Genomic DNA, 112271 nt, shown 5'->3' with positions numbered 1-112271 from the left:
ATCTCTTCAAAAACCACCCAGACATCGTCGTTGCTGAGCCCGGTGGCGTCCATGATGGCCGCCGTGACCTTTTTGGCGATGTCCGCCTTCTTGCCCGCCGGATCGGCTGATATCACTTCCTTGACGATGCGGATGTTGACGAATGGCATTTTGTCCTCCCGGGATGTTCGTGCTCGCGACCCGCTTCGATGAAACCGTCGAACGGCCGCCAGTGCTCCAGTCTCAGCCAGTGCTCCAGTCTCAGCCAGTGCTCCAGTCTCAGTATGTCTTGGCGCCGTTGACCATCAGCCGCACCATGTAGAGCGACGTGGTGCCGGCGATGTAGAGGCAATTCAGCTTGTTGCCGCCGAACACGCAGTTGGCGGTAACTTCCGGCACCTTGACCTTGCCGATCAGCGTGCCGTCCGGATCGTAGCAATGGATGCCGTCGGCGGCACTGGTCCAGATGCGGCCGTCCTCGTCGAGCCTGAAGCCGTCGAACAGGCCGGCCGTGCAGTCGGCGAAGATTTTCTCGCCCGAAACCTTCTTGCCGCCCTTGCCGACATTGAACACCCGCATATGCGCCGGATTCTGGGCGCCATGCGTGCGGCCGGTGTCGACGACATAAAGCTTGCTCTCGTCGAGCGAGAAGGCCAGGCCGTTGGGCCGGACCATGTCGGTGATGACGGCTTCGACCTCGCCCGTGCCGGGATCGACCCGGTAGACATGGCAGGCGCCGATTTCGCTCTCGGCCCTGTCGCCCTCATAATCCGTATCGATGCCGTAGCTCGGATCGGTGAACCAGATCGAGCCGTCGGATTTCACCACCGCGTCGTTGGGCGAATTCAGCCGCTTGCCCTTCCATTTGGACGCGATCGTGGTGACCGAGCCGTCAAACTCGGTGCGGCTGACACGGCGGCCCGAATGCTCGCAGGTGATCAGCCGGCCCTGCCGGTCGACGCTGTTGCCGTTCGAATTGCCGGACGGCTGGCGGAAGACGCTGACATTGCCGTCGGTTTCGTCATAACGCAGCATGCGGTTGTTGGGGATGTCGGACCAGACGACATAACGGCCGGCGGCGAACCAGGCCGGCCCCTCCGCCCACTGGCATCCGGTGAACAGCTTCTCGACCTGCGCGTTGCCGTTGAACAGGCGCGCGAAGCGCGGATCGAGAATTTCATAATAGTCTGCGGCCGCCATGCTTTCCTCCCGGCATCAATGACACCGGATCAAGCCAGCCGGAGGGACAGAAGGCAATGTGGGTACGCACAGTGTCATGCAAAAGATCGCTTGCCGGCTCTGCGCATGACGTTAGCGCCGTATTAACCGGCTATGCGTCCAGCGCAATGGTGCATTGCAACATCTTCTTTTTGCAATGCACCATTACTATGTCATGGTTCGTATCGATCAAGGGAGGAAGAAACCGCCGCCGAAACGCGGCGCCAAAAAAGGAACCTTGCTATGATCCTCGACAGTCTCATGACCCGCGCTCGCAACAGCATTGCCAAGCGCAAGCACTACAACCGCCTTGTCGCCGAAATCGACAGCTTTTCCAGCCGCGATCTGGCCGACATGCGCGCCGATCGCTCGGAAATGCTCTACCAGATCCACAAGCAGATCTACGGCTGATCTCGAGTCCGATAAGACGCACCGCCAAGGTGCGTTGAGATTCAGGTCAGGCCGAGACGAAAACGGTGGTTTCCGAGAACCGGAGCGGAGCGTACTTAAGTACGTGAGCACCGGAAGCGCAGGAAGCCGCCGTTTGCAGGCCGGCATCACCTGAATATCAACGTGCCGCCAGCGCCTTGTCGATCTGTGGCAGCAAGAGATCTCTCGCCGTCTCGGGCGTCAGCGGGCCGACATGCTTGTAGGCGATCTTGCCGTCCTTGCCGATGACGAAGGTCTCCGGCACGCCGTAGACGCCCCAGTCGATCGCCGCGCGGCCCGCTTCGTCGACCCCTATCGCCTGGAACGGATTGCCGAGATCGCCGAGGAACCGGCGTGCATTTTCCGGCCGGTCCTTGTAGTTCAGCGCCGCCATGGTGAAACGCTTATCCTGCGACAGCGCCAGAAGCACCGGGTGCTCTTCGCGGCATGGCGCGCACCACGACGCGAAGACGTTGACCAATGTGACCTTGCCGGCGAAGGTTTTCGAATCGAGCCCTGGCAGGTTTGACCCCTCCAGCGCAGGCAGGCTGGTTTGCGGCGCAGGCAGGCCGATCAGGGCCGATGGCACTTCCGAAGCATCGCGCCCCGACAGCAGCTGCGACAGGAACAGTCCGGCCAGGCCGAGAAAGATCAGCAGCGGCAACAGCACGAACAGGCGACGAGTGCGTGGGGGCGGCGTTTCCGTTTCGGTGCTCATGGCTTTGCGGCCTTGTCGGAGCGCCGCCGCACGCCGGATGCCTCCAGTTCGGCGAGTTCGCGCTTGCGCGCCCGCTGGTCGAGCAGGATCCAGCCGATCAATCCGGCCAGCACCACGGCCGTAATGCCATAGGCGGCGGTCACGTAGAGTGCATGCGCGCTCATGCGACGGGCCTCGCTGAAGTGGGGGCTTCCAAGCCGATCATGTCGCCCAGTCTAGACATGCCTTTCCCTTAGCCTCGCTCCGTCGGCTTCGCAATCGGTCGCCGCGCCGCAGTCATACGCCGCGTCAATCTGTGCCATGTCGCAGCGCCAGCGCCGCCGAGACCGGACCCAGCACGCCAAGAAACAGGGTCAGCGCGGCAAGAATGAGGAAGGGCTGCAGAAACGGATCGGGATTGGCGGTCGCTCCATAGCTTGCCGAAACGCCGAAGATCAGCACCGGAATGGTCAGCGGCAGCACCAGCACCGAGATCAGCAGCCCGCCACGCGGCAGCGCCACCGCGACCGCCGCACCGGCGGCGCCGATGAACGTGATCGCCGGCGTCCCGACCAGCAGCGTCAGCGCCGTGGCGCCGATGCCTAGCGGCTCCATGTTCATGAACAGGCCGAGCAAAGGAGCCGCGATGACCAGCGGCAGCACGCTCCCCGCCCAATGCGCCAGGCATTTCACCAGCACCGTCACGGCCAGCATATGGCGATCATTGCCGAGCACCAGGAGATCGAGCGAGCCGTCCTCTCGGTCGGCCTGGAACAGCCGGTCGAGGCCGAGCAGGCAGGACAGCAGCGCGCCGATCCAAAGGATGGCCGGTCCGATGCGGGCCAGCAGCCTCAGGTCTGGCCCTACTCCGAACGGGATGGTGGCGATGACGGCGAGGAAGAAGATGACCCCGGTCAGCGCCCCGCCGCCGGCACGGATGTTGAGGCGGATGTCGCGGGCGAAGAGGGCTAGCATGGTATGAGATGCTCGCGCGCCATCATCAACCCGTTTCCCCCATCCTCAACTCCATCCCCTCGATCCCCAGCGGCAGATGCGTCGCCGCGACAATCATCCCGCCATCCGTGCAATGCTTGGCCATCAACCCCGCAAACCGCGCTTCCGACGCCTTGTCCAGCCCCGCTGTCGGTTCATCCAGCAACCACAATGGCCGGTGGCTGACCAGCAGTTTCGCGATCGCCGCGCGCCGCCTCTGCCCGGTCGATAGATAGCCGAACGGCAGGTGGCCGATGCCACCGAGCCCGACCGTTTCCAGCGCCTCTTCGACGCCGAGCTGTCCGTCGCCGTTGAAGTCGCGCCAGAAGCGCAAATTCTCCGCCACGCTGAGCGCCGGCTTCATTGCGTTCTGGTGGCCAAGGTAGTGACAGGCCGAGGCAACAGACGGGAACGCTTCGTCCCCGTCTTCAATCTCCATGGCACCCTCGATCCTCACGCTGCCTTGCGCCGCCGGCAGCAGCCCGGCGATGACCCGCAGCAAGGTCGACTTGCCCGATCCGTTCGGCCCGGTGACGATGAGCGCCTGACGCTCCTCCAGAACAAAATCGATGCCGGAAAACACCGCCTCGCCGCCTCGCTCGCCGCCCAGATTTTCGGCGATCAGCCGCATTCCTCGCCTGCCCTGAAACCATGTGTCGCGGCCGCTGCCGCATCGCACAAATTTGCTTTCCGACTGTCTAGAACTATTCCAGAAAATTCTCTATATGCGGTGCATCCGTGCCAGCGGTCGGCACGGGAACAGAATTAGCGCCGAACCAGCGCACGCGCCGCCTTGAACGGCTCGGGTTGCTTGGGAACGGACAGCGGAAATGGCCGTACCCGCACCTTTGCGCGTGATTGCATGCCATCGGCGTCCGTTCCCTTTCAGGCTGAACAGACAAGGATCGCACGTGTCAAAATCCCTCGACAGTTTCAATTGCCGCCGCACGCTGACCGCAGGCGGCGCGGAGTATGCCTATTTCGACCTCATAGAGGCCGAGAAGAACGGTCTCACCGGCATCTCGCAGCTGCCCTATTCGATGAAGGTGCTGCTGGAAAACCTGCTGCGCAACGAAGACGGCCGCTCCGTCACCAAGGAATCGATCCAGGCGGTGGCCGGCTGGCTGACCGACAAGGGCACCGCCGGCGTCGAGATCGCCTATCGCCCGGCCCGCGTGCTGATGCAGGATTTCACCGGCGTTCCGGCCGTGGTCGACCTTGCCGCGATGCGCGACGCCATGGCCTCGCTCGGCGGCGATCCGCAGAAGATCAACCCGCTGGTGCCGGTCGACCTCGTCATCGACCATTCCGTCATCGTCGACGAATTCGGCACGCCGATGGCTTTCGCCCGCAATGTCGAGCTGGAATATGAGCGCAACGAGGAGCGCTACAAATTCCTGAAATGGGGCCAGCAGGCATTCCGCAACTTCCGCGTCGTGCCGCCCGGCACCGGCATCTGCCATCAGGTCAACCTCGAATATCTCGGCCAGGTGGTGTGGACCAACACCGAGGACGGCGAAACGACGGCCTATCCCGACACCTGCGTCGGCACCGATTCGCACACCACCATGATCAATGGCCTTGGCGTGCTCGGCTGGGGCGTCGGCGGCATCGAGGCCGAGGCGGCCATGCTCGGCCAGCCTGTCTCCATGCTTTTGCCTGAGGTGATCGGCTTCCGCCTCACCGGCAAGCTCAAAGAGGGCGTCACCGCCACCGACCTCGTGCTCACCGTCACCCAGATGCTGCGCAAGAAGGGCGTCGTCGGCAAGTTCGTCGAGTTCTTCGGGCCGGGCCTCTCCAACATGACACTGGCCGACCGCGCCACCATCGGCAACATGGCGCCCGAATATGGCGCCACCTGCGGCTTCTTCCCCGTCGACTCGGAAACCATCCGCTACCTCACAATGTCCGGCCGCAGCGAGGACCGCATCGCGCTGGTCGAGGCCTATGCCAAAGCTCAAGGAATGTGGCGTGAGACCGGCTCGACCGATCCGGTGTTCACCGATCTGCTCGAGCTGGAACTTGGCTCCGTCGTGCCGTCGATGGCCGGACCCAAGCGGCCCGAAGGCCGCGTCGCCCTGGAAGGCATTCCGGAAGGTTTCGCCAAGGCGATGGAGACCGAATACAAGAAGGCCGCCGAGATCTCCAAGCGCTACGCAGTCGAAGGCACCGACCATGATCTCGGCCATGGCGATGTCGTCATTGCCGCCATCACTTCGTGCACCAACACCTCGAACCCGAGCGTGCTGATCGGCGCCGGCCTCCTGGCCCGCAACGCCAACCGCCTCGGTTTGAAGCAGAAGCCGTGGGTGAAGACCTCGCTGGCGCCGGGCAGCCAGGTGGTGGCCGAGTATCTGGAGAAATCCGGCCTGCAGAAGGAACTCGATCAGATCGGCTTCAACCTGGTCGGCTTCGGCTGCACCACCTGCATCGGCAATTCCGGCCCGCTGCCGGCGCCGATCTCGAAGACCATCAACGACAAGGGCCTGATCGCTGCCGCGGTCTTGTCCGGCAACCGCAACTTCGAAGGCCGCGTCTCGCCCGACGTGCAGGCCAACTATCTGGCGTCGCCGCCGCTGGTCGTGGCACACGCGCTGGCCGGCACCGTCACAAAGGACCTGACCACCGAGCCGCTTGGCGAGGACAAGAACGGCGAGCCGGTCTACCTCAAGGATATCTGGCCGAGCTCGGCCGAGATCCAGGAGTTCATCGAGAAGAACGTCACCCGCGAGCTGTTCGCCCGCAAATATGCCGACGTCTTCAAGGGCGACGAGTACTGGCAGAACGTCAAGGCGCCGGAAGGCCAGACCTATGCGTGGGACGACAACTCGACCTATGTGCAGAACCCGCCCTATTTCGCCGGCATGACGGCAGGTTTCGGCAAGATCGGCGACATCAAGGGCGCCCGCGTGCTCGGCCTGTTCGGCGACAAGATAACCACCGACCACATTTCGCCGGCCGGATCGATCAAGGCGGCCTCGCCGGCCGGCAAATACCTCACCGACCACGGCGTCGGCGTCGCCGACTTCAACCAGTACGGCACGCGGCGCGGCAACCACGAGGTGATGATGCGCGGCACCTTCGCCAACATCCGTATCCGCAACCACATGCTGGGCGAGAATGGCCGCGAGGGCGGCTACACCATCCACTACCCGTCGAAGGAAGAGGAATCGATCTACGACGCGGCGATGGAATACAAAAGGGAAGGCGTGCCGCTGGTTGTCTTCGCCGGCGTCGAATACGGCAACGGCTCGTCGCGCGACTGGGCAGCCAAGGGAACCAATCTCCTTGGTGTCCGCGCGGTCATCGCCCAGTCATTCGAGCGCATCCATCGCTCGAACCTGGTCGGCATGGGCGTCATTCCCTTCGTCTTCGAGGAAGGCACCTCATGGGCATCGCTCAACCTCAAGGGAGACGAGCTGGTCGAGATCGACGGCTTGAGCACCATCAAACCGCGCCAGACGATGATCGGCAAGGTCACCTATGGCGACGGCACGGTGAAAAATGTGCCGATCATCTGCCGCATCGATACGCTGGATGAGCTCGATTACTTCAAGAACGGCGGCATCCTGCAATACGTGCTGCGCGATCTGGCGGCTTAGTAAGGGAATAGGGCAGTAGGGCAGTAAGGGAGTAGGGAATAGAGCACCCTACTGCCCTACTGCCCTACTGCCCTACTGCCCTACTGCCCTACTGCCCTACCCGTGGCTTCCCAAACCGCGCCGCTGCCGCCAAAAGCACGCCGAGCATCACGCCGTTGAGGATGTGCCAGAGGAAGTGCGTTCCGAGCGGAAAGCTGCCGCAGATCACCGGGTCGATCATCCGGCAGATGACGGACACGACGAAGATCGCCGATCCCGCCAGATTATACCAGCCGGCGCGATTGCCGCTCACCGTCACCCAGACACCGAAGAAGGCGAGCGCCAGGAACGGCGGCAGATAGCCCGTCGTGCCGTTCGACGCCTGGCGCAGCCAGTCCGGCACGGCCAGGGTTATCGCCCCGGCAATCACATAGAAGGCGATGAAGATGGCGATGGCTTTGCCCCATCGCATGCCGAGGAAGCGACGCAGATTGAACAGCGTGTAGGCCAGCGTGAAGCCGGCGATCGGCAGCACGTCGGCCCAGACCGTGCCCTTGGTGGCAAAGGTGTGGAAGATCGTCGAGCCGATGCCGATCGCCACCACCCACCAGGCCAGCACCTCGGCGAAGGCGCCGGTGCCCAGCCTTCGCACCTCGCGCACGCCCCACAGGCCGGCGGCGATGAAGGCGAGGTTGGTCAGGGCGTTGACTGGCTCGGACCAGAATTCCGGGCCGGTCCGCTCGCAATAGAGGTCGACCGGCGCCAAAAACGTTTGCCACATCGTGATTGTCGCCCGAATCGGTTTCTATCCTGAAGCGCAGATCCTTCCTATTGCGGGGTTGCGGTCGGCTGCAATGGCAAAATTTCACCGCAACGTGACTTCCCGTTGACTTCCGCTTCTGCCACATATTTTAGCAATCAAGATAAAGCCGGCACCACCGGCGGGAATCGGAATGGCCATGGCCTCGCGAAAATCATTGTGGCTGGCAGCTCTTGCGCTGGCCTTCTCGGCGTCTGCCGGCGCCGGGCATGCCGGCGAATCTGATCGCGCCCATGCCGACCGGGTCCAGATCGACAGGCCCCAGATCGACAGGCCATTGGGCGTGGTCGAACTGTTCACCAGCCAAGGCTGCAGTTCCTGCCCGCCGGCCGATACGCTGTTCTCCGAACTTGCCGCCAAGGAAGATATCGTCGCGCTCGCCTATCACGTCGACTATTGGGACTATCTCGGCTGGCAGGATACGATGGGCCGCAAGGAGAACACCGAGCGGCAATACGACTACATGCGCGCCTTCGGCAGCCGCTCCGTCTATACGCCGCAGGCCGTTATCAATGGCCGTGTCCACGTCAACGGTGCCAGCCGCGGCGAGGTCGATGGCGCGCTCGCCCGCATGGCCAAGAGCGGCGAAGGCATGCGCGTCGCCGTCAAGGTCAGCCGCACCAGCGACCGTGTGACGATCGACGCTGGCGATGCCGGCAACGGCCCCAGCGACGCCCATGTCGTCATCGTCTATTTCGACCCGCCGCAGACGGTCAAGGTCGGCGAGGGCGAGAACACCGGCCGCAAGATGACCTACTGGAACGCCGTCACCGGGATACAGACCGCCGGCATGTGGCATGGCAAGGCACAACGCTACGAACTGCCGATGAGCGAGATTGCCAAAAAGGGCGGCTGCGCCGTGCTGCTGCAGTCGGTCGGCAAGGACGGCATGCCCGGTCCCATTCTCGGCGCCGCGTTCATCCACAAGCCTTAAGGCCTTCTTTCCTTCTCCCCTTGTGGGGCGAGCAGCCGGTTCGTCGAAGGCGAATTCATCGTGCCGGTGGCACGATGAAGGCCGGCGAACGCCGGGACGCTGCGAAGCAGCGCGGACCCGGCAGGGTGGATCGACTAACCACGCCCGGCCCTTCGCAGGCTCAGGGCGTTCGAAGCTCGAAAAGCCAAGCAATTGGCTTTTCGTTCGCTGCGCGAACCGCTTCTCACCCAATAAAAAACCGACGTCAGCTTGCTTCTGACGTCGGTCATTTAGGTTTTGGGATCGTCGCACCCGGTTCTTCCGAAGAAGAACCGAGGTTGGTTCGATCCGACGCAGACCCGTGGGCGGGGGGCTTGGGGTTTACGAGCCGGTGCCGGACCGAACCGTCTCAGGCAACACCGGTAAATTCGTCGGACATTGGGGCATGAGCGCGGATAAAAAAAGGCAGAAATGTGGCGGAACATCACCAATTCCAACACGGCGTTTCATAAAAGTGACTGGACGTAACGGAAACAGCGCGGCGCGGGGCTCGGTTCGCTGGGCTTGCAATTCAGTCGCGAACACGCCAACTTTGGTTGGCAAAGATTCATTTTGAAGGATCGAGGCATGACCGATGACAGCGGCGGGACGGGGGATGGGGATGCATCCGCGATATTGATCCCGCTGCACGAGGCGCGACGCGAACGTCTCGATCAGCCGGTGCGGTTCGACCGCCGCGAGCTGGACCAGATCCTCAGGCTCTACGGACGCATGGTCGCCGCCAATGAATGGCGCGACTACGCCATCGATCATCTTGCCGATCGCGCTGTGTTTTCCGTATTCCGCCGCACCAGCGAAGTGCCGCTGTTCCAGATCGTCAAGGATCCGAAACTGGCCCGCAAGCAGGGCGCTTTTGCCGTTATCGCCGCCGGCGGCCGCATCCTGAAGCGCGGCCAGGAACTCGGCCGCGTGCTTGGTGTGTTCGACAGCAAGCTGAAGCTGGTCGAAGCCTGAGCTGGGGAATTAGAGCAGGGGAATTGAAGAACTGGAGAATTGATGAAAAGGGCACTCGACGCCTGATGTAATCGCCTTCCTCTTCAGTTCTTCAGTTCTTCAATTCCCCAATTCTTCAGTTCCTTCTTCAATCCCCTCCAAGGCGAAACTTCCGCTCCGGCAGCGATTCGGGATCGGGCGGCAGCGTCGCACCGCCATTCAGCGACAGCTGCATGAACACCGTGTCCAGCCAGCGCCCATGCTTGTAGCCGGAACCATCAAGGCGCCCTGAATGGCGAAAGCCGAGCTTTTCGTGCAACCGCACCGAGGCGCTGTCGGGACGGCCATCGCCGATCACCGCGATGATCTGGCGAAAGCCCGCCGTCGTCACTGCCTCGATCAGGCTTTGCATCAGCTTGAGCCCGACGCCCTGGCCCTTGGCCTCGGGCGCGACATAGACCGAATCCTCGACGATGAAGCGATAGGCCGGGCGTGGCCGGAAGGCGCCGGCATAGGCGTAGCCGAGAACGGCGCCGTCCTTCTCCGCCACCAGGTAAGGAAAGCCGCCGGCCGTCAGGCTGTCGAATCGAACACCCATCTCCGCACGGCTCGGCGGCTCCAGCTCATAGCTCGCCGTGCCTTGGGTCACCGCATCGGCATAGATGTCCGTGACGCTGTCGAGGTCGGCCACCGTGGCAGGCCGGATCGCAATATTGCTCATTGTTTATGCATGCCGTTTCTCTGCTCGCAATAACAGCAAAGGCCAAGACAAAAGAAAAGGGCGGCCGTTGGGCCGCCCTTCCGGAAGTTGATGGTCCAATGCCGCTTTAGCGGCGGTCGCCCATGAACTGCAGCAGGAACATGAACAGGTTGATGAAGTCGAGATAGAGCGTCAGAGCGCCCATGATCGCCTTGCGGCCGGCGACGTCGGAAGTGTCGCCCTCGAAATACATCTCCTTGATCTTCTGCGTGTCATAGGCGGTCAGGCCCGCGAAGACCAGCACGCCGATCGCCGACACAGCAAAGGACAGCGCCGACGACTGCAGGAAGATATTGATCACCGACGCGATGATGATGCCGAACACGCCCATGATCAGGAACGAGCCCATCGCCGTCAGGTCGCGCTTGGTGGTGTAGCCGAACAGCGACAGCGCACCGAAGGCGGCGGCCGTGGCGAAGAAGGTCTGTGAGATGCTGGCCGTGGTGTAGACCAGGAAGATCGAAGACAGCGACAGGCCGACGAGACCAGCATAGACCCAGAACGTCGTCTGCGCCGCCGAAACGCTCATCGACTGAACGCGGAACGACAGGAACAGCACGGCAGCCAGCGGCGCCAGCATCACCACCCAGCGCAGCGGCGAGCCGAAGATCGCGTAGCCGAAGGAGGTCAGCATCTCGCCGCTTGGCAGCGTCGCGACAGCCGAAGCCGGATCGGTGGTGGTGGCCAGCATGATCGTGCCGATCGCGGCAAGACCAGTGATGAGGAGGCCAAGCCCCATCAGATTGTAGACCCTGATCATATAGGCGCGCAGGCCCTGATCGATGTCGGCACCGACGCTGACGCCGGGCACGGCGCGCGTCTGGTAGTTGCGAATGGGATCAGCCATTGTAGTCCTCTATTGCTTCTGCCCCGTCGGGTGTCAGGTCCTTCCGGACCCAGGCGCCGCTGGCAGGGCTCCAGCATGCCTGTGGCGAAATATGATGGTTATTCGCGTCAAGAACAAGTCCGTAACCGGATGTAACGGTTCGTGAGAGGGCGAAGTGCCGATTCCTCGGCTTTTCGGAGGGCTTTCTTACCAAGATTTAATCCAGCATGCCCATTTCCGGGCCTGTCGTCACAAATTGCGCAGCACCGGCGCTGCCTTGTGGCCGAGCACCCGCCAGGTGCCGGCAAGACCAATGCCGACCGTGATCACCAGCGAAAACAGAATGGTCGCCACTGCCACCTCGGGCATGAAATGCGACGGCAATGTCATGATGCGCGCGACGACGAACCAGGCCGCCGCACTGCCCGCCGCCAGCGCGAAGATGGCGGTGGCCAGTCCGATCAGCATGTATTCGAGCGAGAAGGCCGATATCAGCGTCGTGCGTGTCGCCCCCAGCGTCTTCAGCACCACCGCATCATGGATGCGCGCCCGGTTGCCGGCGGCGAGCGCACCGGCCAGCACCAGCACCGAAGCGATCAGCGCCACGCCGGCCGCGGCCCGGATCGCCGAGCCGAGCTGTCCGACCAGCCGGTTGACGACATCGAGCGCGTCCTTGACCCGCACCGTCGTCACCGCCGGGAAGGCGCGGGTGACGGCGTTGAGGATGCGGGCGTCGTCGGCCGTCGAGGTACTCTTTTCGGTCAGCGTCGCCATCCAGCCATGCGGGGCGCCCGCGAATGTGTTGGGCGAGAACACCATGACGAAATTGATGCCCATCGTCTCCCACTCGACCTGGCGGAAATTGGCGATCCTGGCGGTGACATTGCGTCCGAGCACGTTGACGGCGATGGTATCGCCGAGCTTCAGCCCGATCTCCTTGCCTTCTTGCGCCGAAAACGAAACCAGCGGCTCGCCGCTGTAATCTTCGGGCCACCAACTGCCCTCGGTCAACGTCGCGTTCTGCGGCTGCCTGGTGTCATAGGTCAGGCCGCGGTCGCCCCTCAGCACCCAGGCGCCTTCCGCCGGCACCTTCACCTTGTCGACATCGATACCGTTCAGCGCCATCACCCGGCCGCGCAGCATCGGCACCTTGGCCAGTACGCCCTGCGGCGCCTCCTTGCCGATCAGCGCCGAGAAAGACGCGACATCGGCGCTCTGGATGTCGACGAAGAAGAAGTTCGGCGCCCGTTCCGGCAGGCTGCCGGAGATCTGCCGCCTGAGATTGCCGTCGATCAGCGCCAGCGTCACCAGCAGCGTCAGGCCGAGCCCCAAGGACAGCACCACCGATGGCGTCAGCGCGCCTGGCCGATGGATGTTGCCGATAGCGAGCCTGAGCGCCACGAAGCGCACGCGCGGGCTCTTCCTGGCCGCCCATTGCACCAGTGCGCCGACCACGCGCAGCACCAGGAAGGCGAAGACGGTAGCGCCGACAAAGATCGAGGCGATGCGCTGGTCGCCGGAAAACAGAATGGCCAGCGCCGCCAGCAACAGCGCGATGCCTATGGCCGCCGCGACATAGGCGGGGCGCGGCAAGCCGCGGCCTTCCAGCCCCATCTCGCGAAACAGCGCGGTTGCCGGCACATCGCGGGCGCGGCCGAGCGGCAGCAGCGCGAAAGCCAACGTCACCAGCAGGCCGAACAGCGCCGCCATGCCGAGCGCGCCGGGATAGAAGCCGCCTGCGGCCGGCACCGGAATGACGGATTGCAAGGCCGCACTCGCTGCGAACGGCATCAGCGCGCCGAGCACAAGGCCCAGCACGATACCCAGTGCGGCAATGATCAGGATCTGCACCAGATAGACGGCAAAGACGAAGCCGCCCGAAGCGCCCAGGCTCTTGAAGGTGGCGATCACGCCGCGCTTGCCGTCGAGATAGGCGCGCACCGCATTGGCGACGCCCACACCGCCGACCACCAGCGCCGTCAGCCCGACCAGGGTCAGGAACTGAGAGAAACGTTCAATGTTCGACGACAGCGCGGGCGCCGCGTTGCTGCGTGTGCGGATCGACCAGCCTGCTTCGGGGAAATCCGTGGCCGCCTGGTCCTGGACGCCCTTCAGTCGCGCCTCGTCGGCGTCTGCCGGCAGGCGGATCTTGTAGGCATTCTCGACCAGGCTGCCCGGCTGGATCAGTCCAGTGGCCGCCAGCCCGTCCGTCGAGATCATCAGCCTTGGCGCGAAGCCGAAACCGTCGGACACGGCGTCCGGTTCGGCGACCAGCCTGGCGCGCAGTTCGAAAGTGGCGGTACCAAGCTTCAGCCGGTCGCCGATCTTGACGTGCAGCCGCTCGAACAGAAGGTCGGGTGCCGCCGCACCGAAGACGCCGAACTCTTCGCCGAACAGTTCCTGTTTCGACAGTGCCGGCTCGGTCTCCAGCGTGCCATAGAGAGGATAGGCATGGTCGACCGCCTTGGCCTCGACCAGCGCCTGGTCGGATCCGTCGGCCAGACGCGCCATCGAACGCATGCTGGCGGTCCGGGAAACTGTGCCGAGCCCGTCAAGGAAGCTGCGCTCCGCCTGGCTGGCGTCACGCTGATTGATCTCGAAGCGAAGGTCGCCGCCCAGCAGCGTCTGGCCCTGATTTGCGACACCGGCGGTGATCGAACGCGCCACCGAGTTGACGCCGCCGATGGCCGCGACGCCGAGCGCGATGCAGGCGAGAAAGATCAGGAAGCCGGACAGGCCGCCGCGCATCTCGCGCAACGAGAAGCGGACCGCGAGCCTCAACGTCCGGGACAGCGGCATCAGGCCGTCACCTTGACAGGCGCCGGCGCCTCGATCCGGCCCGAGCGCATCGATACCTGGCGCGAACAGCGTGCCGCGAGCGCCGGATCATGGGTCACCAGCACCAGCGTCATGCCGCGCTCGGCCGCCTTGGCAAACAGGAGGTCGGCGACCTGCCGCCCGGTCGCCTGGTCGAGATTGCCGGTCGGCTCGTCGGCGATCAGGATGCGCGGCGACGGCGCCAATGCGCGGGCGATCGCCACGCGCTGCTGCTCGCCGCCCGACAATTCGCCGGGATAGTGGGTGACGCGGTCGCTGAGGCCAACCGCCGCCAGCTCGCGCGCCGCCACCGAAAACGGATCGACATGGCCGGCCAGTTCCAGCGGCACCGCGACATTTTCCAGCGCCGTCATGTTGGGAATGAGATGGAAGGACTGGAACACGATGCCAATGTTTCGGCCTCGAAACGAAGCAATCTGGTCCTCGCTTTTGCCGTTGAGCAACTCACCAGCGATTCGGACCGTACCCGAATCGACCCTTTCCAGGCCTGCCAGGACCATCAGCAATGTCGACTTGCCGGAGCCCGAAGGCCCGACGATGCCGGTCGCCTCCCCGGTCGCCACATCAAGGCTGACACCCTTCAGCACATGGACCGATGAAGCGCCCTCGCCAAGGGTCAGGGATACATCTTTCAGCGCGATGACGGCTTCTGTCAAAATGAAATCGTCCTATAATCTGGGAAGGCTCTGCTTGCCGGAAGCCGTCGACTGAAGAATTCCTAGCTCATATGGGGCCTGCCGCATGTCTTTCAAACGCAGTATTGCCGCAGGCCTCATGGTTTTCCTCGCCATTTGCGGCGCCATGCCGTCAGCGCGTGCCGAGCCGTTCAAAATCGTCGGCTTCGGCGACAGCCTGACGGCGGGCTATGGCCTTGGGCCGGACCAGGGCTTTACCGACAGGCTGCAGGCCGCCCTTCGCGCCAAAGGCCATGATGTGAGCGTCGCCAATGCCGGCGTTTCCGGCGACACGACGAGCGGTGGCCTGGCGCGGCTCGACTGGTCGGTGCCCGACGGCACGCAACTGGTCATCCTCGAACTCGGCGCCAACGACATGCTGCGCGGCGTTTCGCCCGACATCACCAGGAAGAACCTCGACGAGATGCTGAGCAAGCTGAAGCAGCGCAAGATTGCCGTGCTTCTGGCCGGCATGCGTGCCGCACCCAATCTCGGCCCCGACTACCAGAATGCGTTCGACGCCATTTTCCCGGACCTGGGGAAGAAATACGACGTCGTGCTCTACCCGTTCTTTCTCGACGGCGTCGCCGGCCAGCCCGGCATGCAACTCGAGGACGGCCTGCATCCGAGCGTTGAAGGCGTCGACCAGATAGTCGAACGCATCCTGCCGACGGTCGAGAAGGTGATCGCGGCAGTGCCGGGCGATTCCTAGCAGATTGGAACTGTTTCCGCGCAGGGGGCTTTTAACAGGGACTGTGGCCAACAAACCTCTTGCTCCGTTTGACTATCGATGATTCGCTGGGGATGACAGTTCGATTCGAGGAAGGGAGGCTCTTCATGCCGCGTCTTTTCACCGCCCTCGAAATTCCGCGTGACGCTGCCCTTTCGCTGTCCCTGCTGCGGGGCGGCTTGCCGGGAGCCCGCTGGATTGATGTCGAAAACTACCATCTGACGCTGCGCTTCATCGGCGATGTCCCCGGCCATGTCGCCGACGAGATCGCCAACGCGCTCGACCGCGTCCACCGCCCTTCCTTCTCGCTGGCGCTGTCCGGCGTCGGCGCTTTCGGCCAGAAGAAGCCACATGCGGTGTGGGCAGGCGCTTCCGCCTCGCCCGGTCTGGCCGCCCTTCAGGGCGAGATCGACCGCATCTGCCAGCGGCTCGGCATCCCGGCCGATCCCCGCAAGTTCATGCCGCATGTCACGCTGGCACGCTTACGCAATTCGACCCCGCTGGACGTCGCCCAATATCTGTCGGCGCGCGGCAATTTCTCGACGCTGCCGTTCCGCGTCGGCCGTTTCGTGCTGATGTCGTCGCGCGATTCGGTCGGCGGCGGACCCTACATCGTCGAGGAAGCCTGGCCGCTGTCAGGCACGGACGCCCGTGCGTCCACCCTTGTCGCCAGCGCCTCCGACGCCTCGCGGATCATGCGATAGGCGGAAGCGAAGGCTTCTGCCTCGTCATGATAAGGATCCGGCACGTCGCGTGACTTCCCCTGCGCGAACTCCAGGAACAGATGAATGCGGTCCTGCACGGCTGCCGGCGCCAGCGCCTTCAGGTCGGCGACATTCGACCGGTCCATGCCGAGGATCAGGTCGAAACGGTGGAGGTCCTGCGGCGTGACCTTGCGCGCCCTTTGCCCGGAAATGTCGACGCCGTGCCGCACCGCGATCGCGATCGCGCGTCGATCGGGGGCAGAGCCGGCTTCCCAGTCACTGGTTCCCGCTGAATCGAGCAGGATATCCCGGGCCGATCCGCGCTCGGCCCAAACGGCGCGGAAGACACCTTCCGCCAGCGGCGACCGGCAGATATTGCCGAGGCAGACGAAGAGAATGGAGTTTATGGGCTTCGCGCTCATCGATCCGTCGCTATGGTGAGGGTCGTTTTCGAATAGCACAGGATATGGACATGGCGAGAGAGAAACTGGGCAGGCAAGCCGCTGAAGCCGCATTGACCGGTCTTGACGGCTGGGCGCTGGCGGAAGACGGCGCTTCCATCAGGCGCACATTCACCTTCGCGAATTTCTCCGAGGCTTTCGCCTTCATGACCCGCGTCGCGCTTGCCGCCGAGACGATGGACCATCATCCCGATTGGTCGAATGTCTACAAGACCGTCGACGTGACGCTGAACACTCACGACGCTGGCGGCGTCACCGCGCTCGATATCGATCTGGCCAAGAAAATGAACCGTTTTGCCGGCGCCTGAGGCCTGGTATCGCCTCGACAAGCCCAAATCGGCACCGGCATCTTGTAGCCGGGGTCGGGTTTCACCACATTTTCCCCCGCGGGCATGCGCCGGATGCGCATGGGCGCTCGCAAGGAGACACTGATGGCGCAACAATCCGGTTTTGATTTCTTCGGCTTTGGCGGCAAGCTGGCAGACGAGAGCGAAGTGCGCGAGAAATTCTGGCGCACAGCCAAGAAGGCCGCGCGGCAGATCCCCTACATGGAAGAGGTCGTGGCCGCCTACTACTGCGCCATGGACAAGAACACCCCGCTGCGCGCCAAAGGCATTCTGCTGGCCGCGCTCGGTTATTTCGTGCTGCCGGTGGATGTCATCCCCGACTTCGTCTTCGGGCTTGGCTTCACCGACGACATCGCCGTGCTCACCGCCGCGATCACCGCCGTCAGTGCCCACATCACCACTGCGCACCGGCAGGCCGCCAGGGACGCCATGGCCGACAAGGGCTGAACTCACGCACGGAACGCCGTTGAAGCCGGCTTTCTGCGGCAGCGTAAAAAGTCAAACTCTTGCCGCTTTCGTGGCCTCCAAGTCGCCAAAGGGATGTCGCACCAGCCGCTCGCAAGGCGGCGGCGCGGGAATGGCGGCGGTTTCCTCGGGTAAGGATCCTTTTCTCTTCGGAAATTCACCGTTTGGTAACCCAGATTAAATCAAAATGAAGCGACGGGCAGGACGCCAAGCCGGCCTGCCTCCGCACCATTTGGAATACGGGAAAAGCGATGCGCGGATTAATTGCACTAGTTTCGAGCCTGGTCCTGGTGGCCGTGGCAGCGCCGGCGCTGGCGCAGTCGGCGACCAAGATCGGCCAGCACAATGCCTGGGGCACCTACAGTTACCAGGCATCGGGCGGCAAGGTCTGCTATGTCCTGACCGTGCCGACCGACAAGCAGCCGCCGACGCTCGACCATGGCGACATGTTCTTCTTCGTCAGCCAGCGGCCCGGCCAGCAAGTGTCCTACGAGCCGCAATTCATTGCCGGCTACAATTTCCAGGACGGCTCCAAGGCCACCGTGACCATCGATAAGAAGACGTTTTCGATGTTCACCCGCGGCAAATCGGCCTGGGTCGAGAATGCCGCCGAGGAGCCGGTGCTGATCGCCGCCATGAAGACCGGCACCGACATGAAGGTGACGGCGAAGTCCGGCCGCGGCAATCCCACCTCCTATGTCTTCTCGCTGAAAGGTATTTCGGCGGCGCTGACGTCGATTGCCAAGTGCAAATAGGCAAGGAGTGCAGGCACGCACTTCGCTTTGAATGAAAGGCCGGGCCGCAAACCCCAGCCTTTTTGCTTTCAGCCTTGCGCCGATCCCGGCCCGGCCTCCGCCCGCCGCCGCCGGATCGCCTCGGCGATGAAAACACGCGACAGCGCGTGGTAGAGCGGCTCGTGCGAGATCATCCGCGCCGTACCGTAGCCCAGCATCGAGGCCAGCATCAGCGCGATGACATTGTCGTGATTGCCGGTCATCTCCAGGATGATGACGAAGGCGGTCATCGGCGCCTGCACCACCCCGGCGAAATAGCCGGCCATGCCGAGCAGTGCCGCAGCCCCCGTGCTGGCGCCGAAGAGGAGGCCGAGCGAACTGCCGATGCCGGCGCCGACCGCCAGCGAGGGCGCGAAGATGCCGCCCGGAATGCCCGAGATCATCGACAGCAGTCCCGCCAGGAACTTTTCGGCAAAGAAGAACCATGGCAGCGGCGTGCCTTCGACGGCGCCCCGTGCCTGCACGTAACCGGTGCCGAAGGTCAGCCCGCCCGAGGCGATGCCGATCACTGCAACCAGCAGCCCGCAGACGGCCGCGACCAGCAAAGCGCGCTGCAAAGGCTGCCCAGTGTTCCAGCGCCGGATCCGGCGTGTCGCCTTCAACGCCAGCAGCGAAAACAGCGCGCCGAGCCCGCCGCCGATGACGCCGCAGGCGATCACCAGCGGCCACTCGGCGGCAAACGAGATCGTGTCTTTGGCGACGCCGAAATAGGTGTAGTTGCCGAGCAGGCCGAGCGAGGCGAGGCCGGCCAGGATCACCGCCGTCAGCACCAGCCCATTGGTGCGTGCCTCATAGGTGCGGCCCATTTCCTCGATGGCGAAGACGATGCCGGCCAGCGGCGTGTTGAAGGCGGCGGCGATCCCGGCGGCCGACCCGGCCAGGATCAGCCCGCGCGCCTGCACCATGCCGCCCCAGCGTGCGGCCTGCAGCATCAGCGATGCGCCGACCTGCACGGTCGGACCCTCGCGGCCGATCGAGGCGCCGCAGAACAGGCCGACGATGGTGAGCATGATTTTGCCGACCACCAGCTTGAGGGACAGGATATGACTTCGGTCCTCGTCGTCGCGAAGATGGCGGGCGGCGATCGCCTGCGGAATGCCGCTGCCTTGCGAGCCGGGAAAGAAGGTGTGGGCAAGCCAGGCGCACAGCACGAAACCCAACGGCGTAACGGCAAGCGGCAGATAGAAACGCCAGCCGCCTGCGTCTCCTGTCATCAGGTGAAACAGTTCCTGCGCCCTGTCCGCCAGCACCGCGAACAGCACGCTGATCACACCGATGCCAAGCGCCCCGGCCCAGAACACCAGGCGCGGCTGCCACACCCGCCGTGAGCCCCACATCGCGCGCGAACGCCGCAGCATGGGATATCTTCGCGATGTGCCGGCCATGTCTGTCCTCGAGCGGGGAGTATCGAGCCCTAACACGTGCAGGCCAGAGGTTAAACCGGCACAACCCATGACTCTGCCCTCAACCTGTGCTATGCGCCGCGCTTCCTTTCCGGCACGATGCGTGAAATCGGCCGCAAACCGCTTATATCAGTGCAACCATGACCCTTTCATTCGATCTCACCACCGACGGCACCCGCGACGCGTTGCGCGCCCGCGCGGCACAGCCCGAAAAGCAGTCGCTGATCGGCCTGACGCGCGTCGAGCTCGCCGAGGCTCTGGTTGCATCAGGCACTGTGCCCGAGCGCCAGGCGAAAATGCGCGCCCAGCAGCTGTGGCACTGGATGTATGTGCGCGGCGTCTCCGATTTCGCCGGCATGTTCAACATTTCCAAGGATCTGCGCGCCGAACTGGACAAGCACTTCACCGTCGCCAGGCCCGAGATCGTCGAGGAGCAGATTTCCGCCGACGGCACGCGCAAATGGCTGTTCCGCTTTCCGCCGCGCGGCGCCGGCCGGCCGGTCGAGATCGAGACGGTCTACATCCCCGAAGAGGGTCGCGGCACGCTGTGCATCTCCTCGCAGGTGGGCTGCACGCTGACCTGCTCGTTTTGCCACACCGGCACGCAGAAGCTGGTGCGCAATCTGACGGCTGAGGAGATCCTCGCCCAGCTGCTAACCGCCCGCGACCGGCTCGGCGATTTTCCCGACCGCGACACGCCCGACGGCGCCATCGTGCCGGCCGAGGGCCGCAAAGTGTCCAACATCGTCATGATGGGAATGGGCGAACCGCTTTACAATTTCGAAGCGGTCAAGAAGGCGCTGCTGATCGCTTCCGACGGTGACGGCCTTTCCTTGTCGAAGCGCCGCATCACGCTATCGACCTCCGGCGTCGTGCCGGAAATCTTCCGCACCGGCGAGGAGATCGGCGTCATGCTGGCGATCTCGCTGCATGCCACCAATGACGATCTGCGCGACCTGCTTGTGCCGATCAACAAGAAGTATCCGCTGAAGGAGCTGATCGCCGCCTGCCGCGCCTATCCCGGCCTGTCGAACGCCAGGCGCATCACCTTCGAATATGTGATGCTGAAGGACGTCAACGATTCCATCGAGGACGCCAAGGGCCTGATCAAGCTGCTCAAGGGCATTCCGGCCAAGATCAATTTGATCCCGTTCAATCCGTGGCCGGGCACCAACTATCAGTGCTCGGACTGGGAGACGATCGAGAAATTCGCCGATTACATCAACAATGCCGGCTATGCCTCGCCGATCCGCACGCCGCGCGGCCGCGACATCCTCGCCGCCTGCGGCCAGCTCAAATCCGACTCCGAGCGCATGCGCAAGGTCGACCGGCTGGCGCTGGAAGCGATGATGATAGCGGGGCACGGCGAGGCGTGAGCCGCCCCGTCGCCTGGCTAAGACGCTTCGCCATCATGGCGGTCGGCTATGTCGCCGCGGTGCTGACTTCGATCCTGGTGCCGGTGCTGCTGATCGCTCTTCTGGAAGGCATCGAAGACGGCAACTGGTCCATCATTTTCGCCTTCGACTGGCTGGGCTCGTTCCCGCTCGCCGTGTTGACCGTGATGATCGGCGCGCTGTTGATCGTCGGTCCGGCGCTCTTCGTCGCCGAACGGTTTTCGCTGCGGGGATGGTTCTACTTCGCCGCCACGGGTGCGATCACGTCCATCGCCTTTGGCGTATCCATGCCGCGCTCGGCCAGCAGCTTTGTCTTCAATCCGGGCTTTCTGGGTTTTCTCGCCACCGCCGGCATCGCCGCCGGTTCGGTCTACTGGCTTCTGGCTGGACGCAGATCCGGCACGCGACAGACTCTGGGCCGGGATTGATGGCGCGTCTCGTCGGCTACCTCGTCCGTTTCACCGTCATCCTGTTCGGCTATGCCGTCGCCTCGCTGGCGGCGAGCGCCTTCCTCAATATCCTGTTGCTGGCATCGCTCGGCTACACGCCGGAGCATGCGCATCCGACGGCGACGGCTTCCCTGTATTTCTCAATTCCCTTCGCCGCCCTGTTCGTCGCCTATTTCGCCCTGATGCCGGCCTCTGTCGTCATCCTGCTTGCCGAAATCCTCGGCCGGCGCGACTGGCTGTTCTATGCGCTGGCGGGCGCGGTGGTTGCCGGTGTTTTCCTCGGGCTTGCCGACCACAGCGGTGACACCGCCTTCGCCGTCAGGGACACCAGCGCCATCATGGCCGTGATCGGCAGCGGCATGGTCGGTGGTATCTTTTACTGGCTCAGCGCCGGGCGGTGGGCCGCAAGCTGGTGGCAAGGCGAACCAGGATCAAAAGAGGATGGCCAGACAGGATGACGGCGCCTACTTCGCCTGGGCCGTCAGGATCTTGAGGGCGAAGGCGGAGAACACGCCGGCAAACAGATAGTCGACCACCCGCGTGACGCGCGGGCTGGCCTTCATCGCCGCCGAAAACTTTTCCGCCGCCAGCACCATCGGTACCGTCACCGGCACCGACAGCACGATGAACATCAGCCCAAGGAAAAACAGCTTTCCCGGTGCGTTCGGATCATGCGCGGAGACGAACTGCGGCAGGAAGGTCATGAAGAACAGGATGATCTTCGGATTGAGCAGATTGACGCCAAGGCCCGCCGCCCAGCTGCGCAACAGCGAAATCTCGGGGCCTGTCTTCTTCTCCGGCGAAAAGGCCGAGCCCCTTGTGATCGCCTGCCAGGCGAGGAAGACCAGATAGCCGGCGCCGAAGATCTTCAGCACGAAAAAGGCCGTCGGCGAGGCGACGATCAGCGCCGAGACGCCGACCACCACCAGCGTGGTGTGGATCAGCGTGCCGCACAGCGCACCGGCCATCGAGGCAAAGCCGGTGGCGCGACCCTGGCTCAGCGTGCGCGAGACGAACAACGTCATGTCGGGCCCAGGCGTGATCGCCAGGATCACGGTGGCAATGGCGAACTGGATCAGCGTGGTGGTGTCTGGAATGAACGACATGAGCGGCCCCAGGGATGGAAGCGCCTATACAGGATGCGCCGCGACGGTGCCAGACGCAGGAGCGATCCGATGGTCGATCCAGCGGGCGCGTGGCGAAGACATCAGCTGGCGGCCACCCCGGCGCAAATCCTATGCCGGCCTGCTCAGTCGCATCCTGGCGGGCTCCGTGGCGGCAGGCTGATCGTTCCGGACATCGGAGCCGCCGATGAGCAGGATCTGATCGATCGGCTTGGGCCTGCCGAGGAAATAGCCTTGCGCCTCGTTGCAGCCTTCGACCTGCAGGATGGTGAGTTGGACAAGTGTCTCGACGCCTTCGGCGAGTACCGGAATGTCAAGGCTGCGGCCCAGCGTCAGCACCGCCCGGATGATCGCCTTGGCCTGCGGGCTTCGCTCGACATCGGCCATGAACGAGCGGTCGAGCTTGATCTTGTCGAAGGGAAACGAGCGCAGCGTGTCGAGCGAGGAATAGCCGGTGCCGAAATCGTCGATCGCGATCGTCACCCCCAGCGCCTTGATCTGGCGAAGGACATGCAGCGTACGCACCTTGTCGGCGACGATCGTCGATTCGGTCAGCTCCAGTTCCAGCCGTTTCGGCGACAGCCCGGTCTCGACCAGGATCTGGTGGACGAGCTTGGCGAGATCCGCATGCGCGAACTGCACCGGCGACAGATTGACCGCGATCTTGTGGCCATTGTCCCACGAGGCCGCCTGACGGCACGCGGTCCGCAGCACCCATTCGCCGATCGCCATGATCGAGCCATTCTCCTCGGCAATCGGAATGAATTCGACCGGCGCGATCATGCCATGCACGGGATGGGTCCAGCGCAGCAGCGCCTCATAGCCGCAGGTGGCGCCGGTCGGGACCGAGGTCTGCACTTGATAATGCAGCGAAAGCTCGCCGCGCTCGATCGCCTGCCGAAGGTCGGTGGCCAGCGCCCGGCGCGCCCGCGCCGTCTCGTCCATAGCGGATTCGTAGAAGCAGACCGCCCGCGTCACGTCGTTCTTGGCCCGGTACATGGCAAGATCGGCATTGCTGACCAGCCGCTCGCGATCGGCCCCGTCGCGCGGATAGACGGCGACGCCGATGCTGGCGCCGGCAGCGATTTCAAAATCGTCGAGCCGCAACGGCTCGAACAAGGATTTCTCCAGCCGCGAGACGAGGCCGAGAAGGTCGTTCTGATCCTTGAAGCGCTTGATCGCGGCGAACTCGTCACCGCCGAGCCGGGCGACGAATTCGCCCTCGCCGGTGAGTTTCGCCAACCTGCGGGCGACGATCTTGAGCGCCTGGTCGCCGGCGGCGTGCCCTCTGAGGTCGTTGATCTCCTTGAAGCGGTCGAGATCGATGACGATGACCGCCGTCATCGTTTCCTCACCCTCGCGCGCCCGGTCGATCTCATGGTCGAGGCGGTCGTTGAAGGAGACCCGGTTGGGAAGACCGGTGAGGGCGTCGTTGAGGGCAAGATGCTGAAGCCGCTCGAAGCTTTCCAGGCGGCCGCGTTCGTCGATCAGGTAGCTGGCAAAGCCGGTCGCCGCGACGATCAGGCCGACAATGGCGACGGCGACCGCCATCGCCACCAGAATGTCGGGATTGGTCCCGGTGGTGATGAAGGACAGCGGCGTCACGGCCACCGCCGCCATCGCCGTGAAATGCAGGCCGACGATCGCCAGCACCAGCAGCCCGATGGCGAGATACTGCGACCAGCGGTATGGCCGGCGCACGGCATGGCCGACAGCCACGGCGGAAAACGCCACCGAAATGAACAGCGAGGCGGCGACATAGGAGCCGTCCCATTCGACGATGCCGGCAACGTGATAGGCCATCATGCCGGTGTAGTGCATGGCCGATATCGCCAGCCCGACGACGCATCCGCCCCACTCCGGGGCCAGACGCTTGTCGGAGGCAAGGGTGAAGCCCGCCCCGGTGCCGGCAATGGCGATGACCAGGGATGCCATGGTCAGGACCGGATCGAAGGTGATCGGCGCGCCAGGCTGATAGGCCAGCATGGCGATGAAGTGCGTGCACCAGATCGAGGAGCCGGCGGCGACCGCGGTCAGGAACAGCCAGCCCCGCATCTGCACGCCGGCGGTTTTCCTGGCACGGTCGAAGAGGCCGATCGTCACCCAGCAGCCGGTGACGCACATCAGCGCTGCCAGCAGGACGAGCCACAGATTATGCTCCGTGGCGATACATGATATAACGCGCATCAAGAACGGCCCAGGCCCGAGGGCGCCCACGGCGAAGCAGGCAAGAACTGCCCGGCACATGCCAAGGCGGCTTGCATCAGTGTTAGCTGCAGGGCGTGAAAACTTGATTAAATCTCTCCAGCAAATGCAGCCCTTGATTGCAGCAGGTTGTTTTCCCCTGCTCACCCCTCGCCATGGACTGGACCAGAAGCCATGCACGCGCGTGCTTGCTCGCTTTGCCGTTCCTGCTAAAAGGCCCTCCGACAATCCGTGACGCCTCGGCTGGGGCGTCCGCCATCGACGGAGCAGAAATGTCCAAGGCCAAAGACGTCAAGAAAGTCGTGCTCGCCTATTCCGGCGGCCTCGACACATCCATCATCCTGAAATGGCTGCAGACCGAGCTCGGCGCCGAGGTCGTCACCTTCACCGCCGATCTCGGCCAGGGCGGCGAACTCGAGCCGGCGCGTCGCAAGGCCGAGATGATGGGCATCAAGGACATCCGCGTCGTCGACGTGCGCGAGGAATTCGTCTCCGACTTCGTCTTCCCGATGTTCCGTGCCAATGCCGTCTATGAAGGCACCTATCTGCTCGGCACCTCGATCGCGCGGCCGCTGATCTCCAAGCATCTGGTCGAGATCGCCAGGGAGACGGGGGCCGACGCGATTGCGCATGGCGCCACCGGCAAGGGCAACGACCAGGTTCGCTTCGAGCTATCCGCCTATGCGCTGAACCCCGACATCAAGGTCATCGCGCCGTGGCGCGACTGGTCGTTCAAATCGCGCACTGACCTGATGAACTTCGCCGAACAGCACCAGATACCGGTGCCGAAGGACAAGAAGGGCGACGCGCCGTTCTCGGTCGACGCCAACCTGCTGCACTCGTCCTCCGAGGGCAAGGTGCTGGAAGATCCGTGGGTGGAGCCGCCGGAATTCGTCCACCAGCGCACCGTTTCGCCGATGGATGCGCCTGATACCGTCACCGAGATCGAGATCGAGTTCCTGAAGGGCGATCCGATCGCGCTCAACGGCAAGAAGCTGTCGCCGGCGACCATGCTGGCGGCGCTCAACGATCTCGGCCGCGACAATGGCATCGGCCGGCTCGACCTGGTCGAAAACCGCTTCGTCGGCATGAAATCACGCGGCGTCTACGAGACGCCCGGCGGCACGATCCTGATCGCCGCCCACCGCGCCATCGAATCGATCACCCTCGACCGCGGGGCCGCCCACCTCAAGGACGAGTTCATGCCGCGCTACGCCGAGCTCATCTACAACGGCTTCTGGTTCGCGCCCGAGCGCCTGATGCTGCAGGCGATGATCGACAAGAGCCAGGAAGACGTCGAAGGCACGGTGCGCCTCAAGCTCTACAAGGGCAACGTCATGGTCACTGGCCGCAAGTCGAAGAAGACGCTCTATTCCGACGCGCTGGTCACCTTCGAGGACGACCGCGGCGCCTACGACCAGAAGGACGCCGCCGGCTTCATCCGCCTCAACGCGCTGAGGCTGAGGACGTTGGCCGCGCGCAACCGCACCAAGTAGCGCGGATGCGCGGTTTCGGTCACTGCCTGGCGCCGCTGGTTGTTCTGGCGACGCCAGCGGCCAGCCAGGAGTTCGACCCCGCCTCTCTCGACCTTCCGGCGCTGATCGAGTGCAGGGCGGACGTTCCGACCTACAACGACTTTGCCCTGTGGCTGTCCAGCGCACCGGGTGCCGTTGAAACGCTTGGCTGGACGGAGGTTGCCTCGGGCAATCCGTTTCTCAGCCAATACGAACTGCCGGCCAAAATCCGCGTGTTCAACCGCGAGACGGGATCGATCGTGTTTACCGCTGCGGGGCCGATGGCCGTGCTCGACGGCGTTGCCGCGCCGGAGCTTGCCAAAGAACTCAACGTCATGGCCGTTTTTTCCACGCCGCAAAAATTCCTTGGCGAGAAGGTCGTTGTCCACAGTACCGAAGAGTCGGAAGGATTGACCTTCTCCACGGGCGTCAAGCTCAACGTCTCGACCGTCGAGTCCCACCCCGGCAAGACCCTGGCCGGCTGCTCCTACACGCTCGAAATCAAATAAAACCCGGCATTTGCGCCGGGTTTTCGATCAAGTCAGAAATGGCGTCAATCGCCGTCGATCGCCGTGGCAATGCGGGCGATGGCCTGCTGATAGACGCTCGCGGAATTCCAGCCGGCAATCGCGCCCATATTCGCACTCGCGCTCGCGCCCGCCCGCCAGCCATGGCCCTTGAGGAAGTTGGCGGTGGAAGCCAGCGCCGTGCCCTTGTCGCGCAGGTTTCCGCCGCCGACGCCATATTTCAGGACGTTTCCTGGCAGGAACTGCGTGTGTCCGATCTCGCCATGCGCGGCGCCAACCGACGAGGCTGACAGCGCCCCGCGATCAACCAGCTTCAGGGCTGCGATGGCATGCGGGTAGAAGAACCCCGGGCGGCGGCAATCATAGGCAAGCGTCAAAATGGCAGAGACGGTGTTCTGGTTGCCCATGGCCGAACCGAAGCCGGTTTCCATACCCCAGATGGCGAGCAACACGCCCGGCGACACGCCGTAATTCGCTTCGATCTTGGCGAACAGCGCCGCATTCGACTTTTTCAGCGACCGGCCCTTGGAAATAATCGCCGCGCCGCCGCGCCGCCGCATGAAATCGTCCACCGAGCCGCTGAAAGCCTTGTGAATGCCACGGTCGACGGAGATCGTCTTAGTCGCGTAGTTCGCCCCGGCCAGAGCGGCCAGCCCCTTGGCGCCTACACCTTCCGACCTAGCCTGCGCGGCAAAATCCTGCTTCCAGGCCTCGAAGCCGGCGCCGGTCTTGCCGCAGCTGGCCGCTGCCTGTGCGCCCGTCGCCAGCGCAAGCACCGCCACCACGGCCGCTGCAAACATCTTTCCCTTGGCAAGAATTGCCATGTTGATCTCCTGGTTGCCTGAATCACGTCCCAATTGCGAACTTGCCAGCGAAACGCGCACTTGTCACTGTCACCGCTGCAATGCTGGCGAATGCCGTGGAATTTGCCTAGGATCAAGTGATTATTGTGGCAAGGGGGCTGCATGCAAGACGTTGATGTCGTCATCATCGGTGCCGGCTCGGCGGGTCTTGCCGCCGCCAGGACCCTGCAGGCCGCGGGGCTTTCCTTCACGCTGCTCGAAGCGATGGACCGAATCGGCGGGCGAGCCTGGACCAGCGACCAGCATTTCGGCGTGCCTTTCGACATCGGCTGCGCCTGGCTGCATGCCGCCGACCGCAATCCCTATTTTCCCGAAGCCCAGGCGGCAGGCTGGACGTTGCATCATCACGACATGAACGTTGATCATCTCTACTACCGCGAGCGCAAGGCGAGCGAAGCGGAAGAAGCCGACATGAAGGCCGCCGACGCAAAGCTGTTCGAACTGCTGGCCAGGCATGAAGTGAAGGACGGAGATGACGATCGTCTTTCGGCGCTTTTGGCAAAAGGCCATGCGCCGCGCGCCGCCGCCACCTTCGCCGGGCCGATGGATTTCGGCGCCGACGAGGACGAGATCTCGATCCTGGACTTCCGGGCCGCTGCCGATCTCGACCCGAACTACTTCAGCAAGGAGGGCCTTGGCGCGCTGGTGGCGCGTTTCGGCGCCGGCGTGCCGGTCGAACTGTCGACGCCGGTGCGCAAGGTCCTGTGGGACGTGCCCGGCGTCGCCTGCGTCACCGATCGCGGCACCGTCCGCGCCAAAGCGGTGATCGTCACCGCTTCGCCGGCGGTGCTCGCCTTCGAGGAGATCGCGTTCTCGCCGGCCCTGCCCGACACGCATTTCGGCGCCTTCTTCGACCTGCCGATGGGCATGCTGACGAAATTGCCGGTCGAAATTTCGGGCACCAGGCTCGGGCTGCAGCCCTTCGACGACCTGCTGATCGAACGGATGGCCAGGCACGACATCTACTTCCTCTGCTTCCCGTTCGACCTTGACTTGATGGTCGGCTTCGTCGGCGGCGATTTCGCCTGGGAAATGTCGGCAGCCGGCGAGGCAGCCGGCATCGACTTCGTCGTCGACCGGCTGTGTGGCATCTTCGGCGGCGATACGCGCAAGCATGTCGGACGCGCCATGATGACCGATTGGGGCGGCGAGCGCTTCGTGCGCGGCGCATATGCCGCGGCCCGCCCCGGCCGTTCACTGGCGCGCGCCGCACTCATGCAGCCGGTGGCCGACAAGATCTTCTTCGCCGGCGAGCATCTGGCCGGCTCGCTGGTCCAGACCTGCGGCGGCGCACGGCTGTCGGGCGAGGCCGTGGCAAGGCAGGTTGTCGCCCAGCTTGCGGCCAAATAGCTTCAGGAAAATGTGGAACACCGCGCGGCTGTTCGCGTTGGGCACGGGCCGCCGTGAACATTTATGTCACCTCCGGTGAATTGAGACCGACATGAAACTCTTCGACTGTCCGCATTGCGGCCATCGCATCTATTTCGAGAACGCCAAGTGCCTGAACTGCGGGAACCTCGTGCTCTACGATCCCGAGCACGCGCGCTTTGCGCTGGCGGGCGTCGACGGCGTCTTCCAGTGCACCAACGCCGATGAATGCGCCTGCAACTGGATGGCGGAACCGGGTCACGCTTTTTGCCGCGCCTGCGTGCTGAATCAGCTGATCCCGGATCTCTCCGTCGACGGCAACCGCCGCCGCTGGATCCGTGTCGAAGCGGCGAAGAAGCGCGCCATCTACTCGCTGCTGGCCTTCGGGCTGCCGGTGGCGCCCAAGCAGAACCCGGCCGACGAAATCGGCCTTGCCTTCGACTTCCTCGCCGATCCGATCGGCGGCGGCCCCGGCGGCGAGCGGATTCTGACCGGCCACGACAATGGTTTGATCACGCTCAATGTCGCCGAGGCGGATTCGGCCGAGCGCGAGAAGCGGCGCGTCGAGATGGGCGAGAACTACCGCACCTTGCTCGGTCATTTCCGTCATGAGCTCGGGCACTATTACTGGGACCGCCTGATCCGCGACGATCCGCACAGGCTCGAAGCTTTCCGCGCACTGTTCGGCGATGACCGCGCCGATTACGAACAGGCGCTGAAGGCCTATTATGCCAATGGTGCGCCGCCCGACTGGCAGCAAGACCACATCTCGGCCTATGCGACCTCGCATCCTTGGGAGGACTGGGCCGAGACCTGGGCTCACCACCTGCACATCACCGACACGCTGGAAATGGTGCACGCGCTGAACTTTCCGCTCGGCCGGCTGGAGACGGTGGAGGCCAACGACTTGCCGCGCGGCGACACAGGCGGCGGGTTGCAGGCCGCACCCTCGGATCCGGCGACCGCGCCCGAGCCTTTCGAAAAGATCCTTGCCCGCTGGCTGGTGCTGTCGGAGGCCTCCAATTCGATCAACCGCTGCATGGGCCTGCCCGACCTTTATCCCTTTGTCATTTCGGACGTCACGGCGCGGAAATTGGAATTCGTTCACGAACTTCTGACCGATTTGCCGAAAGAAGCGGGAACAAATCGTGAGTTGGCGCAAGCGTTTTAGCGGGAACGCATAAGCTGCTGCCCCGTTTTGGCTGCCGAGGGACCTGAAAACGGAGAGAAACCATGAAATCCCTGTTGTTTCCGGCGGTAGCCGGAATGCTGACCGTGATGTCGGGCGCCGCGCTTGCCGATACCGCTGTCTCAGCCGTCACCGATCTTAACGTGCGCGCCGGACCCGGCCCGCAATATCCTGTGATCGGCGTGCTCACCGCCGGCCAGTCGGCAACGCTCAATGGCTGCATCGAAAACAGCAAATGGTGCACCATAGCCGAGGCCGGCGGCCAGGGCTGGGTCTATTCCGACTATGTCACGGCCGATATCGGCGGCAGCCGCGTGGTGCTGACGGAACGGCGCTCCAGCGTTGCTGTCGTCTCGCCGCCTGAGGACATCGGCAACTACTCGACCGATTATACCGGCGCGATCATCGCCAGCGATCCGGTCGTGGATGACTTCCCGCCGCCTCCGGCTGAAATCCGCACCTATGTCGACACGCATCGCCTCGATCCCATCTATCTCGAAGGCGAAGTGGTGACCGGCGCGACCCTGCCCGACACCGTCGAGCTACGCGAGATTCCGGACTACAATTACCGCTATGTCTATGTGAACGGCCAGCGGGCGCTGATCGATCCGCAGACCCGGCGCATCATGTACGTCGTTCGCTGACGACAAATCGGCACAAGCGGCCGCTGCGATTGCAGCGGCCGCCAGCAGGCGGCGCCGCCGCGCGGCGCTCTCCTGCGCCGACTTGCTTGGCCTAGTCCTTTGCGGAAAACCATTCCGATTTTTCCGGCCATCGGTTAGTCAAATAGGCGATGACTTTGGCAAGGGAGCCCGCGTGACCATCGATCCGGCCGCCTTCGAGCGTTACAGGCATTCGCCGAACGCCAGGACGACCTTACCGCGCCTGTTGCTCGGAACGGGCATCGTGGTCCTTTTTTGGGGAGCAACCACCGTGGCCGTGCTGGTCGGCGGCACCTATGCCTTCATCGCCTGGCAGGCGACCCCATCATCCGGCATTCAGGGCTTCCTCGCTTCGCCCCTCGGCATCCTCACCGCGCTCGTCTCGTTCGCCGGCATCTGGATCGGCCTGTGGGTCGCGATGCGCTGGGTGCACGGCGAGAAGCTGTCGGCGCTGCTCGGCAACAGCCGACGAGTTTCATGGCCCGACTTCCTCAAAGGGCTGATCGCGGTGCTGATCACGTCGTTCATATCCGAGGTCCTGCTCTATCTGCTGCAGCCGCAGATCACGCGTGGCCCGATCGGCCTGTCGTCCTGGCTGCTGTTTGCGATCCCGATCGCCGCGCTCACTTTGCTGCAGACATCCTCTGAAGAGGTGCTGTTTCGCGGCTATCTGCTGCGCGGTCTCGCCAACCGGTTCACGAGCCCGGTAATCTGGGCCCTGCTGCCGGCCCTGCTGTTCACCTCGCTGCATTGGAGCGCGAGTTCGTCGCCAGCCATCAATGCTTGCGTGCTGGCGTCTATCGCCGCTTTCGCGCTGCTGCTGACGCTAGTGGTCTACGCAACCGGCAATCTCGGCGCCGCCTTTGGTGCTCATCTCGGCAACAACCTGACCGGGTTTCTCTTGATCTCGCATCAGGACAGCTACAATTCCTTCGCCCTGTTCAACGCCAGGCCGCTCGAAGGGCCGGGCTGGGCGACGTCGGATGCGGTTCTCATCGCCTTCATCGGCATCGCCTGCAGCCTGCTGACCATCGTGCTGCTTCTACATCCGCGTTCGCCGCTCAAGCTCGCCGCCGAGCTTCCGGACCGGACGAGCACGGCGTGATTGCAGGCCCGGGAACGACGCAATCCGGCCTTGTCTTGACTCCGCGTCCGATTTCCTGTCTACACGCCCCGAATTCCGCGACGAGTATCCCTCCGAGCAAGCCGACCAGGACGCCGAAACCTCTTTGAGGTGAAGTGCTGTAAATCGATCCTGGAGGCCAACACCCGGCAGCGCTGAGCGCCCCCGGGTGCTTTTTGGTTTTGGCTTTTGGTTGGACACTGGGCGCGAACGCATTACCTCTCGGGCATCATCCGGGTGCCAGGGAAAAGGAAAACGAATGTTTGAATCGCTACAGGAACGTCTTGGTTCGATCCTGAACGGCCTCACCGGCCGCGGCGCGCTGTCGGAGGCTGATGTCTCGGCAGCACTGCGCGAGGTGCGCCGCGCGCTGCTCGAAGCCGATGTGGCGCTGGAAGTGGTGCGTTCCTTCACCGACAAGGTGCGCGAGAAGGCCGTCGGCGCTGCCGTGGTCAAGTCTATCAAGCCCGGCCAGATGGTCGTCAAGATCGTCCATGACGAACTGGTCGACATGCTCGGCGCCGAAGGCGTCGCCATCGATCTCAATGCCCCGGCGCCGGTCGTCATCATGATGGTCGGCCTGCAGGGTTCCGGCAAGACGACCACTTCGGCCAAGATCGCCAAGCGTCTTTCCGAGCGTCAGAACAAGAAGGTCCTGATGGCCTCGCTCGACACGCGGCGCCCCGCCGCGCAGGAGCAGCTTCGCCAGCTCGGCGAACAGGTCAAGGTTGCCACGCTGCCGATCATCGACGGCCAGTCGCCGGTCGACATCGCCCGCCGCGCCGTGCAGGCGGCCAAGCTCGGCGGCCACGACATCGTCATCCTCGACACCGCCGGCCGTACCCATATCGACGAGCCGCTGATGGTCGAGATGGTCGACATCAAGAAGGTGTCGAGCCCACACGAAATCCTGCTGGTCGCCGATTCGCTGACCGGCCAGGACGCCGTCAATCTGGCCAAGAGCTTCGACGAGCGCGTCGGCATCACCGGCCTCGTCCTGACCCGCATGGACGGCGATGGCCGTGGCGGTGCGGCTCTTTCGATGCGCGCCGTCACCGGCAAGCCGATCAAGCTGATCGGCACTGGCGAAAAGATGGACGGGCTGGAGGAATTCCACCCCAAACGCATCGCCGACCGCATCCTCGGCATGGGCGACATTGTCTCGCTCGTCGAAAAGGCCGCCGAGAACATCGACGCCGAACAGGCGGCGGCGATGGCCAAGAAGATGCAGTCGGGCAAGTTCGACCTGAACGATCTCGCCGGCCAGCTTCAGCAGATGTCGAAGATGGGCGGCATGGGCGGCATCATGGGCATGATGCCCGGCATGGGCAAGATGAAGGACCAGATGGCCGCCGCCGGTCTCGACGACAAGATGTTCGGCCGCCAGCTCGCCATCATCTCGTCGATGACCAAGGCCGAGCGCGCCAATCCCGATTTGCTCAAGCATTCGCGCAAGAAGCGCATCGCCGCCGGTTCCGGCACCGACGCGGCCGAAATCAACAAGCTGCTCAAGATGCATCGCGGCATGGCCGACATGATGAAGGCGATGGGCGGCAAGGGCAAAGGCGGCGGCCTGATGCGCGGCATGATGGGCGGTCTCGCCTCCAAGATGGGCCTCGGCGGCATGATGCCCGGCGGTATGGGCGGCATGATGGGCGGCGGCATGCCGGACCTGTCGAAGATGGACCCTAAGCAGCTCGAAGCCTTGCAGAAGCAGGCACAGGCAGCCGGCCTTGGCGGCGGCATGAAAGGCCTTCCCGGCGGCGGTGGCCTGCCTAGCGGCATGCCCGGTCTGCCCGGCGGCATGAAACTCCCCGGGCTTCCCGGCCTCGGCGGTGGCGGGCTGCCCGGCCTTGGCAAGAAGAAGTGAGGACGCCATGAACGAAGAGAAGGACATGGCCGACGCCCGCGCTCTCCTGTCCGATTACCGCGCCTCGATCGACAACATCGACGCGGCCCTCATCCACATGCTGGCCGAGCGCTTCCGCTGCACCAAGGCGGTCGGTGTGCTGAAGGCGACGCATGGCCTGCCCCCGGCCGACCCGGCACGCGAGCAGCAGCAGATCGCCCGGCTTCGCCAGCTGGCGAAGGACGCCCATCTCGACCCGGATTTCGCGGAAAAATTTCTCAACTTCGTCGTCCGCGAAGTGATCCGCCACCACGAACAGATCGCCGCTTCCGCTTCCAACGGCGTGACGAAAACTAACTGAAACCCAATCAACGAACTTAGTTTAGGAGAAAAGAAATGCCCTTGAAGATCCGACTGGCCCGTGCGGGCTCGAAGAAGCGTCCTTACTACCACGTCGTCATTGCCGACGCCCGTTCGCCGCGTGACGGCCGGTTCATCGAGTCGATCGGCTCGTGGAACCCGCTGCTGCCCAAGGACGGCGAACGCGTCAAGGTCGACGCCGACCGCGTCAAGCATTGGCTGGCGCATGGCGCCCAGCCGACCGACCGCGTGCTGCGCTTCCTCGACGAGGCTGGCCTCGTCAAGCGCGACGCCCGTTCCAACCCGAAGAAGGCCGAGCCGGGCAAGAAGGCGCAGGAACGCGCTGCCCTTCTGAAGAAGGCGCAGGAAGATGCCGCTGCTGCTGTTGCGGCCGCCGCTGCACCGGCCGAGGCGGAAGCCGCCACCGCCGAATAATTGCTCTATTCGCATCCAGGAAAACGGCGGGCCATGTGCCCGCCGTTTTGCTGTCCAGTTCTGTCTGTAAGAGCTGCCGATCAATAACCGTCCGGGCAGCGGTCGACGTAGACGCGGCCACGGCGATCACGGTAGCGGCATTCGCCACGCTCGCTCGCCCGGCCGATCAGCGCGCCGGCAACGGCGCCGACAGCACCACCGACGACGGCGCCTTCAACCGGATCGCCAGCGACCGCCGCACCGACGGCAGCCCCACCGAGGCCGCCTACGGCCGCGCCTTTTTCCGTTTGCGAACAAGCGGCGAGCGGCACCAGCAGCGCCATCAAAAGCATCATTTTCTTCATCATCGTTCCTCTCCGATAGGAGCCGCCTCCGCCGCCAGGCGAATCTCTAACTCGCAACTCCGCGATTCGATCCCTGAGACATTGCCCGGCAAGGGGTTCAGGCTTTCAGCGGAAAGCGATGCTTCGATCTGGATCTAACGGCTGAACGGGATCAGCGCGCGGACGCGCGCAGATACACGCCACCCCACAGGATAATGCCGAGATAGACGCCGAACAGAATGTGCGAGAACAGCGGGCTGTCGACACGGACATTCGTGGCGATGGCGCCGCCCATATAGGCGGTGAGCAGGATGGCGCCGAGCACCGAGGTGCGCGGCAGTGCATAGAGAGCGGTCGAGATCAGGCCGATGACGCCCAGCATGCGCGCGACATTGGCATCGGCCGGCCAGCCGAGCGGCACCATCGTCTGGGTGACGACATCGAGCGGCGGCAGCTTGATGACGCCATCGAAAATCATGAACAGCACGATGACGCCGCTGAGCGCGCGGCCGGCCCATAAAGCGCCCGGCGAGACGGGCGCGATTTCGGAAATGCTCATGGTGGTCCCTCCTAGTGGTTCGAGCCCTTTTCGCTGGGGTCGAACCAAGGACGTGGCATGGGGCTGCGATCCGACAGAGGTCCGATTGTTTTAAGCCCGCGCGCCTTCGCCTAGGAAAAATAAAACTTTTCCGCGGGGATCATCTTCGGCGGCGTTTCGCCCAGCGCTTCGAACACCGAGATTTCGCAGACACGGCAGAGGCCGTCGAGTGCAAGGTCGTTGGCCTCGGTGCCGAACGGATCCTCGAGCTCTTCCGACAGCGCGTCGAGGCCGAAGAAGGTGTAGGCGATCAACGCCGTGAACAGCGGCGTCGCCCAACCGGTGGTCGAGATCAGGCCGATCGGCAGCAGCAGGCAGACGATGTAGGCCGTGCGATGCACCAGCAGCGTGTAGGCGAAAGGTAACGGCGTACCGGCGATCCGCTCGCAGCCGGCCTGGATGGCGGCGATCGACGCGAGCCTCTCATCGAGGATACGAAAGCCGATCGAGTCGACGTCGCCCGCCCGGCGTTGCGCATTGGCACGCCGGCCCATGCGCCTGACCATCTCATCCGCCGGATTGGAAAAGGCTGCTGCCTTGTCCGCCTCGGCGTCGATGAAGGCACGGGCATCCTTCATGCTGTCGATCTTGCGCAACTGCCCGCGCAGGAAATGGCAGAAGGCGAGCGCTTCCATCAGCAAGGCGCGCTGTTCGGTCTGGTCCGGGATGAGGCTGGTGGTGGCGCGGGCCAGGTTGCGCATTTCGAAGACCAGCGCGCCCCACAGCTTGCGCGCCTCCCACCAACGGTCGTAGGCGGCGTTGTTGCGGAACGAGAGATAGATCGACAATGTCACGCCGACCAGGCCGAAAGGCGTGATGTTGAAGACGCTGAAATCAAGCTGGAACCGGCGCGCCACGGCCAGAATGATCGCGGAATAAAGCGCGAAGCCCAATATCTGCGGCAGGATGCGTGGCACGACTGACCCGCGCATGATGAAGAACAGCTGCAGGAATGTGGGGCGCGGGCGAACGATCATCGAAGGCCTTTCACGGGCCGGCATCGGCCCTCAGCTCCTCTATTGTGCGATGCGACAGGTCCGCAAGCCCAGCCGCCAGCGACATCGCCATGTCGTCCTTGCAGCGCCAGGACTATCGGCACGCGCCGGTCGCGGATATTGAAGAGCACGTGGGCTGCGGCCCATTTCTGCAGGCGAGAGAAACGAATGACCGGCGAGACCGATCTGAAGACACTGCTGGCGTCGATGACGCCGGAACTGCTGGCCGGCACCTATGTCTTCGCCACGCTGGCGCCTGGCGTCGCTCAGCCGGAAGGCGTTGAGGCGGTGATGGTGTTTCGTGAGCGCGAGGGCGTGACGCTGATCGTAACCGAGGAGAAGGCCATCGCTGCGGCACTGACCGCGTCATTCCGCTGCCGGATGGTCACGCTGAACATCCATTCGTCGCTGGAAGCCGTCGGCTTCCTCGCCGCCATCACCACGCGCCTCGCCGCCGCCGGCATGGGCGTGAACCCGGTTTCGGCCTTCTACCACGACCATCTGTTCGTCCCCGCCGACCGGGCGGAGGAAGCGCTGGAGCTGCTGGTTGGGTTGGCGGCTGAGAATCGAAGCTGAGGCTGGTGCTGCCCCTCATCCCCCTGCCGGGACCTTCTCCCCGTGAACGGGGAGAAGGGAGCTAACGGCCAAAGGCCGAACACGCGACTGCGGGCCGCCGATCGTTCGGCGCCCCCGCGGAGGGCCCGCCGCGGCAGCGGCGATACGGCCCGTGAGCGAAAACTAAGCCGCCTTCTTCTTCGGCTGGATCAGGCCGCGCTCGACCAGCAGTTCGGCGATCTGCACCGCGTTGAGTGCGGCGCCCTTGCGCAGATTGTCGGAGACGATCCACATCGACAGGCCATTGTCGATGGTCGAATCCTCGCGGATGCGCGAGATGAAGGTGGCGTCCTCGCCGGCCGATTCCAGCGGCGTGATGTAGCCGCCGTCCTCGCGCTTGTCCAAGACCTGGCAGCCTGGGGCTTCACGCAGGATATCCCGCGCCTCGTCGGCGGTGATCGGCTTTTCGAACTCGATGTTGACCGCTTCCGAATGGCCGATGAACACCGGCACGCGCACGCAGGTCGCCGTCAGCTTGATCTTGGGGTCGAGCATCTTCTTGGTCTCGGCGACCATCTTCCACTCTTCCTTGGTGGAGCCGTCGTCGAGGAACACGTCGATGTGCGGGATGACGTTGAAGGCGATGCGCTTGGTGAACTTCTTGACCTCGACGCCATCGGCGACGAAGACCGCGCGGGTCTGGGTAAAGAGTTCGTCCATACCTTCCTTGCCGGCGCCGGATACCGACTGGTAGGTGGCGACGACGACACGCTTGATGGTGGCGAAGTCATGCAGTGGCTTCAATGCCACCACCAGCTGCGCCGTCGAGCAATTCGGATTGGCGATGATGTTCTTGCGCGTGAACAGCGAGATCGCGTCCGGGTTCACTTCCGGCACGATCAGCGGCACGTCCTGGTCGTAGCGGAAGGCCGACGAATTATCGATGACGACGCAGCCCTGCTTGCCGATCTTCGGCGACCATTCCTTGGAGACGCTGCCGCCGGCCGACATGATGCAGATGTCGGTGTCGGAAAAATCATACTGGTCGAGCGTCTTCACCTTCAGCGTGCGGTCGCCGAACGACACTTCCGTGCCCTGGCTGCGCCGCGACGCCAGCGCCACGACTTCGCTTACCGGAAAGCCGCGCTCTTCCAGTATGTTGAGCATTTCCCGGCCCACATTGCCCGTGGCGCCGACGATCGCTACCTTGAAACTCATCGAAAAATCTCCTGTCCCTCTCCGCTTGGTTTTTGGAGAAACCCGCTGGCCGATGCGGGTTCCGTCCCCCGGGCCGAACCCGGGAGAGGGTGGTTAGGCCAAGGGAGTCACACCGTTTTGGTGGTGGTTTTGGCCATAGTTTTGGTTGAACGCAGGAACGCGTGCTCCGACCGTCCGCGAACCATGCTGCCATGGCCGGAGAAGTCGAGTGCATAAAGCGCCATCAAAAGGCCGCGCATCGAAACTGTCCTGTTCGGTGCCGGCTTTTACGCGGTTTGCGTCAAGAGTCAATTGGCGAGCGACGCCGGTTTCCCCTGCGCCCTGTACAATCGCGGCTGCGCGAAGTACGAACGGTCAAGATTGTTTGGCTGGCGCTAGGTCGGCCCCGGCATGTGCTCCATGATGAGCGCGGACCCTAAATTCCGAAAGAGTGAGATGTCCAACTTCGAAGCACTTGTTCCAGCGCTTGCCAGGGCGCTGGAAAAACGCGGCTATTCCGAGCTGACGCCCGTCCAGAAAGCGGTCGTCGCGCCGGAACTCGGCGAGGCCGATGCGCTGGTTTCGGCGCAGACAGGCTCCGGCAAGACGGTGGCCTTCGGCCTCGCTCTGGCGCCGACCCTGCTTGAGGGCGCGGAGCGCTTTGGCCACGCCGCCGCACCGCTGGCGCTGGCGGTGGCGCCGACGCGCGAACTCGCCTTGCAGGTGACGCGCGAACTGGAATGGCTCTACGAACTGACCGGCGCCACCGTGGCGTCCTGCGTCGGCGGCATGGACATGCGCTCGGAGCGGCGTGTGCTGGAGCGCGGCGCCCATATCGTCGTCGGCACGCCCGGCCGGCTGCGCGACCACATCACCCGGCGCTCGCTCGACATGTCGGCGCTGAAGGCGGTGGTGCTCGACGAGGCCGACGAAATGCTCGATCTCGGCTTTCGCGAGGACCTCGAATTCATCCTCGACGCCGCTCCGGCCGAACGCCGCACGCTGATGTTCTCGGCCACCGTGCCGCGCTCGATCGCCACGCTCGCCCAGGGCTACCAGCGCGATGCGGTGCGCATTTCGGCCGCCGGCGAGGAGAAGCAGCATCTCGACATCGAATACCGGGCGCTGAGCGTCGCCCAGCCCGACCGCGAGAACGCCATCATCAACGTGCTGCGCTATTACGAAGCCAAGAACGCGCTGGTGTTCTGCAACACGCGTGCCGCCGTCAATCATCTGACCGCGCGCTTCAACAACCGCAACTTCTCCGTCGTGGCGCTTTCGGGCGAGCTCAGCCAGAACGAGCGCAGCCATGCCTTGCAGGCAATGCGTGACGGCCGCGCAAAAGTCTGCATCGCCACCGATGTCGCGGCGCGCGGCATCGATCTGCCCAATCTCGAGCTGGTCATCCACGCCGATCTGCCGACCAATCCGGAAACGCTGCTACACCGCAGCGGCCGCACCGGTCGCGCCGGGCGCAAGGGCGTCAGCGCGCTGATCGTGCCCAACAGCGCCCGCAAGCGCACCGAGCGGCTGCTGCAGAACGCCGGCCTCAAGGCAACATGGGCGAGCCCGCCCTCGGCCGACGACGTGATGCGGCGCGACGACGAGCGCATCCTGGCCGACCCGGTTTTCGACGAGCCGGTGAAGGACGACGAACGCGGTTTCATCGACGCGCTGCTCGCCAGACATGGCGCCGAACAGGTGGCCGCTGCCTTCGTGCGCCAGTGCCGCGCCAGCCGCTCGGCGCCCGAGGACCTCATGGAGATCGCGCCCTTCACGCCGTCGCGTGAAAGACCGGCGGGCGAAAATTTCGCGCGCCGCGACGAGGCGCCCAGCCGCCGCGACGATTTCGGTGACAGCGTCTGGTTCTCGCTGTCGATCGGGCGCCGGCAGAATGCCGAGCCGCGCTGGCTGATCCCGATGCTGTGCCGCACCGGCAGCATCTCGAAGCGCGAGATCGGCGCCATCAAGATGCAGCCGGAAGAGACCTACGTGCAGATATCAGCCGACTGGGCCGACCGCTTCCTGGCCGCGATCGGTCCCGACCGCAAGCTGCAAGGCAACATCCTGGTGAAGCGGCTCGACGGCCAGCCCGATTTGTCGCGCGCCGGCTATCAGCCGCCAAGCCCCGACAAGAAGCCGCATCGCGGCAAGGCGCCGTTCGACCCCAACGCGCCGAAGCGCAAATTCGAAAAACGTGCACCGGCTTCAGCCGATCAGCGCCCGGCTGCCGTGCATGAGGCAAAGCCATGGGCAAAGAAGCCCGGCAAGCCGAAATTCGACACCACCGGCGCGCCTAAGCACAAGAAGGCGATGAAGCGGCCCGACTAGAGCATTTCACCGTTTCACGGAAACGGCGATCTGCTCTAACTCTTTGTTTTGACGCAATTCCCAAGGGAAAACGCTATGCGTTTCCCGGGAAAACCGCTTCACACTTTTCCTAGAATTGCTCTAGGACTTCGGCCGGAGGGACGCGCTTGCCTGCAGGCCAGCCTTGATGGCCGCCCAGCTGGCCGATGCCGGCGTCGGGCGATGCTGCTTTGCGATGCGTTCCGTCAGCGATGAGCGCCAGTCCGCGTCTTCCGCCATCCTGCGGATCGCAGCGTACCAGCCGGCCTGGTCATTGGAATCGATCGCCGGCATCAGCCCGCCGCTCGCCTCGATCAGCGACGGCGCGGTCGAGACGATGACCGGAATGCCGAAATCGAGACATTCCGAGGCGCCATAGCCCCAGCCCTCGATATGCGAGGGAAAGACCCCGAAGGAAGCGCTGCGATAATATCGGATGAGCTCCTCATCGCTGATCGCTCCGGTGAACGTAACCCGCTCAAGCAATCTCGGATGGGCCTTGAGATAGGCGCGCAGCGGATCGATCATCCAGCCCCAGCGCCCGGCGCAGACGAGCCGCGGCAGCTTGACGTCCTCGTCGAGCGCCTGCTGCCATATCCGTGCCAGCAGGATGTGGTTCTTGCGCACTTCGATGGTCGAGCAATAGAGCACGAACGGCTCGTCGGCCTCGATGCGCGAAGTCTGGCCGATGCGCGAAGCCGTCTCGTACAGGATGGACGGCATCGGAAACCGGTATACCACCGGCTGCGTGACGCCTGCCTGTTGCATATGATCGGTCAGCGTCGCACCAACTTCGTCGGATGCACAAAATGCCGGCGCGCCGGAACGCACGAGGTGCTCGAGATATGACCCGTAGCGAGCCTCGCCAGGGCTCATACCAACCATGTCGGGGCGCAGTGTCGGGATGAGATCGTGGCAAAGAAACGCAAGGCCACCGGCGCGCCCGGAGACGGCGGCTCGGTCGTCCCCGGTCAGAATGTGATGGCTGATCAGGACAAAGCCGCGTTCGGCCTCGTGCGGTTGGCTTGGAACCTGACGCGGGGCCAACCGGGTCCGCGCCCGCTGGTACAGACGATAGGCCCGGATCAGCAGCCTGGTCGCCTGATAGGCAATCCCTTTGCGGCCATGGGTCACCGTCTTGGCAAGATGGCGGTCGGCGTCGCGCTTGCCCCATGGCTGCTGCCTCACCGCTTCGAGGGCCTGCGACATCGCCGTGCGTCTCCCAGGCCATCGTTTGAGGCGCCAGGGTGAAATCTCGCCCGTCGCGACATGGTCCTGCTCGAAAGGAGCGAGGGGGCGAAACCGGCCTTCCCACGGTCGGAACGCCACCACCTCCACGCTAGCGTCGGGATCGGCCAGGGCTGCGCTGACGAGAAAGCTTTCCACCCGTGGGATGCCGACAAGTCCCTGGCCGGACGGCCAGAACGTCAGGCCGGTGGCGTCGATGGCCAACCTGGGAGACTTTCTTTCCCGTCCATCTTCAATCGCGGTTTTACTGTCAGGACTCTCGACTGTCATGTTCTGCTTCTGTCGAAGGCGGTTGCACTCGATGCCTTATGCTTCATTTGCCGCGAAGAGGGTAGCCACGGCTTGCCCATCGGCTCGGCCCTGTGCCACCTTCGGCCGGGACGTGGCGAGCGGGGGTGGCAAATGCGCGGCGAAGTGCTTCACTATGACGAGGACCAGGGTTTTGGCTTCATCACCGGAGCCGACGGCAACCGTTACACCTTCACCCGCGAGAACCTGCGCCAGCAAACCGCCATGCCCAACGGCACGGCCGTCGAGTTCGAGCCGGGCGGCGGCCAAGCGCGCGACGTCTTTTCGATCGCTGCTGCGACCGCCCCTCCGGCGGCCGCAGACCCCAGCATCAAGGCCGCACCGGCCCAGGCCAGCGTTCCGCCTGCAGCGGCCCCATCTCCTGCGCAGCATTTCGGCCGATCTTCCGAGACAGCCGAGCCCAGTGATCTCTGGGGCTATTTCTGGCGCGGCGTGACGCAGAACTATTTCAATTTCGCCGGACGCGCCCGCCGCAAGGAATATTGGGGCTACTGCCTGTTCTGGACGGTTTGCCTGCTGATCATCGGCGGCATCGGCCTGTACACCGATATGGATATGGGCGGTTTCGACAGTGATATCTCGGGCGCGATAACGGTCGGGTTGTGCGGCACGTTCCTGCTGGCGACACTCCTTCCCAGCCTCGGCATGATCGTGCGCCGGCTGCACGACATCGGCCTGTCGGGCTGGCTCTGCCTGCTGATCCTGATTCCGACCATCGGCAGCCTGATCATCCTGGTCTTCGCGCTGATCCCGACGCAGGCCCGGGAAAACCAGTGGGGGCCGGTGCCTGCGGGCGTGAGAATATAGTTTGCGTGCATATTGCAATCGCACCCAACCCTGGGTAGCATTCGCCGTAGCTAGCGTGAATGGGGGGCTGGGTATGCGCGGTGCGGTGCTTCACTACGACCAGGATCAGGATTACGGATACATCAACGGTATCGACGGCAAGCGCTATATCTTCACCCATAACGATCTGAATCAGGGGGTGACCCTCGCCAGGGGCGCCCTTGTCGAGTTTCAGCCGGATGACGGTACGGCGCACGATATAGTCGCCGTCACCCCGACAGCGCCATCGCCAAGCACGGGCCAGCCGCGGCAGCCACGCCGTTCGGCCGAGAGCAGGCCCGCCTATTCCACGGGTCTGTGGGCTTACTTCTGGCGCGCGATAATTGCGGACTATAGCAATTTCAAAGGTCGCGCCCGCCGCAAGGAATTCTGGGCCTTCTGGCTATTCTACACCCTCGGGATATTGGCGCTTCTAGGCTTCGGAATACTCGTTGACCTGGCGTTCAATGGCTTCAAAACCAATGCGGACAGGACGCCGATGAGGGCCATAGGGCTCATACCCTTCCTGGTCTTCTTTTCGGGATTGATCCTGCCGTCGATTGCCCTCGTCGTGCGGCGTGTGCATGACGCGGGTCTGAGCGGCTGGTTTGCACTGCTGGGCTTCATCACTCCCATTGGCAGCATTGCCTTGCTGGTCTTCGGACTTCTGCCGTCCCAGGTGGGCGAAAACCCTTGGGGACCAGTGCCGGCAGGCGTCAGGATCTAGCCGCTTTTCAGCGCCTCGCCCGAAAGCCTGAGAAAGACCTTCTGGCCGTGGCGTTCGGCGCCAAGCCGGTCGTAGAAGCGCAGTGCGCCCTCGTTCCAGCCCTCGGTGGTCAGGTCGATGCGGCCGATGCCTTCGCGCAGGCAATGATCGGCGAGAAAGCCGATCAGCGCCCGGCCCACGCCGGCGTTGCGGGCTTTGTCGCGCACGAACAAATCCTTGAGGAACAGCAGCCGCTCAAGATCGATGCCGGGATGCGCGATCGCCACCGACGCCAGGCCGCCGACCTCGCCGTCGACGAAGGCGAGCGCGAAATGCGGATAGGCCGGGCTTTCCTCGCCAAGCCATTTGCGTGCAGCAGACAGGGCCCGGTCAGCATCGAGAGGCGGCTGCCGGTAATGCTCCGCCATCTCGCACAATATGGCCGCGAGCGCCGTCGCGTCCTCGATCGTCGCCCAGCGGACGTCGACCGTCACGATATCAGCCCAGGAATTTGGCGATGATCGCGTCGCCCATCTGAACCGTACCGACCTCGGTCATGCCATCGGACATGATGTCTTTCGTCCGCAGGCCCGCGTCGAGCACGGCGGCGATCGCGCTTTCGACGCGGTCGGCTTCATCGACCATGCCGAAGGAATAGCGCAGGCACATGGCGAAGGAGGCGATCATGGCGATCGGGTTGGCGATGCCCTTGCCGGCGATGTCGGGCGCCGAGCCGTGCACCGGCTCGTAGAGCGCCTTGCGCTTCTTGGTCTTCACATCAGGCGCGCCGAGCGAGGCCGACGGCAGCATGCCGATCGAGCCGGTCAGCATGGCGGCGATGTCGGACAGCATGTCGCCGAACAGATTGTCGGTGACAATGACGTCGAACTGCTTTGGCCAGCGCACCAGCTGCATGCCGCCGGCATCGGCCAGCATGTGGTCGAGCTTGACGTCGGAATAGCGCGCCTTGTGGGTCTGGGTGACGACCTCGTTCCACAGCACGCCCGACTTCATCACATTGCGCTTTTCCATCGAGGTGACGTGGTTCTTGCGGGTCCGTGCCAGTTCGAAAGCGACGCCCGAAATGCGCTCGATCTCGAACGTGTCGTAGACCTGCGTGTCGATGCCGCGCTTCTGGCCGTTGCCGAGATCGATGATCTGCTTGGGTTCGCCGAAATAGACGCCGCCGGTCAGCTCGCGCACGATCAATATGTCGAGGCCTTCGACCACCTCCTGCTTGAGCGAGGAGGACGCCGCCAGCGCCGGATAGCAGATGGCCGGGCGAAGGTTGGCAAACAGCTCCATGTCCTTGCGCAGGCGCAGCAGGCCGGCCTCAGGGCGCACCTCGTAGGGCACCGCATCCCATTTGGGACCGCCGACGGCGCCGAACAGCACCGCGTCGGCCGCCATCGCCTTTTCCATGTCGGCATCGGAGATCGCCGCGCCATGCGCGTCATAGGCGCAGCCGCCGACCAGCCCCTCATCGGTGGCAAAACCGCTGCCGAGCTTGTCGTTCATGACCGCGATCAGTTTCTTGACCTCGGCCATGGCCTCGGGACCGATGCCGTCACCGGGGAGCAGGAAAAGATGCTTCGTTGCCATGGAGGAACCGTCCTGGAAAGAATTTGAACCGCGGCCTTGCTAAACGCCAAGCCGGTTGTGCGCAAGGAGTAACGCAGCGATCAAGAACAACCTCGTTCGTTTGCGATCCTTCGCGCTCCCCTCTGCCCCGCCAGCCTCCCGCAAATTGCAGCGCCTTGCCTTCACCGATGCGAGAGAATGTTGACCAGCCAGCCGAACGGATCGCGGACATAGAAGCGGCGCACGCCCCAGGGTTCGTCGGCCGGTCCGTATTCGATGGCGAAGCCCGCCGCTTTCATGGCATCGAACGCCGCATCGACATCATCGACCTCGATCGAAAGATCCGGCACCGGCGTTTCGGAGCCGCCTTGCACCATGAAGCTGACCTGGACATCCATCTTTGCTTGCGAGCCGTAGGTGGCGATCCAGCCAAGGTCCATAAGCACATCGAGGCCGAGGACATAATGATAGAAACGCTTGGCCGCAGTGGCATCCGATGTCTCGATATTGGCAACGATGCGCCGGACTTTCATCGTCGGTCGCCTTTCATTCCGTGCGCCGCAACGCCGTCACCTCGATCTCGATCTTCATTTCCGATCTGTTGAGCTGGCAGACGATCATCGTCGCCGCCGGCCTGATGTCGCCGAACGTCTCGCCGAGGATCGGGAAGACCACGTCCACGAAGGCCTGGTCAGTGATGTAGTAATGCGCCCGCACCACGTCGGCCATCTCGAAGCCGCCGTCCTGAAGCGCCTTGCCGATCGTCGCCAGGCAATTGCGCGTCTGCGCCTCCACCGTCTCCGGCATCGTCATCGTCGCATAGTCGTAGCCGGTCGTACCGGACACGAAACACCAGTCGCCCTGCACCACTGCACGCGAATAGCCGGCGGTCTTTTCGAACGGCGAACCGGTGGAGATGAGTTTGCGCATGGGGCCTCGCAGGATTTGGTGGCCATTTTGCCGGAAAAGGGTAGGGCGGGTCATGGGCCAGAGGCCACCAATTGTTGCCACGAGCCGGAGCTAGGACGGTGGAGATTAGCCGAACCCTGGCGTCTTCGTCATCCTATGGCGAAGCAAGGAGCGAAGCGACGCGGCGCAGACCCCTGGAGCTGCTCCGCAGCCCAAGGGATCCATGCCGCGACTTCAAAGCGTTGCAGCGGTTCAGAATTCTGCTCCGCCGCGCCCTCCGACAACCGTCACGGCATGGATCCTCGGGTCAAGCCCGAGAATGACGAAGGCGTGGTGGTCGCTGCCGCGTCTAGTTCCCCAGCGCCTTGTCCAACGCCGCCTTCACATCCGCCGGCCATGTCGCTACATCAGGCCACGCCTGCGGCTTGCCATTGTCGCCGCGGCGCGCAAAATAGAGCCTGTGCTTGGCCGGGTCGACCGCCATGAAGCCGTCATTGCCGCCGCAGTCATGCGGCACGCAGCCGCTGGCGTAGAAGGCGCCCGAAGCGGTCTTTTCGGTGCCGCCGCCGACCAGCAGGCTGGTCGCCATGTCGGGCATGTCCTTGCCGAGCAGCTTTTCCGCTTCCTTGTAGACGGCCTCGTTGTGGAAGGCGTCGATGATGTTCTGGTACTTTTCCGGATCGATGTCTTTCCAGTCCGTGCCGGGTTCCGGCATGTAGGTCAGATTGCCCGAAATCGTCAGCCCATCGGTCGGCGACCATTGCAAAGCCGGCTTCTCATCCCCCGGCAGCAGATAGGGCACGAAATAGATGGCGTTGTCGGACACCGCCGAGGGCGGCGCGCCGCACTGGTCCTGCTCGACCGTGGTGCTCTGGATGGTGCCGCCTTCCGGTTTCCAGACGATCACCGTCGCCGGCCCGCATTGGTTGCCGCCGTCGCCGACATCGAACAGCGCCACCTTGACGCCGCCGACCTCGACTATTTTGTCGAAGAAGACGTCATAGTTGGTGGCCAGCTGCTTGCCGTCATAGGCAAGCACCTTCTCACCGTCCTGTTCCGGTTGGGTGATGGTCAGCGTGCCGCCCTCGAAGGGTACAGGCGCCTGGCTGTCGTCATCGTCGGCTAAGGCCACATTGTTGTTGGTGCTCGGCGCGCTCTGGCCGGCGGCCCCGCCGGACGCATCGTCAGCCGGCACGAGCACCCTGTCGGTCTGTGCATGCGCGCCAGCCAGCGGCATCAGCATCCACGCCAGCGCACAGACGCCGGCAAGAAGCGAACGTGTCATGACTGTCCCTCCGCAACGAGCCCGGCGCAACGAATCCGGCCTGAAAGCTGCCGGGCCTCCGCCTGGAGTGTGTACCGCTCAGGCCCAGGGGCGCTGTTCGGCGTTGCGCTTTTCGAACGACGCGATGGCGCCGGCCTTCTCCATGGTCAGGCCGATGTCGTCGAGCCCGTTGAGCAGGCAGTGCCGCTTGAAATCGTCGAGGTCGAAGGTGACGACACCGCCGTCGGGACCGCGGATTTCCTTGGCCTCAAGGTCGACCGACACCGTGGCATTGGAGCCGCGCGAGGCGTCGTCCATCAGCTTCTCAAGATCCTCGGGGCTGACGGTGATCGGCAGGATGCCGTTCTTGAAGCAGTTGTTGTAGAAAATGTCGGCGAACGAGGTCGAGATGACGCAGCGAATGCCGAAGTCGAGCAGCGCCCATGGGGCATGCTCGCGCGATGACCCGCAGCCGAAATTGTCGCCGGCAACCAGGATCTGCGCCTTGCGGTAGGCCGGCTTGTTGAGTACGAAATCCGGGTTTTCCGAGCCGTCATCCTTGTAGCGCATTTCGGCGAACAGGCCGGTGCCGAGCCCGGTGCGCTTGATCGTCTTGAGGTAATCCTTCGGGATGATCATGTCGGTGTCGACATTGACGATCGGCATCGGAGCGGCGACGCCGGTGAGCTTGGTGAACTTTTCCATGGCTTTTGCCCGTGTTTTCGTTGCGGGGGGATTGCTGAGGCACGGTTTACACAAAGCCGGCAGCAAATAAAAGGCAACTGTTCGTGCACGGTGGCACAAGCCAGCCCGATGGTGCAGTCTGGCGGCCATGGCAGAAAACGCACACGTCCTCTATGCGCGTGAACCCGCGCTCGACATCGCCGAATTCCGGCGTGTGCTGGTCGAATCCGGCCTCGGCGAGACTCGGCCGGTCGATGATGAAGCACGCCTGCGGGCGATGCTGTCGGGCGCCAATCTGGTGCTGACCGCGCGTCTTGACGTCGAAGGCAAGCCGCTGGTCGGCGTGATCAGAGGCATCACCGACTTCTCCTGGGTCTGCTACATCTCCGAACTCGCCGTTTCCCGATCGGCACAGGGGCTCGGCATCGGCAAGGGCCTGATGGACGAGGCGCGCCGGCAGCTTGGACCGTCGGTCGCCATCAGCCTGATCTCCATGCCCGACGCCGTCGGCTTCTACGAACGTATCGGCATGAAGCGCATGGCCGACGCCTTCTGGTTCGACCGCAAGGGCTGAGGTCTCTCTGGTTGGGGAACGAGAGAAGCGCGCCTTGCCTTCTCCCCCTGTGGGAGAAGGTGGATCGGCGCGCAGCGCCGAGACGGATGAGGGGTGTTCCAGCGGAGTGAGGCGTTGGCGTTCCCTGGAACACCCCTCATCCGTCGCCTTCGGCGACACCTTCTCCCACAGGGGGAGAAGGAAACGCCAACGCTCAAATCACGTTCAATTCCCGGAACGCCCGCCCTTCCGCGACTCGACCATACCCGAACGCCGAACAATCCACCGTGCGATAGCCGCCATGCACGATCAGTTCGGCCAGCGCCTTGCCGACCGCCGGCGCCTGCTGCAGGCCATGGCCGGAGAATCCGTTGGCGAACAGGAAATTGCCGACTTCGGGATGCGGACCGATCACCGCGTTCTGGTCGAGCGTGTTGTAGTCGTAGTGGCCGGCCCAGGCGCGGGTCGGCTTGATCGCCTCGAAGGCGGGAATGCGGGTCGCCAGCACCGGCCAGATCACCTCTTCGAACAGCGGCCAGTTTACCTCGAAGTCACCGGGATCGGGTGCGCGGTCGCCTTCCGACGGTTCGGCGCCGCCGGTGAGGTAGACCGAGCCTTCCGGACGGACATAGATGCCGGAGGGATCGACCAGCAGCGGCATGTCGGCATATTTCTCGCGCGCCTCGAAGACGAAGACATTGCGCTTGCGCGGCTCGACCGGCAGTTCAAGCCCGGCCATGGCAGCCACCTTGCCGGCGTTCGGGCCGGCGGCGTTGACGACGATGCCGGCCTTCAGCGTCTCGCCATTGCCGAGGCTCACCCCGGTGACGCGATTGCCATCGCGCGCGATGGCGGTGACATCGGCGGTGATGAAATCGACTTTCTTCTGCCGCAGCGCCTTGCGGAACAGCGTCAGCATCGCATGCGCGTCGAACCAGCCTTCGCCGGTGCGGCCATAGGCGCCGGCTGAAATGCCCTCGGTCGACAGCCACGGGAACCGGCGCACCAGCGCATCGGCATCCTCGAGCACGATGTCGGCGCCCTCGGCCATCTGCGCCTCGTGATTGCTCTTGAGGACCGGCAAGCCGTCCTCGCCGGCAAGGATGAGGTAGCCGCCTTCGCGAAAGCCGATATCGGCGTCGGCGCCGAACTCTTCCTTCAGCCGCCGGAACAGCTTTAGCGTGAACTGCGACAGGCGGATGTTTTCCGGGATCGAGAATTGCTGGCGGATCGAGGCCATGGACAGCGTCGTTGCCGCATGCGCGAATTGCGGATCACGCTCGACTAGCGCGATCGTGCCGGAAAACCCTTGCTCGCGCAGATAGTAGGCGACCGAGGAGCCGACTATGGCTCCACCGATGATGACGATGTCGTAGCGCATGTTCTCTCCGATCCGGCCGATGGTGTCCTTCACGCCACCGGCAGAATGATCTCGAAGCGCGTGCCGCGTTCGCTGTCAACCAGCGCGATCATACCATCATGCGCTTTCAGGAGGGCCAGCACGATGCCGAGCCCCATGCCGGTGCCGCCCTGCTCGCGCCGCGTGGTGAAGAACGGTTCGAAGATGCGCGCCCGGTTGCTCGGCGAAATGCCGGCGCCGTCGTCGCTGACCAGGATGCTCGCCTTGCCGCCGGCGCTCGTAGCCGAGACAGAAACCGCCGTCGCGCCGTGCCTGGCCGAATTGTCGATGAGATTGGCCAGCACGATAGCCGCGTTCTCGGCCGATATGCGCAAGCCGATTTCGCCGCCGGCTCCGACGCGAACCGCCAGCCTGTTGTCGACGGGCAGCAGCGCCAGCGCCGCACCGAGCGATGTGCTTTCGCCGCTCGGCGCCAGGTTTTCGGCGCGCGCCAGGTCGAGCAGGCGGCGAACCAGCAGATTGAGCCGTCCCGCATCGGTGACGATATTGTCTGAAAAGCGCCGCCGCTCCGTATCGTCCATCGCGCCACCGGAATCGCGCAGCAGTTCGGCCGCGCCCTGGATCGCCGTCAACGGCGATTTGAGCTCATGCGACACATGGGTGGCGAAAGTCTGGATTGAGTCCGACCGCGCCTGAAGCTTCTCGGCCATGTCGAGGAAGGCGGCGGACAGCTCCGCCATTTCTCGCGTGCCGTGATGGTCGAGCGGCCGGATCGCCGCGCGGTCGCCGGCGGCGATGCGCTCGGTACGGTCGATCAGCGCATAGATCGGTCGGCTGACGGTGCGCAGGAAGATGAGGCCGATGAGCAGCGTGCCGCCGATTATGGCAATCGCCGCCAACGTCACCTTGCCGCGTTCGCCATAGAGATGTTTGATGATGTTGTTCGGCGTCCGCGACACATAGACCACGCCGGCGACCTGGCCGCCGACAGCGACCGGCAGGGCGACGAAGACACGCACCTTGGTGCCGCGGCTGACCGAATAGAGCGGTGGCGTCGGCTGGTCGGGAATGCGCAGCCTGAGCGCGCTGGCATAGTGACCGGCAAGTGCTGTGCGCACCTCTTCGGCCGCACTGAGCGACTGGCCGACCTCGCCGCGCCCGGCAATGACGACGCCCCGGGGATCGAGCAGCCGGAAGCCGGCCAGCGTGGTTTTCTGCGTGGCGTCGAGAATACCGGACAGGCGCGCACCGATCGCCGCGAAGGCAGGATCGGCGGTGGCAGCGATCGCCGCCGGCCGGGTCGGCAGCACATAGTCGGAGGCGAGATCGAGTTGCGGCTCGATCGGCTTGTACAGCGGGCCCGGATTGACGCTTCGGCTTGAATCCCCGCCTGGCCCCGGCATCGGCGCGCCGAGCTTGTCCGCCGCAATGCCGGCGTCGCGCACATCCTGCGCATAGATGGCGGCGATGGCCGCCCCTTGCGCGATCAACTCCGCTTCGGTCTGGCGGATCAGCTGGTTCTCGTAGAGGCGGAAGAAGAACAAGCCGACCAATGGCAGGGCCATTACCATGATCAGGATGGCGACGACGACCGTGGCAAGCCGTGGCCGCCACTTGCGGCCGATCCATTTGCCGGAAGTCGTCAGCCGCATCGGCCGAGCCGGAAGCCGACGCCATGCACCGTCTCGATAACGTCAGGGCAACCCACTGCTGCCAGCTTGGCGCGGATGTTGCGGATGTGGCTGTCGACGGTGCGGCCGGCGACATGGATGTTTGCGGCATAGGCGCTGGCCATCACCGCGTCGCGGTCGAGCACATGCGCGGGCCGCGCCAGGAATCCCTTCAGGATCGAGAATTCGATCCCCGTCAGGGCAAGCGCCTTGCCGTCGAAGCTGGCAGCGTGACTGGCCGGCGCCAGAGCCAATTTGCCATGCGAAAACTGCCTGTTGTCGACCGGCTCGGACGCCGCCGGGCGGGCGCGCCGCAGGATGACGTTGACGCGGGCGACCAGTTCGCGCGGGCTGAATGGTTTCGTCACATAGTCGTCGCCGCCCATTTCGAGCCCGAGGATGCGGTCGATCTCCTCGTCGCGCGCGGACAGGAACAGCACCGGCACATCGGATGTGTGCCGCAGCCGCCGGCAGACCTCCAGCCCGTCCATCTCCGGCATGCCGATGTCGAGCACGACAAGATCCGGCGCCCGGCGGCCGATCGCCTGCAGGGCGGCGGCACCGTCGGCCACGCCTGTCGTTTTCATGCCGGCCTTTTCCAGCGCAAAGCAGATCACCTCGCGGATGTGCGGGTCATCGTCGGCGACGAGGATGTGATGCGGCATGGATCAGCGGCCCGGCATGGAAGGTTCGATAGCGGAGGGAATCACGAACGGCCCCTTGGAGTCGAGATATCGAAGCAGCCGCCAGTCGCGAAAGCTCCAGGCCCGCCAGTTCTGCTGGATAGTTCGATACCAGATTTCGTCGCTGCCGCGCACGCCAGCCAGTTCGCGGACAGTGCCGACGGCCACCGTCTTGCCCTGCTGCTCGAGGAAGCGATCAAGTGCGGGAAACGCGCCAGGACCGAGCGAGTGAAGATACCAGGCGTCTAGGGGAATGCCCTGGCCGGTCATTTCGAGGGAATGGTCGACATTGTAGTTGGCGATCGTCGCTGCGAAATTGATGAAACAGCCGGCATAAAGCGTCAGAGATAACGTCAGAAGATTGGCGGACAGCAGCCATTCATTGGATTTTCTCAGCGCGATGCGGGCAATGATCAGGGCAAGGCCTGCTGCGACCAGCCCCATCCAGACAAAGGCGGCGACGCGCCAGTAGGTCAATGCATAGATGCCGACATAGAGGTCGAGCCGCAGGATCGACGAAATGACCAGCATGATATTCTGCGCCACCCAGGCATAGACCAGCCGGCGGATAAGCGGATCGGCCGATCTCTCGCTGCCTGGCCGCAGCGCCGCCAGCACGAAGCCGGCGGCAAGCAGCGCGGTAACGATCAGGGGATAGGCGCCACGATGCGCGTAGGAGGCGTAGCTCAGCCCGTCGGGAAGGGCGGCCCCGCCCCACAGATAGGTGGCGTCGAGCGCCGTCTGCAGCGCAAACAGGATGTTGAAGACGATCAGGGCGCGCAGGATGGCGGCCTTGCCGAACAGGATGTCTTCGATGGTGGTGGCGGTTTTGTCGGCTTGAGCGCTGACGGCCGGCGCCGCGCGCGGGATGCGGCGAACCAGGCGCGGCAGGCGCGGTCGCAGAAAAGCCCAGACAGCGGCGAGCACGAACAGCCAGAAGGCAATCCGCGCCAGCTGGATAAGATCGAGCAGCCTCATGAGGTCGATCAGCGACAGCCAGTAGTCGATCACCGGATTGGCGGCGCCGAACAGCGCCAGGAAGACCGCGCCCAGCGTCAGCGGCATCACCCAGACAGCGATCGCCGCCAGCCGGATGCGCCGCCGGCCGAACCGCCGCGCCGTCCTGCGCCAGCGGACGAAATCATTGGCGAAGCGGAACGGCGCCGCCAGCCCGAACAGCACGATCTGCCCGGCAATACGGGCGATGCTGTGCCGCAGCCGCCCGCTCAGCGAAAGGGCAAAGACGGTCAGCGCCGCCAGCGCGATCGAAACCGACAGGGTGCTGACGTTTTCAGCCAGCGGCAGCAGCGCGACAAGCAAGGCGATGGGCTTGAGCCAGACGCGACCGTCGCTGAAAGCCGCCGGATGCACGGCGACAACCGCGGCGGCAATCAGCAGGGCAAACAGGAAAACCGTGATCCCGGCGGGCTGGCCGTAGAACAGGAAATCCGCAAGTGCTGCCAGGAGGATGGCGACACCGAAGCGGCTGCAATAGCTCGGCGCGGCGCAGAGCAACGCTGTCATGATCGGGCTTTCCTGATGGCGTCCCGCCGGGTTGCCGGCGGGCTCTTGCGGACAAAGGGAATGAGGGTTGCGACGGGACACGCGCGCGGCGCATCGGCCAGCCACCAGTCTTCGCGGCGCAGCCGGCAAGGCAGGGACCATCGGGGTTCTGCTCGGTTTTGCATGCCGTCTGTTTGTCAGGCCGGCGGGGAAAGGGTGAGGCGGATCGGAGGAGGTTTTCCGCAGGCCTGTGCAGTTTTCGTGCAGGGGCGCGAAGAGGGGCGCCGAGCTTCCACCTCCCCCTTGTGGGGGGTCGGACCGCAGGTCCGGGTGGGGGTCCGGCGCCGCACCCCCACCCCGCTGCTTCGCAGCGACCCTCCCCACAAGGGGGAGGGTGGGGTCACAGCCCTGCCCGCTTGCCTCACCCACCCACAAGCGGCATAGATCACCCATGGAAACCTATCGCCCGCGCCGCTCCGTGCTCTACATTCCGGCTTCCAACGACAAGGCGCTGGCCAAGATCGCGCAGCTTGCCTGCGATGCAGTCATCATCGACCTGGAGGATGCCGTCGCCCCGGCCGACAAGATCGGCGCTCGCGAAAAACTGGCCGGCATTTTCGCCAACCATATTGGCCGCCGCTGCGAGATGATCGTGCGCATCAATGCTCTGGGAACCGAATGGGGCGCCGACGATTTGCTGGCTGCCGCAGGCTGCGAGGCCGACGGCATCCTGTTGCCCAAGGTCGACACGCCGCGCGACCTGCTCGAGGCCGGCGATGTGCTTGACGACAATTTCGCTCCCGACAGCGTGAAACTATGGGCGATGATCGAGACGCCCAAGGCGCTGCTCAACATCGGCGCCATCGCCGAGCTTGGCCGCGATCCGGCCTCGCGGCTCAATTGTTTCGTTGCCGGAACGAATGATCTGGTCAAGGAGACCGGCATTCTGGCAACGCCTGACCGACGTTACCTCGTGCCATGGCTGATGCAGATGGTGCTGGCCGCGCGTGCCGGCGGCATCGACATGCTCGACGGCGTCTCCAACGATTTTCGCGACCTCGACGCTTTCACCCAGGAATGCGCGGAAGCCGCGGCCATGGGGTTCGACGGCAAGAGCCTCATCCACCCGGCCCAGATCGAAGCCGCCAACCGTGCCTTCGCACCGTCCGCGGAAGCGATGGCCGAGGCGCGCTCGGTGAAGGAAGCCTTCGCGCTCGCCGAGAATGCCGGCAAGGGCGTGATCGCGCTGAACGGCAGGATGGTCGAGCGCCTGCATCTGGCGCAGGCCGAAAAACTGCTGGCGAAGGCAGCCGCCATCGGGTCATAAGTGCTCGATCGATGCGGGCGGGCTATGGCTACTCACGACAGGACTGAACAATGAAACTCTACCGCTTTCTGTCCGCTCCGGACGATGCCAGCTTCTGCCACAAGGTGACGGCGGCGCTGAACAAGGGCTGGCACCTGTTCGGCTCGCCGACCTATGCCTACGACAAGAAGGCCAAAACGATGCGTTGCGGCCAGGCCGTGGTCAAGGATATCGACGGCCAGGAATACGGACCCGATACGAAGCTCAGCGACTGGTAGGCTCCGCTCGCATCCACAGCCAGCCGGCCAGCCAGGCGATCGCTGTCGCAAGCGTCACCAAACCCAGGTCAAGGGCCCACTCCGGCACGAACGCACGGAGCGCGATAGGCACCGCGCCAATGAGATAGAGGGCGAGTGGAATGCGCGGAACGCCTCTTGCAACCACAAGAGAGATTACAAACGCCAGCGTCCCAAGCAGAAAAAGGAACGAACTGACGACCAGAGCCAGTCCGAGAGGGCCGGCGCGCAGCTCGATGATGGTTGTCAGCGGAAGTTTCGAAAATACCAGATTGATCACCACTTCCACACCGACCAAACTTGCCAATGCAACGAAGTTGATGACAAACGCGCTGATGCCGAACAGGCCCGCGCGCCGGCCAAAAGCGAGAAACAGGCCGACGACAAGACCAAGCGCCAATATCTCGGCGACTGGCGCGAGAAGTTGTGTCAGATCGGTGGTCGCGATGAGCGCGCTGCGTTTGGCCGCGTTAACCACAAGAATAAGCGCGCTTCCCACCCCGGCGACGGCGGCAAGCCGATAAAGCGTGACGCTGGGCACAGCCGCGCTCGACTGGACAGTCGTGAGATTCTCCTTGTGCTGAGGTTCTTCGGCTGGACTCCTCAGCGAAATCAACGATTGCGGACGGCGGGGTTCGGCGGTTCTGGCAGACATGTTCGTCTCCTCATTCTGAGAAACGGGGAGCCCGCGAAGACCGCAGGCCTGTTCCGGTCCCATCTGTAATCACTGCTTACATCCCCTTATCTGCATTGTAAACAGTGATTACATAAATCGCGGATCGTGCTACGGACGCGTGAAGCAGCTCTACGGAACGAAAGAAAGAGATGGCAAAAGCCAAGACGCCTCACCGCACCGACTACCACCATGGCAATTTGCGGGACACGTTGATCGATGCTGCAATTCAACTTGTCGAGGAAGGCGGCCCCGACAATGTGAGCGTGCGCGAAGCCGCAAAGCGGGCCGGCGTTTCCCCCGGCGCCCCCTTCCGGCATTTTCAGTCGAAAACAGCGCTGCTGACCGCGGTCGCCGAACAGGCCATGAACCGGCTGACAGAGGCCGTTGCCAATGCACTTTCAGAAGTCGACAGCGCGGATCCCATCGTGGCCTTCGAAGCAATCGGACAAGGCTATCTGGAGTGGGCGATCGCCAATCCCACGCATTTCCAGATTATCAGTTCCCGAACGCTGATTGATTTCGACGCGTCGGACAGTCTTCGCGGTCAGAATGAGGCCATTCGCCGGAAGATGATCGACCTGCTGACCCAGGCGCAACACCAGGGTCGGCTGGCTGCGAACACGGACTTCGATCATCTGGTTCTTGCCGCTCGTGCCTTTGTCTATGGGTTGGCACGAATGGGGGTTGATGGTCATTTTCCGGAGTGGCATCCGTCCGAGCCGCCATCGCTCGCCGTGCGCAAGGCGCTGCATCTTTTTATCAGCCGAATGGCCAACGTATCTGAAGCGAGATCCCAAGAACCCTTGCCGCCGCTGAGTTCTGGACCGACTGGATAGGAATGGACAATTCACGTGACGCAGGAAGCAGGGTGCAAATGCCTACCTGCGGCTTAGTGCTCGCGGACAGTAGCGCCGCAACCCACCACTAATCAGGCAGCCTCGGCGATATAGAGGCGCACGGTAAGTCCGGCCCGTGCCGCAAGGTTGATCAACGTATCCAGGCTGAAATTCGCGATCCTGCCCCGGAGGAGGTCGCTAAGGCGCGGCTGCGTGATTCCGAGCCGCTCGGCTGCTTCGGCCTGGGTAGCGTTCCAACTCCGCACCCGCTGTTCAATCGCGATCAGCAAGTTGGAGCGCATGGTCATGTTGGCGGCCTCGGCCGGAGTATCTTCCAGCGCGTCCCACACATTTTCAAAGCTCTGACGTTCCATCGTCACGCCTCCGCTAGATTTGCTTGAACCGCGATGCGGCTAGCTCCAAGTCTCGTTTCGCCGTCTGCTGCGTCTTTTCTGGAAGGCGTGCAGCACATAGACGGCGTCCCCTATGCTCGCGACGTAAAGCACCCGGAATGCTCCGGCGTCGTTCCGGACGCGGATTTCTCGCACGCCAGGGCCTACTGTCGTCATCGGCTTCCAGTCGCTTGGCTCAATCCGAACTGCACCTTGTGCAACTGAACGCCTGTTTCCTTGCGCGCCGCCTCTGGAAAATCCCGAAGCTGCAAGAGAATCTCCAAGAAACTCCAGGCGCTTCATCACTGGCATTGACCAGCCTTATATCAAAACCTGTATAATTGAGCAAGGCGGAGGTCACCGCCATCAGCCGCGCGTGATCGGCTCGCCAAAGCTGGGGCAGGCCGAACTCAAGGAGATCGGCGGTCAGAATAGGGACGGAATCCAGCGCTTGGTCGATCAGTAACCAGCTACGCCAGATTTTCCCAAGCGGCTCTGATTTCGTTGAGCCGTGCGTCTGCGCGACCTTCGACGTCATCGCAACTGAAATAGAGGATCGATAGCGCTGCAACGAGGCCAGGATAGCCGGAGACGGAATCCATCCTCACAAGGATTTCAGAAACCGGCAACCGCCTGCGTTCGATCATGGAGATCGCGCATTCCGCTGTCATAGGTGCCATCGGGTGGTCGAATTCGGATAGCCAAAAGTCGACCAGGGCAACGAGAGTGGCCGGTTCGACGGCAGCACTTGCGGGCAGATGGCAAAGCTCACCAAGTGCGAGGAAAGCGGCATTCGGTGAAATCCCGACGGCGGTTTCGATCAGTTCCCGGCTTTGTGGAATGTCGTGATACGGCCAGTTGCAATCGATCCGGTCGGCGAATTCTGCTTCCGTCATCTGAGCGCTACTCCGCCGCCTCTTCGATCTTCTCCATATCATCGTCCGACAGCCCGAAATGGTGGCCGATCTCGTGGATCAGCAAGTGGGTGACGATGTCGCCCAGTGTCTCTTCGTTTTCGGACCAGTAGTCGAGGATGGCGCGGCGGTAGAGCGTGATGCGGTTCGGGCCTTCGCCGGTCTGCGGGTTCCAGCGCTCGGCGATGCCGCGTCCCTCGAACAGGCCGAGCAGGTCGAAGGGCGTTTCCAGCGACAGATCGTCCATGATCTCGTCGGTCGGGAACTCGGCGATCTGGATGACGATCTCGCCGGTCAGCTTGCGGAAATCCTCCGGCAGATGGGCGTACGCCTCCAGCGCCAGGAACTCCATTTCGTCCATCGAGGGCGAGAGTTCGTCGTGCCAGGTGCGGGTCTTGTAGATGCGGGCCATGCTTTGTCCTTTGATCCCGGCATATAGGCTTTCGCACCGGAATCGGCAAATGAACGGGCCGATGCGCCTGCGCCACCCATGCGGAGAGGAATAAATTCCCCATGACTCCGCTTGACTCTTCCGACGGCCTCTGGAATCTATAGGAACATAACAGGAACAATTGTGAGTGGAAGCTGACCGTCATGGCGATGACCGCCGTGGCGCGGGAGACTGTTTTTGCCCTGCGCCGCCAGATCGCGAAAATCGAGGGAACGCTGCCCGAGCGCTTGGCTGCGCCGGCTGCCGCGACCTTCGATGCTGACGTCAACACCGATCTCACAATCGTCAGGCGCGGCATTGCCGCGGCGTTGCCGGATGCGTTCCTGCCCATCGGCGTCGAGCGTCTTGATGCCGCCCTGAGTGGTGGTCTGCCGAAGGCCGCCCTGAGCGAAATCCATGGGCTGGAAACCCGCGATGCCGGGGCCGTCGCCGGCTTCGCTTTGTCGCTCATCAGCCTGATCCTCAAGCAAACGCCGGGATTGCCGGTGCTGTGGATCGGCACATCGGAGATTTTCCGCGAGGCGGGCTTTCCCTATGCCAGGGGGCTTCATGCCGCGTTCGGCATCGAGCCGGAGCAATTGCTGTTTTCCGAGGCGCCAAAGCTTGTCGATGCGCTGTGGGTCGCCGAGGAGGCGGCCCGGATGACGGCGCTCGCCGCCGTCATTCTGGAAATTCGCGGCAATCCGCAGCGGCTGAACCTGACCGCGACGCGCCGGCTGAATGCAAGGGCGCAAGGCGCCGGCCGGCCGGTGTTCCTGCTGCGGCAGGCGGCCGAGCCCGAGCCGACGGCGGCACCTGTTCGCCTGATTGTCACGTCGGCGCCGGCGGTGCCGCGCAACACCATTGCCGGGCCGCTCGCCGGCTCGATCGGCCGCCCGGCCTTTGCCCTCAACATCGGCAAAAGCCGCACGGCCCTGCCTGGACAATTCACACTGGAGTGGAACCCCGATGAACTCGCATTCGATGAAAGAACAGGCGGGGAAAGAGACCGGGCAAAGAATCCTGTCCCTGTGGTTTCCCTATCTGGCAGTGGAAAGGATCCTGCGGCAGCGTCTGGGGCGGTCCTGGCGTTCCCGGCCGTCGGATCACCCATCTCACCCGCCGCTCGTGATCAGCCATCGCGACCGCAACGCGCAGCGCATCTCGGCCCTCGACGAGCGGGCTGAGGCGCTGCACCTGAAGCGCGACATGGGCATCGCCGATGCGCGCGCCATGCATCCGTCGATCGACGTCGTCGAGGCCGATCCGGAGGCCGACCGCCGCCTGCTCGAAGGCCTCGCCGACTGGTGCGACCGCTACACACCGCTGGTGGCGCTGGATGGCGCGGATGGCCTGTTTCTCGACGTCACCGGCTGCACCCATCTGTTCGGCGGCGAACGCGCCATGCTGGACGACATCCTGTCGCGCTTCTTCCATCAGGGTTTCGATGTCCGCGCCGGGCTTGCCGCGACGCCGGGCGCGGCCTGGGCGGCGGCACGCTTTTGCGGTGACCGCATTGTTGTGTCAGGCGAGGAGGAGGCACTGCTGGCACCCCTGCCGCTGGCCGCGCTGCGCATTGAACCCTCGACCCGCACCAGCCTGGAAAGTGTGGGCCTGCGCACGGCCGGCGCCGTCATGGCGGCACCGCGCGCGCCGCTCGCCCGCCGCTTTGGCGCCTTGCTGCTGCTGCGCCTAGACCAGGCGCTTGGCCGTCTCGACGAAGCGGTGTCGCCGCGCCTGCCCGTCGCGCCGCTTTCGGTCGAACGCCATCTGGCCGAGCCCGTCACTTTGACCGAGGACATCGAACGACTGGTGGGCATGCTGGCGGCGACCTTGAAAACCGATCTCGAGCGCCGCGGCGAGGGCGCCAGAACGCTGGCGCTGCTGCTGTTTCGCGTCGACGGCGCCGTCAGCCGCATCGCCATCGGCACCTCGCGGCCGATGCGCGAACCCATGCTGATCCAGAAACTGTTCCATGAAAGACTGGCCGCGCTCGAACAGGATATCGATGCCGGCTATGGTTTCGATCTGGTGCGGCTCTCGGTGTTGGCGGCAGCCACCTTCGACATGCAGCAGGCCGATCTTGCCGGCGAAACGACCGACGACGGCGCCGATATCGCGCTGTTCGCCGACCGCATCCGCGCCCGGCTCGGCGAGGGCGCGGTGCTCCGGCCGGTCGCGGTCGAAAGCCATCTGCCGGAGCGTGCCGTAGCCACCATCCCCTTCACCGACGCGCCACGCCGGACCACGCCGCCGAAGAAGCCGGACAGGCTGCAGGCACCAAAAACCATATTTCCGCCGGAACGGCCGATCCGGCTGTTCCGCTCGCCCGAACCCATCGATGTGCCGGCCACTGAAATGCCGGAAGGACCGCCGCTGAACTTCCGCTGGCGGCGCGCGCTCTACCGGGTCACGCGTGCCGAAGGGCCGGAACGCATCGCCGCCGAATGGTGGCGCGAGGCAGCGAGCGACCCGATCACGTCAACCCGCGACTATTTCCGTATCGAGGACGCCGATGGTCGCCGCTATTGGCTCTACCGGCAAGGTCTTTATGGCAACACGCAGGTCCCGCCGCGCTGGTTCATGCATGGTGTCTTCGCATGAACGCGCTGACCGTCATCCCCTATGCCGAGTTCGGCATCCAGTCGAATTTCTCCTTCCTGCGCGGCGCCTCCAAGCCGGAGGAGCTGGTGGTCGCGGCCAAGCTCCTGGGCTTCTCCGCAATCGGACTTGCCGACCGCAACACAGTGGCCGGCGTGGTGCGCGCCTGGCAGCAGGCCAAGGTCGAGACGCTCTCCTATCACCCCGGCTGTCGGCTGGTTTTCGGCGACGGCACGCCGGACATCCTCGCCTATCCCCAGGACCGCAAGGGCTGGGGACATCTGTGCCGCATGCTTACCCAAGCCAATCTGCGCGACGAGAACGAAAAAGGCGCCACCCTTCTCCAGCGCGGCGACCTCCTCGAATGGGGTGACCTGATGTCGCTGGCGGTCCTGCCCGGTCTGTCGGCGGGCGCGGAAGATAGTCTTCCCCTGCTTCGAGACCTCAAAGGCCGCTTCGGCAGGAACCTGCGGCTTGGCGTTTCGCCCGACTACGCCGGCAATGACCGTTTCCGCGTCGAGCAGGCCGCGGCGCTTGCCGAGAGCGTCGGTATTCCGCTGATGGCGACCAACGACGTTCTCTACCACACGGCCGAACGGCGCCCGCTGCAGGACGTGCTGACCGCGATCCGCCTCAACACGCCCGTCGCCGAGGTCGGGCTGCAACTCAGCGCCAATGCCGAGCGTCATCTGAAGCCGCCAATGGAGATGGCGCGCCTGTTCCGCCGGCATCCGCAGGCGCTGGCCGAGACGCTGCGGTTTGCGGAAGAATTGACCTTCTCGCTTGGCGACCTCCAGTACAACTACCCCGACGAGCCGACGGAATCGGGTCTTGGCCCACAGGCTGAACTGGAGCGGCTGGCGCGGGAGGGAGCGGGCAACCGCTATCCGGCGGGTGTGCCGGATTCGGTGACCAGGCGCATCGAGGAAGAGCTCGCTTTGATCGAACGCCTCAACTATGCCCGCTATTTCCTGACTGTCTACGACATCGTCAAGTTCGCGCGCAGCAAGGATATTCTCTGCCAGGGACGTGGATCGGCCGCCAATTCGGTCGTCTGCTTCTGCATCGGCATCACCGAAGTAGGACCGGAAAAAATCGATTCGCTCTTCGAGCGCTTCATTTCCGAGGAGAGAAACGAGCCGCCGGATATCGACGTCGATTTCGAGCACGAAAAGCGCGAAACCGTAATCCAGTACATCTACGAGAAATACAGCGGCAAGCGCACGGCACTTGCGGCCGCCGTCATCAGCTATCGCGGCCGTTCGGCGCTGCGCGAAGTGTCGAAGGCGATGGGCCTGTCCGAGGATGTCAGGGCATCGCTTTCCGGCTCGATCTGGGGTTGGTCGACATCGGAGCTTGGCGAGAAGGAAGCCCGCGCCGGCGGCCTTGACCGCACCGATCCGGTGTCGAGGCACGTGATGGAACGTGCCAATGAGATCATGGGCTTCCCCCGCCATCTGTCGCAGCATGTCGGCGGCTTCGTCATAACCAGGGACCGGCTCGACGAGATCGTGCCCATCGTCAAGACGGCGATGGACGAGCGCAAGATGGTCGAATGGGACAAGGACGATCTGGACGCGGTGAAGATCCTGAAAGTCGACGTGCTGGCGCTCGGCATGCTGACCTGCCTCCAGCGCGCCTTCACCTTGCTTACTGACCACTATCCAAAGGCGCGAGACAAATACGGCCGACCTTATGTGCTGGCCACCCTGCCGCCGGAGGATAGGCAAGTTTACAAAATGATCTGCCGCGCCGATACGCTTGGCGTCTTCCAAATTGAATCGCGGGCGCAGATGTCGATGCTGCCGCGCCTTGAGCCGAAAACCTTTTATGACCTTGTCATCGAGGTGGCGATCGTGCGGCCGGGCCCGATCCAGGGCGACATGGTCCACCCCTATCTGCGCCGCCGGCAAGGCAAGGAAAAACCCGAGTATCAAAAACCGGAGCTGGAGGCGATCCTCAGCAAGACACTAGGCGTGCCGCTGTTCCAGGAGCAGGCGATGAATATCGCCATCGTTGCCGGTGGCTTCAAACCGGGCGAGGCCGATGAACTGCGCCGCGCCATGGCCACCTTCAAGCGCACCGGCACCATCGGCAATTACCGCGACCGTATGATCAATGGCATGGTCGGCAAGGGCTACACGAAGGACTTCGCCGAGCGCTGTTTCAAGCAGATCGAGGGCTTTGGCGAATATGGCTTCCCCGAAAGCCATGCCGCTTCCTTCGCCCTGCTCGTCTACGCCTCCTGCTGGTTCAAGACCTTCTATCCCGACGTGTTCTGCGCCGCGATCCTGAATTCGCAGCCGATGGGGTTTTACCAGCCGGCCCAGCTCGTGCGCGACGCAAGCGACCATGGCGTCGACATTCGCGATGTCGACGTCAATTTTTCGGTGTGGGATTGCACGCTGGAAAAGGCGCCGTTCGATCCGGCCCGCATCCTCCCACGCCATGCCGAGATGCGCGGCGTCATCGAGACGAAGCATGCCGTCCGGCTCGGCTTCCGCCAGATCAAGGGCCTGTCGAAGGAGCGCATGGCGGCCTTCGTCGAACAGCGCGGCTCAGGCTACGTATCCGTCAGGGATGTCTGGCTGCGCTCCGGCCTCGATGTCGGCGACATCGAGCGGCTGGCGCAGGCCGATGCCTTCCGTTCGCTCGGCCTTGATCGTCGCCAAGCCTTGTGGGCGGTGCGCGCGCTCGACGGCAAGAGCGCCGCCGAAAGGCTGCCGCTGTTCGACCAGCCGGCGCTTCGCCTGCGCGAGCTGGAGCCTGAGACGAAGCTGCCGAAAATGCCGCTCGGCGAGCATGTCATCCATGATTACCGCGCGCTCGGCCTGTCGCTGAAGGCGCATCCGGTCGCCTTCCTGCGCGAGCGGCTCGACCGCGCCGGCGTCATCCCCAATGCGAACCTGCCTTCCGTGCGCGACGGCAGGCGCGTCTCCGTCGCCGGCCTCGTGCTGGTGCGGCAGCGCCCCGGCAAGGGCAATGCGATCTTCCTGACGCTGGAGGACGACAAGGCGGTTGCCAACGTCATCTTCTGGCAAAGGACCTTCGACCGTTACCGGCCCATCGTCATGGGCGCCCGGTTCGTCAAGGTCACCGGAAAATTGCAGTCGGAATCGGGCGTGGTCCACATCGTCGCCGAGAGGATCGAGGATCTGACGCCTTGGCTGACCGTGCTTCTGGAGAAGGTCAGCGGGGCCGAACCGGCGGTTCCTCCGAGAGACCTCGCCAGGGACGGTTCGGATCGCTCCAGCCCCACCAAACAAAGCGCGCCGATCCGGCAGGATCTCGCAACGCTATCGGAAGAGGCGGAAAGGGTCATGCCCAAGGGGCGCAATTTTCAGTAGGCAAGGCCATGCCAAGGGCGGAACGAAAGCGGACGTCGGCGATCCTTCGCGCCCCCCTCTGTCCCGCCAGCCTTCGGCAAATTGGCGGGTATAAGAAACGTGCCCCTCAGCCCGACCCACCCAAGCGCGGCGGCGGGGCCAGCACATCCTCCACCGAAAGCGTCCGCGCCTCGGAGGGCAGCATGATCGGGATGCCGTCACGCACCGGATAGGCAATCTTGGCGACCCTGGAAATCAGTTCGCCGCGCTCTGGATCCCAGGCCAGCGGCCCCTTGGTCAGCGGGCAGGCCAAGAGTTCCAGCAGCTTGGGGTCGACCTTCTTCCCGTCACGTCCGTCCGCCATCGCGCCCTCTTACTGCAAACTCGAGCCAAAATCCTCATTCTCGCGCGCCAGTGCCATTTCGGTGATGGCGATCAGCGTCTCCGCCCGGGTCTTCAGGTCGGCTGCTTCGAGCAGCGCCTGTTTCTCGGCCGGCCCGTAGGGCGCCATCATCGACAGCGCATTGACCAGCATGGCATTTTCGGCCCGGCTGACGCTTTCCCAGTCGGCCTCCAGATCGTTGGCCTGCAGATAGGCGCGAAATGCCTTGAGCAGCGATGGCCGGTCGATCTCGTTGCCCGCCTCGTCCTCATCGAGATCGGCAAGGAAAGGCGCGGGCTTGCACTGGCGAAACGGCGTCTTGACCGTCAATTCGTGGGCGATGCGAAACCGGCACACGCCCTGCAGCGAAATCAGGTAGCGGCCGTCGCCGCTTTCGGAGAAGGCGATGATGCGCCCGGCGCAGCCGACATTGCAGAGTTCCGGCTCGCCGTCGTCGCGCAAGGCGCCGTCGAGACTGGGCTGGATGACGCCGATGAGCCGCGAGCCGGCGATCGCCTCGTCCACCATCTGCAGATAGCGCGGCTCGAAGATGTTGAGCGGCATGCGGCCTCCCGGCAGCAAAAGCGCACCCTCGAGCGGAAAGATAGGGATCATCGACGGCAAATCCTTGGCGAGCCGGTAATGCGCGTTTCCCGCTTGCACCTCATTCCTCCGATCGCGCCATCAAGAAGCGCGTGAGTTCTTGGCCCTAATCTGGCGCAATCATCGCCGACGCCAAGCCCGTGCGGCAAAACAACCGGCAGCCGGCTCAGGAAAACAGCAGCGCCGACAATTTGCGGCGCGCGGCAAGCGTCGCCTCATCGGTCATGCCCCAGGCTTCGAACAGCTGCAGCAATTGCGTCCTGGCGCCATCCTCGTTCCAGCTTCGGTCGGCCTTGATGATGGCCAGCAGATTGTCGGCGGCGGCCGTACGGTCACCATTGGCGTTCTGGATCATGGCCAGATCGAAACGCGCCTGATGGTCTTTGGGATTTTCCGCCAGCCGGCGCTCGAACTCGGCTGGATTGCCGAGGGCCGCCGCCTGCGCCGCAACCGCCATCCTGGCGCGCAGGGCTGCCAGCGGCGGCGCATCCTTCTTGGCCTCCGGGGCTGTTGCCAAAAGCGCCTCGGCGCCTTCCGTGTCGCCGGCGTCGAACAACAGTTCGCCCAGTCCGGCGATCGCCTCGATCGTCTCCGGCGCCTGCGCCAGGATAGCGTCATAAATGTCGGCCGCGGTCTGCATGTCGCCGGCGGCGCGGGCCTCAATGGCCGCGGCCAGGGCTTCGGCCACTGGCGGCGCGCCGTTGCCCTTGCCGCCGACCTTGGTGATGAATTCGTTGATCTGGCTCTCCGGGATGGCGCCCATGAAGCCATCGACCGGCTGGCCGTCCTTGAAGGCGATGACCGCCGGGATAGACTGGATGCCGAGCTGGCCGGCGATCGAGGGATGGTCGTCGATGTTCATCTTGACCAGCTTGACCCTGCCGCCGGCGGCCTTGACCGCCTTCTCCAACTGCGGCGTCAGTTGCTTGCAAGGCCCGCACCAGGGCGCCCAGAAATCGACCAGCACCGGCTGCCGGCGCGATTCCTGGATGACATCGGCGGCAAAGGCAGCCGTCGTCGTGTCCTTGATCACGTCGGCGGGAGCGGCGGGCGCATCGCCAAGCGCGACTTTCGCCGGCGCCGGCGCGGCTCCACCATACTGTACCGAGGTGGTGTACTGGCCGCCATTGCCGCCAAAGGAGCCGCCGAACGGATTGTTGTCGCTCATCTCTCTACCCTTCCGTGGCGCCGCCGGCCGGCGGCCAGGCGCCCTATGCTTCAGACCATCTGACTCAAGCCATCCATGTGGCGATCACATGGAGACTTTCAAGATAGCAGCATCGTGCCCGGTTGCCTCGACGAATCTGATCAGGTCGCGCGCCGCGATCGATGTCGTCGCCTCATTGGTCAGCGGATGCCCATTGATCACCGCATGCTCCATCAAATCCTCGTCGAGCACGAGCTTGACCCTGTTTGCCGTGTCGTTGATGACGCCAAAGACCGTGACGGCGCCCGGTGTGACGCCGAGCAGCTCCATCAGCATCTCCGGCTTGCCGAAGGAAACCCGGCTGGCGGCGCCGATCACCTGGTGGATCTGCTTCAGGTCGACGACCGCGTCCTCGCCGACGGTGACCAGGAAGAAATTGTCCTTCTTGTCCTTCAGGAACAGGTTTTTCGTGTGCCCGCCGGCGATCTCGCCGCGCAGTGCCTGCGAATCGGCGACGGTATAGAGCGGCGGGTGGCGCTTCGTCGACGTGGCAATGCCGAGTTCGGCAAGAAAGGCCATCAAATCGGCTTCGGTCTTCGGCATCGGTTTCGTCCCGTTTCTCAAGCCAGCCGTTTACGGCCAATGGGGCAGCCGACACAAGACCGTCATGCGACATCATGGTGAGCGGCACCGCCCTTCGCGCTGGCGCCCCGCCGCCCGCCACTCACGCGCCCGCCGGCGGCTTGCCGGCCCCGCGCATCGTGTCGCAAAAAGCCTGCGATTTCCCTGTTGCAATCGCCGCGCTCTTCAGCCATATAGGCCCGGCTTGCGGCCAAGACGCCGCGCGAGCGGGTGTAGCTCAGGGGTAGAGCACAACCTTGCCAAGGTTGGGGTCGAGCGTTCGAATCGCTTCACCCGCTCCAAATCTTCTTTTGATTTGAAAAGCATAAAGGGCCCGGGTAACCGGGCCTTTTTGCTATCTGGCGCCGGGGAGCGGGGGGGACGACGTTTCCAGCCGAAGCCGGGAACGTAGGGCTGCCCATCCGACCTGGGTGTTGAGCCTCAACAGGTTGTCCGCGGGTAGAGCGAGGCGGCTCCGGAATTTGCGTCTAGGGCGATCGATATTCCATGGATAATCGGCCAACGGCTTTCGCTTCCATTTCGCGACCATGACGGCCGAGACCGCGAATCGGGCGCGAGCGACCTCCAGCGGCGTTGGCGCCGAGCAGGTAAATCAGCTAGAACTAACTCAGGCGGAACAATTGTCTGCGATTTCAGGAGACGACATGTCCGAGGAGCATGTTGAGCGTCGGCTGGCGGCGATCCTGGCTGCGGATGTGGTCGGCTATAGCCGCCTTATGGAGGTCGACGAAGAGCACACGCTCAATCTCCTTCGGCAGCATCGACGGGAGTTCTTCGATCCGACCGTCACCAAGCACGGTGGGCGCATCTTCAAAGTGATGGGTGACGGCTTTCTTGTCGAGTTCGGCAGCGTAATTAATGCGGCGCGCTGCGCGGTCGAGATCCAGCGCGGCATGCCCGAGCGGAATGCCGGCATCCCCGAGGACCGGCATTTCAAGTTTCGCATGGGCATCAACCTTGGCGACATCATCGTCGACGGTGATGATTTCCAGGGCGACGGTGTCAATCTTGCGGTGCGGCTGCAGGGCCTCGCGATGCCCGGCGGCATTGCCTGCTCGGAAGCGGTGCGCCATGCGGTCGGCAACAAGCTGGGCGTCGACTTCGCCGATCAGGGCACCAGGACCGTCAAGAACATTGCCCAGCAGGTGCATGTCTACTTCGCCAACTGGGACCAGGGCGTGTCTTATGTCGAGACGCATGTTGCGGCCAGAACCGTCCAGACGCTGGCGCGGTCCGACAAGCCGTCGGTGGCGATCCTGCCATTCGCCAATCTTAGCGCTGATCCCGACCAGCAGTATTTCAGCGATGGCATCACTGAAGACATCATAACCGACCTCTCGAACGTCTCCGGCCTGTTCGTGCTCAGCCGCAATACAGTCTTCGCGTTCAAGGGCAGGACCGACAAGATGGAACGCATCGCCAGGGAGCTTGGCGTCGGCTACATTGTCGAGGGCAGCGTCCGCAAGGCGGGAAACCGGGTCAGGATCAATGCCGAGTTGATCGAGGGCGCCACGGACGGACACGTTTGGGCTGCCCGCTACGACCGCGACCTCACCGACATCTTCGCCGTGCAGGACGAAATCGCCAAAGCGGTCGTGGCGCAGCTCAGGGTCAAGCTCCTGCCTGAGGAGAGGAAAGCTATCGAGCAGGCGCCGACGGACAATGTGGAAGCCTATACGCATTACCTTCGAGGGCGCGATTACAGCCACATCGCGACCAGAGCCAACCACCTGATGGCCAGACAAAGCTATATCAGGGCCATTGAGCTCGATCCGGGCTATGCCCGTGCCTATGCAGGTCTGGCGGTCTGCGACGTACGCCTTCAGTCGAACTACGGCTCACCGATCCATGTGGACGACATTCTCGCGACCGCGGACAAGGCCCTGGCCCTGGACGCGAATTTGGCCGAAGCGCATTCAGCCAGGGGCTTTGCCCTGTCCCTCGCCGATCGCCGTTCCGAGGCCGCGGCGGCGTTCGAACAGGCTCTTACGCTCGACGCCAATTGCCACGAGGCCAATCGTTACTATGCCGAGTTTTGCGTAACCGGCGGCCAGTTCGAGTTCGCCGCCACGTACTTCATGCGCGCGATGGAAATCAAACCGTCCGACTACGGCGCACCGGTGATGCTGGTGAACGTCTTTCGTACTCTCGGCCAACAGAACGACGCGGAGCTTTATGCACGAATCGCATTGGAGAGAGCTGAAGAGGAACTCCGTTTGCATCCCGAGAACGCCAATTGTGCCTGCCTAGGGGCTATCGTGCTGGCCTTCCTTGGTGAACGCGATAGGGCGGCCAAGTGGCTTGACCGGTCTCTGGCGATCGACCCTAACGATATCAACGTCCAATACAACGCAGCTTGTACCTATGCGTTGCTGGGGGAGTTCGAACGTTCGATCGACCTTTTGGAAGCGTGGCTGCCGCAGGCTGGCGCCGAGATGAGACTCTGGTTCAAGAACGATTCCGATTTCGCCTCTGTTCGTAGTCATCCTCGCTACCAGAAGTTGCTCCAGCTGCTGCAGTAGCGATACGCATTGTTCTTGAGTCAAATTGTCGCCGATAATCGAGAATCAGCCTTCAGGAAGATTTACCCGACAAACCAACGCCCTCGCCATCCCGCGGATATTATGTTACGTAACTAATATAACCGAGAGGTGGGGAATGGGTACCCGGTTCAGGTTGTTCGTTCAGCCTCCGTTCGAAGACCCTACGTCAAGTCCCGAGATCATTACGGTTTCGTCCCCGCGAGGCAGTGTCGGACCTGGCCCATCCGACGATCGTATGTATGTCGTCGAGCCGGCCGACAAGACGCGGCCCTATGGCGTCAACCACGGTCCGTTGGGCACGCCCTTCATCTCCCTGCCGCCCTGGACGCGAGCGATCCTCGATCCGGCCATTCCCGACGAGGAAGGCAACTTCGATCACTATCAGCCCTCGACGCCCGGCTTCGAAGCAGCGCACGCGTTCGGATGCGTGCGCTTCACGCTCGACGTTTGGGAGCGTTACATCGGCCAACCGCTCGTCTGGCATTTCCACGATCACCACGACCGTCTGGAAATCTCGATCCTGCCGGATTGGGACAACGCTCAATACGGCTATGGCTTCCTCGAGCTCGGCAGCCAATTCACGAAAGACGGAAGCGCGCTCCCCTTCAGCCTCGACTTCGATATTATCGCGCATGAGGTTGGCCATGCGTTCGTCTACAGCGTCCTCGGCATACCCAAGCCGGGAGCTGAGTTCCCCGAATATCTGGGCTTTCAGGAGGCCTTTTCCGACTGCGTTTCGTTGATCGCGGCCATGCATTTTCCATCCGTGATCGAAAACGTTCTGACGGTGACGCGTGGGAACCTCTACATCGCCAATCAACTCTCTCGCTTTTCGGAATTTTCACCGCACCGCCAGATACGCGAGGCCAACAACAAGCAGACGATGGCCGATTTCGCGGACGGCTGGACCGACGAGCATGCCTTGTCGCAACCTCTAACTGGCGCGGTCTTCGACATTCTGGTCGATGTCTTTCACGAGAGCTTGGTGGATCGAGGACTGATTTCGCCGGAGGCCGAAGATCTTGCCGACCTCGCCGAGATCTACCCAACCGCCGAGGCGCCGCTCCAGAAAGTCTTTGACCGCGATTTCACGCGCAATCCAGACGGTTTCGTCGAAGCGCTGCTCGACGCGCGCGATATCGTGGGTGCCTATCTCGCCGAGACACTGTGGGCTCTCGCCCCGGATTTCCTGGACTATCGTGACGTGGCGAGAACGATGCTCGCGGTCGACGACCGTGTGACCGGAGGAGAACTATCAAGCATCATCTTCCGGGATTTCGACCGAAGAGGGATTTTTCGCTACCGTGCCGGGCCTCGCCTGACGAAGCCAGACCGAAAGAGCCATGTTCATGAGGGTCGAACCGCTCGTCCACGGGATCAGGTGCGTCTCCCGGATATGAGCTATTTCGAGAAATATTGGATGTCCAGAAGTGGCGCCGAGCTTTGATCGACATTGCAGAGGATGGGGTGATCCATGATAACTGAAACCATTTTAAATACCTCGGCCATACACTTGTTCGGTAGAGTTCTTGAAGATTTGAAGCTGAAGAAGAGGATCGATGGGGGACGGCCTCCAAGACCTGGCAATAACAGATTCCTGCAGAACCAGATCGACGCCTCCGGCAGCCTGCTGGCAAGGATCTATGCATTCACCTTCGAGGCGCAGTTCTACGAGCTGGCCAGACCGACCATACTTCTTGTTCATGGGCCTGGCACCGCGGTTGATTATCCAGCTCCGGCGGACACCGATCTGAAGGTCATGAGCCGCGGTCCAAGCGACCCTGCCTATACCGGACTGTCATCGCAGATAGGCTCATTTGCCCGCGGAATGCAGGTCTGGGTGTACGACAAGAGTGACCTGACAATGCGGCTGGAGCTCGACACGGGAACGCTCGAAGATGTTCTGTTGGGTGCAGAGCTGGACCCGCATTCGTTTGGCCGGTCGGGTGGAGCAATGGGAAGATCTGGTGGTGCGATGGGGCGATCGGGCGGCGCCATGGGCAGGTCTGGCGGTGCGATGGGGCGGTCCGGCGGCGCCATGAACCGCAACGGGCGCGGCGATCTCGACTAGCGTTCCCGATTGTCATTTGAGAATGCCAAAGGGAGATGGATCATGGCAAGAGTAGATATAGTTCGCGTCGATACACCTGAAGGGAATGCTGTAAGAGCCGGAGAGCCGATTACTGTGAGCGTGACGGTCTCCCCGGATCGGAGTTGGTTTAACGACACAGAGCACTTGGTAATCGACTTTATTTATGCTGACACTTCAGAAATAGCCTCATGTTTATTGATCAACGACAACGACACTAACATCGAAGACACAACAACAATTAACTTTAAGCTTAAAGCGGAATCCGGCGCTCTGACCGGAGAATACTATGTTCGGATCACAAACAATTACTTCGAGGAGACCATCGTAAGCGGCCCTGAAGACGGAACTATCACTGTGTCCTCAAGTTAATCACTTGCGCTGTTGTCACGATCAATCTACTGCGTGCCAGGGTGAAATCAGCTCGCTGGCCGCCCCGCCTTCCGCAGCGACGCCTGATGCACCAGCGAGGTCCAACTGTTGGTCGAGGCGAGATGGCAATAGAGCAGGCCGAGCGCGCCTGATTTTCGCAGGTCGAGAAACGCCTCGTCGCTCAATTTGTTGAAGGCCGGCTCGTCGATCACCTGGAAATCGGTGAGGTTGAGCACCTCGCCGCCTTCCAGTGTCACCTTGCTCTGGCGTGGCGAAAACAGGCCGTGCGCATCGATCTTTTCGACCATCTCGCGAGTCGCTCGGAAGTCGATCTGGAACTGGTTGCAGAAGGCGAGCGCCTGTTTGGTCGGTTCGGTCGGCTCGTTGCCGGAGAAGAACGGCAGGATCTTGTCATCGCGGGACGGCGCCAGCAACTGGTCGACGATGCGGTCGCTGGTCCGTTCGACGCACAGCGTCAGCCGGCCGGCCGATGTCGGGTCTTCGGCAAGGATGAAGGGATAGCGGCGGACATAGGCGGGGATGTAGTGCGGCGCGGTCCATTTGCCTTCGGCATCGACGAACAGGTTCTCGTTCTGGCGCACGCCGGTGATGATCACCGGCGCCTTGCCCGGGCCGATGAAGACGATCGGGTAGGAGCGCATCGCCGCCGGCATTTCCGACGCCACCACCGGAATGGCGTGCGCCGAGCGGGCGAAGCCGAAATCGCTGCGCGCGGTCAGGCCCAGCGAGCCGTGCCGCGCCGGGTTGAGCGCCTCGGGCCTCGAATAGAACAGCGGCATCGCGTCGCCCGTCACTTCCGTCTTTGCATCAGCCATCATCCGTCTCCCGCACGCCCATCAGGCTGCCAATGGTCCCGAAGCCGGGATCTATGCTTGTTTGCGCTGATCTTGGGTCGAAAGGAACCCCGCGCAGGAACAAAGTACTACAGCGTCTCTCCCGCGCATAAAAGGACAGGCGGTGCTGTATTTTGGGATTGCGGCGGTCGATTGTCTTGGGGACACGACCGCCAGCCTGCACGCCTCTGGACAGCTTGCGGCGAAGCGGCGACAGTGCCTCCGCTGGAGCAATTCCAGGAAAAGTGTGGAGCGGTTTTCCCCTGGCAATTGCGAAGAAACAAAAGCCGAATCAGCGATCCGAACGCTGAACCGCTCCAGCGGACAGATTGAGGCAAACGGGATGGCGGATTTCGAGCAGGGACAAACCTTCACCATAGAAGCCGGGGGCCAGCAGATCCCGCTCGAACTGAGTGCGGTCAAGCCCATCGCCGCCAGCCCGCGCCCGGGTGGCGGTTTCTCGCTGCTGTTCAAAGGCCCGCGCGACATCGCACTGCCGCAGGCGACCTATCTTTTCACGGGGGAAAGCGGCAGCCACGAGATCTTCATCGTGCCGGTCGCCGCCGATGCGACGGGGCGGCTGTACGAGGCGGTGTTCAATTAGGACCCAGTTTTGGGCTTCATGCAGGCCTATCGCATCGTGACAGGGCCTAATGCGACAATCCTTGCCGCCGGCGCCGCCCCTCACTGTCCTGCCGGACATTTCTCCCCGTAAACGGGGCGAGAGTGGCTGGCTGCGACGCCGGCGCCTTTCTTGCAACGCTGGAGATTGGCGAAATCCGCGATGAAAGCGTCCCTCTCCCCGTCACTGTATGGGGAGAGGATGCCGGCAGGCAGGTGAGAGGCAGCGCAAACGATGACCATAGACAATGATCGCATCTGCCAACAAATCGGTTCCGACGATCATAAATCGTCGCCCCCCGGCGGCGCACAGGCCATCAGGTCATAAACGCCCTTGTCCTCGACGACCGCGAAGCCGAGCGCGACATAAAGCCGTCTCGCCGGATTGTGCTTCTCGACATGGATCGACGCTGATTTGCCGGCTAACCATGCCTCGTCGATGAGGTCGCAGAGCAGCGCGGTGCCGTAACCCTTGCGGCGATGATGCGGCAGGAAGGCGATGTCGATGATGCGGTGCTGGCTTGGCCAGCGCTCGATATAGAGGCGGCCGATGTCTTCGCTATCGCGTTCCACCACCAGCCAATCGGCCTCGGGATAGTGTTTTCGGTAATGCGCGTGCTGGGCCTGGAACTGCATGCCGAGGAATTCGGCCTTCTGCGCCTCGCTCCACGACGTCACCGCGAGTTCTTCGAAGCGGGTCGAGGCATAGAGCCGCGACAGGAACGGCAAGTCCGCCTCCACTGCCGCACGAAAGCGGAGCCCGGCCGTGTCAGACCGGGGCCAGACCGGACGGGCCTGCTTGCCTTCCGCCACGCTGCCGGAAATCAACCGTCAGACCGGCGGCGTCAGGTCGCGCACGACGACGATCTGCTTGAGATTATTGTCGGTCAGCGACGTCCAATTATACTCCCATTCGGAACTGTCGACGCCCATCTGGTTGATCGTCCACAGCCCGTTGGTGCCGTCCGGCATGAGCGCCAGGCTGAACAAAGCGAGCCGGCCGTCGGCATTGTAGTTGAGCGTCAGGCGCGTCGAGCGAAGGGATGCGCCGAAATCGCGCCATCCCGACCAGTTCTGGGTATAGGCATCCCATTGCGCGTTGAATTGGAGGAAGTGCTGCTGGTCGGCCGCGACCAGCACGATATCGCCGTCGCCCTGGATGCCGGCGGCAAGCGCCTGGTTGGGCGCCCTGGAGTAGCCGGGTGTCGCCCACTGCGTCCACGTATCCGATCCGGCGGGCATCTGGCGCGTGTGCAGCACCTGGCCGTTCTGGGTCAGGGCGAACAAATTGGTGGCGCCCAATGGACCGATGACCGGCGCCATCTCGATGAAGCCACCTGTCTGGGTCGTGTCGATCTGCACCCAACCCGTCCAGTCGGCGGCCTTCAAGGCCTGCGCCTTCGCCTGCTGGCAGCGATAGAGATGCAGGTTCGAATTGATGCCGAACAGCGCGATGCGGCCGTCGCCCTGGCGTATCGCCGTGACCGTCACCAGCCCGCCGGGGATCTGGATCCAGTCGCTCCACGGTTTGGCCGGCGGCGTCAGCACGTCGACGGTGACGACGATCGGGGTCGTCGTGCCGGGCGGCGTGATGGTTTTCTGCACCTGCACGATCTGGTCCGGATTCTGGTAGATCCACCAGATGCGGCCCTGATTGTCGGTGACAAAGACCTCGATGCGGCCATCGGCATCGCGCGCCATCGAAAGCTTCTGATAGGAGGTGGCGCCGGGCGGCGTGCCGATGCTGATCGGCGCGGTCCATTTCTCGACCGGGCCGATCTGGTTGGCGTCTTCGGTGATGAAGGACAGATTGGTGGTTCCCGATGGCTGCGCGACCACGGCGACACGGCCGTCCTTGGTGAGGCCCGCCGTCATGATCACCCAGGCGCCGGGCGCGATGAACGACCAGGCCGAGGGCCATAGCCCGTTCGGCGAAAGCTGCGCTTTCTGGATCAACTGCCCCTTGGCGGAATCGATCCCCACCACCATCAGCCGCGACAGTTCGAAAAACGACGTGCCGGCCGGCTTGTGCTGGAAAATGGGTGGAGGGCTGGACGGCGCCGGGCGGGCCCTGGAAGCCGCTTTCGGCGCCGGCGTCTTCGCTGCGGGGACCTTCGACTTCGGTTCTGCGTTCTTGGCCATCGTACGGTCCTGCCCTTTCGGTTCGGAATTCAGCTTCTTGGCGGGAAGACGCCCTGCAGCGCGATGCAGAAATAGCAGGTGAGATAGGGCTGCATATTGTTGTGCGGCTGGTCGCCGCCGGCAGGGGGGAGCGCTTGAGGGCTCATCTGCGTCAGGTTGGCCGCCGGGGTATAGATTGTTGCGTTGGTGGATTTGGCCAGGCTTCGCGTCGATGACGGCGCATTGAGTTCGCCCAGGTCGATGTCATGGTCGCGCATCGCGTGGGTGTGGTTAGGAATCTCCGATTCGAGCAGGCTTACCGTTTCCGTACCGCCGGTCTCGCCGAGATCGTGCAGCGAAAGCCCTGGTCCTTGCCCCGGGTGCATCGGCAAGCGGCCCTGAAGGTCGGGCAAAGCAAAATTGCTTTTGCCATTGCCGCCATAGGTCGTGCCCAGCAACGAGAACAATGCCGTGTTCTGCGACAGCGGCAGCAACTGCCCGTCGCACCACGCCCAGCCCCTGGGCGCGAAATAAAAGGGGAAGATTCGGATTTCGGCGACGAACGGGTCAGCCATGATGTCCCTCTCAGGTCGGCGACGGAAAGATGCCGAAAAGTGAAATGATAAAGCTGATGCAAAGATACGGCTGGAAATTGTTGTGCGGCTGGCTGCCGCCAACGGCTGTTACAGCCTGCTGGGCCATGTCGGTATCGGTCGTGTCCTGGATGTAGGGCAAGGCGCCACCGCCAATCTGTGCAACGACCTTCCCGCTGGGACTTGTATCTTGACCAATGTTCAGGGACGCGACCATCGGATGGCTGTGTGAAGGAATCTGGGAAATTGTCAGATTGACTTCCTCCACGCCTCCCGTCTCCGCAAGAATAAAGCCGCTGCCCTGATGGAGCGGAACACGGCCTTGCAGGTCGGGCAGCGCGAAGGTGCTCTGGCCATCGCCGCCATAGGTCGTGCCAATCAGCTGGAACAGTGTCTCGTTCTCCGAGATCGGCAGAAGCTGTCCCTCGCAGAACATCCAGCCGGCCGGCGCAAAATTGCCGGCAAACATGCGTATCTCACCAACATAAGGCTGTGCCATGATCGCGCCTCCTTAATTCGGCGAAGGGAAAATGCCCTGCAGGGCAATGCAGAAGCTCAGCGTCAGGAACGGCTGCATGTTGAGATGTGCCTGACTGCCGCCGACACTGGTAATTGTGCTCGGGCTCAGCGTCGTCACGTTCGCGAAATCGCTATACAGCCGCCCCGGAACCACCCCCAAAACGTTCCCCGCACCATCCTGGCTGCTACCGGTGTTTGTGCTTGCCTGCGCAAAGTGAACGTGTGTCGGTATTTCGGAAATCGACAGCGTATGGCTTTGCTCGCCACCGCGCTCGCCTAGTGTGTGACCGCTCCCAACGTGGATCGGGATACGTCCCCTATAATCGGGCAGCGCGAAATTGACTTGGCCGTCACCGCCGAAAGTGGTTCCGAGCAGTGAAAATAGCGCCTGGTTTTGGTTGATCGGCAAAAGCTGCCCGTTACAGAGCGCCCAACCCTTGGGCGGGAAGACAAAGGACATAATCCTGATTTCCGATAGAAATGGCTCGGCCATGTCTCGCGCCCTCATTAGATATCAGAAGAATACACGGAACGACATAGAAGTCTACTTGGGTTTCTAACAAACCAAGTACTATTATAAAATAATAGACAGTATTTAAATAACGAGAGGCGCAGGAAGGCAGTGTATACCCAAGGTTGTAGATCGTCGCACCGAATGGTGGCCTTTCTACCTCATCAACGTAGCCATCATGGGAACGGCGGCGTGGCAAGCCCGGTAAATCCGCTCGTTTGCGCCGTCGCGGTAGATGCAGAAACAACTGTATTGCGGCCGTTCAGATAAGCGATCACGGCAGCAGTATCCATGGCGCCCCCAGCATAGCCGCTAAGGTTGATTGTCCCGTTGTTGCGCTGACGTACCCGGATGTCACCAGCCGCCATGGTGCCGCCAAGCGAATGCGTAAAGATGTTCGCGAGCGCGCCGGCGCCGCCTATGCTCAGATCGACGGATGCACCATTTCCCTCCGGGTCCGTGACGGCTGACTGGACGAGAATGCCAGCAACTGCATCTCCGGTCCCATCCAGTTTGATGTCAATCGCGTTGCCGGTTATCTGGGCCAGGATGCTGCCGGCGCCGTCCTGTCCGGTCTGGACAAGGATGGCGCGTTGCGTGCCGGCATAGTCGATGGAGTTGTTTTTGATTCCGACCCGCATGGCGCCGCCGCCGGCATTGAATACGGATATGCCATCCGCTGTCAGCCCGTTTGCGACCGTGATGGTATTGCTTTCAATTCGAGCGTCAAAAGTAAAGCCGTTGTCGAACGCCGACCCGAGCAGGCTCACCACGACGAAGTCGCCCGCCGCCGCGCTGCTCAGCGTGTTGCCGGTGGCGACGAGGCTCACATCGCTGTTGTCCCCGGCGCTGACGGACAGCTGATCGTTGTTGCTGCTCGAAGTGCTGTTGATGACGTTCAGGTTCATTGTGGAGTTGTCGAATGCATCGGCGACGATGCCACCGCTGAAGTTGTTGCTCGAATTGGCACCCGAGAAGTTGATCGTGGCGTTCGACGTTCCACGGATGCCGAACAGATACCCGCTGCCAAGCACGGCGCCAGTCGAGCTGCCGCCTGAAATCGTCAGCGCGAGCGTGCCGGACTGGGTCTGCAGCTGGAAGTTGTCGTCGCCGCTGCCTGTGATCGTGGTGTTGGTGACCGCGCTGGTGCCGGACATGTTGTAGAAATGGATGCCATCTTCGTCCGCTCCATTGCCCGCATTCGATATGCTGCTGTTGCTGAGCGTGAAGTTCGAAACGGTATTGCCGTTGATGCCTTGCTCGGCGCCGCCCGAAATGGCGATCCGGTCCAGCGTCGCCGTAGAGACGTTTTGAAGATGGATGGCCGCGTTGGTCGTGAGGTTGTCACCAGTCGAAAGCCCCGAATTGTCGGCATCGAGATCGTCGGTGCCGGCATTGGTGAAATTCATGTTCTTCAGCGTGATGTTGCTCGCGCTGATGAAACTGGCGCCGCGCCCGGTTGTGTTCTGAATTGTGCCGCCCGAGCCGGCGGTGGTGCCGACACCTGTAACGGTCAATCCACCCGAGCCCGTATTGTTGAGCACGATGCCGTTGGTGCCGCCATTCGCCGAAATGCTCTGGAAATTCAGCCCGCTGGCGCCGATATTCGTGTTGACGACGTTGAGCGCCGTGCCTGTGCCGGAGGTGATCGTGTTGCCGGTGCCCTGCACCGTCACCGTGCCGCCGCCGGTCGCGTTGAAGCCGTCGCCGCTCGTTGTGGTGATAACCAGCCCGCCATTGGTGAAGTTGATGGTGGCGCCGGGGTTGCTGGTCATGATGACGGCGGCGTTGACACCGGTCGAGAGCGTCTTGACCGCGCCGCCGAAGTTGATCGTGCCGCCGGCGTTGCTGAGCACGGCAATGCCCAGCCCGCCGTCGTTGCGAGTGATCGAACTGGCGCTGTCGAAATTGACCGAGCCGCCGGCCATGCCGCGGATGTTGGCGACATTGCCGCCAGGGTTGGTGATGTCGACATTGTTCAGGTTGACGACCGCGCTGACGTCGTCATTGCCTGGCGTGCCCTGGTCGCCATCGACGACGAAGGCATTGTTCGCAGCCCCCGCGTCGGTCTGGATGGCGACATTGTTGAAGGTGTAGGTGCCGGTCGCATTGTTGGTCGAATCGCCGAGAATGGTGATGCCGGCCGTGCCCGTCAGGCTGGCATTGTTGACGGTGACGCTGCCCGCCGCGCCGTCGATCACAATGCCGGTGCCGCCGGTGTCGTTGAGCCCGTTCGCCACGGCAGTGGTGAAATTCACCGAACCGCCGGCGGTGTCGGCGACGACGATCATGCGCTGGCCGGCGGTGGCTTGCGTGATCGTGCCGGCATAGGTGACGGTGGCGGTGCCGCCATTGACGTTGAACGCCGTGCCGCTGGGGCTGATGATCGAGGTGCCGGTGCCGAAATTGAACGTGCCGCCCGAGCCGTTGAGGATGTCGACGCTGGCATTGCCGCCATTCAGCGTCATCGTGCCGACGAAATTGTAGATGCCGTCCGCATTGTCGAACTGCAGGCCGGTACCGTTCGTCGCCGACAGCGTACCGGTGGCGAAGTTGAGCGTGCCGCTGTGGCCGCCCGCCACGCTGACCAGGGTGGCATTGTTCGACTGGCTGACATTGCCGGTATAGTTGAGGTTGGCGGTGCCGCCGCTGACAGCGATGGTCGCCGCGCTGCCGCCGACCAGCGTGCCGGCGCCGAGATTGATCGTCCCCGACCCGATGACGTTGGTGAGGACGACGGCGCTGTTGCCGCCGGCGCCGTTGCTGGTCGAGGAAAAATTCATGCCGGTGGCCGCGACGGTGACGCCGCTCAGGTTCATCGCCACACCGGTGCCCGTGGCGATGGAGTTGCCCACGCCGGTGACGCTGATCGTGCCGGAGCCCGTGGCATTGAAGCCGGCGCCTGCCGAGGTCACGATCGCCAGCCCGCCGCCGCTGAAATTGACCGTCACCGGGGCGCTGTTGCCGGCAATATCGACGCCAAGCCCGCCGCCGCTCATGCCGATGGCATAGCTGGCGCCGCTGATGTTGTAGGTGCCGCCGGTGTTGGCGGTGATCGATATGCCGGTGCCCCCACCGGTAAAGCTGTTCGAGGCGCCGGACACCGTCACCGTACCGCCTGCATTGTTGTTCAGCGATACGCCCAGCCCGCTGGCCGTCAGATTGCCACTCAGGGCGACGAGGCCGGCGCCGGCAAGCCGGCTCTGGACATTCAGCGCCGGACTGAATGCGCCCGAATTGTTGACCGTGCCCGAATAGCTCACGGCAGCCGTGCCGCCGACGACATTGAACGACGCGCCCGTCGCCCCGCTGAGCGCGCCGGTGCCAAGTTCAACAATGCCAGTGACATCGGTCAGGCTGACATTGTTGACGCCACCGGCCGACGAGGTCGAATCGAGCGCGATGGTGGCGGCGACACCGGAGAGATTGATCGCTGTGCCGCCGGTTGCGTTCACCGTCTGGGCGGCAGCCGTAGCGGTGATGCTCATCGTGCCGGCGGTACCAAGGATGCCGGTGCCCGTGGTGGTGTCGACGGTGACGCCGCCGGTGAAGTTGATCGTGCCGCCACTCTGCGAAATGCCGACGCCGCTGGTCGTGTCGATGTTGGCGAGGCCGGAGATGTTGAGCGTACCGCTCGCCACCTGAATGCCGCCGCCGCTGGTCACGGTGTTGCCCAGCGTCATCGTGTTGAAGTTGAACGTGCCGGTGTTGCCGGCGTTGATTGCCATGATGCCGCCGGTCGCCGCCGCGGTGACGGTGGTGTTTCCGGTGACGGTGAACGTACCCGCGACGCCGTCAAAGATGATGCCGCCGCTGCTGCTGCCGGTGGAGGTGACGGTGCCCAGCACCAGGTTGACGGTCAGCGGATCAAGATCGAGTGCGGCGCCGCCGCTGGTCGAGACGGTGCCGCTGCTGCTGTTTAGCGTGAAATTGGTAGTCTTGGTGTTGGCGACCACGCCAGTGCCGGCAGTGTTGAAGACGATGAATGCGCCGAGATCGACCGTGCCGCTGGTGTTGGTGAAGCTGAGGCCGTTGCCCTGGACCCGCGCGCCTGGCGTGCCGACGCCGAGCGTGCCGGCACTGACGGTGCCACCGGCGCCATCGGAATCGAAGCGGACATTGTTGAAGGCGATGCCGCCGCTGCCGGCGCCCCCGGTCGCCGTGTTGCCGGCAAACGACCTGATCGCGATCGAGTTCAGGTCGGCATCGACGTTCTGGCCGGTGAACGACGCAGCCAGTCCGGACGCGGTCGACCTGAGCGTGTTGCCGTCGATCGAAAGCAGAAGCGTATTGGCCGGAGCTCCCGTGGTGGAGAAGTCGAGCGCGTTGCCGCCGGCGGTGATGGTGTTGTTCCTGACGAAGAAACTGGAGGCGCCGGTCGCGTTGACGGCAACGCCCGCACCGGAACCGAGATTGCTGACGATCAGGTTCTGGATGCCGCCCGTGAAGATGCCGCTGCCTGATGACGCCAGATTGATGACCTGCGTGGCGTTATTGCTCTGCAGGACCGGCCGCAGCGTGTCGATGCCCGCCGGCGCCGCGATGATCGGCGAATTCTGCACCGTGGTGAAGTGGAACGCCGGCGACGCGCCGGCGCTGGTGTCGACCCCAAGCTGCGAGACATCGATCGCCGCGTCGTTGCTCTTGAAGGCGAGCAGCACCTGTCCGTCATCGAGCTGGAACGACGTCGCGCCGAGGTCGATCGTCGCCTGGCCGCCGTCGACGGTCTTGTCGATCAGCACAATGACATTGGCCGAAGACGTCTGGGCGTTGGCGTAGGTGCCTGGATTGAGCAGACTGCCGTCGCCAAGGGCGGTGGCATCGGCCGTGACATAGTAGACCTTGTAGGAGGACAGGTTCGAAATGTCGCCATCGAAATTGACGTCGTTGAAATTGTAGTCGCCGTTGGTCGGCAAAGTGTCGGTGGCGTGGATGACCTGGCCGCCTGTGGTCTTGATCGACGATTCGGCCGGGCCGGCGCCGTCGCCGAACACGAGCTGGGCGTTGGTGGCGCTGGAGAACTGGACGCCATAGCCGACATTGTCGATCTTGGAGGTCTGTCCCGCCGGATTGTTGTTGACCGTGTCGCCGAGCTGGATCGTGCCGGTGCCGGTCGTGTCGGCCATGTCGATGCCGATCGTGCCGGCAAAACCGCCGCCGTCGACGTCGAAATCGCCAGCGGTGATGTTGCTCGCGCCGAGCGACGCGCCGTTGAGGTCGAGACCGATGGTGTTCGCCGCGCCAAGCCCGATGTTCAGGCTGGCGAAATTCAACGTCGAGCCGAGCGTGCCGGAAATGTCGACACCGCGCGCATTGGCACCGGTGATGCCTAGCAGGTTGACCGTGCCGAGATCGATTACGCCGCCGCTGACATTGTTGAGCGATATGCCGGTCGCCGCGCCATTGACCGAAATCGTATCGAACTTGATACCACCGGCGCCGACCGTCGCGCCTTTCGCCCCGGCGACGACCGCCGTCGCGTCGCCAAGCTTCAGCGCCGTGCCGCCGTTCGTGGTCGTGATGGTGTTGCCGGCGCCGGTGACGCTGACTGTTCCCGAACCGAAGGTGCTGGCGGTGAAGCCGGCGCCGCTGCTGGTGGTGATGACAAGGCCGCCATTGGTGAAGGCGAGAGTGCCCTTGGTCTGCGGGTCCATCACGTACGACGGTGCCTTGACGATGGCATCGTTGGCGCCGGTGTTGAATATCTTCGACGTGCCGGAGAAGGTGACCGTGCCGTTGGCCGAGCCGCCGATGGCGACACCCTCGCCACCGCTGTGATCGATGGTGCTCGAAATATCGTATATGCCTTCGGCATGGCCAAAGAAGTCGAAGGCCGTCGATGACGTGGTGGAAACGACGGAACCGCTCATGTTCAGACGGGTCGCATCGCCCGTGGCGCTTAACACCGCGCCCACACCGACCGTGATCGAACCTTTGTAGGTCAGCGTGGTGAAGGCCAGGTCATTGCCGCCGCCGAGGCTGATAGCCGAGAGGGTGGTATTCGTGATGCTGGCGCTGCCGTTGATGCCGACGTTGACGGTCCCGCCCTGCGAGCTCTGTATGATGCCGAACTGGCCGCCATCGATGGTCAGGGTGGATCCGGCGACATTGGCGATGTTGACGGTACCAACCTCGGGACCGCCGATATTGAACCCGGCATACTGGACGTCGAGATCGATCGTCCCGGTGAAATTGACCTCTCCGGTGCCACTCAGGGCGTACAGCCAGGCGCCGGTGTATCCAGTATCCCTCAGGCCGCCGATGTTGACATCCCCGACGAGATTGGCGCCCAACAGCGTCACTCCGGCACCGCCGGGGTCGCCGGGAAGGGGGATCGTGGAGTCCGCCGAGATGCTGTCGAAGGTAATGCCGGCGCTGCCGACATTGGCACCATACACAGCAAGCCCGTCGCTGCCGGCATTGATCTTGTTGCCCGCGCCGGTGACGGTAATAATGGTGGAGGTTGCGCCAGCCGGGCCTAAATCGCCAATTGCGACGAAGCCCGCCCCGGCCATTGTCGATATATCAAGGCCGCCATGGGTGAAGTCGATCGTGCTGTTGGTATTGAGTGCCGGGGCGCCTAAGCCGTAATTGCCAATGATGCCCAAGCTCACGCCGTCCGTCGCGCCCGAGCTGATCACCTTGCTGGTGCCCGAGAAGGTGATCGCGGCTGCGTCGTTACCGGCAACGACGATGTTGCCGCCGGCGGACGCATTGGTATCGGCCAGATTACCCGACAGCGTCACCGAGCCACCGGTCATGCTCTGGATCGACGCCGCGGCGCCCGTGCCGTTGCTGGCAATCGTGCCGCCATAGGAAATCGTCGCGTTGCCACCGCTGCCGGCGATCGTCGAGCCGACATTGAACGACGTGCCCGAACCGGTGTTGGTCAGCGTACCGGTGCCGAAGCTTGCGGTGCCGGCCAGGTTCTGCAGGTCGATGCCGCTGCCGGAAGCGAAAGTCGCACTTGTCGAGGCGAAGTTGATACCGGCCGTGATGCCGTCGAGCGCCACCGCCTGCGCGTTGGTGGCGTTGATCGTGCCGGTCGTGACATTGACCGTGCCGCCGCCGCTGGCGCTGAACGCCGTCGCGCCCGATGTGGTGATGTCCAGATCGGCGAAGGTGACCGTAGAGCCAGCGTTGTTGGTAAGCGAGGCACCATTGCCGTTGACTGTGACCTTGTCGGTGAAGTTGATCGTGCCGCCGGTGCGGTTGGCGATCGAGATGCCGCCGCCGGTCAGCGTGCCCGCCGGTCCGCTGTTGGGCAAGGTGCCGCGCGTGACCGTGATGTTGCCGGCGCCGCCATCGACGTCGAGCAGCGTGCCGGCGACGTTGACGTTGTTGTCCGTGATCGACAAATTGCTGTCGAGGCCGGCGACCTTGAACGCCGTCTGGCCGGTGGCGACATTGCTGACCGTGACGCCCTGGATGACGATGCCGCCGACATTGCTGAAGCCGCCGGCATTCTGGTCGATGGTGAAGACCGAACCGCTGCCGCCGGTGAAGTCGAACGCGGTGTCGCGCACCTGGTTGCTGCCGAGCAGCTGCAACGTATCGCCGCCCGTGCTCTTGACCACGCCCTCATTGCCGGTGACGTTGCCACCGGTGGCGCCGAGATTGCCCTGGACATTGATCGGCTGGATGGTGCCGGAGGTGATGATCGAACTGCCGTTGCCGAAGCCGGTGATCGACTGGCCCGAATCGAGCGTGAACGGCGTGGCGCTCAGATCGACCGTGCCGACAAAGGCGAAGGTCAGTGTGCCGGTCATGGCATCGGCCTGAGCGGCCGTGACCGTGGTCACCGCGGCGCTGAGCCCGTTGGTGCCGGCAGCGATCACGCCACCGTCCTGGGAAATCATGACGACCCCGCCGACCGCGCTGGCCAGATTGGCGCTGCCGGTGAAGGCGACATCATCGAAATCATAATTGCCGAGCGTCGGATCGAGCCCGATCGTGTCGACCGTGTAGCCGCCACTGGCCGCTGTGATCGAGGATTGCAGCACAGTCGCGTCGCCGTCGCCGAAGGTGAAGTTGGCGTTGGCCGACGTCGCCGTCGTGCCGCCCGACGACAGTTCGACGCCGACACCAGCATTGGAAATGCTGGAGCCCTGCAGAAAGGTGATGGTCTTGTTGCCCGTCGTCGATGACAGGTCGATGCCGCGCGAGGTGAGGTCGCCGGTGCCGGTGATCGTTGTCACGCCGAAATCGGCCGTGGTCGATGAACCGCTGAAGTCGATGCCGGTCTGGTTGGCGCCGGAGCCCATCGTCACATTGGTTGTTCCAAATGTGACATCGGCATTGGTCAGGGCGAAGTTGATGCCGGCTGGACCGACGGTCGAACCCATCGTCACGCTGGTGGTGCCGAAGGTGACGGCGCCGGCATTGTTGGTGATGTCGATGCCATTGCCCGTGGCGCCCGACACGGTCACCGCCCCGAAGGTCGCCGATGCGGTGCTGGCGACATTGGCGACGGCCAGGCCGGTGGCAGTGGCGCCGGTGATCGACAGCGGAGCTGTGACGTTCAGCGTCGCGGTTCCGGCAAGGCCGGTGACGACGGCGCCACCGCCGCCCGTCGCAGACAGCGTCGAGCCGATGAAGCTGATCGCGCCGCCGACCGGGGGCAGCGTCGAGCCGATCGCGAAAAGATTGCCGGTGCCGGTCGAGGTGATGCTGCCGCTGAAGGTCGCCGAGCCGCCGGTGGTGCCGTCGACCTTGAGCGCCGTGCCTGGCACGGTTGCCGAGCTGGAGATGTTGGCCGCCACACCGATTGTCGCGCTGCCACCGGAAACGACGACACCGTCGCCAGTGCCCGAATTGGCGATGGCGCCACCGAGGATCGCGATCGAGCCGGTGTTGTTGGTCAGGCTGACATCGGTGCCCGCGACATTGGTCGTCACCAGATTGGTAATGGTGAAGGTCGATGACGAAGCGTTGATTGCAAGGCCGTTGATGCCGCCACCGGTGCCGCCGATGGTGACATTGCCACCCAGGAACGGGCCGCCCGAAACGGCATTGAAGTTGAGCGCCGTGGCTTGCGCAACACCTGTCGTGATGCTGTCGAACGCCATGCCGCCGGTGCCGATGGTGACGCCGTCGAGATTGATCGCGTGGCCGGTGCCGGTGGTGATCTGCTCCGTGCCTGCGGCCGCGACTGTGATCGTGCCGCCCCCGGTGGCGCTGAAGCCGGTGCCGGTCGTCGTGGTCAGATCCAGCCCGCCGGTGAACTTGATTGTGCCGCCGGTGTTGCCGCTCAGGTTGATCGCAAAGGCGGTGGCGGTGCTGGCGGTGATCGCTCCACCGAACGTGGCGCTGCCGCCGCTCATGCCGGAGATCCCCACCGCGCTGGTAGCAGCGGTCTGGTTGATGGTGCCGTTGTAGGTGACGTTGGGCGTCGAGTTGCTGATGGAGAAGGCGTTGCTGCTCGTGTTGGCGATGGAACTCCCGACCCCGAAGGTCAAGGTTCCGCTGGAGCTGCCGACGATGCCTATGCCTACGCCGCCGCCGGTGATGTCGAGATCGTCGAAGGTGGCGATGCCGTCGAAATTGTTGGCGGACAGCGCCGCACTGGTGGCGTTGGTGATCTTGGTGTTGCCGGTGAAATTGACGGTCGCGCTCGAACCGACAAGCACGATGCCGATTTCAGATGCGGTCTGGACGGTCAGGTCGTCGACCGAGACCGTACCGGTCACTCCATCGAGGAAGAGGCCGGTTGCGACATTGCTGACCGTCACGCCCTGGACGGTCAGGCCATTGATGCCCAGGCCGTGGATGCCGGCGGCGGCGCCCCCGGCAATATTGAAATCGAGCAATGTGTTGCCGTTGCCCAGCGTCACGACATCGCCGCCGCCGGAACTGGTCAGCGTTGCCGCGCCCGCGGAATCCGAGATGGATTCGTCATGATGGACGTTGGTGCCGGTGACATTCAACGGCACCCCGCCGAGCGAGAACGCGCGGCCGTTGCCGAACGACGCAAGTTCCTGTCCGTCGCTCAGCGAGAAGCCGGTGGCGTCGTCGATCGTCCCGCGGTTGACCAGGACAATGATGGCGTCGCTGGCGGTAATGCTGTCGGCATAATCGATCGAGGCGAGGTCGGTGATGGACGTGCCGCCGCCCGAAGCCCCGGCCGCGACGAAGATGTAATTGCGCAGGTCGTAGAGTTGCGGGCCGGCAAACTGTGTCGTGCCGAAGGCGTAGTGGCCGCTGCCCTCATTGAGCCCGCGCGCATCGAGCGAGGCGGTGATGCCGGAGATGGAGCTGGAACCGCCGCCAAAGGTGAACTCGGCGTTGGCCGAATTGGCGGGCGACCCCGCTAGGCCGAAGCGCACGCCGGTATCGACATTGGTGATAACGCCGCCATCGGTGACGGTGATCACCGCGCCGCCGACGCTCGGCGAGGTCAGGTCGATGCCGATCGAGCCGGCAGCACCGGTGCCGGTTATGTTGAGCGACTGGGCGGTGAAACTGGTCTTGGATCCGGAGAAGTCGAGGCCGGTGCCGACACCCAGTCCGGAGATGACGATGTTGCCGGCGACCACCGCCGCATTGACGCCGGCAAACGAGATGCCGTCGGCGCCGGGATTGGTGATGTTGATGTCGCCGAAGCGGATCGCCGCCGGCGAATCCGAAATGGCGATCGCCGGCCCGGTCGTGTTGGAGATCGTCGTCGCACCGTTGACGGTGAAGCTGCCCGCGACATTCTCGAGCACGACACCCGACGTGCCGCCGCTCTGGCTGATCGAGTCCAGCACGACATGAGCGGTGATCGGATCGATGAAGACGGCCGTGCCGCCATTGCCCGATACGGTGCCGCCGGTGGTTGTGAACGTCCCGCCGGTCGACGTGCCCTGCACGGTGATGCCGCGGTCAGTATTGTCCTGCGCATTGACGGTGGCGAAGGTGTAGGTGCCCTTGCCGCTGATATCGAGACCGTCGTCGAGATTACCCTGCAGCAGCGTCGTGCCGGTGAAATTGTAGGTGCCGTCGCCGTCGATGTGCAGGCCGTCGAGACCGTTGCCGGTGGCGGTGAAATTGGAGCCGGTGATGCCGGTCGAGCTGCCGGTGAAGTCGGCGCCGTTGCCGCCCGCACCGGTGACCGTCACATTGGTCAGCGTCGCGCCGGTGATGTTGTTGCCGAAAATGCCGTCGGCGCCGCCGGTGATGGTGATGCCGTTGAGCGTGTTGCCGTTGCCCAGCGTGATGACCGGGTTGGCGACGTTGGTGCCCTGGATCGTGCCGTCGCTGCCGCCCAGGTTGAAGGTGCTGGTGCCGCCGCCGAAAAGCCTGGCGGTGACGCTTTCGCCGCCGCCGATGACGGTCTGTCCATTGGCAAGCGTCACGCCGCCGGTCGTCAGATTGCCGTTGCCGCCAAGCGCGACGACAAAGCCGTTCGCACCCGACTTGGTCACGGCGTCGTCCAGAGTCGTCGGGTCGGCCAGCGTGCCGGCGCCGGCGAGGCCGCCATCGGCGAAATAGAACTTGCCGAAGGCGTCATTGGTGGCGGCGTTGATCGCGACACGCGTCGTCGAGCCGCCGGTCAGCGTCTGCGACTGGACGCGGACGCCGATATCGCCACGCACGCGTTCGTTGACGCGCTTGCGCAGGCCTTCGCTGACCGGATAGACCGGCTCCGGCCCGCTATCGGCCCCATTTTCGGCTCCATTGTCCGAGCCGCTGCCGGGATTGAACGGGATGTTCAGCCGCACACTGCCGGCGAACTGGGTGTCGTCGCGATTGTCGTTGCGGACCTCGCCGGCGAAGACCAGTTCCGTGTTGCTGCCGAAGACATCTCCGATCGTATACTCGAACCCGGCCTTGCCGCCGGTGACGCTGCCGTCGTCGCCGTGCGGGTCCTCGAAATGATAGCCGCCGATGTCGAGCCGCAGCGAATGCTTGTCGGGCAGGGCGACCGGCACCTGCGCACCGATCTCGCCCTCGATGCCCCACGCCGCGTAGTCGCGGTGGTCGAGGACCGAGATCTGCTCGATCAGCTGGTTGCTGACCATCGACAGGGTCGAGCTGGTCGAGTGATCCGTCGAATCGCCCTTGATCGGCAGATAGACGTTCACATGCGCATCGAAATGTGGCGTGATTGCCTCGGCGCCCAGCGTGGCCGCGGTGAACTGGGTGGAGTTGTAGTTCTCGAGGTTGAGATAGGCGTAGCCGCCGATCATCAGGTCCGGGTTGACGATGCGGCGAATGCCGAGGCCGACATCCTGGCCGGAACCATCCTTGAAATCATGCTTGGCCCGGACATCCAGGAACAGCACGGATTCGGCCGTCTGCTTGAGCGGGATGAAACCTTCGAGCGCGGCGTTGCCGCCATTGTTGTCGGCGCCGATGATGGCGCGGATCTGCGGCTGCCACAGGCCGTTCGGATCGGCATGGGCCGTCAGACCGGAAAGGCCGAGCGCCAGCGTCGTCAGCGCCGTCGTCTTCCAAAGATGCCTGGCGATTTGCGAACGGCGATAGCCAGCGCGAACGTGGAAATCCTCCCCACGCGCCGCTATCTCAACAACTTGCCGAGAAGTCTCGGTAGTTCCCATCCCTGGCGAGTCCTTCGGGGACTACACGCGCCCCGTGTAGATTCTTACTCGAATTCTATTGTATAGCGAGTCCTGGCCGATCCGATTTCTAGAGCTTTCCTGCAAAATTGCTCGCTGTGTCTGAAAGGCCACAGTAATTTCGCCGGCTTGCTTGCCTCCGGCTCGGCTTTCGGAACAGTCGCCAGTGTTGTATCAAGCCATGCTCGGGAGAATACCGGGGCGCGGCGAGGAAACATGCAAGGCATCCGGCAAAACAACATGGCACTTACTTTAGCTCGATCTAATTTACTTGGCATGGCCGCGGGGCTGGCCGCCCTGTGGCTTGGTCTGGCCGCCGGCCCAGCCCTTGCCGAAGATGCCAAGCCGGCCCAGCCAAAGCCGGCTGAAACCAATGCAAAACCGGCCGATGCCAATCCGTGGGCAGTGAACTGCTCCTCCGGTTCGGCGACCACCGAGCTTCAGTGCCAGGTGTCGCAGAACCTGACCGAGGCCAAGACCGGGCAGCGCGTGCTGACCGTGACCGTGCGCCGCGACAACGGCAATGGCAGCCTCGCCATGCTGCTTGCCCTGCCGCACGGCCTGTTCCTGCCGTCCGGCGCCTCCTTCCAGATCGACCAGGGCCAGAAGACGACGATTGCCATCCAGACCAGCGACCAGAACGGCGCCTATGCCGCCACGCCGTTGTCGGCGGATCTCATCAAGGCCATGAAGTCCGGGACCAATCTGAACATCGGCATGGAATCGGTCACCCGCAAGCCGGTCACCATCCCGGTGTCGCTGGCCGGCTTCACCGCCGCCGTCGCCAAGCTGGAATCGATCAAGTAGCTGCTGTCAGCGGCTTGATTGTGCGCACCCGGAATGCTCCGTTGCCGCTTCGGACAGTGGAGAAACCCATGACAGGCTTTGTCGATCGCCAGCGCGCGGCGCAACTGATGGACCGCGCCGGCATCGCGGCGCTGGTGCTGTGCGCGCCTGAGGCCTTCCACTATGCGACCGGAGCCTCGATCGGGCCGTCGGGACTGTTCCGGCGCGCCGGCGCCGGCTTCGTCGTCATCCCGGCTGGCCGAGACCTGCCGATGGGCGTCGTGGTGGCGGATTTCAATGCGGGACAGCTGCAACTGGCTCTGTCGGATGCCGTCATCCGCAGCCACCCGATCTGGATCGAAACCGCCACGCTTGACGCCTCGACCGCAGGGCAAGGGCTGGCGCAACGCGTCGAGGCCGGCCTTGCCTCGTCTGGCCGGGCGCCTGGTTTTTCCCGGCCGGCAACATTCGAACTTGCCCGTTCCGTCCGCGAACTGAAGGAGATCCTGAGCGGGTTCGGACTTGAGCGCGCAAGGATCGGCGTCGATCTCGATTTTATTCCCGCCGCCGATCTCTCGGTCATGCAGGCGCTGCTGCCGGGCTGCACGATGGTCGACGGCTCGGCCGTGCTCGACAGGTTGCGGGCCATCAAGTCGCCGCGCGAGATCGATCTGCTCCAGCAAGGCATCATCCTGTCGGAAGCCGGGCTGGAGCGGCTGCAGGTCGATGCCATGGCCGGCATGCGTCAGGGCGATCTCATTGCCCACTATCGGCAAGGCGTCGCCACGGCCGCGTCCGGCCTGTCCCATCCGGTCGCCACAGCCGAATATGTGACGCTGGGCGCGAAGGCCAAAAGCACCGATGCGAAAGCCATGCCTGGCGATCCGCTGAAGTGCGACATGGTCTGCACGGTCGGCGGCTACGCCTCCGACATGTCGCGCAATTTCACCTTCGGATCGCCATCCGCCGAGCAGGCCGAACTGCACGCGATCGCCGAGCGGGCCTTTGACGACGGGCTGGCCGCGCTTGTTCCGGGAGCCACGCTCGCCCACGTGCATCGCGTCGCCACCGACAGCCTGGCGCGGCAAGGGCTGCGCACCTACCGCCGCGGTCATTTCGGCCATGGCGTCGGCCAGTCGGTCTTCTCGGAGCAATGGCCGTTCATCGCCGCCGATAGCGATGTCGTCATCGAAGCCGGCATGGTGCTGGCCTTCGAGATCCCGCTCTACATAGACGGCCTCGCCAGCTTCAATCTCGAGGACCAGTTCCTGATCACGCCGGACGGGCCTGTCGCCATGAACCGCCTGCCGAGGCGGCTGGAGAGGATTGGATAGCCGGCTTTGAGTCTGCACGCTGGAGATTGGCCGAAGCCTCCCCACCTTCGTCATCCACGGGCGGAGCAGGAGCGAAGCTCCGTCGCGGAGACCCGAGGATGACGAAGCGATGGGCGACTTGGCCAATCTCGAAGCCGCACGCGGTACCCAGCACCTAACCACTCACCGGCGGCCTTCTCCCTCTCCACGGCATCTCCTGCTCCAGTTGCGCCGATGCAGCCAGCACCGTTGCCTCGTCGCCGTAGCGGCCGACCAGTTGCACGCCGATCGGCACGCCGTCTTTCGACCAGCCGAGCGGCAGCGAGATCGCCGGCTGGCCGGAGATGTTGAAGGGGAAGGCAAACACCGAGTCCGTCCATTTGGCGTTGTAGCGGTCGATGTCGGTTTCCGACATGTCGTAATAGCCGAGCGGGCGCGGCAGCTGCGTCAGGGTCGGGGTGATGAAGAGATCGTAGGCGCAGAGGTCGCCGACGATGTCGCGGCCGACCTGCCTGAGCTGCTCGACATCGGAGATGTGCCTGGTGCCGCTGGTCGAGCGGCCGCGCTCGATGATTGCCCAAGTCACCGCCTCGACATCGCTTGGCGTCACCGGCCGGCCGATCACCGTTTCAAGGTAGTCGAACGTCGCCGCCGTCTGCACGCAGGTCATGTTGGTGTAGGTCTTCCACACAGCGTTCGCGTCGAGCGGCATATCGTGCTCCTCGACGTCGTGGCCGAGCCGCTCGAGCGCAGCCACGGTCAGCAGCACCGCCGCCTTCACCTCCGGATCGATCGCGGTGCCGTTGGGCGGCGTGACGGAAAAGCCGATGCGCAGCCTCTTTGGCGCCCGCGCTGAGAGGCTGAGCCAGCTGCCATCAGGAACCGGCGGCGTATAGGGGTCGCCGGGCAGCGCGCCAGCCACCGCATCGAGATAGGCTGCCGTGTCACGCACAGTGCGTGAGCAACAGAGAAAATAGGCGCCGCCATACCAATAGTCGCCGAACGGGGCGAGGCTGACGCGGCCGCGCGACGGCTTCAGGCCGACGATACCGCAGCAGGAGGCCGGGATGCGGATCGAGCCGGCGCCATCGCTGGCCTCGGCGATCGGCACCATGCGCGAAGCGATGGCCGCGGCAGCGCCGCCGCTCGAGCCGCCGGGGGTGATGCCTTCCTTCCACGGGTTCTTCGTCACACCGTAGAGTTTTGGTTCCGTCGTGATCGACCAGCCATTCTCCGGCGCGTTCGACTTGCCGACCAGCACCAGCCCGGCCGCCTTCATGCGGCGAACGACTTCGGTGTCGAAATCGGCAACAACATCCCTGAGGTAGAATGAGGAGTTGGTGTTCGGTGCCCCGGTCCAGGACGAGGCGAGCTCCTTGAGCAGGAACGGCACGCCGGCGAAGGGCGCTGATGTGTCGACCGTCTCGGCCTGCGCCCGCGCCATGTCGTAGAGGCGATGGATGACCGCATTGAGCGCCGGGTTGAGCCGCTCGACCAGCGTGATCGCCGCCTCGACCAGTTCCGCCGGTGAAACGTCGCCCCGCTTCACAAGTGCCGCAAGGTCGAGCGCGTCGGACTCGGCATAGGTTTTTAGCAGACTGTCGGTGACCATGTCTCTCTCCCGTCGTTCGTTGATCTTGCCAACGTTGGCGCCGCCCCTCATCCGCCTGCCGGCACCTTCTCCCCGTATAGTGACGGGGAGAAGGGAGACGCTCCAACGCTGACGACCCCCTCTCCCCGTTCTTCACGGGGAGAGGGTAAGGGTGAGGGGCAGCGCCGGCCTGAAACGATTGCCGCCAGCAGCCGGATTGCGTCAGGCCAGGTCGATGGTCCGTCCCAGTGCGATGCTCTGTTCGGCGGCCAGCACGATGCGCAGGCTGTTGACCGCCGCATCCATCTGCTCGGTCAAATCGAGATCCTCGCGGATAGCGCGCAGGAAGAAGGCCTGCTCGCGGTCGCAGAGCTCCTGGTGACCGGGCTCGTCCTCCATGCTGACGATCTCGTCGGGCTTCGAGAAATTCTTGTCGCCGTCGACCTGAGCATAATGGATCTTCAGGGCATCGGTCTTGGTGTGGCGGTCGATGTCGGCGGAGCTCGAAACCTCTGCCAGTTCGGCAGCACTGTTCGCCTGCTGTCCGGCGACGATCGACACCGCGCCCTTGGGGCCGACCACGTCCTTCACGAAATAGGCCGTCTCGCTCATCATCGGGCCCCAGCCCGCTTCGTACCAGCCGACCGAACCGTCATCGAAGGTGACGTGCAGGTGGCCGTAATTCTGCTTGTCGGCCTCCGCCCAGAGCTTGGCGCCGATGCCATGCACGCGCACCGGCTTGGCGCCGGTCAGCTGGCACATGACGTCGACATAGTGGACGCCGCAATCGACGATCGGGATCAGCGAATCGATCAGGTTCTTGTGCCAGTGCCAGGCGCTGCCGCTGCTCTGCTGGTTGAGGTTGAGCCGCATCACCAGCGGCTTGCCGAGCGTCTTGCCGACCTCGATGAACTTGATCCATGACGGGTGGACGCGCAGGATATAGCCGAGCACCAGCTTGCGGTTCTTCGCCCGCGCCGCCGCGACAACCTTCTTGGCATCCTCATTGTTGGTGGCGAGCGGCTTTTCCATGAACACATGGCAGTTGGCGGCGATCGCCTTCAGCGCATATTCGGCGTGGGTGTTCGGCCAGCTGTTGATCGACACCGCGTCCGGTTTTGTCTCCTTCAGCGCCTGGTCGAAATCCTCGTAGAGTGGATAGCCGGCTAATTCTCCCGGAATCTTCGTGTTGGTCTTGATCGAGCGGCTCATGATGCCGACGATCTCGAAACCGTCGAGCCGGTGATACGCGCTGGCATGCGACGCACCCATATTGCCGAGACCCACCACCAGCACTTTTACTCTGTCGGACACCGCTGCCTCCCAAATTCTTCATTGAATCTTGGGCGGCGTGCTGCCGTCGCCCGCATGTTTATCCAGGACAATCACCTTAGGTTGGCGCCGCCCCTCATTGCCCTGCCGGGCATTTCTCCCCGTATAGTGACGGGGAGAAAGGGCTGGCCGCAATGTTGGCGATTGGCGAAATCATCAACGACAGCGTCCCCTCGCCCCGTTTACGGGGAGAGGATGCAGGCAGGCAGGTGAGGGGCGGCGCTGACCTGGACATTGTCAGCCCTACTTCACCGCTGAATCGAACAGATGCGCCTTGATCTTCTCGACATCGAGCGCGGCAAAACCTTCCGACAGCTTGACGCCGTCGGCATCGGCCTTGACCTTGGCCTTGTCGAAATCATTGGCCGGGCCGATCAAATCGTTGGTGCAGACATCCTCGGCCTTCACCGGAGCGGTGATCTGGCCGATCTTGTGGATCTCGTCGAAGAAGCCCTGCCAGCTCGCCATGTCGTGCGAGCCCCAGCCGCCGCGTTTGTCCATGTCGCCGCGGAAGACGTTGATCTGCTGCAGGATCGAGGTGGTGCCGAGCTCCGGCCCGAGATTCTTGGCCAGCGTCGGGAACTGCTCGAACACCGCTTCGACCGCCGCGCGGGGATTCTGGTAGCCGAATTCGAGGCCCATCGCCCAGCCGCGCAGGTACTTTTCCAGCAACGCCTTCTTGTCGGCGTCCTCCAGATCGGCGGCGCGCACGACGAAAGTATTGGCCGGCAGCTTTGAGTTCTGCACGCCGAGCCAGTATTCGAAGTCGAGCCCCTTGGCGATCCATTCGGCGCGTAGGCCTTCCCACGACAGGGCAGCGTCGCCCTGGCCGCCGGCAAGAGCCGTGCCCCATGTCGGCCAGCCGGCTTCGACATATTTGACCTTCTTGATGTCGACGCCCTGCGCCGCCAGCAGCGGGTCGGTGATCGACTGCCAGGCGGCGGAGCCGAGCAGGATGGTCTTGCCTTCCAGCTTCTTCAGATCGTTCGATCCCTCGCCCTTGCGGAAGGCGATGCTGAACGTGTCGCGGGCGCCCATGTGGAACACCGACTTCAGCTTCATGCCGTTCTGGATGGCGAAGGAGAACACGCCGGGCGACGGGAAGCCCATATCGGCCTGGCCGACATCGACGAACTTCACCGTCGCGGTGCCGTCCGACGGCCCCGGCTGCATGTCGGTGTCCAGCCCATCGAAATAGCCGGCCTTCTTGGCTGCCCAGTAGGGATAGTCGTCGAGCACTTCGAGCGTGCCGCGCGGCGAGATCCAGGTGAATTTTCCGTAGGGTTCGGCCCTGGCCTTGAGGCCGGTGGCGCCAAGCGCCGTCGCGGTCACCAGCCCGGCGCCGGTCACCTGCAGGAAAGTGCGGCGGCTGATCCCCGCCGGGTTGGTCGAGAAATTATTGGTCATGGCATTCCCCTTTTTTGTTTGATGTCAGTCTCTTGCCGCCCGCCTCCCGGGCGCCGTCTGTACTTTTGTGTTCAAGCCTCCCAGCTCGCCCATTTCTTGCCGATCAGGAAGAACAGCACGTAGATCAGGATGCCGAGCGTCGACAGGATCAGCACCACGGCGAAGAACTGCGGCATCTGGATCATCGACGAATAGGTCGTCAGCCGGTTGCCGAGGCCGAAGCCGCCGCCGACCATTTCGGCGCCGACCGCGGTCAGCAGACCGAAGATGGCGCCGATCATCAGCCCGACCAGGATCATCGGCAGCGCCATCGGCGCGCGGATTTTCCAGAAGATCTGCAAGGTGCTGGCGCCATAGGAGCGCGCCAGCGCGATCTTGGCGCTGTCGACGCGGCGAAAGCCTGTGGCGGCGTTGATCATCACCATCGGCCCGGCGGCCAGCGCCACCGCGATGATGCGCGGCGTGTAGCCGAAGCCGAAGCGCAGGATCAGAAGCGGCACCAGTGCCAGCATCGGCGTGGTGACCAGCAGCAGGATGTAGGGCGCGACGATCTTCTCGGCGAAGGGGAACTGGGTGATGACGGCGGCCAGCACCAGGCCGATGATGGCGCCGATGGTGAAGCCGGACACCAGCTCGACCAGCGTGTAGCCGAGATGCGGCGCGATCAGCGGGAACTCGTCGAACAGCGCATAGGCGATCGAGCTCGGCGGCGGCATGATGTAGAGCGGCACGTGGAACAGCCGCAGCGCCAGTTCGATGCCGCCGATGATGATCACCGCCACGGCAAGAATGGCCGCCACCTCCTTGCCCGACTTGATGCCGGGGCCGCTGGCGAAGGCCGACAGATTGGTCAGGCTGACCTCGTGGCCGTCGGCAGACTTGGATTTGGAGAATTCCGGAATGGCGTCGCCTCCGCTCACGGCCTGATCCTCACGATCTCGGCGCTCGGGCGCTCCGGCGCTTTTGGCCGCGTGCGTTCGCCGACAATGTCCATCTTGATACGGTTGGTGAGGTCGAAGACCTCTTTCGTCGCCATGATCTCCAGCGAGCGTGGCCGCGCAAACGGCACGCGATATTCCTTGGCGACGCGGCCCGGCCGGGCGCTCAGCACCACGACGCGGTCGGAGAGGAAGATCGCTTCCTCGATCGAGTGGGTGATGAAGACGATGGTTGTCTTGGTGTCGAGCCAGATCTCCTCGACCAGCCGGTTCATCTCCTCGCGGGTGAAGCTGTCGAGCGCGCCGAACGGCTCGTCCATCAAAAGCACCGAAGGCTTCAACGCCAGCGCCCGCACGATCGCCGCGCGCTGCTGCATGCCGCCGGAAAGCTCGCGCGGAAACTTGCCGCCGAAGCCGTCGAGACCGACACGGTTCAGCAGATGCGCGATCCACGCCCGGTCCGGCTTCTCGCCCTTGATCTCGAAAGGGAAGCGGATGTTGGCGTCGAGATTGCGCCACGGCAGGAGGTTCGCTTCCTGGAAGACGATGCCGATATCGGGATGCGGACCGGTGATGGCCTTGCCATCGAGCCGGATCTCGCCGCTGGTCAGGCTGTGCAGGCCCGACATCGACCACAAGAGCGTGGTCTTGCCGCAGCCGGAAGGGCCGACGATCGAGACGATTTCATTGGCGCTGACATCTAGGCTGCAGCGGTCCAGCGCCAGCAGGTCGCCGGAGGCCGTGTGATAGATCTTGGTCGCTGCCTGCACGCCAAGCTTCGGCTTTTTTGCATCGCCCGTATTCATCTGCCCCCCGGGAAGATTGCGCGATGATCCATTGGCTCATCCCCAGCGAAAATCAGTCTGTAACTATCCTACTTTCCTCTCAAGCACCGACGATGGCCACCGTATCAGGAAAATCGATTAGTATGCCTATCTGCTTGTTTTAATATCGGTTTTGCGGCCTTGAAATGCATGTTGCTTTCCTACATACTTCGGAACTGACACGGATCGGAGAGGACCGGAGGAAGGTGATCTTTACCCTACGACACGCTACGGTTGCGATGCGGTCGGGCGCGTGGAGCCAGGGCGTGCAAACATGCTAAGACGGCAGCCTCGCAACCCAGGGAAAGACCAGGACCCCATGAACGAAGCTGGCAGCCAGGACGAGCCTGTTCCAGGCCAGGATACCGAGGGGCGCGATCCTGTCCGGCGCATTCCCGACATCATCTCGCTGGTCAAGGATTCCTACAGCGAATTGCGCCCGGCCGAACGGCGTGTCGCCGATGTCGTGCTCGACGACGTCAAATATGCCGTCGACGCCTCCAACGCCGCCCTTGCCCAGCGCGCCGGGGTCAGCGAACCGACGGTGACCCGGTTTTGCCGCGCTATCGGCTGCGAGGGCGTGCGCGACTTCAAGCTGAAGCTGGCGCAGAGCCTCGTCGTCGGTGCGCTCTATCTGGCCAAGTCGCCCTCCGTCAGCAATGACAATGGCATGCCGTTCTGGAACGCCGTATTCGGCGAGGCGCGCCGGGCGCTACAGGAGGCCGAGCGGCAGCTCGACCCGGCGCAGCTGCAGAAAGCCGCCGATCTGATCGCCAAGGCGCGCCAGGTCACCGTGTTCGGCCTCGGCGGCAGCTCCTCGGCGCTGGCGCAGGAAACCCAATACCGGCTGTTCCGCTACGGCATCACCGTCAGCGCCCAGTGCGACCCCTATCTGATGCGCATGACCGCCTCGACGCTCAAGCCGGGCGATCTGGTGATCGCCATTTCGGCGACCGGACGCACGCGCGAGGTGATCGAGGCCGTCGAGCTCGCCAAGCACTACCGCGCCAACGCCATCGCCGTAACCGCGCCCGACACCGAACTCGCCCGCGCCTGCGACGTCAGGCTGACGGTGGCGGTGCCCGAATACCCCGACACGCTGAAGCCGACGGCCTCGCGCTTCGCCTTCCTGGCGGCGATCGACCTTCTGGCGGTGGCCTCCGCCTACAAGCTCGACGGTTCGGCCCGCGAGACCGTGCGCCGCATCAAATACAACGCCCAGATCCACCGCACCGGCAAGGAGATGGAGCCGCTCGGAGATTAGTCCTTTCCTTCTCCCCGTTCACGGGGAGGTGAGGAATGGTCCGCGTAGCGGACGAAAAGCCAATTGCTTGGCTTTTCGAACGACGAACGCCGGCAGGCGGATGAGGGACGGCGCCGAGTTCAACAATTGATGGTCCCAACTTGGATTGGGCGCATGCACAAAGAGGGAAAGAAATGCTCGAAATAGCACCGACGAAACAGGCAGCCGCATGGCTCGAATCCCTGGCGCAGGCGCTCGCAGCCGGCGACGCTGCGGCGGCGAGCAACCTCTTCGTCGACGATTGCTACTGGCGCGATCTCCTGACCTTCACCTGGAACATCACCACCATGGAGGGCCGCGAAGCGACCGCCGACATGCTGGCGGCGACGCTGGCGACGGCCAGGCCGAGCGCGTGGCAACTGACCGGCGAGGCGATCTCGGACGATGGCACCATCGAGGCGTGGTTCAGCTTCGAAACCGCGGTCGCTTCAGGAGAGGGCATCATGCGGCTGCGCGACGGCCGCTGCCGCACGCTGTTCACGGCAATGACGGATCTGAAAGGCTTCGAGGAGCGCAAGGGGGCGGCGCGGCCGCTTGGCGTGCGCCACAAGGCCGATCCCAGGCGCGAAACCTGGTCGGAGGCGCGGGCGCGCGAGACGCGCGAGCTCGGCACCGATGAACAGCCCTACTGCCTGGTCATCGGCGGCGGCCAGGGCGGCATCATGCTGGGGGCGCGGCTGCGCCAGCTCGGCGTGCCCACCATCGTCATCGAAAAGAATGCGCGGCCGGGCGATTCCTGGCGCAACCGCTACCGCACGCTCGTGCTGCACGACCCGGTCTGGTACGACCATCTGCCCTACATTCCCTTCCCGGAAAACTGGCCGGTGTTCACGCCCAAGGACAAGATGGGCGACTGGCTGGAAATGTACACGCGCGTCATGGAACTCAACTATTGGGTCGCCACCAAATGTCTCAGCGCCAGCTATGACGAGGCGGAGAAAGTCTGGACCGTGGTGGTCGACCGCGTCGGCCGCCAGATCACGCTGAAGCCCAAGCACATCGTCTTTGCCACCGGCGCCTACGGTCCGCCACGGCGGATCGATCTGCCGGGCGCCGACCGGTTCAAGGGCGAGTTGCTGCACTCCAGCCAGTATGCCAGCGGCGACAAATTCCGCGGCAGACGAGTCGCGGTCATCGGCGCGGCAAGCTCCGGCCACGATGTCTGCGTCGACCTCTGGGAAAGCGGCGCCGAGGTCACCATGATCCAGCGTTCGCCGACAACGGTGGTCAAGTCGGACACGCTGATGGAAGTCGGCTTCGAGATATTCTCGGAAGACGCACTGGCACGCGGCATCACCACCGAGAAGGCCGACATGATCGTCGCCTCGACGCCGTTCGCACTGGTGCCCAAGGGCCAGCGGGCGCTCTACGAAGTGATCAAGGCGCGCGACGCGGCCTTTTACGACCGCTTGCGCGCCGCCGGCTTCGCCCTCGATTTCGGCGACGACGAGACCGGCCTTCTGATGAAGGCCTACCGCACCGGCTCCGGCTACTATATCGATGTCGGCGCTTCCGACCTGATCATCGACGGCAAGATCGGCATCCGCAGCGGCGTCGCCATCAAGTCGCTGACCCCGAGCGGCATCCTGTTCGAGGACGGCAGTGAACTCGCCGCCGACGCCATCATCGCCTGCACCGGCTATCAGTCGATGAACGAGACGGTGGCTTCGATCGTCTCGCGCGAAGTCGCCGACAAGGTCGGCCCGTGCTGGGGTCTTGGCTCAGGCGTCAAGGGCGACCCAGGACCCTGGCAAGGCGAGCTGCGCAACATGTGGAAGCCGACCGCGCAGGAAGCGCTGTGGTTCCACGGCGGCAATCTGGCGCTGTCGCGCTTCTATTCGAAATATGTGGCGCTGCAGATCAAGGCGCGGATGGAGGGCATTGAGACGCCGGTTTATGGGAAGCCGAGCAATTCAGGTGCTGCTGATCTCCCCCCTCGAGGGGGAGATGTCGCCGAAGGCGACAGAGGGGGTCGCCGCGCGTAGAGCGCCAGCCTCCATCTGCCGCAAGGAGGTCACATCCAGTCGAACCGACCCCCTCTGGCCTGCCGGCCATCTCCCCCTCAAGGGGGGAGATCAGCTAATCGTGCCGCTGCCCGAAATGCCTCGCCGCAACCTCGACATGCGTATGCGATGCCTGCGCCACGAAACGCTCGGTCTCGTTGTGATCAGCCGCCTCGTTCGGCCACCAGGTGCCGCCAATAACGATGCCTTCCGACACCAGCCTCTGGTCGGCGACCAATGACGCGCCGACCGCGTCGACGAAGGTGAAGCGGCCCGGGCGCTGCCGGAGCACGGCGACATCGCCGACGGTGCCGACCGCCAGCGTGCCCAGGTCAGGCCTGGCGATCGCCTGCGCCGGCGCTTGCGTGGCGGCGCGCAGGACCTCGACCAGCGGCATGCCGAGCGCCAGCAGCTTCGACATGCAGACCAGTATGTCGAAGGCCGGCCCGTCGACGCAGTAGAGATGCACGTCGCTCGAGATCACGTCCGGCGCCAGTCCTTCCTCGAGCATGGCGCGGGCAACGGCGAAATCGAACGAGCCCATGCCGTGGCCGATGTCGAAGATGACGCCGCGCTCGCGCGCCAGCCGCATGTCCGGCCGCACCGCGCCGGAAGCAAATACCGGCGCATTGGGAAACGGCCGGAAGCAGTGGGTGAGGATGTCGCCCCTGCGCAGCCGCGGCAGCACCTCCGAGCGGCCGGGCGGCGGCTCGTCTATATGCGCCATCAGCGGCAGGCCGGCCTGGTCGGCGGCCTCCAGCGCCAGATCCACCGGGGCGATGCCGCTGGTGCCGCCGGCATGCTTACCGGAGCGGACTTTTACGCCGACCACGACATCGCGGTGTTCACGCACCGCCGCGACCACCTCGCGCGGCTCGCACAGCCTGAGGTCGCTGCACTCGCCGACCGACACTGTCTGCGAGAAGCCGAAAATGCCGGCAAAGGAAATGTTGACATAGGCCAGGATGCGGACCTTCGACCGCTCCATGACATGGCGGCGGAAGCCGAGGAAATTGCCGGCGCCGGCACTGCCCGCATCGATGAAGGTGGTGGTGCCGCTCTTGGCGGCCAGCCGGTCGGCATCGACGCCAAGCGACGTGCCGCCCCAATAGACGTGGCTGTGCAGGTCGACCAGGCCCGGCGTGACGATGCAGCCGCCGGCATCGACGATCTGCGCTGCGCTGTCCGCCGGGATATCGGCATCGACTGCGGCAACGCGGCCATTGGCGATGGCGACATCGCGCGGCGCGTCGAGGCCAGCGGCCGGATCGATCAGCCGTCCGCCCTTCAGCAGGAGGTCGAATTGCATTGCGGTCACCTCCGCTTCGTTGCTTTGCCTACAGAGGCCGGTAAGCGACCGCCTCGACTTCGATCTTGATGTCGATCATCAGCCGCGATTCGACCGTGGTGCGGGCCGGCGGGTCTTTGGGGAAATGCCGGGCATAGACCGCGTTGAAGGCGCCGAAATCGCGCGCATCTTCCAGCCAAACCGTGGTCTTCACCACATCGTCCATGGTGCAGCCGGCCAGCGCCAGCGCGGCCTTGATGTTGGCGAGCACCTGCTCGGTCTGTTCCGATATGCCGCCCTTGACCACGATGCCGTCGCTGCCGACGGGAACCTGGCCCGAGACATAGACGAGATCGCCGGCCCGCACGGCTGGCGACAACGGCACATGCGATGTTCCAAAACACTGTTTCGGCAAGGGACAAGCCTCCTCTGATGACAGGACGGGGTGCCATGGCGGCGCCCGCTTCGATCACATTTACGCCGATCGGGGCGATCCTCATAGGGGCCTTGTTGGAAAGCAACATTCTTCGAAATCCGTGTTGCTTTATTACAGGAGCGCTTGCATCGTGCGCGCTGGCGGGCTGCCTTGTAGCCGCACCGCACAGACGCATTAGCCAGAGCGGAGACACCCAGCAATGACCTACGACAAGAACCCGTTTCCATCAGGCGATGCCGATCGCCACGCGCTCTGGGAAATGCTGGTGCGGCGCGACATCGACGCTTTCATCGGCCAGGACTGGGCCATGGTCGAGGATGATTTCGTCGCCGAGAGCTTCTTCGGCATGCACGCGCATTTCCTCAGCAATGCCGATGCCTGGCGGCTGCAGTTTCCAAGGCTGGACATCTACCGCGACGAATGGCTGCGCCAGGCCAGGGAGACGGCGGCGACCAAATTCGCCGAGCCGCTGCGCGAGGCGCTGTTTCGCGTCACCAACATGCGCGACATCGATGTCGACGGCGACCGCGCCGTGCTGCACAAGAAATTCGACGGCTCGGTTGCCAAGGCGGACGGCAGCGTCGACCGCTTGAAATGGCAGACGCTGTATTTCTGCAGCAAGGTCGGCGGCAGCTGGAAGATATCAGGCTTCGTCGGCTACATGCCGCATCCGCTCGGTAGCTAGAACCACCGATCACCAGAGCGCAGGATGGGTCGGGCCGAACGTGCGGCCCGGCACCGCGGCCGCCATCAGCGAGCCGTTGAACAGCGATGGCGGATGCAAGGCGCCGCATTCCATCAAACGCATCGCCAGACATTGGCAATGCCTTTTGCGCCCATTCTTACGAATTTGTATGCCGCCGGACAGGCCGGTGTGAACTCGTTTGTTTACGATGCGCGGGGCGGATCGCCATCGCCCCGCCGCAACCGTCGACTTCTGGACTTCAGCCATGCTCGCGCCCAACAGGCAACAACCCGCCGCACCGAGCCACAACAGGGTTCCCGACGTCACCCTCGACTTCTGGCTGGTCAAGCTGATGGCGGTCACCACGGGCGAGACCGCGGCGGATTATCTTGCCGACACAATCGGGCTCGGGCTGACCGCCACCTCGCTGATCATGACCGGCATCCTGATCGCGGCCCTTGTCCTGCAGTTTACGCGGAAATGCTATGTGCCGTGGGCTTATTGGCCGGCGGTGGTGCTGATCAGCATCGTCGGCACGCTGGTGACGGACAGCCTCGTCGACAGTTTCGGCGTGCGCCTGCAGACGGCAACCATCGCCTTCTCGGTCGCGCTCGCCGCGACATTCGCGGTCTGGTACGCCAGCGAAAGGACGCTGTCGATCCACACCATCTTCACCACCAGGCGCGAGATCTTCTACTGGCTGGCGATCCTCTTGACCTTCGCGCTCGGCACCGCCGCCGGCGACCTCGTCGCCGAAAGCTTCGACATGGGCTACCTCACGACGGGGCTGCTGTTCGGCGGTGCCATCGCGCTGATAGCGCTCGCCTACTGGCTGCTCAGTCTCGACGGCATCCTGGCCTTCTGGCTCGCCTATATCCTGACGCGGCCGCTTGGCGCTTCGTTCGGCGACCTGCTGTCGCGGTCGGCCAGGCACGGCGGCCTGGGTCTCGGCACCATCTTCACCAGCCTGCTCTTCCTTGGCTGTATCTTTGCGCTTGTCCTGCACATGACCCTGAAGGAGGCAACCGACGAGGCCGATGAACTGTTGCTGGACCTGGACTGAAGCCTTGGCCTCGTCATCCGCGCGCGGAGCAAGGAGCGTAGCGACGCAGCGCGGACCCGACGATGACGAAGTTGGGAGAAGCCGCTCCGAATGCCTGCGCCTTCGTGACATCCTAGGAACAAGCCCGTGCCGGTGATAGCCTCTCGACCTCGGCAACGGACCGGACCTTTCATGCGACTGCTTCTCGTCGAGGACGACCACAGGACGGCCGACTATATCGTCAGGGGACTGACCGAGGCCGGCCATACTTGCGACCTCCTGCGCAATGGACATGACGCGCTGTTCGCGGCGACCCGGGGCAATTACGACGTGATCGTCGCCGACCGGATGATCCCCGGCCTCGACGGCCTGTCGATGGTCAAGGCGGTTCGCGCCGCGGGCGTACGGACGCCGGCGATCTTTCTCACCTCCGTCGGCGGCATCGACGATCGCGTCGAGGGGCTGGAGGCCGGCGGCGACGACTATCTGGTCAAGCCCTTCGCCTTTTCCGAACTTCTCGCCCGCATCAACGCGCTTGGCCGGAGGCCGGCGGCGCAGGAGCAGAAAACCGTCCTGCGGGTCGCCGACCTCGAAATGGACCTGATCATGCGGCGGGTCACGAGGCGGGGCCAGCCGATCGACCTGCAGCCCAGGGAATTCAGCCTGCTGGAAGTGCTGATGCGCGGCGAAGGCCGCGTCATCACCCGCACCATGCTTCTGGAGCGCGTCTGGGATTTTCATTTCGATCCGAGGACCAGCGTCGTCGAGACCCATATCAGCCGGCTGCGGGCCAAGGTAGACAAGCCCTTCGAAACCCAGCTCATCCACACCGTCCGCAACACCGGCTACAGCCTGCACGCGCCGTCATGACGGGAACATGGTCCCGCCTGCTGCGCAGCACGCCGTTCCGGCTGGCCCTGACCTTCGCCTTCCTGTTCGTGCTGGCCTTCGTCCTGTCTGGCGCCATCGTCTACCAGATGATGAGCGCCGATCTTGCCGAGCGGCTCGACGACACCATCAAGGAGACCTACGCGGTCGTCGCCGCAACCTATGCCGAGAACGATCTCAAGGAGCTGGTCGAGACCGTCGGCAGCCACTCCCTGCGCAGCCTCAAAAAGGAGCAGCTGTTTTCGCTGACCGACGCGACGGGCAATCGCCTGGCCGGCAACTTCACCGCGGCAGGGCTTCCCGACGGCTTCTCGATGTTCGACACCGAAATGCCCGGCGTGCCGCCCGGCGCCGAGTACCGCGCCTATTCCGGCCCGGTCGGGGGCAACACCCTGACCGTCGCCTTCAGCCTTTCCGAGACGGAGGAGCTGGAGAGGATCGTGCTGATGAGCTTTGGCTGGGGAACCCTGATCATCATCGGGCTGGCGGTCGCCGGCGGCGCCCTGCTGGCCTCGCGGGTCCAGCGCCGTCTCGACGGCATCGCCGCCACCATGGTGGATGTCTCGCATGGACGGCTGGACACCCGCATTCCGCTGACCGGCAAGGGCGACGACATCGACATCGTCTCCAGCCAGGTCAATGCCGCGCTCGACCGCCTGTCGGCGCTGGTCGAAGGCATGAAACAGGTCAGCGCCAACATCGCCCACGACCTGAAGACGCCGCTCAACCGGCTGCAGATGATCCTCGACACCGCGTCCGAAAAGAACCTGTCAGGTCAAAAGGTCGCCCGCGAACTGGCCGAGGCGCATGCCGAAAGCCTGCAGATCAACGAGACCTTCGATGCCCTGCTGCGCATCGCGCAGATCGAAGCTGGCGCGCGCCGGGCGCGGTTCACCGATGTCGATCTGGGCGAGGTGCTGCAGACCATCGCCGAGATCTATGCCGATGTTGCCGAAGACGACGGAAAGTCGCTGTCGTTGGCGCAACCACAGGAAACGACGGACCGGATCCATGGCGATCGCGAGCTGTTGACGCAGATGTTCGCCAATCTGGTCGAGAACGCGCTGCGCCATTGTCCATCGGGCACGACGATAAAGCTGTCGGCGGCGCGCCAGGGCGAACGCGTCGTTGCCGGCGTCGCCGACAACGGTCCCGGCATTCCCGCCGACGAACATGAAAAAGTGTTTCAGCGGCTTTATCGGCTGGACCATAGCCGGTCGACGCCAGGCAGCGGGCTGGGTCTCAGCCTTGTCCGGGCGATTGCCGATCTGCACGGTGCGTCGATTACGCTCGAGGATTGCCGGCCCGGGCTTGAGGTGGCGGTGAGTTTTCCGCTGGCGACGGGTTAGAGGCCGATCTCCCCCCTTGAGGGGGAGATGTCGCCGAAGGCGACAGAGGGGGTCGCCTCGCGTGAAGCGCCAGCCTCCATCTGTCGCAAGGAGGTCGCATCCGGTCGGACCGACCCCCTCTGGCCTGCCGGCCATCTCCCCCTCGAGGGGGGAGACCAGCAGCTTCACCGATCGATCCGCGTCGACAGGATGATCGACGACAACGTCCGCTCGACCCCGTCCATGGCGCCGATCTGGTCGAGCAGCATGTCGAGGTCGCGGATCGATGGCGCGTCGACGATGACGATCATGTCGAAATTGCCGCTGACCGAATGCAGCGTCCGGACCGTCGTCAGGGCGCGCAGGCCGCGCACCACCTTGTCGGCGAGCTTGGGTGTCACGGTGAGCAGCACATGCGCCCGCACCAGCCCCTGCTCGTAGTCCGGCGCCAGCCGCACGCCATAGCCTGTGATGATGCCGCGCTCCTCCAGCCGTTCGATCCGGCTCTGTACCGTGGTCCGCGAGACGCCAAGCCGCCGCGCGAGCTCGGCGGTCGAGGCGCGCGCATTCTCGCGCAGCAGGGAAAGCAGAGCCTGTTCGGCGTCACTGAGCATTTCGACGATTCTTCTCGGCAGACTGTCCAATCAACGGTTTCGTTTCGAACAAAACCACGCTTCCATTCGACGGGCAAGCTGCGAATCTGAGCTCACAATCAGTGAGGGATCGGTCATGAAAAAAATTGTCGTTGTCGGCGCCGGAAAGATCGGCTCGACCATTGCCGAGATGCTCGCCGCCACTGGGGATTATCAGGTCACGCTCGTCGACCGCTCGGCAGCACAGCTCGCTGCTGCCGAACTGCCGGCCACGGTTGCGACGCTGGAGCTCGACATCGAAGCCGCCGGCGCGCTGGAAGCCGCGCTCGCCGGCAAATTCGCGGTGCTCAGCGCCGCTCCCTTCCATCTGACCACCCGCATCGCCGAAGCGGCGGCCAGTGCCGGCGTGCACTATCTCGACCTGACCGAGGACGTCGTCTCGACCCGCCGCGTCAAGGAACTGGCGCGTTCGGGCAGAAGCGCCTTCATTCCGCAATGCGGCCTGGCGCCGGGCTTCATCTCGATCGTCGCCAACGATCTCGCCAGCCGGTTCGATTCGCTGGAGAGCGTGCGCATGCGCGTCGGCGCACTGCCGCAATATCCCTCCAACGCGCTGAACTACAATCTGACCTGGAGCACCGACGGCGTCATCAACGAATATTGCGAGCCCTGCGAGGCGATCGTCGAAGGCGAGCTGGTCGAGGTGCCGCCACTGGAAGAGCGCGAGGAGTTCTCGCTCGACGGCGTCACCTACGAAGCGTTCAACACCTCCGGCGGCCTTGGCACGCTGGCCGAGACGCTGAAGGGCAGAGTGCGCACGCTGAACTACCGCACCATCCGCTATCCCGGCCACGCCGCGATCATGAAGGCGCTGCTCAACGATCTCGGCCTGCGCCACCGCCGTGACGTGCTGAAAGACATTTTCGAAAGCGCCCTGCCGGCGACGTTGCAGGACGTGGTCATCGTCTTCGTCACCGTCTCCGGCCGCAAGAACGGCCGCCTGCTGCAGGAGACCTACGCCAACAAGATCTACTCCAGGCGCATCGGCGACCAGGTGCGAAGCGCCATCCAGATCACCACCGCGTCGGGCATCTGCGCCGTGCTCGACATGCTGGCCGACGGCAGCCTGCCGGCGACGGGTTTCATCAAGCAGGAAGACATCGCGCTTGACGCGTTTCTGGCCAACCGTTTCGGGCGCGCCTATGCGCAGCACGAGATGGTGAGCCGGCTGGCGGGGTGATCAGCGTCTCTCTCTTGTGAGAGGCTGGCGGGACAGTGCCCCCTCTGCCCTGCCGGGCATCTCCCCCTCTAGGGGGGAGATCGGCTGTCATCTTAGATTTCGCCAATTTTCAAAGTCTTGGAAGAGGCGGGTTGCCCGAAACTGCTGATCTCCCCCCTTGAGGGTGAGATGTCCGGCAGGACAGAGGGAGGCGAGTGTCCCGCCAGCATCACCGCCTTTGCACTATCACGAATCAAACATGCAGCGCGTGCCCCAGCGCCTTGAGCGCCGCTTCCTGGAATCCCTCGCCTTGCGTCGGATGGGCATGGATCGTGCCGGCAATGTCCTCCAGCCTCGCGCCCATCTCCAGCGCCAGTCCAAAAGCCGCCGCCAGTTCCGAGACGCCCTGCCCGACCGCCTGGATGCCGAGCATCAGATGGTTGTCCGCGCGCGCGACGACACGGACAAAACCGTCCTCGCCGAGCTTGGTCATCGCCCGGCCGTTGGCGGCGAACGGGAACGTGCCGATCTTGATCTCGCCGCCGAGCGCCTTGGCCTCTTCCGGCGACAAGCCTGCCGTCACCAGCTCGGGATCGGTGAAGCAGACGGCGGGAATCGAGCGCTTGTCCCAGCTGCGTTTGTGACCGGCGACGATCTCGGCGACCATCTCGCCCTGGGCCATCGCCCGGTGCGCCAGCATCGGCTCGCCGGTGACGTCGCCGATGGCGAAGATGCCGCGCATCGAGGTGCGGCACTGGTCGTCGATGCGGATGAATTTGCCTGCCCTGTCGAGGTCGATCTGCTCGAGCCCCCAGCCTTCGGTCACCGGCTTGCGGCCGACCGTGACCAGGATTTTTTCGGCGGCGACCTTGGCGCTCTTGCCATCCGCCGTCTCGACCAGCAGCGCATCGCCTTTGGTCGATAGCCCCTTGGCCTTGGCACCCAGCATCACCTCGACGCCGAGTGCGTTGAGCCGCTTGACCACGGGCCGCGTGAGTTCGGCGTCATACTGCGCCAGCACGCGCGGCAAGGCCTCGACCACGGTCACTTTGGCGCCCATTTTGGCGAAGGCCATGCCGAGTTCCAGCCCGATATAGCCGCCACCGACGACAGCGAGTTTTTGTGGAACCGCGCCGAGTGCCAGTGCCTCGGTTGACGAAATCACCGGACCGCCAAAGGGCAGGAACGGCAGTTCGACCGGCGCCGAGCCGGTGGCGATGACGATCGCCTCGGCGCGGATGACTTGGCTTCCTGTCTCGGTTTCGACCTCCACAGTCTTGCCGTCGCGAAAGCTCGCCCAGCCATGCACGGTCTTGACTCCTGCCTTCTTGAGCAGGCCGGCGACGCCGCTGTTGAGCCGGCTCACGATGCCGTCCTTCCAGGCGATCGTCTTAGCCAGGTCGAGCGTCGGTGCGGTGAGCGAAATGCCCAGCGGGCTCTTGCCGCTCGCCATGTGTGAGACCCTCTCGAACTCTTCCGCCGCATGGATCAGCGCCTTGGACGGGATGCAGCCGACATTGAGGCAGGTGCCGCCTGGTTTGCCCGACTCGACGATCACCGTGTCGACGCCGAGCTGCCCGGCACGGATGGCGCAGACATAGCCCCCGGGACCGGCGCCGATGACGAGCAGCTTGCAGGAGATTTCTTTCATGTTGGCATCCTGGTTCACAATGGTGCTGGAAGGCAGATAATGTTGGGTCCTTCGCGCCGCCCTCGAAGCGCGTAATCTCCCCCCTCGAGGGGGAGATGTCGCCGAAGGCGACAGAGGGGGTCGCCGCGCGTAGAGCGCCGGCCTGCATCTGTCGCGCAAGGCGGTCGCGTCCAGTCGTACCAACCCCCTCTGGCCTGCCGGCCATCTCCCCCTCGAGGGGGGAGATTACGCCCTCCACTGCTTTCGCTGATTTTCAACATTGTAAGAAGAAAACCAGTCCTCCAAGGCAGAGGGGGGCGCTGTCCCGCCGGCATCTCGATTGTCCCGCCCCTCAATCCACAAAGATCAGCGCCGGCGTTTCCAGCAGCGTCTTTATCCGCTGGATGAACACCGCCGCGTCCCAGCCGTCGATCACCCGATGGTCGAAGCTCGACGACAGGTTCATCATCTTGCGCGGCATGAACTGGGTGCCGTCCCACACCGGCCGCACCATCATCTTGTTGACGCCGATGATCGCCACTTCGGGATGATTGATGACCGGTGTCGTCGCCACGCCACCCATGGCGCCGAGCGAAGTGATGGTGATGGTCGAGCCAGACAGCTCGTCGCGTGTCGCCGTGCCGGACTTGGCCGCCTCGGCCAGCCTGATGATTTCTGCGCCGCACTCCCAGATATCGCGCGCCTCGGCATGCTTGACCACAGGCACCACCAGCCCCGTCGGCGTCTGCGCGGCAATGCCGATATTGATGCCGCCATGCTGGTGGATGATGCCGGCCTCGTCGTCGAACAGCGAATTGAGATTGGGCTGGTCCGCTATCGCCTTGACCATGGCCCGCATCAGGAACGGCAGCAGCGTCAGCTTCGGCCGCTCCACGCCACCCTTACCTGGGCGCTTCTCCTTGTTGAGCGCGGCGCGCAATTCCTCCAGCGCGGTGACGTCGACCTCCTCGACATAGGTGATGTGCGGGATGCGCGATTTCGACAGCGACATCTTCTCGGCGATCTTGCGCCGCAAGCCCACCACCTTGATATCCTGGATCGCATCGTTGCGGGCGAGGCCGGATGTCCTGGCAACCTGCGGCCCGCGCGCCAGGAACGCTTCGATGTCCTCATGGCCGATGCGGCCGGCAGGGCCGGATCCCGCAACCTGCCTGAGATCGATGCCGGCTTCCTTTGCCCGCAGACGCACGGCAGGCGAAGCCAGCGGTCTTTCGCCCTCGGGACGCCGTGCGCCGGCGGGCGTGGCAACTTGAGATGTCGGCGCCGTACCCCCACCCCTAGCCCCTCCCCCTTGTGGGGAGGGGCTAGGGG

104 protein-coding genes, 1 tRNA gene and 1 pseudogene (1 of these 106 running past the window's edge) are annotated in these 112271 nt (G+C 63.8%); 47 read left to right on the top strand and 59 right to left on the bottom strand.

Annotation, left to right across the window (positions count from 1 at the left end):
- On the bottom strand, window positions 1–149 hold the 5' portion of the coding sequence (locus AC0L2U_RS10555; protein WP_127268187.1) for a tautomerase family protein. It extends 58 nt beyond the left edge of the window; the window shows 149 of its 207 coding nt (coding positions 1–149); the start codon lies at window positions 147–149; its stop codon lies beyond the left edge, outside the window.
- 109 nt (window positions 150–258) lie between these two features.
- Window positions 259–1179: an SMP-30/gluconolactonase/LRE family protein gene (locus AC0L2U_RS10550; RefSeq protein WP_127268186.1), complete on the bottom strand. Its 921-nt coding sequence runs from the start codon at window positions 1177–1179 to the stop codon at window positions 259–261.
- A 261-nt stretch (window positions 1180–1440) separates the two neighbouring features.
- Here AC0L2U_RS10550 and AC0L2U_RS10545 point away from each other — a divergent pair, with 261 nt between their 5' ends.
- The gene (locus tag AC0L2U_RS10545; protein WP_013528833.1) at window positions 1441–1608 is read left to right on the top strand and encodes a hypothetical protein; all 168 of its coding nucleotides are present in this window, start codon (window positions 1441–1443) and stop codon (window positions 1606–1608) included.
- A 157-nt stretch (window positions 1609–1765) separates the two neighbouring features.
- Here AC0L2U_RS10545 and AC0L2U_RS10540 read toward each other — a convergent pair whose 3' ends face one another.
- From AC0L2U_RS10540 to ccmA, 4 genes are all read right to left on the bottom strand, one after another.
- A complete protein-coding gene (locus AC0L2U_RS10540) occupies window positions 1766–2344 on the bottom strand; it encodes a DsbE family thiol:disulfide interchange protein (RefSeq protein ID WP_127320938.1) in 579 nt (192 codons plus the stop codon).
- Window positions 2341–2508: a heme exporter protein CcmD gene (gene ccmD, locus AC0L2U_RS10535; RefSeq protein ID WP_127268184.1), complete on the bottom strand. Its 168-nt coding sequence runs from the start codon at window positions 2506–2508 to the stop codon at window positions 2341–2343. The genes AC0L2U_RS10540 and ccmD overlap by 4 nt, the downstream gene beginning before the upstream one ends.
- A gap of 124 nt (window positions 2509–2632) precedes the next feature.
- On the bottom strand, window positions 2633–3298 hold the full coding sequence (gene ccmB / locus AC0L2U_RS10530) for a heme exporter protein CcmB (protein WP_128290105.1): 666 nt from the start codon (window positions 3296–3298) through the stop codon (window positions 2633–2635).
- Window positions 3299–3323: 25 nt separating this feature from the next.
- Window positions 3324–3947, bottom strand: a complete 624-nt coding sequence (gene ccmA / locus AC0L2U_RS10525) for a heme ABC exporter ATP-binding protein CcmA (protein ID WP_128290106.1) — start codon at window positions 3945–3947, stop codon at window positions 3324–3326.
- Window positions 3948–4227: 280 nt separating this feature from the next.
- Between ccmA and acnA the strand changes: the two genes are divergently transcribed.
- A complete protein-coding gene (gene acnA, locus AC0L2U_RS10520; RefSeq protein ID WP_473601882.1) occupies window positions 4228–6918 on the top strand; it encodes an aconitate hydratase AcnA in 2691 nt (896 codons plus the stop codon).
- A gap of 88 nt (window positions 6919–7006) precedes the next feature.
- Here the strand turns inward: acnA and AC0L2U_RS10515 are convergent, their stop codons facing one another.
- Entirely contained in the window at window positions 7007–7678 is a 672-nt protein-coding gene (locus tag AC0L2U_RS10515) for a ceramidase domain-containing protein (RefSeq protein WP_128289721.1), read from the bottom strand.
- Window positions 7679–7850: 172 nt separating this feature from the next.
- Between AC0L2U_RS10515 and AC0L2U_RS10510 the strand changes: the two genes are divergently transcribed.
- Window positions 7851–8651, top strand: a complete 801-nt coding sequence (locus tag AC0L2U_RS10510; RefSeq protein WP_128289722.1) for a DUF1223 domain-containing protein — start codon at window positions 7851–7853, stop codon at window positions 8649–8651.
- Between the two features lie 606 nt (window positions 8652–9257).
- The gene (locus tag AC0L2U_RS10505) at window positions 9258–9644 is read left to right on the top strand and encodes a DUF2794 domain-containing protein (protein WP_127269004.1); all 387 of its coding nucleotides are present in this window, start codon (window positions 9258–9260) and stop codon (window positions 9642–9644) included.
- 127 nt (window positions 9645–9771) lie between these two features.
- Here AC0L2U_RS10505 and AC0L2U_RS10500 read toward each other — a convergent pair whose 3' ends face one another.
- The 4 genes from AC0L2U_RS10500 to AC0L2U_RS10485 form a co-directional block, all read right to left on the bottom strand.
- Window positions 9772–10344: a GNAT family N-acetyltransferase gene (locus AC0L2U_RS10500; RefSeq protein ID WP_128289723.1), complete on the bottom strand. Its 573-nt coding sequence runs from the start codon at window positions 10342–10344 to the stop codon at window positions 9772–9774.
- 106 nt (window positions 10345–10450) lie between these two features.
- A complete protein-coding gene (locus AC0L2U_RS10495) occupies window positions 10451–11230 on the bottom strand; it encodes a Bax inhibitor-1/YccA family protein (protein ID WP_127271172.1) in 780 nt (259 codons plus the stop codon).
- 228 nt (window positions 11231–11458) lie between these two features.
- Window positions 11459–14008 carry an ABC transporter permease gene (locus AC0L2U_RS10490; protein WP_473601880.1) on the bottom strand — a complete coding sequence of 850 codons (2550 nt, stop codon included), beginning with the start codon at window positions 14006–14008 and terminating at the stop codon, window positions 11459–11461.
- A complete protein-coding gene (locus AC0L2U_RS10485) occupies window positions 14008–14703 on the bottom strand; it encodes an ABC transporter ATP-binding protein (RefSeq protein WP_473601879.1) in 696 nt (231 codons plus the stop codon). Before AC0L2U_RS10485 ends, AC0L2U_RS10490 begins: the two co-directional genes overlap by 1 nt.
- An 85-nt stretch (window positions 14704–14788) precedes the next feature.
- Here AC0L2U_RS10485 and AC0L2U_RS10480 point away from each other — a divergent pair, with 85 nt between their 5' ends.
- Both AC0L2U_RS10480 and thpR read left to right on the top strand, forming a co-directional pair.
- Window positions 14789–15433, top strand: a complete 645-nt coding sequence (locus tag AC0L2U_RS10480) for an arylesterase (protein ID WP_127396962.1) — start codon at window positions 14789–14791, stop codon at window positions 15431–15433.
- Between the two features lie 125 nt (window positions 15434–15558).
- Entirely contained in the window at window positions 15559–16155 is a 597-nt protein-coding gene (thpR, locus tag AC0L2U_RS10475; protein WP_292696563.1) for an RNA 2',3'-cyclic phosphodiesterase, read from the top strand.
- Here thpR and AC0L2U_RS10470 read toward each other — a convergent pair.
- Window positions 16059–16577, bottom strand: coding sequence for a low molecular weight protein-tyrosine-phosphatase (locus AC0L2U_RS10470; protein ID WP_292696562.1), 519 nt, complete (start codon window positions 16575–16577; stop codon window positions 16059–16061). The two genes, thpR and AC0L2U_RS10470, sit on opposite strands and share 97 nt — an antisense overlap.
- 50 nt (window positions 16578–16627) lie before the next feature.
- On the opposite strand from AC0L2U_RS10470, the gene AC0L2U_RS10465 reads away from it, so the two are divergent.
- From AC0L2U_RS10465 to AC0L2U_RS10455, 3 genes are all read left to right on the top strand, one after another.
- On the top strand, window positions 16628–16924 hold the full coding sequence (locus tag AC0L2U_RS10465; RefSeq protein WP_127396626.1) for a 4a-hydroxytetrahydrobiopterin dehydratase: 297 nt from the start codon (window positions 16628–16630) through the stop codon (window positions 16922–16924).
- A gap of 123 nt (window positions 16925–17047) precedes the next feature.
- Window positions 17048–17410, top strand: coding sequence for a YkvA family protein (locus AC0L2U_RS10460; RefSeq protein ID WP_127322074.1), 363 nt, complete (start codon window positions 17048–17050; stop codon window positions 17408–17410).
- Between the two features lie 269 nt (window positions 17411–17679).
- The gene (locus AC0L2U_RS10455) at window positions 17680–18183 is read left to right on the top strand and encodes an invasion associated locus B family protein (RefSeq protein WP_127268363.1); all 504 of its coding nucleotides are present in this window, start codon (window positions 17680–17682) and stop codon (window positions 18181–18183) included.
- Between the two features lie 68 nt (window positions 18184–18251).
- Here AC0L2U_RS10455 and AC0L2U_RS10450 read toward each other — a convergent pair whose 3' ends face one another.
- The gene (locus tag AC0L2U_RS10450; RefSeq protein WP_292702344.1) at window positions 18252–19607 is read right to left on the bottom strand and encodes a chloride channel protein; all 1356 of its coding nucleotides are present in this window, start codon (window positions 19605–19607) and stop codon (window positions 18252–18254) included.
- 158 nt (window positions 19608–19765) lie between these two features.
- Here AC0L2U_RS10450 and rlmN point away from each other — a divergent pair, with 158 nt between their 5' ends.
- From rlmN to AC0L2U_RS10435, 3 genes are read left to right on the top strand one after another with little or no spacing between them, the layout of a single operon-like run.
- Window positions 19766–21001, top strand: coding sequence for a dual-specificity RNA methyltransferase RlmN (gene rlmN, locus AC0L2U_RS10445; RefSeq protein ID WP_292702347.1), 1236 nt, complete (start codon window positions 19766–19768; stop codon window positions 20999–21001).
- Complete coding sequence (locus AC0L2U_RS10440) at window positions 20998–21447, top strand: hypothetical protein (RefSeq protein ID WP_127321011.1); 450 nt, start codon at window positions 20998–21000, stop codon at window positions 21445–21447. Before rlmN ends, AC0L2U_RS10440 begins: the two co-directional genes overlap by 4 nt.
- Entirely contained in the window at window positions 21447–21926 is a 480-nt protein-coding gene (locus AC0L2U_RS10435) for a hypothetical protein (protein WP_127808680.1), read from the top strand. Before AC0L2U_RS10440 ends, AC0L2U_RS10435 begins: the two co-directional genes overlap by 1 nt.
- A 6-nt stretch (window positions 21927–21932) precedes the next feature.
- On the opposite strand, the gene AC0L2U_RS10430 is transcribed toward AC0L2U_RS10435, so the two are convergent.
- Window positions 21933–22574, bottom strand: a complete 642-nt coding sequence (locus tag AC0L2U_RS10430) for a LysE family translocator (protein ID WP_128364387.1) — start codon at window positions 22572–22574, stop codon at window positions 21933–21935.
- Window positions 22575–22703: 129 nt separating this feature from the next.
- A complete protein-coding gene (locus AC0L2U_RS10425) occupies window positions 22704–24779 on the bottom strand; it encodes a putative bifunctional diguanylate cyclase/phosphodiesterase (RefSeq protein ID WP_292696560.1) in 2076 nt (691 codons plus the stop codon).
- A gap of 290 nt (window positions 24780–25069) precedes the next feature.
- Between AC0L2U_RS10425 and AC0L2U_RS10420 the strand changes: the two genes are divergently transcribed.
- Together AC0L2U_RS10420 and AC0L2U_RS10415 are read left to right on the top strand one after the other, a co-directional pair.
- Window positions 25070–26293: an argininosuccinate synthase gene (locus AC0L2U_RS10420; RefSeq protein ID WP_292635934.1), complete on the top strand. Its 1224-nt coding sequence runs from the start codon at window positions 25070–25072 to the stop codon at window positions 26291–26293.
- 5 nt (window positions 26294–26298) lie between these two features.
- Window positions 26299–26820, top strand: a complete 522-nt coding sequence (locus AC0L2U_RS10415; RefSeq protein ID WP_292635935.1) for a hypothetical protein — start codon at window positions 26299–26301, stop codon at window positions 26818–26820.
- 44 nt (window positions 26821–26864) lie between these two features.
- Here the strand turns inward: AC0L2U_RS10415 and AC0L2U_RS10410 are convergent, their stop codons facing one another.
- On the bottom strand, window positions 26865–27662 hold the full coding sequence (locus AC0L2U_RS10410) for a lytic murein transglycosylase (RefSeq protein ID WP_127271186.1): 798 nt from the start codon (window positions 27660–27662) through the stop codon (window positions 26865–26867).
- Between the two features lie 141 nt (window positions 27663–27803).
- Here AC0L2U_RS10410 and AC0L2U_RS10405 point away from each other — a divergent pair, with 141 nt between their 5' ends.
- From AC0L2U_RS10405 to rpsP, 7 genes are all read left to right on the top strand, one after another.
- Complete coding sequence (locus AC0L2U_RS10405) at window positions 27804–29051, top strand: flavin monoamine oxidase family protein (RefSeq protein WP_473601875.1); 1248 nt, start codon at window positions 27804–27806, stop codon at window positions 29049–29051.
- A gap of 91 nt (window positions 29052–29142) precedes the next feature.
- Window positions 29143–30240, top strand: a complete 1098-nt coding sequence (locus tag AC0L2U_RS10400; RefSeq protein ID WP_473601874.1) for a zinc-binding metallopeptidase family protein — start codon at window positions 29143–29145, stop codon at window positions 30238–30240.
- 62 nt (window positions 30241–30302) lie between these two features.
- A complete protein-coding gene (locus AC0L2U_RS10395) occupies window positions 30303–30902 on the top strand; it encodes a DUF1236 domain-containing protein (protein ID WP_127397842.1) in 600 nt (199 codons plus the stop codon).
- A 172-nt stretch (window positions 30903–31074) separates the two neighbouring features.
- Window positions 31075–32025 carry a CPBP family intramembrane glutamic endopeptidase gene (locus AC0L2U_RS10390; RefSeq protein WP_292141410.1) on the top strand — a complete coding sequence of 317 codons (951 nt, stop codon included), beginning with the start codon at window positions 31075–31077 and terminating at the stop codon, window positions 32023–32025.
- A gap of 277 nt (window positions 32026–32302) precedes the next feature.
- Entirely contained in the window at window positions 32303–33913 is a 1611-nt protein-coding gene (gene ffh, locus AC0L2U_RS10385; protein ID WP_127808674.1) for a signal recognition particle protein, read from the top strand.
- Window positions 33914–33920: 7 nt separating this feature from the next.
- A complete protein-coding gene (locus AC0L2U_RS10380) occupies window positions 33921–34253 on the top strand; it encodes a chorismate mutase (RefSeq protein ID WP_473601872.1) in 333 nt (110 codons plus the stop codon).
- A gap of 35 nt (window positions 34254–34288) precedes the next feature.
- Entirely contained in the window at window positions 34289–34687 is a 399-nt protein-coding gene (rpsP, locus tag AC0L2U_RS10375; protein ID WP_127808673.1) for a 30S ribosomal protein S16, read from the top strand.
- 80 nt (window positions 34688–34767) lie between these two features.
- Here the strand turns inward: rpsP and AC0L2U_RS10370 are convergent, their stop codons facing one another.
- The 3 genes from AC0L2U_RS10370 to AC0L2U_RS10360 form a co-directional block, all read right to left on the bottom strand.
- Window positions 34768–35031: a YMGG-like glycine zipper-containing protein gene (locus tag AC0L2U_RS10370; RefSeq protein ID WP_127271330.1), complete on the bottom strand. Its 264-nt coding sequence runs from the start codon at window positions 35029–35031 to the stop codon at window positions 34768–34770.
- A 151-nt stretch (window positions 35032–35182) separates the two neighbouring features.
- Window positions 35183–35569: a DoxX family protein gene (locus tag AC0L2U_RS10365; RefSeq protein WP_245491560.1), complete on the bottom strand. Its 387-nt coding sequence runs from the start codon at window positions 35567–35569 to the stop codon at window positions 35183–35185.
- A gap of 110 nt (window positions 35570–35679) precedes the next feature.
- On the bottom strand, window positions 35680–36609 hold the full coding sequence (locus AC0L2U_RS10360) for a bestrophin family protein (protein ID WP_245482884.1): 930 nt from the start codon (window positions 36607–36609) through the stop codon (window positions 35680–35682).
- A 162-nt stretch (window positions 36610–36771) separates the two neighbouring features.
- Here AC0L2U_RS10360 and AC0L2U_RS10355 point away from each other — a divergent pair, with 162 nt between their 5' ends.
- Window positions 36772–37179, top strand: a complete 408-nt coding sequence (locus tag AC0L2U_RS10355; RefSeq protein ID WP_292696555.1) for an ACT domain-containing protein — start codon at window positions 36772–36774, stop codon at window positions 37177–37179.
- Window positions 37180–37341: 162 nt separating this feature from the next.
- Here AC0L2U_RS10355 and AC0L2U_RS10350 read toward each other — a convergent pair whose 3' ends face one another.
- Both AC0L2U_RS10350 and AC0L2U_RS10345 read right to left on the bottom strand, forming a co-directional pair.
- On the bottom strand, window positions 37342–38376 hold the full coding sequence (locus tag AC0L2U_RS10350; RefSeq protein ID WP_023814446.1) for an aspartate-semialdehyde dehydrogenase: 1035 nt from the start codon (window positions 38374–38376) through the stop codon (window positions 37342–37344).
- A 107-nt stretch (window positions 38377–38483) separates the two neighbouring features.
- Window positions 38484–38615 carry a hypothetical protein gene (locus AC0L2U_RS10345; RefSeq protein ID WP_281040148.1) on the bottom strand — a complete coding sequence of 44 codons (132 nt, stop codon included), beginning with the start codon at window positions 38613–38615 and terminating at the stop codon, window positions 38484–38486.
- A gap of 196 nt (window positions 38616–38811) precedes the next feature.
- On the opposite strand from AC0L2U_RS10345, the gene AC0L2U_RS10340 reads away from it, so the two are divergent.
- Window positions 38812–40686, top strand: coding sequence for a DEAD/DEAH box helicase (locus AC0L2U_RS10340; RefSeq protein WP_473601871.1), 1875 nt, complete (start codon window positions 38812–38814; stop codon window positions 40684–40686).
- A 120-nt stretch (window positions 40687–40806) separates the two neighbouring features.
- Here AC0L2U_RS10340 and AC0L2U_RS10335 read toward each other — a convergent pair whose 3' ends face one another.
- Window positions 40807–42156, bottom strand: coding sequence for a glycosyltransferase (locus AC0L2U_RS10335; protein WP_473601869.1), 1350 nt, complete (start codon window positions 42154–42156; stop codon window positions 40807–40809).
- A 198-nt stretch (window positions 42157–42354) separates the two neighbouring features.
- Here AC0L2U_RS10335 and AC0L2U_RS10330 point away from each other — a divergent pair, with 198 nt between their 5' ends.
- Window positions 42355–43068 (top strand): DUF805 domain-containing protein, encoded by a 714-nt coding sequence (locus tag AC0L2U_RS10330; protein WP_473601973.1) that lies wholly within the window; start codon window positions 42355–42357, stop codon window positions 43066–43068.
- Between the two features lie 73 nt (window positions 43069–43141).
- Window positions 43142–43813, top strand: coding sequence for a DUF805 domain-containing protein (locus AC0L2U_RS10325; RefSeq protein WP_127383219.1), 672 nt, complete (start codon window positions 43142–43144; stop codon window positions 43811–43813).
- Here AC0L2U_RS10325 and AC0L2U_RS10320 read toward each other — a convergent pair.
- The 6 genes from AC0L2U_RS10320 to leuD all read right to left on the bottom strand — a co-directional run bounded on the left by AC0L2U_RS10320 (window position 43810) and on the right by leuD (window position 48251).
- The gene (locus AC0L2U_RS10320) at window positions 43810–44286 is read right to left on the bottom strand and encodes a GNAT family N-acetyltransferase (RefSeq protein WP_292633905.1); all 477 of its coding nucleotides are present in this window, start codon (window positions 44284–44286) and stop codon (window positions 43810–43812) included. The two genes, AC0L2U_RS10325 and AC0L2U_RS10320, sit on opposite strands and share 4 nt — an antisense overlap.
- Window positions 44287–44290: 4 nt before the next feature.
- Window positions 44291–45394: a 3-isopropylmalate dehydrogenase gene (leuB, locus tag AC0L2U_RS10315; RefSeq protein WP_292633903.1), complete on the bottom strand. Its 1104-nt coding sequence runs from the start codon at window positions 45392–45394 to the stop codon at window positions 44291–44293.
- A 161-nt stretch (window positions 45395–45555) separates the two neighbouring features.
- Window positions 45556–45906: a VOC family protein gene (locus AC0L2U_RS10310; RefSeq protein ID WP_473601867.1), complete on the bottom strand. Its 351-nt coding sequence runs from the start codon at window positions 45904–45906 to the stop codon at window positions 45556–45558.
- 13 nt (window positions 45907–45919) lie between these two features.
- A complete protein-coding gene (locus AC0L2U_RS10305; RefSeq protein WP_127808664.1) occupies window positions 45920–46303 on the bottom strand; it encodes a RidA family protein in 384 nt (127 codons plus the stop codon).
- Window positions 46304–46631: 328 nt separating this feature from the next.
- Window positions 46632–47567, bottom strand: a complete 936-nt coding sequence (locus AC0L2U_RS10300; RefSeq protein WP_128289604.1) for a hypothetical protein — start codon at window positions 47565–47567, stop codon at window positions 46632–46634.
- A gap of 78 nt (window positions 47568–47645) precedes the next feature.
- Entirely contained in the window at window positions 47646–48251 is a 606-nt protein-coding gene (leuD, locus tag AC0L2U_RS10295) for a 3-isopropylmalate dehydratase small subunit (protein WP_023810900.1), read from the bottom strand.
- Window positions 48252–48378: 127 nt separating this feature from the next.
- Between leuD and AC0L2U_RS10290 the strand changes: the two genes are divergently transcribed.
- The gene (locus tag AC0L2U_RS10290; RefSeq protein WP_127271072.1) at window positions 48379–48804 is read left to right on the top strand and encodes a GNAT family N-acetyltransferase; all 426 of its coding nucleotides are present in this window, start codon (window positions 48379–48381) and stop codon (window positions 48802–48804) included.
- A 193-nt stretch (window positions 48805–48997) separates the two neighbouring features.
- On the opposite strand, the gene AC0L2U_RS10285 is transcribed toward AC0L2U_RS10290, so the two are convergent.
- The 4 genes from AC0L2U_RS10285 to AC0L2U_RS10270 are packed head-to-tail and all read right to left on the bottom strand — an operon-like array spanning window position 48998 to window position 54020.
- A complete protein-coding gene (locus AC0L2U_RS10285) occupies window positions 48998–50164 on the bottom strand; it encodes an NAD(P)/FAD-dependent oxidoreductase (protein ID WP_473601864.1) in 1167 nt (388 codons plus the stop codon).
- A gap of 29 nt (window positions 50165–50193) precedes the next feature.
- Complete coding sequence (locus tag AC0L2U_RS10280) at window positions 50194–51795, bottom strand: ATP-binding protein (protein WP_292702377.1); 1602 nt, start codon at window positions 51793–51795, stop codon at window positions 50194–50196.
- Complete coding sequence (locus AC0L2U_RS10275) at window positions 51786–52478, bottom strand: response regulator transcription factor (RefSeq protein WP_127808659.1); 693 nt, start codon at window positions 52476–52478, stop codon at window positions 51786–51788. Before AC0L2U_RS10275 ends, AC0L2U_RS10280 begins: the two co-directional genes overlap by 10 nt.
- 3 nt (window positions 52479–52481) lie before the next feature.
- The gene (locus AC0L2U_RS10270) at window positions 52482–54020 is read right to left on the bottom strand and encodes a DUF4153 domain-containing protein (RefSeq protein ID WP_473601862.1); all 1539 of its coding nucleotides are present in this window, start codon (window positions 54018–54020) and stop codon (window positions 52482–52484) included.
- Between the two features lie 430 nt (window positions 54021–54450).
- Between AC0L2U_RS10270 and AC0L2U_RS10265 the strand changes: the two genes are divergently transcribed.
- Entirely contained in the window at window positions 54451–55326 is an 876-nt protein-coding gene (locus AC0L2U_RS10265; protein WP_128290050.1) for an HpcH/HpaI aldolase/citrate lyase family protein, read from the top strand.
- 50 nt (window positions 55327–55376) lie between these two features.
- Window positions 55377–55583 (top strand): DUF1737 domain-containing protein, encoded by a 207-nt coding sequence (locus AC0L2U_RS10260; protein WP_127261267.1) that lies wholly within the window; start codon window positions 55377–55379, stop codon window positions 55581–55583.
- Here AC0L2U_RS10260 and AC0L2U_RS10255 read toward each other — a convergent pair.
- Complete coding sequence (locus tag AC0L2U_RS10255) at window positions 55570–56256, bottom strand: hypothetical protein (protein ID WP_206622085.1); 687 nt, start codon at window positions 56254–56256, stop codon at window positions 55570–55572. The genes AC0L2U_RS10260 and AC0L2U_RS10255 overlap by 14 nt on opposite strands.
- Window positions 56257–56426: 170 nt before the next feature.
- Here AC0L2U_RS10255 and AC0L2U_RS10250 point away from each other — a divergent pair, with 170 nt between their 5' ends.
- Complete coding sequence (locus AC0L2U_RS10250) at window positions 56427–57113, top strand: TetR/AcrR family transcriptional regulator (protein WP_473601861.1); 687 nt, start codon at window positions 56427–56429, stop codon at window positions 57111–57113.
- Window positions 57114–57205: 92 nt separating this feature from the next.
- On the opposite strand, the gene AC0L2U_RS10245 is transcribed toward AC0L2U_RS10250, so the two are convergent.
- The 4 genes and pseudogenes from AC0L2U_RS10245 to AC0L2U_RS10230 form a co-directional block, all read right to left on the bottom strand.
- On the bottom strand, window positions 57206–57487 hold the full coding sequence (locus AC0L2U_RS10245; protein WP_473601859.1) for a helix-turn-helix domain-containing protein: 282 nt from the start codon (window positions 57485–57487) through the stop codon (window positions 57206–57208).
- A gap of 13 nt (window positions 57488–57500) precedes the next feature.
- A pseudogene (locus tag AC0L2U_RS10240) lies at window positions 57501–57808 on the bottom strand (type II toxin-antitoxin system RelE/ParE family toxin).
- Between the two features lie 167 nt (window positions 57809–57975).
- Window positions 57976–58401, bottom strand: coding sequence for a hypothetical protein (locus tag AC0L2U_RS10235; protein ID WP_473601858.1), 426 nt, complete (start codon window positions 58399–58401; stop codon window positions 57976–57978).
- Between the two features lie 7 nt (window positions 58402–58408).
- A complete protein-coding gene (locus AC0L2U_RS10230) occupies window positions 58409–58831 on the bottom strand; it encodes a metallopeptidase family protein (RefSeq protein ID WP_128290053.1) in 423 nt (140 codons plus the stop codon).
- A gap of 182 nt (window positions 58832–59013) precedes the next feature.
- On the opposite strand from AC0L2U_RS10230, the gene AC0L2U_RS10225 reads away from it, so the two are divergent.
- The 3 genes from AC0L2U_RS10225 to AC0L2U_RS10215 are packed head-to-tail and all read left to right on the top strand — an operon-like array spanning window position 59014 to window position 64797.
- Window positions 59014–60036 (top strand): ImuA family protein, encoded by a 1023-nt coding sequence (locus AC0L2U_RS10225; RefSeq protein ID WP_473601856.1) that lies wholly within the window; start codon window positions 59014–59016, stop codon window positions 60034–60036.
- Entirely contained in the window at window positions 59978–61453 is a 1476-nt protein-coding gene (locus tag AC0L2U_RS10220) for a DUF6504 family protein (RefSeq protein ID WP_473601855.1), read from the top strand. Before AC0L2U_RS10225 ends, AC0L2U_RS10220 begins: the two co-directional genes overlap by 59 nt.
- A complete protein-coding gene (locus AC0L2U_RS10215) occupies window positions 61450–64797 on the top strand; it encodes an error-prone DNA polymerase (RefSeq protein ID WP_473601854.1) in 3348 nt (1115 codons plus the stop codon). The genes AC0L2U_RS10220 and AC0L2U_RS10215 overlap by 4 nt, the downstream gene beginning before the upstream one ends.
- Before the next feature lie 106 nt (window positions 64798–64903).
- Here the strand turns inward: AC0L2U_RS10215 and AC0L2U_RS10210 are convergent, their stop codons facing one another.
- The 4 genes from AC0L2U_RS10210 to AC0L2U_RS10195 form a co-directional block, all read right to left on the bottom strand.
- Window positions 64904–65140, bottom strand: coding sequence for a Trm112 family protein (locus tag AC0L2U_RS10210; RefSeq protein WP_127381787.1), 237 nt, complete (start codon window positions 65138–65140; stop codon window positions 64904–64906).
- Window positions 65141–65149: 9 nt separating this feature from the next.
- A complete protein-coding gene (locus AC0L2U_RS10205) occupies window positions 65150–65821 on the bottom strand; it encodes an LON peptidase substrate-binding domain-containing protein (RefSeq protein ID WP_473601852.1) in 672 nt (223 codons plus the stop codon).
- A gap of 106 nt (window positions 65822–65927) precedes the next feature.
- A complete protein-coding gene (trxA, locus tag AC0L2U_RS10200) occupies window positions 65928–66929 on the bottom strand; it encodes a thioredoxin (RefSeq protein WP_473601851.1) in 1002 nt (333 codons plus the stop codon).
- An 84-nt stretch (window positions 66930–67013) separates the two neighbouring features.
- The gene (locus AC0L2U_RS10195) at window positions 67014–67511 is read right to left on the bottom strand and encodes a prolyl-tRNA synthetase associated domain-containing protein (RefSeq protein ID WP_473601850.1); all 498 of its coding nucleotides are present in this window, start codon (window positions 67509–67511) and stop codon (window positions 67014–67016) included.
- Between the two features lie 245 nt (window positions 67512–67756).
- Here AC0L2U_RS10195 and AC0L2U_RS10190 point away from each other — a divergent pair.
- The 5 genes from AC0L2U_RS10190 (at window position 67757) to AC0L2U_RS10170 (ending at window position 72554) form a co-directional block, all read left to right on the top strand.
- Window positions 67757–67831: transfer RNA gene (locus AC0L2U_RS10190), tRNA-Gly, on the top strand.
- Between the two features lie 363 nt (window positions 67832–68194).
- Complete coding sequence (locus AC0L2U_RS10185; protein ID WP_128363657.1) at window positions 68195–70072, top strand: adenylate/guanylate cyclase domain-containing protein; 1878 nt, start codon at window positions 68195–68197, stop codon at window positions 70070–70072.
- 136 nt (window positions 70073–70208) lie between these two features.
- A complete protein-coding gene (locus AC0L2U_RS10180) occupies window positions 70209–71540 on the top strand; it encodes a gluzincin family metallopeptidase (RefSeq protein ID WP_292696939.1) in 1332 nt (443 codons plus the stop codon).
- Window positions 71541–71567: 27 nt separating this feature from the next.
- On the top strand, window positions 71568–72164 hold the full coding sequence (locus AC0L2U_RS10175) for a hypothetical protein (protein WP_127267587.1): 597 nt from the start codon (window positions 71568–71570) through the stop codon (window positions 72162–72164).
- 42 nt (window positions 72165–72206) lie between these two features.
- Complete coding sequence (locus AC0L2U_RS10170) at window positions 72207–72554, top strand: hypothetical protein (protein WP_473601849.1); 348 nt, start codon at window positions 72207–72209, stop codon at window positions 72552–72554.
- Between the two features lie 47 nt (window positions 72555–72601).
- On the opposite strand, the gene AC0L2U_RS10165 is transcribed toward AC0L2U_RS10170, so the two are convergent.
- Window positions 72602–73390: a SapC family protein gene (locus AC0L2U_RS10165; RefSeq protein ID WP_473601848.1), complete on the bottom strand. Its 789-nt coding sequence runs from the start codon at window positions 73388–73390 to the stop codon at window positions 72602–72604.
- A gap of 142 nt (window positions 73391–73532) precedes the next feature.
- Between AC0L2U_RS10165 and AC0L2U_RS10160 the strand changes: the two genes are divergently transcribed.
- Window positions 73533–74012 carry a DUF6916 family protein gene (locus AC0L2U_RS10160; RefSeq protein WP_473601846.1) on the top strand — a complete coding sequence of 160 codons (480 nt, stop codon included), beginning with the start codon at window positions 73533–73535 and terminating at the stop codon, window positions 74010–74012.
- Window positions 74013–74311: 299 nt separating this feature from the next.
- Here the strand turns inward: AC0L2U_RS10160 and AC0L2U_RS10155 are convergent, their stop codons facing one another.
- The 6 genes from AC0L2U_RS10155 to AC0L2U_RS10130 form a co-directional block, all read right to left on the bottom strand.
- Window positions 74312–74842, bottom strand: coding sequence for a GNAT family N-acetyltransferase (locus tag AC0L2U_RS10155; protein ID WP_292660924.1), 531 nt, complete (start codon window positions 74840–74842; stop codon window positions 74312–74314).
- An 18-nt stretch (window positions 74843–74860) separates the two neighbouring features.
- Window positions 74861–76171, bottom strand: coding sequence for a DUF8189 domain-containing protein (locus AC0L2U_RS10150; protein WP_292660909.1), 1311 nt, complete (start codon window positions 76169–76171; stop codon window positions 74861–74863).
- Between the two features lie 29 nt (window positions 76172–76200).
- Window positions 76201–76725: a phage tail protein gene (locus tag AC0L2U_RS10145; protein WP_128289125.1), complete on the bottom strand. Its 525-nt coding sequence runs from the start codon at window positions 76723–76725 to the stop codon at window positions 76201–76203.
- A 10-nt stretch (window positions 76726–76735) separates the two neighbouring features.
- A complete protein-coding gene (locus tag AC0L2U_RS10140) occupies window positions 76736–77242 on the bottom strand; it encodes a phage tail protein (protein WP_127399261.1) in 507 nt (168 codons plus the stop codon).
- 12 nt (window positions 77243–77254) lie between these two features.
- Complete coding sequence (locus AC0L2U_RS10135) at window positions 77255–77755, bottom strand: phage tail protein (RefSeq protein ID WP_127267580.1); 501 nt, start codon at window positions 77753–77755, stop codon at window positions 77255–77257.
- 194 nt (window positions 77756–77949) lie between these two features.
- On the bottom strand, window positions 77950–90315 hold the full coding sequence (locus tag AC0L2U_RS10130; protein WP_473601845.1) for a beta strand repeat-containing protein: 12366 nt from the start codon (window positions 90313–90315) through the stop codon (window positions 77950–77952).
- Between the two features lie 294 nt (window positions 90316–90609).
- Between AC0L2U_RS10130 and AC0L2U_RS10125 the strand changes: the two genes are divergently transcribed.
- Both AC0L2U_RS10125 and AC0L2U_RS10120 read left to right on the top strand, forming a co-directional pair.
- Window positions 90610–91140 carry an invasion associated locus B family protein gene (locus tag AC0L2U_RS10125; protein WP_292682937.1) on the top strand — a complete coding sequence of 177 codons (531 nt, stop codon included), beginning with the start codon at window positions 90610–90612 and terminating at the stop codon, window positions 91138–91140.
- Window positions 91141–91208: 68 nt separating this feature from the next.
- The gene (locus tag AC0L2U_RS10120; RefSeq protein ID WP_473601843.1) at window positions 91209–92453 is read left to right on the top strand and encodes a M24 family metallopeptidase; all 1245 of its coding nucleotides are present in this window, start codon (window positions 91209–91211) and stop codon (window positions 92451–92453) included.
- Between the two features lie 154 nt (window positions 92454–92607).
- Here the strand turns inward: AC0L2U_RS10120 and AC0L2U_RS10115 are convergent, their stop codons facing one another.
- The 5 genes from AC0L2U_RS10115 to AC0L2U_RS10095 all read right to left on the bottom strand — a co-directional run bounded on the left by AC0L2U_RS10115 (window position 92608) and on the right by AC0L2U_RS10095 (window position 98506).
- A complete protein-coding gene (locus tag AC0L2U_RS10115) occupies window positions 92608–94044 on the bottom strand; it encodes an amidase (protein WP_473601842.1) in 1437 nt (478 codons plus the stop codon).
- 201 nt (window positions 94045–94245) lie between these two features.
- The gene (locus tag AC0L2U_RS10110) at window positions 94246–95337 is read right to left on the bottom strand and encodes a Gfo/Idh/MocA family protein (protein WP_473601841.1); all 1092 of its coding nucleotides are present in this window, start codon (window positions 95335–95337) and stop codon (window positions 94246–94248) included.
- 261 nt (window positions 95338–95598) lie between these two features.
- A complete protein-coding gene (locus AC0L2U_RS10105; protein ID WP_292704246.1) occupies window positions 95599–96762 on the bottom strand; it encodes an ABC transporter substrate-binding protein in 1164 nt (387 codons plus the stop codon).
- A gap of 71 nt (window positions 96763–96833) precedes the next feature.
- Window positions 96834–97682, bottom strand: coding sequence for an ABC transporter permease (locus tag AC0L2U_RS10100; RefSeq protein WP_127267335.1), 849 nt, complete (start codon window positions 97680–97682; stop codon window positions 96834–96836).
- Complete coding sequence (locus tag AC0L2U_RS10095) at window positions 97679–98506, bottom strand: ABC transporter ATP-binding protein (RefSeq protein WP_027037522.1); 828 nt, start codon at window positions 98504–98506, stop codon at window positions 97679–97681. Before AC0L2U_RS10095 ends, AC0L2U_RS10100 begins: the two co-directional genes overlap by 4 nt.
- Before the next feature lie 337 nt (window positions 98507–98843).
- On the opposite strand from AC0L2U_RS10095, the gene AC0L2U_RS10090 reads away from it, so the two are divergent.
- A complete protein-coding gene (locus tag AC0L2U_RS10090) occupies window positions 98844–99788 on the top strand; it encodes a MurR/RpiR family transcriptional regulator (protein WP_127273418.1) in 945 nt (314 codons plus the stop codon).
- 173 nt (window positions 99789–99961) lie between these two features.
- Window positions 99962–101812: a flavin-containing monooxygenase gene (locus tag AC0L2U_RS10085; RefSeq protein WP_473601839.1), complete on the top strand. Its 1851-nt coding sequence runs from the start codon at window positions 99962–99964 to the stop codon at window positions 101810–101812.
- Window positions 101813–101906: 94 nt separating this feature from the next.
- Here AC0L2U_RS10085 and AC0L2U_RS10080 read toward each other — a convergent pair whose 3' ends face one another.
- Both AC0L2U_RS10080 and AC0L2U_RS10075 read right to left on the bottom strand, forming a co-directional pair.
- Complete coding sequence (locus tag AC0L2U_RS10080) at window positions 101907–103139, bottom strand: amidohydrolase/deacetylase family metallohydrolase (protein WP_473601837.1); 1233 nt, start codon at window positions 103137–103139, stop codon at window positions 101907–101909.
- Between the two features lie 28 nt (window positions 103140–103167).
- Window positions 103168–103533, bottom strand: a complete 366-nt coding sequence (locus AC0L2U_RS10075; protein WP_027037525.1) for a RidA family protein — start codon at window positions 103531–103533, stop codon at window positions 103168–103170.
- Window positions 103534–103753: 220 nt separating this feature from the next.
- Here AC0L2U_RS10075 and AC0L2U_RS10070 point away from each other — a divergent pair, with 220 nt between their 5' ends.
- Window positions 103754–104239 (top strand): hypothetical protein, encoded by a 486-nt coding sequence (locus AC0L2U_RS10070; RefSeq protein WP_127408814.1) that lies wholly within the window; start codon window positions 103754–103756, stop codon window positions 104237–104239.
- A 9-nt stretch (window positions 104240–104248) separates the two neighbouring features.
- On the opposite strand, the gene AC0L2U_RS10065 is transcribed toward AC0L2U_RS10070, so the two are convergent.
- Window positions 104249–104506 carry a hypothetical protein gene (locus AC0L2U_RS10065; RefSeq protein WP_127399182.1) on the bottom strand — a complete coding sequence of 86 codons (258 nt, stop codon included), beginning with the start codon at window positions 104504–104506 and terminating at the stop codon, window positions 104249–104251.
- On the opposite strand from AC0L2U_RS10065, the gene AC0L2U_RS10060 reads away from it, so the two are divergent.
- From AC0L2U_RS10060 to AC0L2U_RS10050, 3 genes are all read left to right on the top strand, one after another.
- Window positions 104505–105302, top strand: a complete 798-nt coding sequence (locus AC0L2U_RS10060; RefSeq protein WP_473601836.1) for a COG4705 family protein — start codon at window positions 104505–104507, stop codon at window positions 105300–105302. The two genes, AC0L2U_RS10065 and AC0L2U_RS10060, sit on opposite strands and share 2 nt — an antisense overlap.
- Window positions 105303–105473: 171 nt before the next feature.
- A complete protein-coding gene (locus AC0L2U_RS10055; protein WP_473601835.1) occupies window positions 105474–106151 on the top strand; it encodes a winged helix-turn-helix domain-containing protein in 678 nt (225 codons plus the stop codon).
- A complete protein-coding gene (locus tag AC0L2U_RS10050) occupies window positions 106148–107518 on the top strand; it encodes a HAMP domain-containing sensor histidine kinase (RefSeq protein WP_473601833.1) in 1371 nt (456 codons plus the stop codon). Before AC0L2U_RS10055 ends, AC0L2U_RS10050 begins: the two co-directional genes overlap by 4 nt.
- A 164-nt stretch (window positions 107519–107682) precedes the next feature.
- Here the strand turns inward: AC0L2U_RS10050 and AC0L2U_RS10045 are convergent, their stop codons facing one another.
- Window positions 107683–108111, bottom strand: coding sequence for an Lrp/AsnC family transcriptional regulator (locus AC0L2U_RS10045; protein ID WP_473601832.1), 429 nt, complete (start codon window positions 108109–108111; stop codon window positions 107683–107685).
- Between the two features lie 115 nt (window positions 108112–108226).
- On the opposite strand from AC0L2U_RS10045, the gene AC0L2U_RS10040 reads away from it, so the two are divergent.
- Window positions 108227–109330 carry a saccharopine dehydrogenase family protein gene (locus AC0L2U_RS10040; RefSeq protein ID WP_127397738.1) on the top strand — a complete coding sequence of 368 codons (1104 nt, stop codon included), beginning with the start codon at window positions 108227–108229 and terminating at the stop codon, window positions 109328–109330.
- A gap of 232 nt (window positions 109331–109562) precedes the next feature.
- On the opposite strand, the gene lpdA is transcribed toward AC0L2U_RS10040, so the two are convergent.
- Both lpdA and AC0L2U_RS10030 read right to left on the bottom strand, forming a co-directional pair.
- Window positions 109563–110960 (bottom strand): dihydrolipoyl dehydrogenase, encoded by a 1398-nt coding sequence (gene lpdA / locus AC0L2U_RS10035; protein ID WP_127808601.1) that lies wholly within the window; start codon window positions 110958–110960, stop codon window positions 109563–109565.
- Window positions 110961–111291: 331 nt separating this feature from the next.
- Window positions 111292–112271, bottom strand: a 980-nt coding sequence (locus AC0L2U_RS10030; RefSeq protein ID WP_473601830.1) for a dihydrolipoamide acetyltransferase family protein, incomplete at its 5' end; no start/stop codon positions are given.

The organism is Mesorhizobium sp. WSM4808 (assembly GCF_055811675.1).
Note: the sequence above shows the minus strand (reverse complement) of the source record. Positions and strands in the feature narration are given on the sequence as shown.

Excerpts from the sequence above, each read along its gene's own strand:
- AC0L2U_RS10510 (WP_128289722.1), top strand. The coding sequence starts at position 7,851 with ATGGCCATGGCCTCGCGAAAATCATTGTGGCTGGCAGCTCTTGCGCTG.
- thpR (WP_292696563.1), top strand. The coding sequence starts at position 15,559 with ATGCCGCGTCTTTTCACCGCCCTCGAAATTCCGCGTGACGCTGCCCTT.
- AC0L2U_RS10275 (WP_127808659.1), bottom strand. The coding sequence starts at position 52,478 with ATGCCGCATCACATCCTCGTCGCCGACGATGACCCGCACATCCGCGAG.
- leuD (WP_023810900.1), bottom strand. The coding sequence starts at position 48,251 with ATGGAAAAGTTCACCAAGCTCACCGGCGTCGCCGCTCCGATGCCGATC.
- AC0L2U_RS10450 (WP_292702344.1), bottom strand. The coding sequence starts at position 19,607 with ATGGCCGGCACATCGCGAAGATATCCCATGCTGCGGCGTTCGCGCGCG.
- ffh (WP_127808674.1), top strand. The coding sequence starts at position 32,303 with ATGTTTGAATCGCTACAGGAACGTCTTGGTTCGATCCTGAACGGCCTC.
- leuB (WP_292633903.1), bottom strand. The coding sequence starts at position 45,394 with ATGGCAACGAAGCATCTTTTCCTGCTCCCCGGTGACGGCATCGGTCCC.
- AC0L2U_RS10115 (WP_473601842.1), bottom strand. The coding sequence starts at position 94,044 with ATGGTCACCGACAGTCTGCTAAAAACCTATGCCGAGTCCGACGCGCTC.
- AC0L2U_RS10225 (WP_473601856.1), top strand. The coding sequence starts at position 59,014 with ATGGCGATGACCGCCGTGGCGCGGGAGACTGTTTTTGCCCTGCGCCGC.
- AC0L2U_RS10245 (WP_473601859.1), bottom strand. The coding sequence starts at position 57,487 with ATGGAACGTCAGAGCTTTGAAAATGTGTGGGACGCGCTGGAAGATACT.
- AC0L2U_RS10465 (WP_127396626.1), top strand. The coding sequence starts at position 16,628 with ATGGCGAGAGAGAAACTGGGCAGGCAAGCCGCTGAAGCCGCATTGACC.
- AC0L2U_RS10410 (WP_127271186.1), bottom strand. The coding sequence starts at position 27,662 with ATGGCAATTCTTGCCAAGGGAAAGATGTTTGCAGCGGCCGTGGTGGCG.
- AC0L2U_RS10420 (WP_292635934.1), top strand. The coding sequence starts at position 25,070 with ATGTCCAAGGCCAAAGACGTCAAGAAAGTCGTGCTCGCCTATTCCGGC.
- AC0L2U_RS10170 (WP_473601849.1), top strand. The coding sequence starts at position 72,207 with ATGGCAAGAGTAGATATAGTTCGCGTCGATACACCTGAAGGGAATGCT.
- AC0L2U_RS10380 (WP_473601872.1), top strand. The coding sequence starts at position 33,921 with ATGAACGAAGAGAAGGACATGGCCGACGCCCGCGCTCTCCTGTCCGAT.
- AC0L2U_RS10395 (WP_127397842.1), top strand. The coding sequence starts at position 30,303 with ATGAAATCCCTGTTGTTTCCGGCGGTAGCCGGAATGCTGACCGTGATG.
- AC0L2U_RS10405 (WP_473601875.1), top strand. The coding sequence starts at position 27,804 with ATGCAAGACGTTGATGTCGTCATCATCGGTGCCGGCTCGGCGGGTCTT.
- AC0L2U_RS10455 (WP_127268363.1), top strand. The coding sequence starts at position 17,680 with ATGCGCGGATTAATTGCACTAGTTTCGAGCCTGGTCCTGGTGGCCGTG.
- AC0L2U_RS10230 (WP_128290053.1), bottom strand. The coding sequence starts at position 58,831 with ATGGCCCGCATCTACAAGACCCGCACCTGGCACGACGAACTCTCGCCC.
- AC0L2U_RS10235 (WP_473601858.1), bottom strand. The coding sequence starts at position 58,401 with ATGACGGAAGCAGAATTCGCCGACCGGATCGATTGCAACTGGCCGTAT.
- AC0L2U_RS10130 (WP_473601845.1), bottom strand. The coding sequence starts at position 90,315 with ATGGGAACTACCGAGACTTCTCGGCAAGTTGTTGAGATAGCGGCGCGT.
- AC0L2U_RS10515 (WP_128289721.1), bottom strand. The coding sequence starts at position 7,678 with ATGTGGCAAACGTTTTTGGCGCCGGTCGACCTCTATTGCGAGCGGACC.
- AC0L2U_RS10265 (WP_128290050.1), top strand. The coding sequence starts at position 54,451 with ATGGAAACCTATCGCCCGCGCCGCTCCGTGCTCTACATTCCGGCTTCC.
- AC0L2U_RS10460 (WP_127322074.1), top strand. The coding sequence starts at position 17,048 with ATGGCGCAACAATCCGGTTTTGATTTCTTCGGCTTTGGCGGCAAGCTG.
- AC0L2U_RS10175 (WP_127267587.1), top strand. The coding sequence starts at position 71,568 with ATGATAACTGAAACCATTTTAAATACCTCGGCCATACACTTGTTCGGT.
- AC0L2U_RS10105 (WP_292704246.1), bottom strand. The coding sequence starts at position 96,762 with ATGACCAATAATTTCTCGACCAACCCGGCGGGGATCAGCCGCCGCACT.
- AC0L2U_RS10325 (WP_127383219.1), top strand. The coding sequence starts at position 43,142 with ATGCGCGGTGCGGTGCTTCACTACGACCAGGATCAGGATTACGGATAC.
- AC0L2U_RS10060 (WP_473601836.1), top strand. The coding sequence starts at position 104,505 with ATGCTCGCGCCCAACAGGCAACAACCCGCCGCACCGAGCCACAACAGG.
- AC0L2U_RS10435 (WP_127808680.1), top strand. The coding sequence starts at position 21,447 with ATGGCGCGTCTCGTCGGCTACCTCGTCCGTTTCACCGTCATCCTGTTC.
- ccmD (WP_127268184.1), bottom strand. The coding sequence starts at position 2,508 with ATGAGCGCGCATGCACTCTACGTGACCGCCGCCTATGGCATTACGGCC.
- AC0L2U_RS10310 (WP_473601867.1), bottom strand. The coding sequence starts at position 45,906 with ATGAAAGTCCGGCGCATCGTTGCCAATATCGAGACATCGGATGCCACT.
- AC0L2U_RS10350 (WP_023814446.1), bottom strand. The coding sequence starts at position 38,376 with ATGAGTTTCAAGGTAGCGATCGTCGGCGCCACGGGCAATGTGGGCCGG.
- AC0L2U_RS10065 (WP_127399182.1), bottom strand. The coding sequence starts at position 104,506 with ATGGCTGAAGTCCAGAAGTCGACGGTTGCGGCGGGGCGATGGCGATCC.
- AC0L2U_RS10255 (WP_206622085.1), bottom strand. The coding sequence starts at position 56,256 with ATGTCTGCCAGAACCGCCGAACCCCGCCGTCCGCAATCGTTGATTTCG.
- AC0L2U_RS10495 (WP_127271172.1), bottom strand. The coding sequence starts at position 11,230 with ATGGCTGATCCCATTCGCAACTACCAGACGCGCGCCGTGCCCGGCGTC.
- AC0L2U_RS10545 (WP_013528833.1), top strand. The coding sequence starts at position 1,441 with ATGATCCTCGACAGTCTCATGACCCGCGCTCGCAACAGCATTGCCAAG.
- AC0L2U_RS10370 (WP_127271330.1), bottom strand. The coding sequence starts at position 35,031 with ATGAAGAAAATGATGCTTTTGATGGCGCTGCTGGTGCCGCTCGCCGCT.
- AC0L2U_RS10120 (WP_473601843.1), top strand. The coding sequence starts at position 91,209 with ATGACAGGCTTTGTCGATCGCCAGCGCGCGGCGCAACTGATGGACCGC.
- trxA (WP_473601851.1), bottom strand. The coding sequence starts at position 66,929 with ATGAGCGACAACAATCCGTTCGGCGGCTCCTTTGGCGGCAATGGCGGC.
- AC0L2U_RS10040 (WP_127397738.1), top strand. The coding sequence starts at position 108,227 with ATGAAAAAAATTGTCGTTGTCGGCGCCGGAAAGATCGGCTCGACCATT.
- AC0L2U_RS10165 (WP_473601848.1), bottom strand. The coding sequence starts at position 73,390 with ATGGCTGATGCAAAGACGGAAGTGACGGGCGACGCGATGCCGCTGTTC.
- AC0L2U_RS10425 (WP_292696560.1), bottom strand. The coding sequence starts at position 24,779 with ATGCGCGTTATATCATGTATCGCCACGGAGCATAATCTGTGGCTCGTC.
- AC0L2U_RS10055 (WP_473601835.1), top strand. The coding sequence starts at position 105,474 with ATGCGACTGCTTCTCGTCGAGGACGACCACAGGACGGCCGACTATATC.
- AC0L2U_RS10090 (WP_127273418.1), top strand. The coding sequence starts at position 98,844 with ATGAACGAAGCTGGCAGCCAGGACGAGCCTGTTCCAGGCCAGGATACC.
- AC0L2U_RS10150 (WP_292660909.1), bottom strand. The coding sequence starts at position 76,171 with ATGGCCAAGAACGCAGAACCGAAGTCGAAGGTCCCCGCAGCGAAGACG.
- AC0L2U_RS10085 (WP_473601839.1), top strand. The coding sequence starts at position 99,962 with ATGCTCGAAATAGCACCGACGAAACAGGCAGCCGCATGGCTCGAATCC.
- AC0L2U_RS10480 (WP_127396962.1), top strand. The coding sequence starts at position 14,789 with ATGTCTTTCAAACGCAGTATTGCCGCAGGCCTCATGGTTTTCCTCGCC.
- AC0L2U_RS10500 (WP_128289723.1), bottom strand. The coding sequence starts at position 10,344 with ATGAGCAATATTGCGATCCGGCCTGCCACGGTGGCCGACCTCGACAGC.
- AC0L2U_RS10300 (WP_128289604.1), bottom strand. The coding sequence starts at position 47,567 with ATGACACGTTCGCTTCTTGCCGGCGTCTGTGCGCTGGCGTGGATGCTG.
- AC0L2U_RS10045 (WP_473601832.1), bottom strand. The coding sequence starts at position 108,111 with ATGCTCAGTGACGCCGAACAGGCTCTGCTTTCCCTGCTGCGCGAGAAT.
- AC0L2U_RS10180 (WP_292696939.1), top strand. The coding sequence starts at position 70,209 with ATGGGTACCCGGTTCAGGTTGTTCGTTCAGCCTCCGTTCGAAGACCCT.
- AC0L2U_RS10270 (WP_473601862.1), bottom strand. The coding sequence starts at position 54,020 with ATGACAGCGTTGCTCTGCGCCGCGCCGAGCTATTGCAGCCGCTTCGGT.
- AC0L2U_RS10360 (WP_245482884.1), bottom strand. The coding sequence starts at position 36,609 with ATGCCGGCCCGTGAAAGGCCTTCGATGATCGTTCGCCCGCGCCCCACA.
- AC0L2U_RS10345 (WP_281040148.1), bottom strand. The coding sequence starts at position 38,615 with ATGCGCGGCCTTTTGATGGCGCTTTATGCACTCGACTTCTCCGGCCAT.
- AC0L2U_RS10540 (WP_127320938.1), bottom strand. The coding sequence starts at position 2,344 with ATGAGCACCGAAACGGAAACGCCGCCCCCACGCACTCGTCGCCTGTTC.
- AC0L2U_RS10080 (WP_473601837.1), bottom strand. The coding sequence starts at position 103,139 with ATGCAATTCGACCTCCTGCTGAAGGGCGGACGGCTGATCGATCCGGCC.
- AC0L2U_RS10250 (WP_473601861.1), top strand. The coding sequence starts at position 56,427 with ATGGCAAAAGCCAAGACGCCTCACCGCACCGACTACCACCATGGCAAT.
- AC0L2U_RS10490 (WP_473601880.1), bottom strand. The coding sequence starts at position 14,008 with ATGCCGCTGTCCCGGACGTTGAGGCTCGCGGTCCGCTTCTCGTTGCGC.
- rpsP (WP_127808673.1), top strand. The coding sequence starts at position 34,289 with ATGCCCTTGAAGATCCGACTGGCCCGTGCGGGCTCGAAGAAGCGTCCT.
- ccmA (WP_128290106.1), bottom strand. The coding sequence starts at position 3,947 with ATGCGGCTGATCGCCGAAAATCTGGGCGGCGAGCGAGGCGGCGAGGCG.
- rlmN (WP_292702347.1), top strand. The coding sequence starts at position 19,766 with ATGACCCTTTCATTCGATCTCACCACCGACGGCACCCGCGACGCGTTG.
- lpdA (WP_127808601.1), bottom strand. The coding sequence starts at position 110,960 with ATGAAAGAAATCTCCTGCAAGCTGCTCGTCATCGGCGCCGGTCCCGGG.
- AC0L2U_RS10330 (WP_473601973.1), top strand. The coding sequence starts at position 42,355 with ATGCGCGGCGAAGTGCTTCACTATGACGAGGACCAGGGTTTTGGCTTC.
- AC0L2U_RS10355 (WP_292696555.1), top strand. The coding sequence starts at position 36,772 with ATGACCGGCGAGACCGATCTGAAGACACTGCTGGCGTCGATGACGCCG.
- AC0L2U_RS10260 (WP_127261267.1), top strand. The coding sequence starts at position 55,377 with ATGAAACTCTACCGCTTTCTGTCCGCTCCGGACGATGCCAGCTTCTGC.
- AC0L2U_RS10505 (WP_127269004.1), top strand. The coding sequence starts at position 9,258 with ATGACCGATGACAGCGGCGGGACGGGGGATGGGGATGCATCCGCGATA.
- AC0L2U_RS10305 (WP_127808664.1), bottom strand. The coding sequence starts at position 46,303 with ATGCGCAAACTCATCTCCACCGGTTCGCCGTTCGAAAAGACCGCCGGC.
- AC0L2U_RS10285 (WP_473601864.1), bottom strand. The coding sequence starts at position 50,164 with ATGCGCTACGACATCGTCATCATCGGTGGAGCCATAGTCGGCTCCTCG.
- AC0L2U_RS10135 (WP_127267580.1), bottom strand. The coding sequence starts at position 77,755 with ATGGCCGAGCCATTTCTATCGGAAATCAGGATTATGTCCTTTGTCTTC.
- AC0L2U_RS10290 (WP_127271072.1), top strand. The coding sequence starts at position 48,379 with ATGGCAGAAAACGCACACGTCCTCTATGCGCGTGAACCCGCGCTCGAC.
- AC0L2U_RS10070 (WP_127408814.1), top strand. The coding sequence starts at position 103,754 with ATGACCTACGACAAGAACCCGTTTCCATCAGGCGATGCCGATCGCCAC.
- ccmB (WP_128290105.1), bottom strand. The coding sequence starts at position 3,298 with ATGCTAGCCCTCTTCGCCCGCGACATCCGCCTCAACATCCGTGCCGGC.
- AC0L2U_RS10550 (WP_127268186.1), bottom strand. The coding sequence starts at position 1,179 with ATGGCGGCCGCAGACTATTATGAAATTCTCGATCCGCGCTTCGCGCGC.
- AC0L2U_RS10415 (WP_292635935.1), top strand. The coding sequence starts at position 26,299 with ATGCGCGGTTTCGGTCACTGCCTGGCGCCGCTGGTTGTTCTGGCGACG.
- AC0L2U_RS10365 (WP_245491560.1), bottom strand. The coding sequence starts at position 35,569 with ATGAGCATTTCCGAAATCGCGCCCGTCTCGCCGGGCGCTTTATGGGCC.
- AC0L2U_RS10400 (WP_473601874.1), top strand. The coding sequence starts at position 29,143 with ATGAAACTCTTCGACTGTCCGCATTGCGGCCATCGCATCTATTTCGAG.
- AC0L2U_RS10050 (WP_473601833.1), top strand. The coding sequence starts at position 106,148 with ATGACGGGAACATGGTCCCGCCTGCTGCGCAGCACGCCGTTCCGGCTG.
- AC0L2U_RS10340 (WP_473601871.1), top strand. The coding sequence starts at position 38,812 with ATGTCCAACTTCGAAGCACTTGTTCCAGCGCTTGCCAGGGCGCTGGAA.
- AC0L2U_RS10470 (WP_292696562.1), bottom strand. The coding sequence starts at position 16,577 with ATGAGCGCGAAGCCCATAAACTCCATTCTCTTCGTCTGCCTCGGCAAT.
- AC0L2U_RS10145 (WP_128289125.1), bottom strand. The coding sequence starts at position 76,725 with ATGGCTGACCCGTTCGTCGCCGAAATCCGAATCTTCCCCTTTTATTTC.
- AC0L2U_RS10125 (WP_292682937.1), top strand. The coding sequence starts at position 90,610 with ATGGCCGCGGGGCTGGCCGCCCTGTGGCTTGGTCTGGCCGCCGGCCCA.
- AC0L2U_RS10280 (WP_292702377.1), bottom strand. The coding sequence starts at position 51,795 with ATGCGGCTGACGACTTCCGGCAAATGGATCGGCCGCAAGTGGCGGCCA.
- AC0L2U_RS10095 (WP_027037522.1), bottom strand. The coding sequence starts at position 98,506 with ATGAATACGGGCGATGCAAAAAAGCCGAAGCTTGGCGTGCAGGCAGCG.
- AC0L2U_RS10140 (WP_127399261.1), bottom strand. The coding sequence starts at position 77,242 with ATGGCACAGCCTTATGTTGGTGAGATACGCATGTTTGCCGGCAATTTT.
- AC0L2U_RS10185 (WP_128363657.1), top strand. The coding sequence starts at position 68,195 with ATGTCCGAGGAGCATGTTGAGCGTCGGCTGGCGGCGATCCTGGCTGCG.
- AC0L2U_RS10215 (WP_473601854.1), top strand. The coding sequence starts at position 61,450 with ATGAACGCGCTGACCGTCATCCCCTATGCCGAGTTCGGCATCCAGTCG.
- AC0L2U_RS10195 (WP_473601850.1), bottom strand. The coding sequence starts at position 67,511 with ATGCCGAAGACCGAAGCCGATTTGATGGCCTTTCTTGCCGAACTCGGC.
- AC0L2U_RS10210 (WP_127381787.1), bottom strand. The coding sequence starts at position 65,140 with ATGGCGGACGGACGTGACGGGAAGAAGGTCGACCCCAAGCTGCTGGAA.
- AC0L2U_RS10430 (WP_128364387.1), bottom strand. The coding sequence starts at position 22,574 with ATGTCGTTCATTCCAGACACCACCACGCTGATCCAGTTCGCCATTGCC.